We start from the raw sequence: 112,040 nt of genomic DNA, 5'->3' as shown, positions 1-112,040 counted from the left end.
GCGATCATGGGCGCGATGTCGAGGCTGGACGCTTCTTCTGCAAAGCTGGCTTCACCCACCCCGGCGGGGGGTACAGTCGGGAATGACTCCACAAACGCCCGTCGCCTCTAATCCGCCTCCCGCGGCTGCTCCTGAAGAAATCATCACGGAGACCCAGGCGTTCACGCGTGCCTGGGTTCTGTTCTTCGTGCTGTTCGTCGTCGTGATCGGCGTTCTGTGGGCCGTTCAGTCCCGCTTCGGCTGAACGCCGGCCCACACCCGACCACTTCTTTCCTCTCGCCGGAAGAAATTCAGGACGCCTTCTGCAGCGACTTCAGCACGCTTGAGAAATCGAGCGCGCCATGGCCCGCGAGGCTGTGCGCCGCATACAGGCTGCGCGCCAGGCCACCCAGTGGCGTGGCAGCGCGCACCGAGGTCGCATTCTCCTGGGCCAGCCCCAGGTCCTTGAGCATCAGGTCCGTGCCGAAACCGCCCGCGTAGTTCTTCGATGCGGGCGAGGTTTCCATCACGCCCGGCATCGGGTTGTACTTTTCAAGCGCCCAGTTGCCGCCCGAGCTGCGGCGCATGATTTCGGACAGCACCTTCGGATCGAGCCCGTTCGCCACGCCGAGCGCCAGTGCCTCCGACGTGCCGATCATCAGGATGCCGAGCAGCATGTTGTTGCAGATCTTCGCGGTCTGCCCCGCGCCCGCTGCGCCGGCGTGGAAGATGTTCGCGCCCATCTTTTCGAGCACGGGGCGCGCGCGCTCCAGGTCCTTGGTGTCGCCACCGACCATGAAGGTCAGCGTGCCAGCGATCGCACCGCCGGTCCCACCCGAGACGGGCGCATCGATCATCGCCACGCCCTTGGCGGCGGCCGCTTCGGCCACCTTGCGCGAGGTGGCTGCCGCGATGGTGCTGCTGTCGATCACCAGCGTGCCGGCCTTGATGCTGTCGAGCAGGCCGGGCTTGCCGGCGCCGCCGAGGAACAGGCCCTCGACATGCGCGCTGGCCGGCAGCATGCTGATGACGACCTCGGCATCGGCCACCGTCTCGGCCGCCGACTTGGCAATCGGCAAACCTTCGGCGCCGAACTTCTTGCAGGCTTCGGCCGAGAGGTCGAAGGCGCTGAGCGTGTGGCCAGCCTTGAGCAGGTTCATGGCCATCGGGCCGCCCATGTTGCCCAGGCCGATGAATGCGATCTTCATGTGTCTTGTCTCCGTTGTTCTGTGTGCAGGGTGATGGGGTCAGAAGGTGTGAATGAATCCGGCGTGGCCGAGCAGACCGCCCAGACGCGGCCAATCAAGGCGCAAAGCGCAGCCATAGCTCGGACTATGGCGAGCATTTGCAACGCAGAGTGGGCGTGTCTGGACGGGATGAGCGGGCATGGCGGGTTCGTTCACACCTTCTTAGACCAGCGATGCCAGCTCTGCCGGCATTTCGCCACGCGGGCGCAGGTGGTCTTCGATGAATTCAGGCGTGATCTCTTCGAGCGTGGCCGGATTCCAGCGCGGGTTGCGGTCTTTGTCGACCAGCACCGCGCGGATGCCCTCGGCAAAGTCCTTGTGCGCGCAAAAGCCCAGCGACGCCCAGTATTCGAGGCGGAACACTTCGGCCAGCGACATGCGGTGCACGCGCTGCCACAGCTCGAAGCTCAGGGCCGCCGAGCTGGGTGCGCCCTTGGTGAAGGTCTTGGCGGCGGTCTGCAGCCATGCGTCTTCGCTTTGCAGCGCGCGCAGGCGCCTGGCGATGTCGAGCAGGTCGTCGCCGGCCATCAAAGCGTTGATGGTGTCGTAGTGCTCGCGCACCTTCGAAGCCGGCATCTCGGCGCCCTCGCCCGCTTTCGCGAGGATGCGCGACAGCGTGGCGCGATCGGCCTTGCCTTCACCGGTCCACGTCGTGGAAGCGATGGCCTCGATCACGCCGCCCTTGCGTTCCTGCGGCACCAGCACGTCGGCCAGCCCGCAGAAGATGGTGTCGTGCGCATTGATGTTGGCGGCAGTCAGCGCCAGGAACAACCCCGTGCGGCCCGGCGTGCGGCGCAGGAACCAGCTGCCACCCACATCGGGGTACAGGCCGATGTTGATCTCGGGCATGGCGATGCGGCTTTGCAGCGTCACCACGCGGTGCGAGGCGCCGGCCATGAGGCCCACGCCACCGCCCATCACGATGCCGTGGCTCCAGCACAGGAAGGGCTTGGGGAAGGTGTGGATCAGGTGGTCCAGCTCGTACTCTTCGCGGAAGAAGTCTTCGGCGTAGGTGTTGCGCGCGGGGCCGCAGTCGAGCAGCGTCTGGTAGAGCTGGCGCAGGTCGCCGCCGGCGCAGAAAGCCTTCTCGCCCGCTGCCTGCATCAGCACGCCGACGATGCCGGTGTCTTTCGCCCATTCGCGCAGCTTGGGCGTGAGCAAGCGCACCATGTCCACGGACAGCGCATTGAGCGAGGCTGGCGCATTGAGCGTGGCCACGCCGAAGCGCTGGCCGCCGGCGGTCTTGATTTCGTCGAAGAGAACTACGTTGTCGGTCATTGTTTTCAGGTCCTGGATGCGGCGCGTTCAGCGGATATCGCTGTCGCCTTCCAGCAATTTTCGCGCAACGATGACGCGCATGATTTCGTTGGTGCCTTCCAGGATCTGGTGCACGCGTGTGTCGCGCACCAGCCGCTCCAACGGGAACTCGCTCAGGTAGCCGTAGCCGCCGTGCAGCTGTAGCGCGTCGTTGCAGACGTTGAAGCCCGCATCGGTCGCAAAGCGCTTGGCCATCGCGCAATAAGTGCTGGCGTCCGCATGGCCGGCGTCGAGCTTCGACGCGGCCAGTCGCACCATCTGCCGCGCCGCAACGAGTTCGGTCGCCATGTCGGCCAGCTTGAATTGCAGCGCCTGGAAGCTCGCGAGCGGCTTGCCGAACTGCTGGCGCTCGTGCAGATAGCGGCGCGCCGCGTCGAGCGCACCCTGCGCCGCGCCCACCGAGCAGGTCGCGATGTTGATGCGCCCGCCGTCTAGCCCCTTCATGGCAATGCGAAAGCCTTCACCTTCCTTGCCCAGCAGGTGGTCGGCCGGAATGCGCACGTTGTCGAAGTTGATGGTGCGCGTGGGCTGGCTGTTCCAGCCCATCTTGTGCTCCTTCTTGCCGTAGCTGACGCCGGGCGCATCGGCCGGCACCGCGAAGGCGGAAATGCCGCCCGCACCGCCGCCGCCCGTGCGCGCCATGAGCACCAGCACGTCGGTCGCGCCGGCGCCGGAGATGAAGGCCTTGCCGCCGTTGATGACGTACTCGGTGCCCTGCAACTCGGCACGCGTCTTCAGCGAACCCGCATCCGACCCGGCCCCCGGCTCGGTGAGGCAGTACGACGCCAGCTTGCGCCCGCTCGTCAGGTCTTCGCCCCAGTGCGCCGCCACCGCATCGGTCGCCCAGGTGCCGAGCATCCACGTCGCCATGTTGTGGATCGTGATGAAGGCCGTGGTCGAAGGGTCGACCGCGGCCATCTCCTCGAACACCAGCGCCGCATCCAGCCGCGGCAGGCCGAGGCCGCCGATGCGCTCGGGCGCGTAGAGGCCGCAGAAGCCCAGCTCGCCGGCCTTGGCGATGGCCTCCTTCGGAAAGAGGGCCTCAGCGTCCCACTGCGCCGCATGGGGCGCGAATTCGGCCTGCGCGAAATCGCGCGCGGTCTGCGCAAAGGCGTTCTGCTCTTCGGACAGTTCGAAGTTCATTGTTCGCGACCCTTCCAGCGATCCAGTTCGGTGGTCCGTTTCCGGGTCGATTTCTCCAAGCATGAATTGAACACCAGCGGCCAGATGGAGCCGCCTTCGTTCGCCTTCGCAGCACGCTTGCAACCGGGGTCGCGCCCCTTGAGCCACGCCCGCTGCTCGTTGCGCAGCGCGACGCGCATCTGCGGCGAGAGCGTCTTCATCACCTCGCCGTACCGGATGTTGAGCACGGCATCTGCCGCACGAAAGTCGCGCACCGCGCAGTCGTTCATCTGCTGCTGGTTTCCGTTCGGGTTGCAATCGAGCGGCTCGTCATAGGTGGCCGCCTGCGCCCTGCCAGCAAGCAGCGCAACCGTCGCCACCGCGCCCCAGGCCGCGACGCGAAGCCCGTGCATCATTTGAGGCTGATGGTGGTGTTGACGCCGTGCGAGACGGTGCTGTCGTCGAACCAACGTGCCGTCACCGTCTTGGTCTGCGTGTAGAACATGATGACCTGCTTGCCGTACGGGCCCAGGTCGCCGAGCTTGGAAGCGCGCGAGCCGGTGAACGAGAACATCGGGACCGGCACCGGGATCGGCACGTTGATGCCGACCTGGCCCACATCGATGTCTTCCTGGAAGCGGCGTGCCGCGGCGCCCGACTGCGTGAAGATTGAGGTGCCGTTGCCGTTCGGATTGCTGTTGATCAGGTCGATGGCTTCATCGATGGTCTCGGCATCGGCCACGCACAGCACCGGGCCGAACACTTCCTGGTCATAGATCGTCATGCCGGGCTTCACGCCCGTGAAGATCGTCGGGCCGACGAAATTGCCCTTCTCGTAGCCGGGCACGGTGGGCTTGCGGCCGTCGAGCACGAGCTTGGCGCCGTCGGCTTCGCCGCGTTCGATGAGGCTGTTGACGCGGTCGAAGGCTGCGCACGACACCAGCGGACCCACGTCCACGCCCTTCTCCGTACCAGCACCGATCTTCAGCGTCCTGGCCTTGGCAATCAGCTCTGGCACCCAGTTGCGCGCCTCGCCCACCAGCACCGCAACCGACACCGCCATGCAGCGCTGACCAGCGGCACCGAAGCTCGCACCGGCGAGCGCATTGAGCGTCTGCTCCTTGTTCGCGTCGGGCATCACGATGGCGTGGTTCTTCGCACCCATCATGCATTGCGCGCGCTTGCCGGCCAGCGTGGCGCGGTTGTAGACGTGCGTGCCGACCTTGGTCGAGCCGACGAAGCTGATCGCCTTGATGTCCTTGTGGTCGCAGATGCCATTGACGATGGCTTCGCCGCCATGCACGACGTTGAGCACGCCGGGTGGAATACCGGCTTCGAGCGCCAGTTCGCACAGGCGCATGGTGACCATCGGGTCCTGCTCGGAGGGCTTGAGCACGAAGGTGTTGCCGGTGACGATGGCCATCGGGAACATCCACAGCGGGATCATGGCGGGGAAGTTGAACGGCGTGATGCCGGCGCACACGCCCAGCGGTTGCAGCAGCGTGTAGGTGTCGACACCGTTGGCCACGTTGTTGGCCAACTCGCCGAGCTGCAGGTTGCCGATGTTCGATGCGTGCTCCACCACTTCGAGGCCGCGGAACACATCGCCCTCGGCGTCCGGCAGGGTTTTGCCCTGTTCGGCCGTGAGGATGGCGGCCAGCTCGCCCATGTTCTCGCGAATGAGCTGCTGCAGTTTCAGGAAGATGCGGGCACGCGCGCCGATGGGGGTCTTGCGCCAGGTCTTGAAAGCTTCCTTGGCGGAGGCCACGGCCGCATCGAGTTCAGCCGAGGTCGCGAAGGGCACGCGGGCCAGCACCTGCTGCGTGGCCGGGTTGACGATGTCGCGCCATTCGGTAGTCTTGGATTCGACGAGCTTGCCGCCGATCAAGAGCTTGACGGTGGCGACCTGGGTCGAAGGTGTGGTGGTGGCGTCCATGGGGTTTGTCTCCTGTGAATCTCGGGAAAGCGATGCCGGTTCGAACCGGTGCAGCCCGCATCCTAGCTTTGCAGATTTGCCATGACAATAGACAAATATGCGCCACGGCTTTGCAAATTTGCAGAGCCCTGCACCGGGCGGCGCCGAATGGCATCTGGAGACACGCACGCACATGGACTGGGACAACCTGCGCTACTTTCTCGAGCTGGCCCGCTCCGGCACGCTGATGAGCGCGGCGCGCCGGCTGGAGGTGGACCACACCACGGTGGCGCGGCGCATCCAGGCGCTGGAAAAGGAAGTCGGCGCCCCGCTCTTCTCACGCGAATCGGGCGGCCACCGGCTCACCGAAGCGGGCCGGCGGCTGCAGCCGCAGGTGGAAGCGATGGAGAGCGCCTTCCAGGCCGTGGAGAGCACCGCGCCAGCTTCGCACGAAGGCCTGTCGGGGCTGGTGCGCATCGGCGCCACCGAAGGCTTTGGCACGGTGGTGCTGGCGCCGCAGCTCGCGCTGTTTGCGGTGCAGCACCCGAAGCTCACCATCGACCTGCTCGCGATGCCGCGCCTCGTGCATCTGTCGCGGCGCGAGGCCGACATCGTCATCTCGCTCGAACGGCCCGCGCGCGGCCCGGTGGTGGTGACCAAGCTCACCGACTACACCCTGCGGCTCTACGCCTCGAAGCAATATCTGGCCGCGCACAAGCCCATCAAGACGCGCGAAGACCTGCGCGGCCACACCTTCATCAGCTACGTGGACGACCTGCTGTTCAGCAAGGAGCTGCAGTACCTCGACGAACTGCACCGCCCCGACACCTTCGCGCTACGCAGCACCAGCGTGCTCGCGCAGCATCGAGCAGTGGTGGCGGGCGCCGGCATCGCGGTGCTGCCGGCCTTCATCGCGGACAACGACAGCGCCTTGCGCCCCGTGCTCGCAGGGCAGGCCAACTTCACGCGGACCTTCTGGATGTCGATGCCGGCAGAGACCAAGCACCTGGTGCGAATGCAGACAGTGTGGGACTTCCTGCGCCAGACCGCGCTCGCGCATCAAGCGCTGTTGCTCCTGCCCCAGAATTCGGAAAAACCAGAGGAGAAGGACAACGCGGCACCACGACCGCCCCGCCCACGCAAGCAGGCTTTGTAGCTAGCAAGGAGATCGCATGCCACGTCACCGCCCCGCAAGGCTCGAACACATCGCAGGCATCGGCGTCGACCGCATGGGCGCCATCGCCGACGATGCGGAGGGCCCGCCCTTTCTGCGCCTCGAGAACCTCGACGTCGACATTCCGCCCGACCCCGAAGCCATCGCGCGCACGGTGCGTGCCGCGTCGGAAGATGGCGACAACAGCTATCTGCCTTTCGTCGGTCAATCGCGCTTGCGCGACGTGGCGGCGCGGCATGTGGCGGCGCTGTCGGGCGTGGCCTACAGCGGCGCGCGCAACTGCGTGATCTGCGCCGGCGGGCTGTCGGGCATCCTCAATGCGCTGCTCGCGACAGTCGAGGTGGGCGACGAAGTGCTCGTGACCGACCCGACCTACGCCGGCCTGCTCAACCGCATCCGGCTGGCGGGCGGCACACCCAAGTACGTGCCCTTCGACTTCAACCCCGGCGGCGAATGGAAGCTCGACCGCACGGCGCTGCAGGCCGCTGTCGGGCCGCGCGTGCGCGTGATGCTGCTGATGTCGCCGTCGATGCCGACGGGTGGATATTTCGACGAAGACGACTGGCGCGCCATCGCTGCGCTGTGCGTGCAACACGACCTGACGCTCATCCTCGACACGGCCATGGAGCGGCTGCTGTACGACGGCCGCAAGGTGATCCACCCGGCCGGCCTGCCCGGCATGGCGGAGCGCACGATCACGGTGGGCTCGTCGGCCAAGGAGCTGCGCATGATCGGCTGGCGCGTGGGCTGGACCGTCGCGCCCGAGTCGTACATGCCCGACCTCGTGGCCGTGTCGCTCGCGAATGTGGTGGTGCCGGTGGGCATCGCGCAGGATGCGGTGGCGACGGCACTCGAACAATCGGTGCACACGCTGGCGCCCTATGTGGGCGAGCTGGAGCGGCGGCGCGACACGGTGCTCGACGAACTGAAGGGCCTGCCGGTTGGCGTTCCGGCCGGTGGCTGGTCGCTGCTGCTGCGGGCCAGCGATTTCGGCATCGATGGGCAGACGCTGTCGGAGCGTCTGTTGAAGGCTCGCGTCTGTGCGACGGCGATGCAAGGCTGGGGGCAGATACACGGCGCGCAGTACCTGCGCTTCGTGTTTTCCAATGAGCCGGTCGAGCGGCTGCGTGGGCTGGGCGAGAAGGTGCGCGCCGCGCTGGATGCCTAGCGACTCAGGAAAGCAGGCGCTTCCAGAGGCTCTTGCCAGCGGTTGGAACGGGGACAGCAGCCGCCGTTTCTTCCGATGCCTGAAGCAGCTCGATCAACCCCGGCACGCGCGGCTTCTTGAGCCGACGTGCGTAGACAAGATAGGTTTCTTCGTCGTCGCCGGTATAGAACAGCGGCGGCATTGGTAACGATGCCATCGAGCCCAGCAGCATGCGCAGCGCGTCGAGCTGGTTCATCCGGATGGCGCTGGTGATCGCGGTTTCTCCCAGCGACGGAATGATCTCGTTGGCGCCTGCGAGTCCCGCATCGAGCAGCGACCGGATGGCCGTCAGGTCACCTGCAATGGCCGCCGCGCCCAGCGCATCAAGGGCAGCCATCTTCTCCGGTGACAGGCCGGCCTTGTAGGCATCGCTGCGCTTGTCGTTCTCGTCGCGCGCATCGCCGCCGGTCATCGTCATGAAATCGGTCACCAGCGCCACGGGTTCGCCGGCCGCATCGAGCGCCCAGAAACTCGGGTAGCTGCCGTCGCCCCAGCCCGAGCTGAAGATCAGGATGTTGTTGGCGGTGCCGGCCCCTTGCGGGTAGTGGTCGGCGATGTCGGCTGAGCCCAGTTCCTCGGCGAGCACATCGTCGTAGTAGTTGAAATGGACGGACTTTTCGGCTTCGCGCGCCTCGCGCTCGGCCATGGCCTTGGCGGCATCGGCGTCCATGAAGCAGCCGACACCCGCATCGACGGGGTAGCCGAAGAACTCTTCGTCCCCGAGCCCGTCCTGCGATTGCCCTTCGAGGAGCGCTGGCTCCCAGCGCAGATCGGCAACCTGCAGGCCACCCCGCTCACGCAGCCAGAGCACCGCCAGCGCGTGCCGGCCCTTGTCGTGCAGCACCTCGACGGGGAACGCACCGCGCCCATTCACACTGCGCGCGAACGGCTCGCGCTCGGGCTGCACCAGGGGATCGCAGGCCACGATCCGGCCGCTCGTGATGTTCAGCGGGCCGCAGGGCTGGCGATGCAGATGACGCGCGCTCAGTGCGTCGTCATCGAGGAAAACAGCTTGGAGATTGTCGATGTCGAGATAGGCCATGCGCCCAGTTTCGCACTCATTCCATGACCGCTGGCCACGCCGGCGCATGGCTGCCCGGAGGCATCGACGGACGCGGCCACGCGGCGGGCGTGCGCGACAGCATCGCGCTGTGTCGCAATGCGGCCAGTTCGCCAAAGCCCGAGGCGGTGGTCTCGATGTAGGGCGCAAGACTGGGCTTGCCGATCGAAAGGCCACCCGATACACGCCCAAGGCCGCGCAGCCACTGCCCCGTCTGCGCCAGCGACACCTGCACATGCCAACTACCGCCCTCTTGCTGCTGGCGCCAGAGCGCGGCGGCGGCACCGAAGGCGATCAGGGCGCCGGTGGCTTCGTCCAGGATCTGCATGGGCAGTGGCTTCGGCTTGCCGTCGCCGGCTGCTTCGCTTTCGGCGTGGTTGAAGCCCATGGCGGTCTGCACCAGCGAATCGAATCCGCGTCTGGCGGCCCAAGGCCCTTGCGTACCGTACGCGGTGAGCGACACACACACGATGCCTGGCCGCTGCGCCGCCAATGCCGCGGGACCGAAGCCCAGCGCATCGATGCCGCCGGGCCGATAGCCCTGCACGAAGACATGTGCGTCGCCGACTAGCCGTTGCAGTGTCGTACGCCCTTCATCGGTTTGAAGATCGACATGCGCCGACAGCTTGCCGCGGCTCGTGTCGGCGATGGCCTCGATGTTCGGCAGCTTCGGTGAATTGATCAGCAGCACATCGGCGCCATAGGCCGCCAGCGCACGACCGCCGACCGGGCCCGCGAGGATGCGCGTGAGATCGAGCACACGCAGCCCGCTCAGCGGCCGCTGGTCTTCGCGCAGCGGTGGCAGCGCCAGTGGCGGCGCGTCGCCGATGCGCTCGATGGTGAAGAGCGGCTGCGCTGCGACGGCCTCTCCCTGCGGCGTGGCGCCCCATTCGTCGAAGCGCCGCAGCGCGGTCGCCACCAGTCCGCGGGCAGAGGCGGCATCTTCGAAGTCGATCGCTCGCCATCCGGCCATGGCCGCTTCGGCCTCCGCGCGCGTGGCGGTGGCCGGGTTCAGACCGAGCAGGCGCAGGGCGCCTTCGCGGTGGTGCGCGAAATTCGCATGCACGCGCACCCAGCCGTCCGCGCAGCGGTACAACCCGGAGAAGGTGTCCCATGTCTCGGGCACGCGGCCATCGACGCTGAACCAGCCCGTGCATTCGAGCGCCGCATGCTGCATGTCGACACTGACCTGCTGGCGCGGCGTGCCGCGCAAGTGGCCCAGCTCACACGCTGCCAGCGCGGCGGCTGCGATCGTGCTTTGCGCGGCCATGCCGACAGCGAAGGACGACGGCAGTACCGGATCGGCGCCCGTGAGCCGCGCAAACTGCAGAGCCTCGGCAGGAAGTTGGGCTCGTTGCCAGATGCCCGCAAGCGCATCAGTCGAATTCATTGCACATCTCCGAAGATCCAAAGAAAAAGACAGGGCCCGCTTTCGCTGCCCTGCCCCTTGTCGTCGTTGCGTCGACCGCCTTGCTACTGGATCAGCTTCGCACCCGTCTTGGCCTGCAGCGCATCGAAGCTCACGCCGGGCGCAAGCTCGATCACCTTGAGGCCTTCGGGCACCACGTCCATCACGGCCAGGTCGGTGATGATTCGGTCGACCACGCCCACGCCGGTCAGCGGCAGGTTGCACTTCTCGAGGATCTTCAGGTCCTCGGTGCCGTCCTTCTTCTTGGCCACGTGTTCCATCAGCACGATCACGCGCTTCACGCCGGCCACGAGGTCCATGGCGCCGCCCATGCCCTTGACCATCTTGCCGGGGATCATCCAGTTCGCAAGGTCGCCCTTCGCGCTGACCTGCATGGCACCCAGGATCGACAGGTTGATCTTGCCGCCGCGGATCATCGCGAAGCTGTCATGGCTGCCGAAGATGGCGCTGCCGGGCAGCGTGGTCACGGTCTGCTTGCCGGCGTTGATCAGGTCGGCATCGACCTGGTCTTCGGTCGGGAACGGGCCGATGCCGAGCATGCCGTTCTCGCTTTGCAGCCAGACTTCCTTGGTGCCGGTGTGGTTGGCCACCAGCGTCGGGATGCCGATGCCGAGGTTGACGTAGAAGCCGTCTTCGAGTTCTTGGGCGGCACGGGCCGCCATCTGGTCTTGGGTCCAGGGCATCTCAGGCTCCTTCTTTCTTGTTGACGACCGTGGCGGGCGTTTCGCTGCCGGCGGCGGCCTGGGCAATGGCGGTCTGGGCCTCGACCTTGGCGGCGGCTGCATCGACCGATGCGCTCACGGTGCGCTTTTCGATGCGCTTTTCGGGGTTGGCGTTGAGCACGATGCGATGCACGTAAATGCCCGGAAGGTGGATGTCGTCGGGGGCCAGCTCGCCCACTTCAACGATCTTCTCGACCTCGACGATGCAGACCTTGCCGGCCATGGCGGCGGCCGGGTTGAAGTTGCGCGCCGTGAGGCGAAAGCGCAGGTTGCCCGACTTGTCGGCCACGTCGGCCTTGACCAGCGCCACGTCGGGCACCAGCGAATGTTCCATGACGTAGGTTTCGCCACCGAACTCGCGCAGTTCCTTGCCTTCGGCCACTTGCGTGCCGACACCGGTCTTGGTGAAGAAGGCCGGGATGCCCGCGCCGCCGGCGCGCAGCTTCTCGGCCAGCGTGCCTTGAGGCGTGAACTCGAGTTGCAGTTCGCCCGCGAGGTACTGGCGCTCGAACTCCTTGTTCTCACCAACATACGACGCGATCATTTTCTTGATCTGGCGTGTCTCGAGCAGCTTGCCCAGGCCGAAGCCGTCGACGCCCGCGTTGTTCGAGATGACGGTGAGGTTCTGCACGTTGGTGTCCTTGAGCGCGTCGATCAGCGCTTCGGGAATGCCGCACAGGCCGAAGCCGCCGACCGCGAGCGTCTGCCCGTCGGCCACGACCCCCTTGAGTGCCGCATCTGCGGAGGGATAAATCTTGTTCACTCGGGCTCCTTGATGGATGAATGGAGAGTGGTGGGAAAGCCTTCAACGATACTACCTACCCGTATACGTAGTATTTCGTAATGGTGAGACCTGATGCCCGAGATCGATTACCGGCTGGCTTTTGAACACGCACCCGTCGGCATGGTGGTTTCGAGCAACCGCACCATCGTGGCTTGCAATGAGCGCGTGTGCGAAATTTTCGGCGCAACGCCCTCTGCGTTGGTGGGGCATTCGTTCAGCATCCTGTACCCGAGCGTGGCCGAGTTCGAGCGCATCGGCAAGCGGATGGAGCCCTTTCTGAACGCCAGCGGCCACTATGCCGACAACCGCATGATGAAGCGGCTGGGCGGTCTGCACGGCGCGATGGCCGGCGAGACCTTCTGGTGCCACGTCACGGGCCACGCGATGAACCGCGCTGCGCCTCACGAGGCCGGCATCTGGACTTTCGAGGACCTGGGATCGCGCCGCGCGGTCACTGCGCAACTGACGCCGCGTGAGCGCGAGGTGGCGGCGCAGGTAATGCGTGGCCTGACCTCGAAGGAGATCGGCAAGGCGCTCGACATCAGCCATCGCACCGTCGAGTTGCATCGGGCGCGATTGATGCGCAAGTACGCAGCGGCTACTACAGCGGAGCTGGTGCAGAAGCTGATTGCTGGGTAACTCGGGATGCGGGGTCCTTCGGGGCGCGTGCGAATGACACCGGGTGCTCCCCTCCGCGAATGTCCCCCGCTTCGCTCCTCCTTTATTTCGCTGCGGGGAGCACCCGGCGTCATTCGCACAGGGGCACGCTGCTGGTGTACCGCTGATCAACCACTGCGCTGTCCAACGCTCGCGCCGATACGGGGCTCTTTTTCGCGAAATAAAGGAGGAGCGAAGCGGGGGACATTCGCGAAAAAGAGCACCGTGTCGGCGTGAGCGACGCCCTGAACAGCAACAGCAACAGCAACAGCGCCAGACCAAACCAACGCCTACGAAACGCCCCTGAGCACCATCTCCATCCGGATCATGTCCCGCAGCGGAATGCCGCCCTGCTTCGTCGCCTTGCCCCATCGGCGCACGAAGAAGTCGACGTCCACACCGACGATGCGAAAGCCGAAGCGCTGGTAGAAGGCCAACTCGCGCAGGCTGCTGTTGCCAGTGCCGACTTCGAGCCGATGCGCGCCCCGTTGCGTGGCAAGCGATTTCGCCTTCTTCAGCATCGCGGTGCCGATCCCTTGGCCCTTGTGCGCATCGGCCACGGCGATGTTCATGATTTCCCAGGTGTCGGCGCGGGTCTCCATCAGGACCATTTGGCCGATGACCTCACCGGCCTGCTCGGCAAGCCATTGCTCGCCACGCGCCAGGTACTTCTCGACCTCCGCGCGCGGCCCGTCCGCATCGAACAGAAGCGTCCACGGCACCGCATCGGCCGGCGTGGCCTTTCGCATCTTCAATCCGGTCATTCGTTCGCTCCTTTGCATGCCCCCAATTCTGAGGCGAGCCCAAAAAGTTCCAGGCCAATGCCGCCGGATCGTTGCGAAAACGGAAACGCCGTGTCCCCGAAAGCCCCGTGCCGACCTGCCGCTTGAAGCCTATCTTTGCAGTCATGCGAACAGACGGTTCGCAACCACTCAGGAGTCCGATATGTCCACACCTCTTCATTCCGAAAAGAACCTGCTGCAACCAACCATCCTGTCGATGGCGCAGGCCCGCGCACTGGCCACTCACCAGTTGCCGATGACGCTGACCCTCGCGGCGATCATCCTGTCGGTGCTCGGCGTCAAGCCCTGACTGCGGCTTGATCCGGTCGGCTCGCCCGGCCGCCGACCTGCGCATGCCGGTGTTGTGCGGGCGCTTCGAGGTCATCGACCAGCAAGACTGAAAGGGCAGGCTCCTGTGTTCTCCCGATATGCTGTGGCTGCGAGCCATCAGCCCTCGCGAGAACAACATGAAGAAAAAAACCTGCCTTTCCGCACTGGCCGTTGCATTGCTGCTTCTGGCTGGCTGCACCAACCAGGACGTCTATCCGTCCCCCGCCCTGGCAAGCGCCGGCGGCATCGTCAACAAGATCGACGACAAGCACTACTTCGTCGCCGAGCCGGACAAGGGCAATCCCTGCGCCGCGCCCAACATCTACTACGCCGATCAAGTGGCGGGGACGCGCCAGCTCGCCATCGACTGGGATGCCGCGAGCGGCTACACACTGCCGGGTGATCGCAGGGAAAGGTTGGCCCGAAGCATCCGCAGCGCGCAGCCCGCATGCTCCAAGCCATACAGGATCGAGTCGCAGAACATCATCCGGACCTACAAAGGCACGAAGACGCTCGAAGCCCGAGGGTTCGTGCTGTACTGGCTCGATGGCGATGTCGTCCACTTCAAGGCCCTGCAATTTCGCACCCAACGGGACGGCAGCATGGGCACGGAGCGGCTCACCCCCGACGTGCTCGACTTCAGGTACTGGGACGAGCTGAACCCCAATGCGGATCGCTACGCCCCCGAAAAAGGCGAACCCTACCGGGGCCCGGTCGCCGCGCCGCAGGTCGTCTACCGGATCGACGACAACCGCTACTTCGAGTTCGTGCCGCGGCAGTCCTACTTCTGCATCACGGGCACGATGATGTATGTGGACCGGCAGCAAGGCATCCGCACCAAGGTCGAGGACTGGGGCGGCAATGAGTACTCCGGCAAGGACGGCCGCCTCGTCGTCGACGCCGCCAACACCCGCTATCTGCTCGCGCCGTGGCGAAACAACATATCGGGCGTTACCTCTGGCGGCGGTGGTGCCCGGACCCATCTTTCTTATTCGGCCGACGGCGGCAGAACATGGCAATCCAGAAGCCCGACCGGCTTCGGAGGACGCATGGCCTACCTCAACGGTGACAACCTCTACCTGGTGCTGGACGACGAGGCCTGGATCACGAACCTCCCCACGCCGGAAATTCCGGGCTGGGATTGGGAAAAGAACTGGGCGAAGTTCAAATTGAAGGAGCGCTCGCTGCCGCCCGTCGGCAAGTGGCCCGTCGACAAGCAGTTTCACTGCAAGGGCAATGGCAACGAATGAAGCGGCCCAACGCCAAGCCCGATCAGGAACCGCCCTCCGACTTCAACCATGCACCTTGCCGTCCGCCAGCCCCCATGTCCTTGAAAAATCGTTTCGCAATCGCCGCCGTCGTTCTGGTAGCCGCCATGCTCAGCGCCTGTTCCACCGTGGTCCGGACCCTCAATGACGGCCTGGAGTATTCGTACCCCGTGGCCTATCCCATCCGGGGGCCCGAATATGTTCTGAGCGACCTCGGCGGCGAGCGGTATCTGCTGGCACAACAATCCCTCGACTATCGCGGCCAGATGTCGAAGAACATTCGCTACTTCGATCGCCGCACGGGCGTGCTGACGCCGATGGGGAGACTGTTCCTGAACAGCGGAGACAACATCCCCATCGGCTACTCGAGCGATGACCCCGAGGTCGTGGTCTTTCTTGAAAACGGCATCTCGCGCGACCTGCAGAAAGAGTGCCTTCGCGCCTCGACGCTCGAAGAAAGAAAAAAGACCCACTGCAACTACATCCGCGTCGAGTTGTCGATGGATGGCGGCAGGTCATTTGCCTTGAGGCATGTAGAAATTCCAACGCTCGTGAACGCCACCAACAGCGAAAGCAATTTCGCGTTTGCAGAAGTTCGCAATCGAACGCTCTATGTGGGCATCAGGGCCAACAACGGCGACAGCCGGCACACAGAGGTCGCGCTCAGTCGCATGTTGACGCGCCCGGGGTACTACGGCGTCATCGTTGCGGCACCACTGCCTCCAAAGAGCAGCGAACCCACCCCTCGCATCGACAATCCGCGCCTCACCGCGGATCGGTTGACCGGCAAAGCATTGCTGGACTACCCCGTCCCGTCCGTGAGAAACACCATGCGCGCGACGCCAAAGTCCCTCGACCTGCAATACGGCATGGCCATCCACGCGAGTGAAAGACGCAAGTACGTGGAGGGGCTGAGAGTCAGCTATCCGGAGTGGGCCAAGCGGCAAAACCTGGACATTCCCGAAGAGCCTCGGGAAGAAAATGCCGAAGAGCGAAAAAAGCGCGCCGCAGCTTTGCCTGCATGGCGTGACGATCCCCTTGAATGGATTCGCTTCGGCGAAGGCGGCTGAAACCATGAAAGAAGATATTCCCCTTGAACGGGATCACCGCGCGCGTGCGATCAAGGTGCTCGAAGGCCCGCTCGACAACTTCCGTGTTGCCGTCACCACGTCGGCGGATATCGGCCGGATACGGTTTGGTCTCGACGGCATCCTCGTCGACGCTCGCCTGCGCGAGCAGAACACCACCGCCACCACCGAAGCTCTGCAGGCCCTGGCCGACCAGCGCACGCCCGTCGTGGCCGGCGTTTTCGAGATGCGCGACGGCACCCACACGCTGGACTGGCTGCTGCCGCAAGGCGCGCAGCAACCCATCACACCCAATCCGATGCAGGTGCGTCTTGAAAAGGGATGGCGCTCGCTGCCCCGCGCGCTGCGGCTGGCCGCGGTCAGTGGACTGATCGGGGCCGCCGCAATCTTCCTGGGCCTCAAGATCGCGTCAGCCTGGAGTTTCCCGCTCCTGGTCGTCGGCGCCCTGGCTGGGGCCGCCTTGATGTTCTCTCTGTTGCAGATCGAATCTTTCTTCAGCACCCTCTGGGAGAGCTTTCGTCGCAGGCGCGCCTTGCAATTGATGGCCTCGGTGATGGCGAAGTACTGCGGTGCGCAAGCTCATGACCGCTGAACTGCCCGACATCCAGCGCGTCGAGGGACGACTGAAGAAGCTGACAGCGAAGTCGCTCTACAGGCGGGGCAACGCCTACAGCTTCGATGTCGATGGCCAATCGATGTGGTTCTGCACCAGCGAGCGCTCGTGGCAACCGGGCGCGCCCTTCCTGGCCGAAGGAGACCGCGTCGAGCTGGCCGTGCTGGATGCGCCGCTCACGCCCACCGGCGAACGCCGGGTGTACGCCCTGCGCAACCTGGAAGACGGCTGCGTCTATGTCGCGCACTTCACCTGGCAAGGCAATTCGGCCCCCTACGCCGCGACACGCATCCCGCCCGGAAGCGAACACCGCTACGTCCTGGCGCTCACCGCGGCGCTGCTCGCCATCCTCGCGATGAGCGCCTGCATTGGCGCAGCGACGGGAACGGACCGTGCGTTCTCGCTCTTTCTGGACGGCCTGTTCGTCGGTGCGTGGCTGCTCTTCGTGGTTCCGCTGTATGTCCTTCGCTGGCGCTGGAAGGCCGGGCACCCCACGCACAGGCAACGCGTCCTGGAGGCCGTCTACCGCTGTCTGGACCTGGGTTCGCCGCTGGCGCCGAAGACGCCCGTTCGCGCCGTGTAGCGCGCAGCAGGATCGCCGGCGTCAATCGGGCTTGATGTCGGCCGTCTTGATGACACGGGCCCAAGTCGCCAGCTCCTGGTCGACAAACTTGCCCAGAGTTGCCGGGTCCATGTAAGTGGCGAAGGCGCCCTGCTCGTCCACCTTCTTGCGGAACGACTCGCTCTCGACGATCTTCTTGATCTCGGCACTCAGCTTGTTGACGATCTCCGGCGGCGTCTTCGCCGGTGCGAACACCGCGAACCACGACTCCACCTCATAGCCCGACAGCCCCGCCTCGGCCGAAGTGGGCACGTTCGGCATCGACGGATGGCGCTTGCTGCCCGTGTAAGCCAGCGCCTTGATGCGCCCGCCCGCGAAGTGCCCGATGACCGAGGGCGGTGTGGTGATGAACATGTCGACGTTGCCCGAGATCAAGTCGTTGATCGCCGGGCCCGAGCCCTTGTAGGGCACGTGCGTCATCGGCTGCTTCGTCTGGCGCGACAGCAGCTCGCCGGCGATGTGCTGGATCGATCCGTTGCCCGACGACGCAAAGAAGAGACCGCCCTCCTTCTTCTTGCCGTACTCGATCAGCTCCTTCATCGAAGTCACGGGCAGCTTGCCGCTGACAGCCACGACGTGCGGCGCGCGCATCACCATCGCGACCGGCACGAAGTCCTTGGTGGGGCTCCACTTGATCTGCGGAAAGAGCGCCGGGTTGCCCACGTGGTAGCCCGAGTACTGCATCAGCAGCGTGTAGCCATCGGGCGCGGCACGTGCCACGAACTCGGTGCCGATGTTGCCGCTGGCGCCGGGCTTGTTGTCGATCACGATGGGCTGACCCAACGCGCGCTGCAATGGCTCGCTGACCAGCCGCGCCATGATGTCGGTGGAGCCCGCAGGCGCGGTCGGCACGATGAAGGTGATCGGCTTCGAGGGCCAGGTGTCAGCGCTCGATGCCGTGGCGGCCAGCGCGAGGCCGATCGCCAGAAGGCGATGGATGGGTTTCATGGTTTGTCTCCGGTGGTTTTTCTTGGCTGTCGTCGAAACCCGGCCCCGTCAGGGCGCGAGTTCCGATATCTCGATGAGATTCAGGTCGGGGTCCCGCACATAGACCGAGCGGATGCGTGAGGTGGCACCGGTTCGCATCACCGGGCCCTCGATGATCGGCACGCCAAAACCTTCAAGGCGCGAGACGACTTCATCGAGCGGCATGCTGGCAATGAAGCACAAGTCCAGCGAGCCCGGTGTCGGCAGTTGCGCCTTGGGCTCGAACTCGTGGCCCTTCACATGCAGGTTGATCTTCTGCTGGCCAAAGCGGAAAGCCTTGCGCCCGGCGCCGAAGCTTTCCAGCGTCATGCCCATCACGTCGACGTAGAAACGGATGCAGGCGTCCTCGTAGGCGGTGGTCAGCACCAGGTGGTCCAGGTGGTCGATCATGCGTGCGATTCCTTGTGTTCCCGCGCGTGGGCGCGAGCGACGATGTCGTTGAAATCCTGTGGCGGTGCATGTCGCGTCAGGCGATGGCCCGACCGCGAAACCTGGCTCGACAACTCGTGCTGCACCAGCGATTCCAGCTCGGCAGCCGCCGCGATCAGTCCGTCGAGGTCCATGCCGGTGTCGTAGCCCATGCACTGCAGCATGTGCACCACGTCCTCTGTCGCTACGTTGCCTGTGGCGCCCGGCGCATAAGGGCAGCCGCCGATGCCGCCCAGCGACATGTCGAGCCGGCGGATGCCCGCTTCGACGGCGGCCACCGTATTCACCAGCCCCATGCCGCGCGTATTGTGGAAGTGAGCCGTCCACGCCAGTGCCGGCCATCGTGCGAGCACCGCCTCGCAGACCGCCTGCACCTGGGTCGGGTGAGCCATGCCGGTCGTGTCGCACAGCGTGATGCCCTCCACCTCCAGCGCGGCAAAACGATCGATCCAGCCGAGCACCGTGGCCAATGGCACCTCGCCCTCCATCGGGCAACCGAACACGCAAGAGAGCGAGACGTTCACCGGCACACGGGCCTGCTTCGCCAGCGCGATGACCCCCGCCAGTTGCGCGAACGACTGCTCGCGCGTCATGCGCAGGTTCGCAAGGTTGTGCGTTTCGCTCACCGACATGACGATGTTGAACTCGTCGATGCGGCTTTCGAGTGCGCGTTCGGCCCCGCGCAGGTTCGGCACCAGCGCGGTGTAGACCACGCCCGGACGGCGGGCGATGCGCTGCATCACCTCCTCGCCATCGCGCAGCGCCGGGATTGCCTTGGCCGAGGTGAACGACGTGACCTCCAGCTTGGCGTAGCCGAGCGCGCTCAACCGGTCGATCAGCGCGATCTTGTCGTCGGTGGGGATGAAGCGGCTTTCCATCTGGAAGCCGTCGCGCGTCGCCACCTCGTTGATGAACAGCCGCGTACCGTTGCCCGTTTTCATGCGGCCTCGCTTTCAGCGCGGCGCGCGGGCCAGCCCGCGCTTTGAAGATCGCCGCTGTGCTCGCCCAGCCGTGGCGCGGCGTGCGCGATGCGGCCGGGCGTGGCGCTGAGCTTGGGCACGATGCCCGGCACCTTGAGCATGGTGCCGTCGGAGCCTCGCGCCTCGACGATCATCTCGCGCGCCAGGTACTGCGGGTCCGTCGCGATGTCGGCGACCGTGTAGATGCGCCCCGCCGGGACGCCAGCGGCATCGAGCACGGCCAGCGCCTCGTCGCGGCTGCGCTGCAAGGTCCAGGCTTCGATGGCTGCGTCGATCTCCTCCACACGCAGCACGCGTCCGTCGTTGTGCACCAGTTGCGGATCGCTCTCCAGATCCGTGCGGCCGATGGCGCGCATCAGCCGGCGAAAGATGCTGTCGCCGTTTCCCGCCACCAGCACGTAGTGGCCGTCGTTACAGCGATAGGCGTTGGTCGGCGCGATGCCGGGCAGCGCGCTGCCGGCGCGCTCGCGCACGGCACCGAAGGCGTCGTACTCGGGCAACAGGCTTTCCATCACATTGAAGACCGACTCGTAGAGCGCCACGTCGATGAACTGCCCTTCGCCGCCATGCACGGTGCGGTGGTGCAGCGCTGTCAGCACACCGATCACGCCATGCAGCGCCGCCAGCGTGTCGCCCAGCGACACGCCCACGCGCACCGGCACTCGCCCCGGCTCGCCGCTGAGGTAGCGCAGCCCGCCCATCGACTCGCCGAGCACGCCGAAGCCCGGCTTGTCGCGGTACGGCCCGGTCTGCCCATAGCCCGAAATGCGCAGCATGATGAGTCGCGGGTTGAGCGCATGCAGTTGCTCCCAGCCCAGGCCCCAGCCTTCGAGCGTGCCCGGTTTGAAGTTCTCGATCAGCACATCGGCTTCGAGCGCCAGCGCGCGCACGGCCTCTTGCCCTTCGGTGCTGCGCAGGTCCAGGCACACCGAGCGCTTGTTGCGCGACTGCACCTCCCACCACACCGAAGTGCCGCCCTGCAGCAGCCGCCACTTGCGCAGCGGATCGCCGACGCCGGCCGGCTCGACCTTGATCACATCGGCGCCGAACTCTGCCAGCGTCTTGCCAGCGAACGGGCCGGCAATGAGCTGGCCCAGCTCCAACACCTTCAGGCCTTCGAGTGCATTCATGTCCGCGTCTGTCTCCAAGTGGGTTGCCCCGACTCTAGGAACAGATCGCGATGGACGGAATTGCTTTGACGGCAGCAGGTCTTCGCGAAACGCGAAGACCTGCTGCACCCCGGCTACTTCTTCTTTGGTGGCGTGAGCCTGGTTGCTGCTGCGGCAGCAGGTGCGTCAGGCGCCTTGACCCAACCACGCAGCAGCACGCCCATGAAGAGCCCCGCCGCGAAGATCACCCAGTACACCCAGGTCGGCATGTTCTCCACGCCGCTGTGCAGGTTCATGCCGAAGGCCGCGCCGATCGCCATCAGCGGAAAGGTCAACGCCGCGATGGTGTTCAGCTTGTGCTGCGCGCGGCTGACTTCCATCGCCGCGCGCGCCTGCGACTCGGCCGCATGCGCGAGCCGGTAGTCGAGCGACATGCGGGTGTCGGCCAGCAGCAGTTCGAGGCCGCGTCCAATTTCCACGGCCCGGTCGCGCAGGTCCGTCACCAATGCATCGCCCGGCGCGGCCTCGCGTGCCGCCTGCAGCGTGGCCTGCAGGTTCAGTGCCGCGCGCGACAGCGGGATCAGCGGCCCGAGGATCTGGAACAGCGCCTCCGAGGTCTCGGCCGCTTCGTGCCGGATCTCGAAGGTGCTCAGCGCCGCGCGATAGCTTTCGAGCAGCTTGCCGAAGGCCTTGTCACCGGGGTTGTTGCCCTTGTGAAGCCAGGTGCCGTCGGGCTTGCGCAGGAACACTGCCGGCTTGCGCTCCGCGCCGGTGCCGGTGGGCGGCTCGTGCAGGATCACCATCAAATGATCCCGCTCGTGGATGACGCGCTGCGCGCCGTAGCTGGAGGTGCCCAGCCGCTGCTGCAGCTCGGGCGGCAGCTCCCAGTCGTAGTCGATTCGTCTTGTCATCGGGAAACCTGCAACTCTTTCCACAAGGTGTCGAACTCGTCGGCGAAGCGGCGCACGAGCGAAGGGTCGTTGCTCAGCACCAGGTTCTCTTCGTTGTAGTCGCTGGCGCTGCGCGTCCAGTTGTAGCTGCCGTTGAGCAGCCGGGCGCCATCGAAGATCGCGAACTTGTGATGCATGTGGGCATCGGTGCGGTCCACCGCCACCGGAATGCTGGCCGCGCGCAATTGGCCGATGTCACTGCCAAGATCGAACTCCTTGTCGTTGTCCGAAATCACGCGCAGCGACACGCCGCGGCGGTGCGCGGCCAGGATCTCGGCGGTGATGCGGTCGTCCGACAGCGTGAACACGCACAGGTCGACCGCGCGCCGCGCCGACCTCAGTTGTTGGTTGATCGCCTGCAGGCAGGCGGTGCCCGGGCTGAAGAAGGCCTGCGAGCGCACCACCACGTGGTCGGGCGAGCGGCCGGTGTCGATCGCGCGCACCACGCCTTCCAGCCACTTGAGCAACGACAGTTGCTCCGGGTCGGCGGTGCGTGCGCGCACCAGGTCGAAGGCGCGGTTGCGCAACTGGCGCAGGCCGTCTTCGGGCGGCGAGGCTTCGCGCAGCGTGTGAACCAGCACGCGGCGCTCGTCGTCGCTCAGGCGTGCGTCGGCCATGGTGGCGTCGAGCTGTGCCAGCAGCTCGGGCAGCGCGGCCTGCGGTTCAGGGGAAGGTACGGCGGCCATGTCAGTGGTCCTTGTCCGGTTTGGGTGTGCGCCTGGGTGGGGCGCGCGAGGCCTGCACCTCGGCGGACAGCCGCTCCATGTCCTGCTTGATCGAGCGATCGAGTTCGAGCCGGCGTTCGGTGGCGGTCACCAACGGCAGGATCAGCTCGCGGTAGGTCACGGCGATCTGCAGCATGGCATCGGCCAGGCGCTGGCTTTCGCTCAGGCCCTCTGGGACGGGCTGGGGTTCGGGCTTGAGCGCATCGACCGCGCGCGCCACGTCGAGCATGCTGCTTGCGATGCGCTGGCTGCCGTCCACGTCGGCGCCACCGAGCTTGCGTTGGCGCACGAACTCGTCGCAGATGACCCTCCAGCGCGCGCCCTCCTCGGCCGTCGGACTACCGAGCAACTGGGCGAGCCGCAGCAAGTTCTCTTCGGCGCCAGTGGTCAGGGTCTGTGCCTCGCCGCGGTAGTGGTCGCGCAGCAGTGCATCGAGTTCGTCGTCGCGCATCAGCGCGGTGATCTTGCCCGCGAGCTTGGTCATGTTGCGGTAGCTGCCCTGCAGCTTGAACTGCGGCGCGACGCGGTAGGCCTCCTGCTGCGCGGCCGACTCGATGTACGCGAGGTTGACCTTGAGCAGCAGGTCGCGTGCCCGGAACAGCCGCTTCAGCAACGCCTTGATTTCTTCGAGCTCGACCGCGCTGTAGGCATGCGACAGCGCGCTGCTCGGCACCTCGTGGCCCTGCGCCATCTTTACCAGCAGTTGCACGTCCTTCGGATCGCGCGAGGCCAGCGGCATCAGCGTCGGGTTGGACGTGAGGCTGTTCTCGATGTACGAAAGCGCGAATGCGGCTTCGCGGCCCGAGAGCACGTCGCCCAGGTTGTAGATGTCGGCGCGGTTGGCCAGCATGTCCGGGATTTTGAACACGTCGCCCGACTCGGTGTACGGATTGCCCGCCATCACGATCGCGAAGCGCTTGCCGCGCATGTCGTAGCTGCGCGGCTCGCCGTTCCACACGCCCTCGATGCGGCGCGTGCCGTCGGCCAGCGCAATGAACTTCTGCAGAAACTCGGGGCTGGTGTGCTGGATGTCGTCGAGGTACAGCATCACGTTGCTGCCCATCGCAAGGCCGAGGTTGAGCTTTTCCAGCTCCTGCCGCGCCGCGCTGTTGGGCGCGTTGGCCGGGTCGATGGCGGTCACGCCATGGCCCAGCGCCGGGCAGTTGATGCGCACGAAGATCAGCCCCAGGCGGTCGGCCACGTACTCCATCAGCGTGGTCTTGCCGTAGCCGGGTGGCGAGATCAGCAGCAGCAGGCCCATGCGGTCGGTGCGGCTGCCCTCGCCGGCCGAGCCGATCTGCTTGGCGAGGTTGTCGCCAATGATCGGCAGGTACAGCTCGTCGATGAGCTGGTTGCGCACGAAGGTCGACAGCGGCTTGGCCTGGAACTGGCCGAGCTTGAGCCGCGCCTTCTCGCGTTCGAGCAACTCATGGCGCAGGCTTTGCAGCGCCTCGTAGCCCGGCACCGCGTGCGTGGTGTGGAACAGGAAGCGACGCCAGAAGTCATTCAGGTTCAACGTCATGCGACCTTCGACCACGCGCACATGTTCGCCGCGCAGCCCCTCGACCGTGCGGTCGAGCGCCACGTTGACGCGAGCGCGCTGCAGCGGCATGGCGAGCACGCTGGCCGCATCGTCCACCCAGTCGACCGATTGCGGGGCCTGGTGGATGGCGTAGGCACGCACCCAATCGCGCGCCAGGCGCCAGCGCTCGGCCGGCGGCGCCGCATCCAGATCGCGCTGCCATGCCTCGCGGCGGCCACCGCGTTCGAGTTCGCGCAGCAGCGCGGCCGCCAGGTCTTCGCCCGCGCCCGACACGGCCCAGGTTTCGCCGCCGTGCGCGCCTGCGAGTTCACGCGACAGGTAAGCCGCGGCCTGGTCGCACAGGGTCGCCACGCGGCCCTGGTGCGCGTCGCGCTCTTCGTCGCTGGCCGTTTCCGAAAGCGGCAGCAGGTCGGGCAACACGTCGCGCGCGAAGTGGTTCAGCGAACGCGCGGTATCTGCTTCCAGCTGTTCCAACGCATCGCGCCGGCCGAACAGGGTCTGCATCTGCATCGCGGCACGGGCACGCCGCAGCAGCGATTCGCGGTGTGCGATCAGGTGGCCGTGCTGCCAATAGAGCAACGCCAACGCGCGTTCGGTCGGCCCCCAGGCCAGCAGGCCGGCCTGGTCCTGCATGGCAACGAGCGCCGCCAGCAGGCGCAGCGCATCGTCATCGTGAATGCCCTTCTGATAGCCCTCTTGATAGCGCGCAGCAGCGAAGCGGCGAACCATCTCCAGCAGCTGCGGATGCAGCGGATCTTCGGCCAGCAGCGTCAGCACCTCGGCCCAGCTGCGCTCGGCCCTGCCGTCGAGCAGTGCTTCCAACAGGCGGCCAGCCAGATATTCGGCGCGCGACAGCTCGGGGGTTTCGGACACCAGCGACTGGTTCCAGTAGCGCTGCAACGGCAGCAGCCGGGGTTCGTTCACCGGGCTCTGGTAGTCGGTGCCGGTGACCTGGTAGGCCATGCCTTCGTCGCGGGCCACCAGTGTCAGGTCGATCGGCTGGCGGTGCACGGTGAAGGCGTGGCGGCCCAGGCGCAGCGTGTCGCCGCCCTCGCTCACCAGTTCGCGCTTGTCGCGCACGGAACGCAGGGCCTGGTCGCGTGCGGTCTTCAGGCGGGTGTCGAGTTCGTCGGCCTGCACGGCGGCGCCCAGCGTGCGCAGGTCGGCGATCAGCGTGTGCAGCTTGCCGATCATCGGATCGGCCGCGAAGTAGCTGTGGACCTGGCTCAGTTCGCCGAGCTGCGCCACGCGGCGCGGAATGCCGTCGAGGATGCGGCCTGCCGCATTGACCACGCCTTGCGCACGGCGCTGCTGGCCTTCGACCAGGCTCTGGCGCCGGGCAGACAGCGCTTCGTACACGGTCTCGCGCTTCTCGGCGATGTCGGCCAGGAAGTCTTCCTGCTCGGCAAAGCGGCCTTCGATTTCTTCCAGTTGCGCCAGCAGGCGCGTGAGCGCGTCATCGCACTTCTCGGGCGTGTCGGCGAATTCCAGCGCGTTTTCGACCGCCTGGCTGAACAGCTTGAACTGGGCGCCGAACTCGGCCCGCGCCTCGGTCGCGCCCAGCGATTTGCGCCGCGCGCGTGCATCGGCACGCATGCGATTGATGTCCGCATAGATCAGCGAGATGCGGTCGAGGATGGACGTGCGGATCACCGCATCGCCGCCCGGCAGGCTGCCGAGTTGCTCGGTCAGCAGGTCGAGGCCGGCGGCCTGCTCGTCGAGCGTCGTGAGCATCTGGCCCAGGGCCGGCGAAGTCGCGAGGTTGGGCAGCTCGAGCGCCAGCTTGTCCAGCGCCTGCCGCTGGCCGTTGAACGCCGTGTCGGCCGCCAGGAACTGCATCGCGCGCTCGCCGATGCGCTGCTGCTCGATCTGGAGCGCAGCGTCCATGGCGGCAATGCGCGGCAGGTCAGCGTAGCGCAGCTCCTTGAGCATCTGCAGCGCGCCACGGCGTTCGCGCAGCCGTGCCAGCGCCTTCACGAAGTCGTCGGGTGCGCGCCAGATCGTGCTGGCAATGTCGACCAGCAACGCATGCTGTTCGTCTTCAGCACGCTGCAGCGCACGCGCGGTCTCGCGGCGGATGGTGTCGACCTTCTCGAACTCGGCCAGTGTGCTGCGCGCCACGTCGGCGATGCTGCGCAGCTCGGCCATGAGGCCGGTGGCTTCGGGCGCATCGAGCCAGAAATAGGCGTCACTGACGCGCGTGCACTGGCGGATCAGGTCTTCGTAAGCGGCACGCGTGGGTGCCTGCTCGCGCACCGCGCGGGCAATGCCCATCAGATCGGACACGCCACGCACCAGCTCGGCATTGCCGATCTTGCCGAAGAAGCCGGTGGCGGCCGGTTGCGCGCTCACGTGCTCTTCGCTGGCAAACGGCGTCTGCCAGAGCTGCATCGGGTGCACGCGCGTCGGCTCGCCGTCGTTGTCGTGGAACACCAGGATGCGGCCGTCCGCAAAGCGCGCGTAGCCGTTGGCGATGATCGGCGTCGCGAGCTTCTTGTCGATCAGGTTGTAGTTGAAGATCGCATAACGCCCCGGTTTCGGGTCGTAGAAGATGTACGCCACGTCTTCGCCGTTGGGCGAGCGCAGCATGCGCTTGAAGCGCAGGTTCTCGACCGTCTCGGCCGGCAGGTCGAAGCGCTTGTGCTCGCCCGACTGCAGGTAGTAGCCGCCAGGAAAAATGATGCCGTGGTCTTCGGGCAACTGCACGCAGGAGCCGCCGATGGCGTCGATGCGCTCGACCTGCTGCGTGCGGATGTTGAACACCAGGTAGCGCGTGACCTGCTCGCGGTAGGGCTTCACGCGCAGCAGGATCAGCATGCCGAGCTTGGCCCAGGCGATCTCGGCGTCGGTGAGCGACTGGCTCTTGTCTTCCACCGGCTCGCTGTAGATGCCCAGGCCGGTCTCGGTGTTGTTCTCGATCTTGACGGTGAGGTCACCGCCCAGCGTTTCGACGAACACCGTGTCGAGCACGTTCACATGCGGATGCTTGCCGCCCACATGGTCTTCGCGCGTGGCAACGGTCCACTCGAAATCGTGGCTCGCCGGCAAGGCGATGTCGCGCTCGCCGCGGTTGTCGATGTAGTGGATGCTGCCGTCGCGCTCGATGGCCCAGCGGAACACGCGCACGTCGTGCAGTTGCTGGCCGATCTGGAAAGACGCGAGCAGCTTGTCCTGCGTGACGCGCAACTGCAGCAGCGTGGCCTGCTTGTAGTAGGCGTACAGCTCGCGAAAGTCGGAGGCGAAGCGCGTATCTTCGAGGAAGGTGCCGGCCAGCAGCACGGGCTGCAGCTCGTCGCTGTCGCCACCTTCGCCGGGAGACACCAGGCGGTACAGGCCGAACACGTCGTCGACCGCCGTTTCCTTGCGCAGGCCGATGAAGACGTTGTAGCCGAACAAAAGCAGGTCGCCAATGCGCACGAGGTCGCGCGCCACGGCGTTGTTCTCGGTGCGCGCGCGAGTGCGCAGGATCAGCGTCTGGTCGGAGCGGCCGAACTCGGCCAGCCGCTGTTCGTTGAGTGCCTGCGTCTTCTTCAGCAAGCCCTCGCCCTGGGTTTCCAGGCGTTTCTTCAGCAGGTCGTAGCTGCCGCTGCCGGACACCAGGGCTTCGGTCTGGTCCGTTGGGGCTTCCGCGCCGGACGGCGCGCCCGTTTCTTCCGTTGGTTGCATAGATCGGCGCGGTCAGTCCGCGCGCAGCAGTGCGAGCAGTTCGTCGCGGTGAGGCTGGGTGTCGAGCCAGGCGCGGATGCGGTCCAGCTCATCGATGCATTCAATGCCGTAGCGGCGGCGCAGCGCGGCAAGCCGCACCTCGCGCACTTCTTCGGTCTGCAGGCGGCGCTGCCAGCCGTCGGACAGCAGCTCGTCGAGCCGGCCGGCCAGGCCGCGGCTGACGATGGCACGCCATTCGCCCGGGTCGAACCACAGGTTCTGGCAGGCCACGCAGCGGTCGATGCGAAAGTCGGGCCCGGCGCTGACGCGCAGGCGCTGCATGAGGCGGTCGCATGCGGGGCAGTGGCGCACGGCCGTGGCGTCGAACACCTCGATCACCTCGTCGTCGACGGCATGCGGCACCCGGCTCGCGTCGGCGGCCTTCCAGGCGCGCCAGTCGTCCATGGCCATCACCATGCCGTTGCAGTCGGCGCAATGCACGCCGAGCAAGGCCTCGGCCAGTGCCACGGGCTGCATGGCCGTGTGCGCGGAACAGCTGCACTTCAGGTTCGGGTTCATCGCGCGCCCCGCTTCAGTTGCGGAAGGTGGAGATCAGGTTCTGCAAGGCGGTCTTCTGGCTTTCGCTGCCGTCGCTGGCGATCTTGCTCATCAGCGAGGCCACGCTGAGGTTCTGGATCTCGCCCGACGAACTGCCGAGTGCGCCGACGATGTCGCGCACGTCCTTCACCACGTCGCGATCGCCCGAAAGCTGGTCCTTGAAGGCGACCTGCAGCGCGTTGCTCTTGGAAATGACACCGTCGATGCCCTTGCCCACGGAGAGCGAGCGCACGAAGCTGTCGAAGTAATCGCCCGAGCCGCCCACGATGTCGATCTTGGCGTTGGACAGCGCCGTGCCCAGCACCTCGGCCTGTTCCTTGGCAATGGAGGTTTGCGCGTCGATGCCCTTCATGGTCTCGATGTGCGACTTTTCCAGGCGCATGCGGAACTCTTCGTGGTCGCGCGTTTCGGGGCTCATCGACTTCATGGCCTCGAACTTTTCATGCAGGCCCTTGGCCTCGGCGTTGAAGCGGGCTTCGATCACCTGTGCGTCGGCCTGGCCGGACTTCAGGGTGGCTTCGGCATCGGCGGTACGCACGTTCACTTCGGCAAGGCCGAGCTTTTCCTTGCCCGAGGCTTCTGCGTCGTACTTGGCGCGCATGCCGGCGGCTTCGGCCTGCGAGCGTGCCTCGATCACCTGTGCATCGGCTTGGCCCGCCTTGAGGATGGCGTCGGCGTCAGCCTGGCGCACATGCACATCGGCCAGACCCATCTTTTCCTTGCCCGAGGCTTCGGCCTCGAAGCTGGCGAGCCGGGCTTGCGCGGTGGCAATTTCGACCTTGGCCGCAGCAAGGCCCGGCGCGGCGGAAATGGCCTCGACGCCTTCGGCTTCGCGCTTCTTCGATTCGGCATCACGCTCGGCCACCTTGAGCTTGGCATCGGCTAGCGTGATCTCTTCGAGTGCCTTGTGGCGCGCGCGCTTTTCCTGCGTTTCGGCCGCCTTGACGTCGATCACCATCTTCTCTTCGGCCTGGCCCTCGGCCATGATCACGACGGACTTCTTGGTGCGCTCGGCCTCGGCCACCACGCGCAGTTCCTTGATGGCTTCTTCCTGCTCGGCCACCGTGCGCTCGACCACGATGCGCTCGCGGATCACGTCGGCAATGGCCTTCTTCTGCACTTCGACGGCCTTGTCCTTCTCGATGCGCTGCAGCGTCACTTCTTTTTCGCGGTCGACGATTTCGAGGTCGCGTGCACGCGTGACCTTTTCTTCCTCGATGGCCACCGCGCGCTTGCGGTTGTTCTCGGCCACTTCCTTTTCGCGCTGCACGTTTTCCTGCTGCACCGACACGGTCTGCTCCGAGAGCAGGCGCGCGGTCTCGGATTTGGTGCGCTCCTCGGACTGGATCTTGGAAGTTTCGGCTTCTTCGCGGGCGCGCACGCTGGCAATTTCGCGGTGCTGGCGCGAGGTGGCATCGGCTTGCTGGCGTTCGAGTTCGAGCAGGGCTTCCTGCGTCTCGACGTTCTTCTTCTTGATCTGCATTTCCTCGTTGCGGCGCAGCTCGTTGGTGCGCACATGCTCGACCGCCGTCAACTCGGTGATCTTCTTGATGCCCTGCGCATCGAGGATGTTGTTGGCGTCCAGCTCGGACAGCGGCGTTTGCTCCAGGTAGTCGATGGCGGCGTCTTCGAGCACGTAGCCCGACAGGTCGTTGCCGATCTGGCTGATGATCTGGTCGCGAAAGCCGTCGCGCGCCTGGTAGAGATCGACGAAGTCCATCGACTTGCCGACCGTCTTCAGCGCTTCGGAGAATTTGGCCGAGAACAGCTCTTCGAGCGTCTCGTGGTTGGAGGCGCGCGCGCAGCCGATGCCCTGTGCCACCTTGAGCACGTCGTCGGCCGTCTTGTTGACGCGCACGAAGAACTTCACCTTGATGTCGGCGCGGATGTTGTCGCGGCAGATGAGGCCTTCATTGCCGGAGCGGTCGATCTCGATGGTCTTGACGGAGATGTCCATCAGTTCGGCCTTGTGGATGATCGGGTAGACCATCCGTCCGGTGAAGGTCACCTCGGGCTCGGCGCGCAGCGTGTTCACGATGAGTGCGTGGCCCTGTTCGATCTTGCGATAGAACTTGGCGAACATCGCGAACAGGCCGAGCAGGACAACGGCCAGTATGACGACGGCAAAGAGGATGGGCTCCATTTTTTCTCCAGAGATGCTTTGAGAGCGAAAGAACAGTTGATGGGAGGATGTGGCGCGGTCAGACGGTGTCGTCGTGAGGCGCGATCAGGTAGCGTGCAGCCACCTCGTCGTATTCGATGATCAGCGCTTGCGAGCCGCGCTTGAGCGTGTTGGGCACGGGGGCCCAGACGCGAATGTTCAGGCTGGCGCCGCGGCGGGCCACTTCGGCACGGCCGTCCTTTTCGTTCACCGCGCCTGTGACGACACGGCACAACTGGCCGACCAGCGCGGCGTTGGTCACGGCCGTGTGGCTCACGAACAAGCCGTGCAGCGGACGGATGGCCACGGCGGTGACGGGAATGGCGATGACGGCGCTGGCCACCAGCAGCACGGTGCCGGCCAGCAGCTTGAGCGGCATCGTCGGCACCAGCGGCAACAGCCATTCGCCACCGAGGCAGCACACCGTCCACGACACCAGCACCAGCAGACTCACGGCCACCGAGAACGGCACGCCGTTCAGACCGAAGGCGACCACGTAGCTGGCGATGTGGCCGATGTCGTGGCTGTCGGTGTCGGCGTGCGCGTGGACCGTGGGCGCATCGACGTGCACATGCGGCGCCTCGACATGCAGGTCGATACCGGAATGCCCGATATCGATCATGCCAAGCACCGCAAGCGCCCAGTAGATCACCACGACGCCAAGCAGTACCGTGTAGATCGCGGTGGGGTAACCCGTTACCGCTCCGATGAAATCGCCCATTGATCCTCCCGCGTGCGGGTTGTTGTTCGTTGTTCTATTTGCGGCCCGGCTTCCCTGTGCCGGCGCCCTTCTTTCCACTGGCAAATGCAATCAGGTCGCGCGTGGCCCTCTCCTTGATGGCCAGGCGGTCGTCCGGCGCGAGCCCGTATCGCGCCGCCAGAAACTCGTAGTCTGCCGCATTGAGCGACACGGTCAGCCGCGGCCGCTTGGGTTTCGATGTGGTCGCCAGGCCGAGCACCTGCCGGATCTGGTCGGAGGTGGACACGTGCTGCGCGAAAGCAGCCGTGCGCACCGCCTCCAGCACGGCCTCTTCCACGTCGAACGCAACCTGGACCGCGCGTATCGCTTCGTCCGAGCCTTGCCAGCGAACCGGCTTGACCCGCACGGTCATTGCGCCTCGGGGGCGGCCGGCTTGGCCTGGCGGGCCCGGATGCGTTCCATCACCTTGCCGGCACGGTCGACTTCGCTGCCGATGCCCGCAGCCGCCAGCTTCTTTTCGAGCGCACTGTGGCCGAGTTCGTTTTCGAGCGACTGGCTCGCCGTCATGCGGTCGGCCAGGTCTTCGTGGCGCGCGCGAATGCGCTCCAGCGACTCGCGCGCATTGGCGAGGCGCGAACCGCCGCTGCCGATGTTCTCGGAGATCGACTGCGTGGCGCGGTAGACGCTCTCGGTGGTCTTGGCAATGCCGATCTCGCGCTCGTGCTCGCGGATGCGCGCCTCGGCCGACTTGATCAGCTCCTTGAGCCTGGACACCTGCAGCGAATAGGACGCGTGCGCCTTGGCCTGCTCTTCAAGCTCCTGCTCAAGTGCACCGACCTTGGCCGCCACGTCGAGCGCCAGGCCTTCCTGCGTCTTGTTGAGTGCTTCGAGCGCAAGCCCTTCGTAGCGCGTGGCTTCGTTCTTCAGGCGCTCGATCTCGCGGGCCGATTGCATCTCCTTGGCCATCACGCCCGTGAGGTCGCCCTTGGCCTTCTCGATGCTGTGCTTGGCATCGATGATTTCCTGTTCGTAGATGCGCGTGGCGTTGCTGTCGACCACGCTTTCGCCGATTTCGCGCGCGCTGCCGCGCAGCAAGGTGACCAGCTTCTTGATGACTGTCATGGTGATCTTCTCCGCTTAGTTCAGGAATTCAGACAAGGCGTCCAGGGCATCGAGCGCGTTGTCACTGAGCACGGCCACTTCGCGTGCGATGTCTTCGACGCTCGCATCGCGCCCCAGCGCGCCGGTGAGCACGTAGCGGCCATCGACACGGCCGAAGGACGAGAGCGGCACCGAAGGGTTCAGGTCGAGCAGCGATTCGAGCAGCTCGGTGCGGCGCGCGGGCTTGACTTCTTCCTCGGTCCAGAGGTAGCAGATGCAGATGATCTGCATGTCCGAACTGGTGATGAAGATCGGCAGCTCGTCGCGCCCCTCGATGCTCACCTGGACCACGGGCGTGCTGCCCGGAATGGGCTGCAACTGCACGGGCAGGCCTCCCATCGCGGCGCCGGCCAGCGTGTCCAGTCCCTTGAGTTGATCGAGCAGTGATTGCATACCTCTCCTTGTGGTTGAGTACCGATGGAAGCGGGCGGGCTTCGATGGGTTCACTGTAGGCGCTCCGACATAACATGTCAAACGAGTTATTTGGTTCACGTCATGACTTAGGGCACTTGCACGCTCTCTAGAATCCGCCGATGGCAAGCCCCATCAATCCGGCCCGCGTCGACTTCGTCACATTGCGCCTCTTCTGCGCCGTCGCTCAATCCGGCAGCATCACCAAGGGCGCGGAGGCCTGTCACCTCGCGTTGTCGGCGGCGAGCCGGCGGCTTTCCGACTTCGAGGCGGCGACGGGATCGAAGCTGCTCGAGCGCAGTTCACAAGGCATCGCGCTCACGCCTGCAGGCCACGTGGCCATGCAGCATGCGATGCGGCTGTTCCAGGGCTTCGAGCAGTTCAGCAACGAGCTCAACGACTACTCGAGCGGCGTGCGCGGGCACGTCCGGCTGTGGGCCAACATGTCGGCGCTGACGGAGTTTCTGCCCTCGACGCTTGCCGCCTTTTTAGGCCAGCATCCCGACATTCGTGTCGAGGTCGAGGAGCAACTGAGCGGCGACATCGTGCGCGCGCTGGTCGATGGCCTGGCCGACGTCGGCGTGTTCGCCGAGAACACGCCCGCCTACGGCCTCGACGTGGCGCCCTTCCAGACCGACGAACTCGTGGTGCTGTGCGCCAGACAACATCCGCTGGCCCGCACACGCGCAAGGCAGGTCGATTTCAAGACTTGCCTGGCGCATGAATTCGTTGGCTTGAACCGCAGCAGCTCACTGCTGGAACTCACATCGCGCGCCGCCGAGCAAGCTGGCATTCCGATGCGCCTGCGCGTGCAGGTGCGCAGCTTCGATGCGATGTGCCACATGATCGCCGCCAACCTCGGCATCGGCGTGGTACCGCTGGCAGCATGCAAGGCGCAGGTCACGGCACTGGACCTGAAGGTGGTGCGGCTCAAGGAAGCGTGGGCCACACGGCGGCTGCTGATGGCGACGAAGACTGGGGCAAGACTCGCCCCAGCGGCGAAACTACTGGCTCAGCATCTTCTGCAACAGGCCGGAACATGACAGTGCCAGAACTACTTTTGCCGCTCGGCACGTGCGTCCTCCTGCTGGTGACCAACGTTTACATGGCGCGACGCATTCGTGCGATCGACGAAATTCCGCTCCGCAAGAACCTGCTGCTCGTGATGGTCTGGATCCTTCCTTTCATGGGCGCATTCATGGCATGGACCCACCTGCCCAGGCAGCCCCGCGCACCGAGCGCCGTTGCAGGACCACGGCCCGACGGCTTTTCGACCGAGGAGGCACTGGGGGAGCTCGTGCTCGACGAGGCGCATTCATTTCCGCTGATCACCCATATATGCATCTGCAACGGACTCCCCCTGCTCGATTGGCGGGCGCTGCATACATGGGCTGGCTCGATGAACGATGCACATCGCCAGCGCTTCGCCATCGAACAGGGACAACGCACGTGGCTGCTTCATCTCAGGGACGCACTGGGACCTCACTTCCACCTGTACGAATCGGAGGGAACTTGTGTGCTGTCATCGCTGGAAGACTCCGTCGTGGTGGCGACAGCCGCGTACGTGGCGTCCACTCGCAAGCGAATCCGGCATGTTCTCGCCGGCGTCGCGCATTTCGAGGAACACCACAAGAGCATCCTGCTGGTCATCGACGATGAAGAGACGTACTACGGCTGCGTGTCGAACTACTACCCCGAGGGAGGCGAATTTGCCCTCAGCGGCGGTATGTTCATCGATGCGGGTTGCGCCCATTTTCTTGTCAAGCGGGCCGACCTCTCGGCCATTGAACCCGTCATTGCGCACGAGATGACGCACAACGCCCTCGCCCATCTGAAGCTGCCGAGATGGCTTGACGAAGGGCTGGCCGTCAACACCGAAAGAAGGCTCACCGGTGCACTCCCCTCGCTCGTCACGCCGCAGGAATTGCGACGCATGCATCTGAAGTTTTGGGGCGAAACGGAAATTCAGGAATTCTGGTGTGGCCAGTCATTCTTCAGGACGGACGACGGCAACCTTCTGTCCTACGAACTCGCGCGCATCCTCGTTGAGCAGATGGGGCGAGACTGGGAACTGTTCGCGCGCTTCGCATCGAATGCGAAGCGCGCTGACGGCGGCGCCGAAGCGGCCCGGGACATTTTCGGCACAGACCTTGGCGCCTACGCCTGCGCCCTGCTCGAACGGGAGCCCGACCCTCGTTGGTCGCCCAACCCGGCCGCCTGGGTCACACACGAACCGGAAGCCAGCCCCACCTGATTGCGCATCGTTTCAGGCGACCCTCACCCCCCGCCACGCACCCGCCCCAGCCCCAGCTTCTCCATCGCCTCGTGCGCCTCCACCACCATCAACGCCACCTCCGCCACGCTGACCCGCAAGGTCGTCGCACGCGCACGCATGTGCTCGTAGGCCTTGGCTTCCGTCAGCGCCTGCGTTTCGGCCAGCATCCGGATGGCCTTCTCGATCTGCCGGCGTGACTTGATCGTGTCTTCCAGCTTGCTGACCTTGCTCTGCAGACGCTCCTGATATCCGCGCGACGAGCGCGCCAGCACCAGCGTGCTCAGCACTCCCGACGAGCGGAACGGCCGTGTGATCACGCCATGCGCGCTGGTGTCGAGCAACAACTTCAGGGTGGTCGGGTTCTCGTAGTCGGACAGCGCAATCAGCGTCGCTTCCACCGCGCTGGCACACCAGTTGGTGCTGTCCTGCAGCTCCTGGGAGACCTGGAAGAAGATCACGTCGCACCCCGTGGGAGGCGCGGACGGAAAGGGCCAGATGATCTTGAGCCGGCAGCCGATCCGCTTGAGCTGGTCGAGAAGAATGTCGCGGTCTTCGCCCGGTGGATACACCACCGCGACGCAGACGCTGCGCAGGTCATCGTAGAGGCGACGCAAGCTACTCATGGCATCAGCTCAGCCAGAACTCGGAAAAGCCGAAGGTCGACAGGTAAGGGTCGGGCTTGACCGGTCCTGCGCCTTCCCACAGCAGATCGAACTGCCCGTCGCTGCGGCACACGCCGATGCGGGGCGTCAAAAAGCTGTGGTTGTTCTCTGCGTCGATCGACAGCGGTCCCTCGGGCGACTCGAAGCGCACCGTGCGCACGGCGTTGACAAGCTTGCGTGTATCGAGGCTGCCGCTGCGCTCCAGCGCCCGCGCGAACAAGTGGACCTGGCTGTAGGCCGCCTCGGACCACATGCTGGTGGGCCGATCACCGAAACGCTTGTGCCACAACGCGATGAAGCGATCGTTGCTCTCGTTCTTCAGCGAACTGAAGTACGTGGCCGAGGTGATGTGTCCGGCGCAGGCCTCCACACCGGTCATGCGGACTTCTTCCTCCACCATCGACAGGCTGGCGATCGGCATGCGCTGCGGATCGAGCCCATGCTCGCGATAGATCTGGTACAGGCGCCGGGCCGACTGGCCGACGATGGTGCAGAAGATGACGTCCGGCTGCGCATCGGCGATGTCACGCATGACATCCTGCAACTGCGCCTCGGTGGCTTCCAGCGGCACGTAGACCTCGTCGAGAATCTCGCCGCCGTGCTGCTCGACCATTTCGCGCATCACGCGGTTGGACTCGCGCGGAAAGATGTAGTCGGCGCCGATCAGGAAGAAGCGGCGCCCCCTGTTCTTGAGCAGGTAGGCCGCGAGCTGCACGCTGTTCTGGTTGGGCACGGCACCGGTATAGATGACGTTCGACGAATACTCGAACCCCTCATAGAACGAGCAATACCAAAGCAGCGCGTTGTTGCGTTCGATCACCGGCAGCACGGCCTTGCGGCTCGACGAGCGTGAGCAGCCGAAGATCACGTTGACTTCGTCCTCCAGCAGCAGCCGGGTCGCAAGCCGACGGTATTCGTCGGCATCGCCCTTGGGGTCGTAGGCGACCGGCAGCAACGGCCGGTCGAGCACGCCACCCAGTCCGTTGATCTCCTCGATGGCCAGCGCCGTCCCGAAAAAATGCTCCGACTCGGTCACGCCGGTTGCGCCCGAACGCGAATGCAGCACGCCGATGCGCCAGCCATCGTCGGCAGGGGCGGGTTTCTCAGTCTTCATCGGCTTTCTCCATCATCATCATTCAAACAAAGGGGCGGATACAACACCCCCTCGAATTGCGAGCAGGATCCGTGCCTTCGCGCCGGGTCACACCCGAAGATGCTCGAACACGGCCCCAGTGGCGCCACCGGCCTTCGCATCGCCTTCATCGACCAGTTCGCCTTGTTTCAACACCACGTAGCGATCAGCGACTTCGAGCGCAAACGGCACGTTCTGCTCGACGATCAGCATCGTGGTGCCCCGCCGGGCCCGCTCTTCCAGCAGCGCGCGGGCCAGACGGTCGATGACCGAGGGTTGGAGCCCTTCGGTGATCTCGTCGAGCAGGATCACCGAGGGGCGCATCATCAGCGCCCGCGCCAGCAGCAGCATCTTCTGCTCGCCGCCCGAGAGCGTACCGGCGTCTTGCCGCAGGCGGGTCTTGAAGACCGGAAACAGCGGATCGATGTCGGCAAAGCGTTCGTCGAAGGTGGATTCCTTCTCCAGCCCCAGCCGCAGGTTGTCGCGAATGCTCAGGTCAGCAAACAGCGCATGCTCCTGCGCCGCATAGGCGATGCCCTGGCGGGCGATGCGGTGCGGCGGCTGCCGGGTGATGTCTTGCCCCTTCAGGTGGACATGGCCGCTTTTCTTGGGCAGGTAGCCCATCACGGTCTTCAGCAAGGTGCTCTTGCCCATGCCGTTTTTTCCCAACAGCGCCACGGCCTCGCCGGCCGCGATGTCCAGCGACAGGCCGCGCAACACCACGGAAGCGCCATAGCCGCTGGTCAGGCGCTCCAGCTTCAGCGCCGGCGTGCTCAAGCGGCCTCCTGCGGTGCGTGGGCACTGCCCGCGTAGATGGTCTTCACCAACGGCGAATTCACCACCTCCTCGAAGCTGCCCTGCATCACGATGGTTCCCTGGTGCAGCACCACGATGCGCGTGGCGATCTGCTCGACAAAATCGAGATCGTGCTCGACCAGCAGGCAGCACAGCCCGTGGCGGTGCGCGAGCGACGACAGCACCTCGCCGATCTGCGAGCGCTCGGTCTTGGTCAGCCCCGCGGTGGGCTCGTCGAGCAGCACGATGCGCGGCTCCAGCGCCAGCACCATCGCCAGTTCGAGCGCCTGTTGTTCCCCATGCGAAAGATCGCGCGCAACGGTGGACAGCTTGGCGTCGAGCCCGGTGGCGCGCACCACGTCGAGCGCGTAGACCGGCAGGCGCAGCGTGGCGTCCTGCCGCAGCAGCGAGGGCCGCTCGAGCAGCGTGCCCGCGATGCGCAGGCATTGCGCCACCGTCAGCGACTCGAAGATGTTGGCGTTCTGGAACTTGCGGCCCAGCCCGAAGCGCACGCAGGCTTCGGGCGGCAACGCGCGGATGTCATGGCCACACAGCACCACGGTGCCGGCACTGCGCTCGGCGCCGTCGCTCATGCAGCGCATCAGCGTGGTCTTGCCTGCCCCGTTCGGCCCGATCAGCCCGACCAGCTCGCCGGCATCGGCCTCCAGGTCGATGCCTTCCAGCACCTTGAGCGCACCGTAGTGCTTTGCCACCTGTTGCATCTGCAGGGTCGGTGCCGACGTCTGCACGGCCACGTTCCTCGCCTGGCGCTCCTGGAGCACGGGCTCGCGCGCGGCGATGCGGCCCAGCCCGAACGGCTTGAGCAACAGCGGCACCAGTCCCTGCGGCAAGAGCACGATCACCAGCACGAAGGCCACGCCGACAATCAGTTGCCATGCGAAAGGCATGTAGCCGCTCAGATAGGCCGTGGCCACGTTGATCAGCACCGCGCCGATCAGCGGCCCCCAGAGCGTGCCGCGCCCGCCGAGCGCGACCCAGATGATCAGCTCGGTGCCCAGCGCGAACCCCGTGAGTTCCGGCGCCACCACGCCACTGAAGGCGCCGTAGCCGAAGCCCGCGATGCCGGCAACCACCGCCACGACGGTCAGCAGCAAGATCTTGACCATGGCCGTCGGAATGCCGAGGTAGGTGCAGCGCGATTCGTTGTCGCGAATGGCAGCCAGCACCCGGCCGGCGTCGCTACGCACCAGCAACCAGCCCAGCACGCCGAACACGGCCAGCATGCCGCCCGCCACCCAGTACCAGGCCTCGATCGAAAGATCGAAGCTCTCGTAGCCGGTCAGGCCCGAGCTGGAGCCTGTCCATTGGCCGCCCGACAGCAGCAGTTGCGTCAGCACGATCGGCAAAACCAGCGAGATGACCGTCGCGAAGAACGGCGAAGCCCCTCGATAGAACGACAACCACCCCACCAGCGCCCCGACCGCCGCACTGACAACGACGGCCGCGCCCAGCGCCAGCACCGCCGTCGATGCGCTGAAGCCGCCGTGCGTGAACACCAGCCCTGCCGCATACGCACCGATGCCGAAGAAGGCCGACTGGCCGAAGCTCAGGTAGCCCGTATAGCCCCAGAGCAGGTCGACGGTAATCGCCGCAATGGCGAAGAAAAAAGCCTTGATGAGGATGTTGAGCAGGTAGGTGTCGAACACCCACGGCCCGGCCACGATCAGCGCCAGGCCGATGCCGCCCAACACCGTCAGCCCGCGGCCCGAGCGCAGCGTGGCGCGCAACGAAGGCGCCGTGGAAGCCATTGCAATGCTCTCAGCCACGCGCGAACCCCTTCGGGCGAATGCGCAGCGTGACCGCTGCAAGCACCGCGATGGTCAGCCCGCCGAGCACCGGGTTCGCATAGGTGCTGACCAGCACCTGGCAGGCGCCGAACACCACGCAAGTCAGCAGAAGGCTGGGCATCGAATGGCCCGAGACCATGACCAGCATGAAGGCGCTCACCAGCCAAGGCAGCCCCATGTTGGGATCGACGCTCGACAGCGGCGTGATCATGGTGCCGGCCAGCGTGCCCAGCCCGGCGCCCAGGCTGAAGGTGACGAAGCGCACGCGGCCCGCATGAATGCCCAGCCCGCTCGCCAGTTCCTCGTTCATGATCACCGCGCGCGTGCGAATGCCGAAGCGCGTGCCGTTCAGCAGGCCCGCCAGCAGCAGGCACATGGCAATGGCAATCGGCACCAGCAGCAGGCGATAGGCCGAATACTCCACGCCGCCGACAGACCACGTGCCCGCCAGCGGCGCGTCGACAAACTGCACCTCACGCCCGAACGCCATCACGATCAGTTGCCCGATGACGATGCCCAGCCCCCAGGTGGCAAGGATCGCGTCGAGCGGCCGCTTGTAGAGCGGCTTGACGATCAGCCACTCCACCAGCATGCCGGCCACCACGCCGACCACCAGCGCCAGCGGCCAGCTCAGCCACGGATCGAGCTTGAGCTGGGTCACCACATAGCTCGCGTAGCCGCCGAGCGTGAGCAGCGCGCCATGCGCGAAATTGACGATCTTCATGACCCCGAAAATCATCATCAGCCCGGCGGTGACGATGAAGAGCATCGCCGCGGTCGTGAGCAAATCCAGCAACAGCACCATGTGAAAGCCCTTGAGAAACCGTTGGCCTAGACGTTATTTCAGGTTCGGGCATTGCGCGCCGGGATCGACGCTCGCGAAGGTCTCCAGGATCTTGATCGATCCGTCCGCCTGCACCTGGCCCAGGCGCATCGACAGCGGCGTGTGGCGGCTCTTGTTCATCGACACCGGACCGCGCGGGCCGGTGAACGACACCTCGCCCAGCGCCTTGACCACCTGGGCCGCATCGACCGAGCCGGCCTTTTCAACCGCCGCCTTGTAGAGAAAGAAGGCCTCGTACTGCGGCTCCGACAGCTCGTTGGGTGTCTTCAGGTCGCCGCCGAACTTCTTCTTCATCGCGTCGAGAAACTTCTTGTTCTCGGGGATGTCGATGCCCGTCAGGTACGAAGCCGACATGTACATGCCGCTGGCCACGTCGCCCATGGTCTTCGCGGTGCCCTCGTCGATCGCGAGGTTGCCGTAGGGCAGCGTGAGGCCCGCGCCCTTGAGCTGCTTGGCCAGCGACACATTGGGCGCACCGCCTGCGGTGGCGCTGATGAGCGCGTCGGGCTTGGCGGCGCGCAGCTTCGAAATCACGGAGGTCCAGTCGCTGCCGTCGATCGGCAGGTACTCCTCGCCCACCACCTTGCCGCCCTTCTGCTCGATGTACTTGCGGGTGAAGTCGAGCATGCCGCGGCCGAAAGCGTAGTCGTTGCCGACCAGGAAGAAGGTCTTCGCGTTCTTGCTCTTGAGGAAATAGTCGACCACCGGCGCCACCTGCTGCTCGGGCACCCAGCCGTTCACGTACATCCAGTTGTTGCACGAGCGCCCTTCGTAGAACGAGGTGTAGATGTAAGGCACCTTGCCTTTGCTTACCACCGGCAGCGCTGCATTGCGCGCGGCGCTGTTTTCCATCGCGATGATGGCAGCCACCTTCTTCTGGAACACCAGCGTGTCGAAGGCTTTTTGCGCGCCGACGGCGCCGGAGGCGTCGTCCACGATCTCCAGCTCGACCTTGCGCCCGAGGATGCCGCCAGCCGCATTGATCTCGTCGACCGCAAGCTGGGAAGACTGCACCGCAGCGGGCGCCACGACGCTGTTGGCGCCCGACAGGCCGACCGCGACGCCGATGCGAAGTGGATCGGCAGCTTGGGCGTTGGCGCCCAGCAGGGCTGCGGCCGTCAGGGCGCCAAGGCGCAGGAGGGATGTGATCTTCATGTTCAAGGTCCTCTCGAGGTTCGATGGAAAGTTTTTGAGTGAGTGACAGCAGAAAAAAGCGAAGGGGTCAGTGCCGTGGCAGCGGCCAGCCTGTCCCCAGCATGGGGTCGTAGATGTCGTCGCGGCGGTCGCGCAGCACATCGTTGAATGCATTCAGATGACGCGCCTGGCGCGATGCCTTGAGGTTGATGCGGGCGTAAAGAATCTCCTCGCCATCGTGCGAGGCAGGCCCGGCAAGCGGCCAACCCTGTGCGCCCACGATGAGGCTCTGCCCGACGAAAGGCTGCCCCCGCTCGGTGCCCGTGCGGTTCGCACAGACGATGTTCAGTCCGTTGCTGTGGGCACTGGCCATCGCCAGCGTGGTGGCCATGGCCGGGCGGTCCACCGGCTGCTGCGGCATGGGCACCCAGTTGGTCGGCATGCAGACGATGTCCACGCCCTGCATCGCGAGCAGGCGGTAGGCCTCGGGGAACCAGCCGTCGTAGCAGATCAGCACGCCCAGTCGGCCGAGCTCGGTGTGGAACACCGGCAGCCCCTTGTTGCCGGGTTCAAAGAACAAGTGTTCGTCGCCCCACAGGTGCAGCTTGCGGTAAGTGCCGAGCCAGCCGCGCGGACCGAGCACTGCCGCCGCGTTGTAGAGCCGGTCGTCTTCGCGCTCGGCGATGCCCGCGACCACATGCACGTTGCAGCGCCGGGCCACCTCGGCCCAGGCCTGCGTGCTCGGCCCGTGCGGCACCGGCTCGGCCAGCGCGAAGGCTTCGGCGCGACTGGCGAACACATAGCCGCTGTTGGCAAGCTCGGGCAACACCACGATCGAAGCGCCCTGCGCAGCCGCTTGCTCGATCAGTTGCACCGACCGCGCGACGTTGGCCGCCGTGTGGCCCACGTGCGGCTCCATCTGCACACTCGCCACGACGAGGTACGGAAAACCCTGGCTTTCTTCCACAGTCATTCAAGCTCCAAAAAGCAAAAAGCCCTCGACCCCGCTTGCGCGTTGTTCGAGGGCTTTCATAGCCGGTATGTGAAGCAGCAATGTTGCTGCCCGACGCACTCAAAGGCGAGTGATGTCGTGGGGCTGGAGATTAGAAGAAGGTATTCGCGGTGTCAAATGGAATTTTGGGCACTGCGAATTTCAATCAATCGGTGCCGACCATCACGCTCGATGCCTTGATCACCGCATAGGCCTTGCCGCCTTCGGCCAGCGCGAGCGCCTGGGCCGAACTGCTGGTGATGGTCGAGACGATCTGCACACCGGCTGCAATCTCCAGCGTGACTTCGGTCGTGACCGGACCACGGACGATGGAAATGACCTTGCCGGACAGGACGTTGCGTGCGCTGATCTTCATGAAGTGCTCCTTGGTTGGATTGAGCACCCTAGTCTATCGGCGGCACCTTCCCTCTCAACCGTGCCTTGGACAGATCGATCTGTCGGATGAGGGGCTGGCCCCACCCACCTCGGCTGGCGGCCCCGAGAAAGCCGCCGCGAAGCATCCAATGCCCGCGCTGCGCAAAGGCATGTAGCGCACCTGCTGGCGCATGCAGATGCGCTTGATGTTGTCGACGGATTCATGGTCGATGCAGTCGACCGGAAAGGCCACCACCTGGGCCCAGGAAATGGCGGACGCCAACAGCCCGGCCCGGTCTTCGAGCCCGCCGCCGTGGCGCCGGAACTCTCCGCCGTGGCGTTGCACGAGGTCACGGATGGCGGGCATGGCGCTCGGCCGGCCACCGACGTAGAGCACACGCAACCCCTGCAACTGCCGGTCGATGTCGGCGCCGGCACCCGATGCGGCTTCGCCGGTGTTGAGCTTCAGTTGAGCCTCGGCGGCGGCAAGCTCGCGCCCCAGCGCGATCGCATGCTGGCGCAGGTGTTCGAGTTCTTCCGCGAGCCGGTTCGCCTCAGCCACGGCCCCCACCGCAGCCTGCTCCGCGCGCTCGCGCCGGCCGGTCTGCACGGCGATGAGCGAAGCGACACGCTCGCCCTCTTCCGTGCGCGCCCGTGCCGCAAGGGCGAGGTCCACCGCTTCCAGCGGGATCGCGCTGCGGGCATTGCCGGATTCGATCAGCTCATGCTTCAGCCCGGCGATGGTCTTGTCCCGCTCTTCCACCAATTCGAGCGAGCGCACCTGATGCCGGTCCAACCGCTCGCGCAAGTCGGCGTTGTCGCGCTCCAGCGCCACGAGCCGCCGGATGTCCGCCCGGTTGGCCGCGCCCACGAGGTGCGACAGCATGTGCACGTCGCCGAAGACCCGCTGCCGCAGCTCGGCCGTGGCCTTGCGGTGCATCAGTACAGCCCAGTACGCGCCCGGAATTTCTCCCTGCCGCAACGCGTCCTTCCAACAGACGGCAAGCGCTGGCGCGTCGTGGATCTTCGACAGTCGCTGGATGACCGGCGCATGGCGATGGTCGAGCGCCTTCTGCAGCGCCTTGGTGACGGCTGTGTTCTGCGCGGCGAGCCGCACCGCGTCGTGGTGAATCTCCAGGTCGCTGGCGCCCTCCACACCCGCAAACCGCGCGATGAGCTTGCGAAGCTCCGCCGTCGTCAGGCAGGTGCCGATGACCGAGCAATAGAAGTTCGTATCGAGATCGGAAAGCCGGACACGTCCACCCGGTATGGCGTCTTCGGTGTCTTCCGGTGGCTCGCAACAGCAACAACTGGCGGCATTGCGAAACAGGGCGCGGCCGTTCACCCCATCCACGGGAGGGGCCGAAGAAAGAAGTTTGAAGGGCGGATGAAACATGCGCCACGCAATATACGGCGCAACATAGCGAATGCCAAGCGGCCGGCCCGACTGTTACCCGCCCCAGAAGCGCGCCTACCGGGTTTCTTCCGCTTCGAGCACGGCCCATTCCGCATCCGTGAACAGCCGCGAACGCGTCAAAAAGCGCACACCCTCCGGGCCTTCCAGCGAGAACATGCCGCCGCGCCCCGGCACCACGTCGATGATCAATTGCGTGTGCTGCCAATACTCGAACTGAGGCCCGCTGATGTAGAACGGCGTGCCGCCGATGTGGCCGAGCAGGCGGTCGTAGTCGCCCACGATGAACTCGTCGCGCCCGTAGCACATGGGCGCACTGCCGTCGCAGCACCCGCCCGACTGGTGGAACATCAGCGGACCGTGCTTGCCGACCAGCGCCTCGATGAGCGCCAGCGCCGCGTCGGTCGCGGTCACGCGCAGGACTTCTTGCGTCATGGTGGCTTTCTTGCAGATGTTGAAAAGCCCCGCACGGGCTTCATGCAAAGCGCGTGCGGGGGCGGCCATGCCTTCTGCGATCAGAAGAAGCCCAGCTTGTTCTCGCTGTAGCTCACCAGCAGGTTCTTGGTCTGCTGGTAGTGGTCGAGCATCATCTTGTGGTTCTCGCGCCCGATGCCCGACTGCTTGTAGCCACCGAAGGCCGCATGCGCCGGGTAGTGGTGATAGCAGTTGGTCCACACACGGCCGGCCTGGATGCCACGGCCCATGCGGAAGGCGCGGTTCATGTCGCGGCTCCACACGCCGGCGCCCAGCCCGTAGAGCGTGTCGTTGGCGATGGAAAGCGCCTCTTCCTCGTCCTTGAAAGTGGTGACCGAGACGACGGGGCCGAAGATCTCTTCCTGGAAGATGCGCATCTTGTTGTGGCCCTTGAACACGGTCGGCTGCACGTAGTAGCCGTCGGCCAGGTCGCCTTCGAGCTTGGCGCGTTCGCCGCCGATCAACACCTGCGCGCCCTCCTGCCGGCCGATGTCGAGGTACGACAGGATTTTTTCCAGTTGCTCGCTCGATGCCTGCGCACCGATCATCGTGTCCATCGCCAGCGGGCTGCCCTGCTTGATGGCGGCCACGCGCTTCAATGCGCGTTCCATGAAGCGGTCGTAGATCGATTCCTGTATCAACGCGCGCGACGGGCAGGTGCAGACCTCGCCCTGGTTCAACGCAAACATCGCGAAGCCTTCGAGCGCCTTGTCGAAGAAGCTGTCGTCCTTGTCCATCACGTCGGCAAAGAAGATGTTGGGCGACTTGCCGCCCAGCTCCAGCGTGACCGGAATCAGGTTCTGGCTCGCATACTGCGAGATCAGCCGGCCGGTGGTGGTCTCGCCCGTGAAGGCGATCTTGCCGATGCGGTTGCTCGACGCCAGCGGCTTGCCCGCCTCCACGCCAAAGCCGTTGACCACATTCAGCACACCCGGCGGCAGCAGGTCGCCGATGAGCTCCATCAGCACCAGGATCGACACGGGCGTTTGCTCCGCCGGCTTCAGCACCACGCAGTTGCCGGCCGCGAGCGCGGGCGCCAGCTTCCACACTGCCATCAGGATGGGGAAGTTCCACGGAATGATCTGGCCGACCACGCCGATGGGCTCATGGAAGTGGTACGCGAAGGTTTCGTGGTCGATCTCGCTGATGCCGCCTTCCTGCGCGCGGATGCACGAGGCGAAGTAGCGGAAATGGTCCACCGCCAGCGGCAGGTCGGCCGCCATGGTTTCGCGCAGCGGCTTGCCGTTGTCCCATGTCTCGGCGGCGGCCAGCATCGGCAGGTTTTCCTGGATGCGGTCGGCGATCTTGTTCAGGATGTTGGCGCGCTCGGTGGTCGAGCTGCGGCCCCAGGCGCCCTTGGCCTTGTGCGCGGCATCGAGCGCACGGTCGATGTCGGCCGCGGTGGAACGCGGCATCTCGCAGAAGACCTTGCCGGTGACGGGTGTGATGTTCTCGAAGTACTGGTTGTCCACCGGCGCGACCCATTCGCCGCCGATGAAATTGCCGTAGCGTTTCTTGAACGGCACCGCGGTGCCGAATTTTCCCGGTTCAAGCATGTCCATGACTCTGTCTCCAATTGCTGATGGTGGTGGCGCCACGACATGCGGCGGCCCGCGTTGACAACCGCAAGCCATGTACCCGCGCGGATCGGGACATTCCCTGAGTACTTCCTCGTGGCAACAGGGTGTCGCAGAGGGTTTCCATTCGCAATCTGCGACATGCACGCGCGAACATAGCGACTAGGATGTCGCACAAGGCGAAAACGACGCGAAACAACGGGAATCCACCGGAGACACGCATGAGTGAAGCGCAGTTGCCATCGGTCAGAGTGGCGCAGGCCCGCGAGCTGTTCTTCGGGCAGGGCCGCGACCCCGCGCCGTGGATCACGCCGCACATCTCGCGCTCGTGGCAGCGCAGCCGCCCGATCGACGCCCAGTACATCGATCCCGAGCCGATGGCGCTGGCGCTGCTGAGCGAGCGGCGCGAACAGGCGATGCGCTTGCTCAACTGCGCGCAACCCGAACTCGACGGACTGGCCGAGCATGCAGTCGGCAACGGCTGCGTCGTGATCCTGTCGGACGCGAGCGGGCTGATCCTCGAAGAAATCGGCAGCCCCGACTTTCTGCCCAAGGCCGAACGCATCGCGCTGCAGCCGGGCGTGGCATGGTCGGAAAACCACCGCGGCACCAACGCCATCGGCACCGCGCTGGCCGAACGCGAAGCACTGATGGTGCTGGGCGGCGAACACTACCTGGCACAGAACGGCGCACTGGGCTGCGCGGCGGCGCCCATCTTCACCGGGCGCGGCGAACTGGCGGGCGCGCTGGACATCTCGGGCGAAACCGCGCGCGTGAATCATCACGCGCTGGGCCTCGTGCGCATGGCCGCGCAACAGGTCGAACACCGGATGATGCTGGCCGAGGCCAGCGGCCACGTGCTGCGCTTCCATGCGCGGCCGGCGCTGATCGGCACCGCGCGCGAAGGGCTCATGGTGATCGAGGGCGGGCGGATCGTCGCGGCCAACCGTGTCGCGCTCGAACTGTTCGACCGCTCGTGGGAAGGCCTGCTCGACCTCGACGCCCAGGACTTCCTTGGCGCGAACTGGCCGCGCATGGAACACCGGCGCAGCCTGCTCACCTTGCCGGGCGGGCGGCAGATCGCCACCGTGATGGAGCGCTCGACCGCGCCGGGCGGCTCACGCACGGCAGGCAGGCGCACGCATGCGCCCACGGGCACGGCTGCTGCACCCGAGGCCGACGATGTTCTGCCGCTGCTGGAGCGCGCCGTGCGGGTGCTGAACGAAGGCGTTCCGGTGCTGGTGAACGGGGAAACCGGCAGCGGCAAGGAAGTGTTCTCGCGCCGCCTGCATGCCGCAAGCCGCCGCAGCACGGGCCCTTTCGTGGCAGTCGACTGCGCCTCGCTGCCCGAGACGCTGATCGAGTCCGAGCTGTTCGGCTACGAAGAAGGCGCCTTCACCGGCGCCAAGCGCAAGGGCATGGCGGGCCGCATCCGCGAAGCCCACGGCGGTGTGCTGTTCCTCGACGAAATCGCCGAGATACCGCTTGCGCTGCAGACGCGTCTTTTGCGCGTGCTCGAAGAACGCGTGGTCACGCCGCTCGGCGGCGGCCAGGGCGTGGCGGTCGATTTCGACCTGGTCTGCGCCACGCACGGCGACCTGCCCGCGCTGGTGAAGGCCGGGCGTTTCCGTGCCGACCTGATGTACCGCGTGGCGGGCTTCGGTGTCAGCCTGCCCTCGCTGAATCGACGCGCCGACCGGCATGCGCTGATCACGCGGCTGTTCCTCGAATCGGGCGGCGCGGCCAAGCACCTGCGGCTGGAAAGCGATGCGCTTGAAGCGCTTGCAGCGTACCGGTGGCCGGGCAATGTGCGGGAGCTGCGCAGCACGCTGCGCGCCATCGTCGCGCTGTCCAACCCCGGCGATTCGGTGCACGCCCCCACGCTGCCGGCGCATCTGCACGGCACAGCCCCATCGCAGCCGCAAGAAGACACGGCCATCGATGCCCGGCCTGCGCAGCAGCACACGGCCGAGCCGTTGGTGGCCATCACGCGCCACGCCATCGACGAGGCGCTCAAGGCCAGCGACCATGATGTGGCCAGGGCGGCGCGGCGCCTCGGCGTTCACCGCAGCACCATCTACCGCCACCTCGCGCGCCAGCGAGGCAAGCCCACCGATTCCATGAACCCGAGTACCTTTGCCCATGACCAGACCTGAAGACGGACACCCCAAAGAAGCCGGCGCCGCCACGGAAAAACTCTTCTCCTACGGCACGCTGCAACTGCAGTCGGTGCAACTGGCCACCTTCGGCCGCAAGCTCGACGGCCGCTTCGACCGATTGCCGGGTTACCGCCTGGAACAGCTCGAGATCAAGGACGCAGCCGTGGTCGCGACCAGCGGCAAGACGCACCACCCCATCGTCGCCCCCAGCAGCGCGCCGCAAGACGGCGTGGACGGCGCCGTCTTCGCCGTCACCCCGGCCGAGCTGGCGCATGCCGACGCCTACGAGGTCGCGGACTATCGGCGCGAGCGCGTCACCCTGGCATCGGGCCTGCAAGCCTGGGCCTACGTGGACGCGCGCTGCGCGCCGGCCGGCTGAACGAAAGTCTGACTTGCCGGTTGTCGCCGGAGCCGCCAGACTTTGTGCATGGCCTTGTTCCCGCATTCATGACAACCGGCAAACCCGCACGGCGCTTGTCGGCCGTCCCTTCCACCCTGAGGATTCCCCTTGCCGCACGGGCTTCTGGCGATGCGATGTTTCCGAAGATGGCTGTGCGCGACGCTTATGCCGCCGGCATCCTGGAGCAGATCCGCGACGACGGGCAGCCGCTGCCGGAAGACCGGGCCACCATCTACTGCATCCTCGCGCGCACGCGGCGCTTTCGCAGCCTGGCACAAGACTTCCAGAAGCAGCACCCAGGCGCCCGCGTGGTCAACATGGGCTGCGGCCTGAGCCATTACTTCCAGTGGCTGGACGATGGCAAGTCGCGCATGACCGACGCCGACCTGCCCGAAGTGCTCGAACTGCGCCGCGAGCTGATTCCCGAGACCCACCCGCGCCATGACGTCTGCGAACTCGACCTGACCGCGCCCGACTGGTGGGAGCAACTGTCGCTGCCGCGCACGCGCAAGGCTCAGCCGGTATTTCTCTTCTCGGAGGGCGTGCTGATGTACCTGAAGCCCGAGCAGGTGCAGGCGGTGTTCGCCACTTTTGGCGAACGCGCGCCCGCGGGCTCGGTGCTGGCCTTCGACGCCATGTGCTGGCTGGCCGTGGGGCGTGGCAGGCAGCACCCTTCGGTGCGCGCCACCGGCGCGGAGTTTCGGTGGGGGCTGCGCCAGACCGACGAACTGACGCGGTCCCATCCGCGCCTGCACCTGGGCGCCACCTACCGGGTACTGCAGGGCATCGGCCTGCCCTACACGTTGTTCGCACCGGTAGTCATGCTGCTGCTCGGCGTGCCGCTCTACGCGGTCTATGCGCTGGGCGCTGCGGACGCTGTCGATACATAAACGCACAATTTCCCGGATTGCCGACTTTGTCCGGCCCGCATTGCGCGGAATGGCTGACGCGGCGCGGCCTGCGGCCCCATCAAGCTGAGCGCTGTTCCCCGTCGCGGAAAATCCTGTGCGAGCCTGGCCGTCCCCGGCTGCATTAGGATGATTTTTCTTCCGGGAGCAGGCCCCAAAGGCTGCCTGCCCGCGTCGCTCCTCTGTTCCCCCGTGTTCCCCAAAGACTCGCAACCCTCAAGAACCACATGCTTGATCGCCGATCCTTCCTTGCCGCCGGCAGTGCCGCCGCCGCACTCGCCGCCCTCGGACTGCCCACCGAGGCGCTGGCCGCCAACGGCCTGCAACTGAGCCAGCCCTCGCCCTTTTCCTTCGACAACCTCGTCGCCGAGGCCAAGCGCCTGGCCGCGCAACCCTATGCGGCCGCGAAACCACTCGCGCCCGACGTGCTGGAGCGCATCGACTACGACGCGCACGGCAAGATCAAGTTCGACCCCGCCAATGCGCTGTTCCGCGAAGGCCCTGGCGCCTTTCCGGTCACCTTCTTCCACCTCGGCCGCTTCTTCCAGACGCCCGTGCGCATGCACGTGCTCGAAAACTCCGATGGCGATGCCTTCGCGCGCGAAGTGCTCTACAGCCCCGACTATTTCTCGATGCCGCCCGACAGCCCGGCGCGCGCATTGCCGCCCGGCGCAGGCTTCGCGGGCTTTCGCCTGCAGGAAAGCCGGCTGGGCGATCAGAGCAAGCTGGACTGGCAAAAGAACGACTGGGTTGCCTTTCTCGGCGCCTCGTACTTCCGCGCCATTGGCGAGCTGTACCAATACGGCCTGTCGGCACGCGGCATCGCGCTCGACGTGGCGGTGCCCGACAAGCCCGAAGAATTCCCCAACTTCACGCGCTTTTATTTCGAGACGCCAGCGCCCGGCAACACCACCTCGATGACCGTCTACGCCTTGCTCGAAGGGCCAAGCATCACGGGCGTCTTCAAGTTCGTGATGCAGCGCGGCAAGGCGGTCATCATGGACATCGATTCGCGCCTGTTCCTGCGCCGCGACGTATCCCGCCTGGGCCTGGTGCCGCTGACCTCGATGTACTGGTATTCGGAAACCATCAAGCCCACCGCCATCGACTGGCGGCCCGAGGTGCACGACTCCGACGGTCTGGCCATCTGGAACGGCGCCGGCGAGCGCATCTGGCGCCCGCTCAACAACCCGACGCAAACGCGCGCCTCGGCTTTTGCCGACACCAAGCCGCGCGGCTTCGGCCTGCTGCAGCGCGACCGTGCCTTCGACCACTACCAGGACGGCGTCAACTACGAGAAGCGCCCGAGCCTGTGGATCGAACCGCTGGGCGACTGGGGCGAAGGCTCGGTGCAACTGATCGAGATTCCGACCGACGACGAGATCCACGACAACATCGTCGCCTTCTGGGTGCCCAAGGCCGATGCCAAGACGGGTGCGAGCTACAGCCTGCAATACCGCCTGCACTGGACCGACCAGGAGCCCTTTCCGTCACCGCTGGCCCACTGCGTGGCCACGCGCATCGGGCGCGGCGGCCAGCCGGGCCAGCCACGTCCGCAGGGCGTGCGCAAGTTCATGGTCGAGTTCATCGGTGCGCCGCTCGCCACCGTGCCCTTCGGCGTGAAGCCCGAGGTGGTGCTGGCCGCCCCGCGCGGCAAGTTCTCGTACGTGTTTGCCGAAGCCGTGCCCAACGGCGTGCCCGGCCACTGGCGCGCACAGTTCGACTTCACGCCCGAAGGCAATGAGCCGATCGACATGCGGCTGTATCTGAAGCACGGGGATCAGACGTTGACGGAGACCTGGCTGTACCAGTACCAGCCGGGGTAGTTGGCAACTTCAGGCGATGGATACGGGTTGCAAGGCCCGAGGCGCTAAACCTCTGGGTAAGCAAGTTGGCCGAAAGCATCCACGCACTTCCACTTTACGTTCGCGACTGCGACGCCAGCCACCATGGTTGACGGGCTAGGAAATCGATCCCCCTTGGTCACCCTGGCGGTTCGATTCCAAACATTGAAGATCCCGGTAAGTTCATGGTCATCGTCTACACGCGCAATCCAGAGTCCTGAATGCGGGCAATCCGCATCCCCGTCAACCCACTCGTCCGCACCGCGGGGATCGAATTGGCTTTCGACAGGAGACACGCGAGTCACTGTGGCCCTCGAAAAAATGACGCCGCAAATGCCCCCAACCAGTAGGCCGACGACTGCACCTACGGCCATGTAGAACAAGCCGACAACAGCACCGATCGCGTCACCTGTGCTGTGCCCGCAATTGCCGCATACGGCGAGACCAAGAAATCCGCCAATGAAAGCGCCGACGATCGAGAAAAGGAACCCAAACATCCTCTTGCCTCAGTTGATTCGCGCGTTGGTCAGTTGCATGTCTTCAAACTGGCTGCCTGTGAAGTCGACTTGCTCGCCCCGTAGATCGACTGCACTCACCTGTTTCCCTCGGCAATTTTGCAAGTTCACTCTCAACCAATGGCTAGCATCGAAATCCAGTCCGTTCCAGTTGCACTGCGCGAACGTGCAGCTGCTGAGTTTGCTGGCCTGAAGCTGCGATGTGCTGAAAGTGCAGTCCACGAACGTGCATCCGGTGATCTGAATCCTCTGCATATCGCATTGGCTGAACGAGCACCCGTTGAACTGGCATGAGGTCCAGATCGCATCGTGGAAGGTGGTCGATGTGAAGCTGCTGCCGCTGAAGTTGCAGCCTGTGAACGCGATCATGTTCAGGTCCAGTCCGGCGTGTGCATTGCCGTCACTCTCACCGGCAACGCCGGCCCGGGCGCCCCCCAAGCCTTTGCGCCATTTGTCGTGATCCAGGATGATTTGAAGAGCGCTCATTTCAGTGTGTCAAGGTTGAAGAGGGGTGGTTTCAAGTTCGGATTCAGGTACTGAGCCGAGCGTTGTTGCAAGTCTCATCAGATGCTTGCGTTTCCTGCTTGCGCCAAAGATCGTCACGCGCTCGTTCCCTCCGCTCCCGGATGACCCAGGCTCACATCGATGACGCCACCGAAGCCCGATTCATTGGCATTGCCCAGCCACAGCCAGGTGACGGTGCCTGGTTCGATGTGCAAATGGCCGTCTCCAAAATCTGGAAACGCCTGACCGTGTGCCACATAGCTCTGACGATCCCAGCGGTTGTAGCGGACCGCGAAGGAATGATCTTTGGGTATCGACGCCAACCACACGCCGGTACGCGGACAAGGCTGGCTGCCCTGGCAGCGCACAAGCGGTTCGGGTATGTCGGTGCTGCGGGCGATACCTTGAGCTACAAGGGGATGAGGAGCGACGGCCATTGCAACTGCTTCGCCCATGTAGTGCCAGACAGTGCGAGGCGCGACCTTGGCGTACGGGCCCATGCTGCTGCGGTCCACGGTCTCGAAGGTTTCGCCTTTGTCGTAGCGCTGCGGCACCTGCACGCGTCCCCACACCTGCTCGTGTTCGCGATGGAGCGCGTGCAACCGTGGCTGCCAATAACCGCTGTGAGGGACGGACGCATTGGCTTCTGCGATCACAGCGCGAGCCCGTGTCTGCAGCACATGACCTTGAGGAATGTGAGCGCGGCCGGTGCGCTGCGAGCCGGGCGTAGGCTGCGCCGCTGGCTGGACCACGAGGGCCTTGGCGGCGTCGATCAGGGTCTGCTTGTTGCCGTCCCATTTGGGTAGATTGGCTGGGGGCAGCGGGAGAACCTTGTCGAGATTGGGCAAGCGCAGGTCGGGGTTGCGCCATAGGGCGTCGCCCAGGATGGAGTAGCGCTCGGCGCGTGCCACATCGATACGATGGTCAACGAGTGCTCTGCCGGCATCAAAGGCAACAGACAAACTGTTTGCCGCTTTTTCGTTGCCGAGTTTGACGCCTTCGTGAAAGACTCCCAGTGCATGAGAGTAGTCTTCCCGCTGCTTGGCGTCGCGATTCTGAGTCTGGCCCAATTCATAGGCCGCACTCCCTGATCCTTGTGAAAATGCGCACTCCAGCATCTTGAGACCGATCTTCTCGTTACCCCAAAAAGACGGTGGATCGTCGTAACCCGCGTTTAACTTTTCACCGAGATACGCCTGAGCCGCCATGCTGCCCATGTCCGCAGCCTTCTGCCAGAACGCATAGGCCACGGTGGCGTCCTGCTTGAGCGGGCCAACGCCTCCCATGTAGTAGGCGCCCATGTTGTCCCACGCTGCGGGCACGCCCTTGCGCATCAGGTCTTCGGTAAGTTCCAAAGCCTTGTCGGCATCCTGCGGCACACCCAACCCCTGCAGGTACAGCCCCGCGAGATTGAGCTGCGCCTTCCAGTGCCCCCATCCTGCCGCCCGCGTCCAGAGCTGTGCCGCTTTCTCGTTGTCGCGGTCATCGGGCCAGAGGTCATAGCTGGTGACTGCCATGCCTTGCTGGAACAACGCTTCAGCTTCGGCCGCAATTGGTGGATTGACATCGGCCTCGTGCTTGCACTCGAAGCTCTGACGATGCGGATCGAACGTATCGAGCTTGGTAAAGCGGGGCTGCACAGGGGCTGCAGAGTGTTGGTCTTGCATGGGGCACGCGGTGAGAAGAAATATGGATGCGAGCACTGCGACACAAGTCGCCAGACGCTCGCACACGCTCGTTGAACCAGTCGAGGAAGCCATCGCTATGCGAACCTCACGAGGGGCTCGCCGCGTGGGTCTTCAAAGGGGTGGATGAAACTGCCTTCAACCGGTGCTTTGGGTGTTGAGGCCTTTCGATTGATTTTGTTGGCGTCCATGCGATCAGCCCAAGCTTTGTGCGTCTTGGTCGTTATCTGCGGACTCCCATCTCCCCCATCCAGGTCTTTTCCGGCGATGTTCCCCCACACCTCGCGTCGTGCCGCCCGAGTGAAGTCGTAATCCGCCGCACAGATGTTGAACTCGCTGTCGCTGACCATGCTTCTGGCGTTGAGGTTGGCGCTGCCCAGCGTCGTGTACACGTCGTCCACAAACATCAGCTTGCTGTGGATGTAAATCTCGCGGTACCGTTTGGGCACAATTTCCACGCCGTAGCTGTCCACATCGCTGGCCCTGCCCGACTTGCTGGTCTTGGCTTCCTCCTCAGCCTGTGCCTCCTGTGCCTTGTTGTCGCGACTGCTGATGCGAATGTCCTTGGCCTCGTTGTCGGCGTCGTAGGTCATCAGCATCGCCACGAGGGGCTTGATTCCCAGCGCCTCGAGTTCTCCCTTCGGGTTGACTGGAACGGCCTGCGCCGAATCGCGCACGATCACACTGTCATTGGCTTGACGAGCGACCAGCCAGTCGCGCAGGGCCTTGTTGTAGTTCGCCTGCTCGAACGGGTGAACGCCCTCGGGCGGTGGCTTCGGGGGCTGCAGCGCATCGGCCTTTCGCTTGCCCTGCACGGTGTCGTGGTACTTGCCCATGCCCCCGGCCGCTCCGAGCTGGCCCACGGTTTCATACGTGCGCGGCACCATCTGCCCGCGCTCGGGCTGTGGCATGACCACAAACAGGTGAAGCGGCGTGATATCGGCGAGAGTGCCCTGGGCCACCTTCATGCCGTCGCGGTATTGACCGCGAATTTTCTTGATGAGTTTTGGCCAGTCAACCAATTGAACGTACTGGTTTTCGACATAGATGTAGTTGACGGCATTGCTGCTGGCCAAGGTGTAGGCCTTCAGAATGGTGGCGTCGAGCACCTCTGGCTGGGTGCGCACGATTTGCGCGCGATGGCGCGCACCGTCCGGTGCGGGCATGTCCTTGGGCTTGATCGACGCGCGCTGCGCGTGCAAAGCACGGTCCCCGCTGGGCTGGCCATCGTGAAGGCTGGTGTTTTGGGCACTGTCCCACCCCTGAACAAAGTTTTCGCTGATGTTGTAGAGCGCTTCGCCCTGCACCCGGATGGCGTAGTCCCGGTAAGGCTTGACGTACCAGACGGTTTCCTTCCACGCAGCGCCCGACGAAAAGTTGACCTCGCGGCGCGGGTCGTTGTACAGGTGGTCGGTGGTGTCCCAGTAGTCGGTCACGCTGTTGAGCCCCATCACGTAGGCGCAGGTGTTCGGCTTGCCCTTGCCGGCCTCGTAGTCGATCAACACTGGCTTCTGGTGGTGTGTGCCGGCTACTGTGAGTGTGACGTCTTCGATGAGCGTGCCTTGATCCGGCAGGTATTTGACAATGTTGGCGGTCATCGCGCCGAGTTGAGCTTTGCGTATGCGAACCTCAAGGTTCGGGAACCTTCCGGAAAGTGCCGCCCGCCACCATGCGGTGCAATAGTCGGCGCGATGTCCCTCCAGTTGCTTGCGCGAAAAGGTCCGGTTCTTGAGCCACTCGTGTGTGGGTGCCACGAGATCGGACGAGGTGAAATGCGCCGGCAGCCACAGCAACGGAAAATCCGGCACGTTGCCACTGAGCACGTTGAGGGGCACGTTGTCATACCACAGCAGCATGCGTACTTTCACGCCCTCGCGGGCCTTCTTGGTCAAGAGATCGCCGTAGGTGGTGCCACGAGGCCATTGCGCGCTCCCCAGGCCCCCGTTGTTTGAAGCGCCGGCCTTTACACGCACCAGCTCCATTCCCGGATCGAACCCCCACAGCACGAGGTCAATGGTGCTGGTGGCGGCGCGCAAATCCTTCTCGATGGCTCTGAAGCCGTCTTCGCCGCACATGAAGAATTCGAGGTGGTTGCGGTTGTGAATGGGATGCGTCTTGATGTCGTTTTCAAGGAACCACTGCAACGTGCCGCGACTTTGCCGTTTGAACATGTCTACATGGCTGGTCTCGGGCTTTTGGACTTCAGCGAGAAGCTTGGTGAGATCGGTCATTGCGGGGAGTCCTTCCGGTCTGCAGAGCCACGTTCTTTTTGAGCCTTGCGCTGGTTCGTACTTTCGCCGTCCGCACGGTAGCCCTGGTTGGAAAGGTGGTGTTCAGGATGCGCCGACTTGGCCGAATCGGACTCCATCCGATCCGGGGCCACTGGCACGTCGTGAACGGTGCCGTTCGTCAGCTTGACTTTGTAGACGGCACCCTTTTCGGCCTCGTCGATGGTGACTTGCCCGTATCCGTCAAGAATGCCTTGCGCTACCTGGGCGCCGTTCTTGTAGAGCGTGTAAGGCTGACGAGCGAACAACATGGGCGATTGGTCCGGCAGGTGCTGAAGGGCGAAGCGAAGCTGACCTTCTGGCGGCTTGAGCTTGAGTTCGCTGGCGCCATCCCGCAGTGTTGTAGGCTTGTTGTCCGGCCCCTGGTACGCGTGCACGCCCGCATGCTCGACCCATGTACCCGGCGTCATGTGCGTGATGCCCGCACTGGTGTAGACGCTGTAGCTGCCGCCCCCGCCCAGCTCCAACTGCTCCTTGGCCATGATGCTGATCTTGTTGGCGCTCAGCTTGATATCGAGCTTGGCCAGAATGTGGATGTTCTTCTGCAGTGCCACGATGTCGATGTTGTTTTTGGCCGCCACCAGCTTGATGACCGCCTCATAGGCATACAGCCGGATCGCCTCTTTCACGCTCACCAAGAAGCTCCTGGCCGCCGAGATGCTGGTGTGCCCGCCGCTGGTCAATGCGTTGTGCTCGAAGCCGGCGATGTGCGTCGATTGCGCCGTGCTGGTCTGGATGCCCGCCGGGCTGGCGAGCACCAGATGCGGCTCGGCCAACTCCGGGAAGTTGTCCGTCTTCGCATCGCCGGTCCCACCCTTGATCGCATCGTTCTGCGCCTTGAGCGCCTTGGTCACCTCATCCTGATCGCCCTTGACGTGTGCCTCGGCCTGCTGGGCTGATTCGGACAGGCTCTCGTGCTGATCGCGCCCGGTGGTGAGCCGGGCCAGGGTCTCCCCAAGGTCCTTGGCGTGTTTGGCGGCATTGCCACGCGCCTCGGTGGTAATGAGCATCCCGTCCTGCGCCCGTAGAACACCGTGGCCGTCAGTGCGCAATTCGAAGCCCTCGCCCCGCGGGTCCTTGCGTCCCGCGTTGTCCTCGATGCGTGTGATGTGCCCCAGGCTCAGTTGGCTGTGCTGGTGGTCGCTCTTGAGCTGAACCTGGATCTTCCCGGCCGTGTCGTCCATCGCAAGGTGGTTGCTGCGCCCCGCTGCACTGTTGCCACCTTCCTCGGTCAGCTCGCGGCTCCTGAAGCCCGACAACGCCTGCTGACCCGGCAGCGCCCACGGCGGCAGGTTCGCCTGGTTGTAGGCGCGCCCCGTGCAGATCGGCAGGTCCGGGTCCCCGCCGATAAAGTTGACGATCACCTCCTGGCCGATGCGCGGGATCTGGATGCCGCCCAACTGATTGCCTGCCCACGGACTGGTCACCCGTATCCAGCAGGTGCTGTGCTGGTTCTTCTGGCCGATGCGGTCCCAGGGGAACTGCACCTTGATGCGGCCCAGCTCATCGGTCCAGATGTTCTGGCCGGCGGGGCCGACCACCAGCGCGGATTGAGGGCCACGAGTGAAGGGCTTGACCCGCACGAGTGCCGGGCGCAGCGGCTCGACCATCGGGTGCGCGATGAAGTCGACTTCCACCTTCCATTGCTGCTTGCGGCTGGGGGAAGCGTCACCGATCTGGCTGTCCTGCGCGACGTCTTCGATCAGGAAGCGGGTCTCCAGGATCAGGTATTCGGCATTGGCCTTCTGGCGCGGGTGCTTCTGAAGCTCGAAACTGCACCCGGGCACCATGCCACGCAGATTGCCGCTGGCCCGCGCCCTGGCGCCATGGGTGCGCAGGGCCTGCATGCGAAGAAGCGCCAACTGATGGCCTTCGCCATGCGGATCGTTCGCCTCACCAGAACCAGCGCGGGGCTGCGCGTAGTGGCTGCCACCTGCGCTGCCTTCATGCCACTGGTACACCTCGCCGTCGGCCTGCCCGGTAGGGCGCGGGTCTTTGCGGCCAATGCCCAGATCGGCCTTGGGCCGGGTGTAGTCGTAGTCGCGGCTGGCGTACCTGCCGCTCGTGATCTGGTTGTGCGGAACGAAACTGTGCACGTACTCGGCATCCACCTTCCAGCCCGGTGCGTGGTATTCGACCTGCTGATAGGCGGCGCTGTCGTTCTTCTGGTACGCCCCCATGTTGTCGATGAGAACCAGGCGGTGCTTGCCTTCGCTGTGCTCGAAGAAGTAGCTGATACCCCAGCTTTGCGTCAGGCGCTCGAAGAACGCGAAGTCGCTTTCGTTGAGCTGGACCTGGTAATCGCGCACCGGATAGGCCTCGATCAGGCGCTTGTCCACCGGGAAGTCATAGCCGGAAAGAAGCTCATCGAGGATCTGAACCACGGTCTGGTTCTGGAAGATCTTGCAGTCGGTGGTGAGCGTTGCCAGGTGCAGCCAGGGGCGCAGCGTGAGCTTGTACTGAACGTGGCGGCCTTCTTCGCCCCAGACCTCGGCGGCACAGATCATGGCGTTGATCTGGCGCACGCCTGCGCCAATGTGGTCGATGGACTGTCCCGCAACGCCAGGAAGGAACTGGCCCGCACCATCGAGCTGGATCGAGCAAATGATCTCGCGCCCGATGAAGCTGTCCAGATCGAAGTCCATCGCACTGCTGGCGCCAAGATTCAGGGCATCGGGGGTCTTCAGAAGCAGCCCGTACTCGAACAGGCTGTTGAGCCCTTCATGCCCCGACAGCCGAACCGGCTCCAACGCCGGGCGGCCCAGGATCACCGGAATGGCGGGGCTGCTGATGTCGAGCGTGCGCGTTGGCGAAGCACTGAGTGCGGACATGTGTTCTCCCTGAATCCGCCCTCGGAGCCAAGGGCTGAGCGGCGGATTATGGGAAGCTCACGACCCCAGAAACAGGGGGAAAGAATCAGGCAACTATTGCGAAGCGAGCGGCGTGACGGACTGCGCACGGCTTCCACCACTCTAGCGGCCTCCGGTCATCTTGGATGGCGCTGCCCGTACCGAGCGGGCAATTGCATGCGCCGGTCCGGCCTACCGCTTCGTGACCGACACCAACTCCACTTCGAAGTTCAGCGTCGCATTCGGCGGAATCACGCCGCCCGCGCCGCGCGCACCGTAGGCAATCGACGGCGGGCAGGTCAGCTTGGCCTTGCCGCCCGGCTTCATCTTCTGCACGCCTTCGGTCCAGCACGGAATCACGCCGTTGAGCGGGAACTCGGTGGGTTCACCACGCTTGTAGGAGCTGTCGAATTCCTTGCCGGTGTCGGGGAAGGTGCCGCGGTAGTGCACCTTGACCGTGTCGGTGGCGGCGGGCGATGCGCCGGTGCCTTCCTTGAGCGACTGGTAGATCAGGCCGCTGGCCGTGGTCACCGGTGCCGCCGCGCCGGGTGCGGTCACTGCTGCGGTTTGCGCAAAGGCTGCGGGGATGGCAAAGATGGACACGAGAGCGGCACAGAAAAAAGACTTCACGAAACACCTCGGGGATTGAAAGACCTCGATTATGGCCAGCGCCTGCGTCGCGTCGATGTAGCGCGATGTAGCTCGTGGAACGGCCCTTGCTTTGCTGGATGTGCACTGTCAACATTCACGAAGAGAGGACGTCGCATGAACTCCACCGAAGCCACGCCAGCCGCGCACGCCGGCACCGGCCATCTCAAGAAGGTGCTCGGCCCCATCCAGCTGTGGGGCATCGCGGTGGGCCTCGTCATCTCGGGTGAGTACTTTGGTTGGAGCTACGGCTGGAACACGGCCGGCACGCTCGGCTTTCTGGTGGCCACGGTGCTGGTGGCGACGATGTACACCACCTTCATCTTCAGCTTCACCGAACTGTCGACGGCCATCCCGCATGCGGGTGGTCCCTTCGCCTATGCACGGCGCGCGTTCGGGCCGCACGGCGGTTTTGTCGCGGGCTTTGCGACGCTGATCGAATTCGTCTTCGCGCCACCGGCCATCGCGCTGGCCATCGGTGCGTACCTCAACGTGCAATTTCCCGGCATCAATCCGAAGTGGTTCGCGCTGGGCGCGTACGTGATCTTCATCGCGCTCAACTGGGTCGGCGTGGGCATCGCGGCGGCCTTCGAGCTGTTCGTCACGGTGCTGGCCATCGTCGAGTTGCTGGTGTTCATGGGTGTGGTCACGCCGGGCTGGACCATGACCAATTTCGTGGCCAACGGCTGGGCCGGCGGCAGCGTGCTCAACGGTGCAGCCATCTCGGGCATCTTCGCGTCGATCCCGTTCGCGATCTGGTTCTTTCTGGCCATCGAGGGCGCGGCCATGGCGGCCGAAGAGGCACGCGATCCGCACCGCACCATTCCCATCGCCTACACCACGGGCATCGTCACGCTGGTCGTGCTGGCCTTCGGCGTGATGATCTTCGCGGGCGGCGTGGGCGACTGGCGCAAGCTCGCCAACATCAACGACCCGCTGCCGCAGGCCATGAAGGCGGTGGTGGGCGACAACAGCGGCTGGCTGCACATGCTGGTGTGGATCGGGCTGTTCGGGCTCATCGCGTCCTTCCACGGAATCATCATGGGCTACTCGCGTCAGATCTTCGCACTGGCACGCGCGGGCTACCTGCCGCGCTACTTCGCCGGCCTGAGCCCGCGCTTCGACACGCCGCATCGCGCGCTGCTGGCGGGCGGAGTCATCGGCGTCATTGCCATCTTCAGCGACGAATGGGTGCAGTTCGGCGGCCAGACGCTCACCGCCAACATCGTGACCATGGCGGTGCTCGGCGCCATCGTGATGTACCTGATCTCGATGGCCGCGCTGTTCAAGCTGCGCCACACCGAGCCGAACCTGCTGCGCACCTACCGCGCGCCCTTCTACCCCGTGTTCCCGGCCATCGCGCTCGGGCTGGGCGTGGTGTGCCTCGGCGCGATGGTGTGGTTCAACTTCATGCTGACCGTGCTGTTCCTGGTGCTGATGGGCGCGGCCTACGGCTACTTCCTGCTGACCTCGGCGCAGCGCAAGGCCGCCGCGCCCGACGAGATGCTGTCTTCCTCGACCACCGCGGCCTGAAGCCGCCGGAAGACAGATGCGCTACCGCACCACCATCGAGCAGCAGGTCTTCTCCTTCGACGACCTGCGGCAAGTCATGGCCTTCGCCAGTCCCGCGCGCTCAGGCGACTACCTCGCGGGCATCGGCGCAGCCACGGCGCAGCAACGAATGGCCGCGCGCCATGTGCTGGCCGACACGCCGCTCAAGCAGTTCCTAACCGAAGCGCTGATTCCGTACGAGAGCGACAACATCACGCGGCTCATCATCGACAGCCACGATGCGCAGGCCTTCGCGCCGGTGTCGCACCTCACGGTCGGCGACTTCCGCAACTGGCTGCTGTCCGAAGCGGCCACCACCGCCGCGCTCACCGCGCTGGCGCCGGGCCTCACGCCCGAGATGGTGGCTGCCGTGTCCAAGCTCATGCGCAACCAGGACCTGGTGTCGGTTGCGAAGAAGTGCTGCGTCATCACGCGCTTTCGCGACACCATCGGCCTGCCCGGCCACCTGGCCGTGCGCCTGCAGCCCAACCATCCGACCGACGACCTGCGCGGCGTGGCCGCCTCCACGCTCGACGGCCTGCTCTATGGCGCGGGCGATGCGGTGATCGGCCTCAACCCCGCATCCGACAGCATGCCGGTGCTCGGCCAGTTGCTGCGCATGCTCGACGAGGTGATCCAGCGCTTCGAGATTCCCACGCAGAGCTGCGTGCTCACGCACGTGACCAACACGCTCAGGCTCGCGGAAACGGGTGCCCCGGTCGACCTCGTGTTCCAGTCCATCGCCGGCACCGAGAAGGCGAACCTCTCGTTCGGCGTCACGCCCGAGCTGCTCGACGAGGCCTATGCAGCGGCGCTGTCACTCAAGCGCGGCACCATTGGCGACAACGTCATGTACTTCGAGACAGGCCAGGGCAGCGCGCTGTCGGCCAATGCCAACTTCGGCGTCGACCAGCAGACCTGCGAGGTGCGCGCCTATGCACTGGCGCGGCGCTACAAGCCCTTCCTCATCAACACCGTGGTCGGCTTCATCGGGCCGGAGTACCTGTACGACGGCAAGCAGATCATCCGTGCCGGGCTCGAAGACCACTTCAGCGGCAAGCTGCTGGGCCTGCCCATCGGCTGCGACATCTGCTACACCAACCACGCCGAGGCCGATCAGGACGACATGGACAACCTGCTCGTGCTGCTGGGCACGGCGGGCATCAACTTCATCATGGGCATTCCGGGTGCTGACGACGTGATGCTCAACTACCAGAGCACCTCGTTCCACGACGCACTGTTCCTGCGCGAGACGCTGGGCCTGAAGCGTGCGCCCGAGTTCGAGGCCTGGCTGCAGCGCATGCAGATCACCAATGCCGCGGGGCAGCTCGCACCGCCCTCTGCCAACAAGCTGCTAGCCGGCATGGGCGGGCTGACCGCGCTCACGCCATGAGTGAATCCGTCACACCCAACCCCTGGGCGCAGTGGCGTTCGGCCACACCCGCACGCTTGGCGCTCGGGCGTGCCGGCGCTGGCATGCCCACCGACGAAACCCTTCGCTTCGGCTGGGCGCATGCGATGGCGCGCGACGCGATCCATGCGGCGCTCGACGTCGATGCGCTCGATGCCACCTTGAGCGCACAGCACTGGGAAGTGGCGCGCGCCCGCAGCCGCGCCGCCGACCGCACCACCTACCTGCGCCGCCCCGACCTGGGCCGCCAGCTCGACGAAGAAGACGGTGGCCGCCTGCGCGCCATCGGGCGCTATGGCTGCGATGTCTGCATCGTCATCGGCGACGGCCTTTCCTCGCTCGCGGTGGCACGCCATGCCGCACCGTTGCTCGCGGCCCTGCGCTCGCACCTGCCGGCCGAGACACGCTTCTCGCCGGTGGTCATCGCCACGCAGGCGCGCGTGGCACTGGCCGACGAGGTGGGCGAGCTGTTCGGCGCCATGCTCTCCGTCATGCTGATCGGCGAGCGGCCGGGCTTGAGTTCGCCCGACAGCCTGGGCATCTACCTGACCCACTCACCGAAGCGCGGCCTGCACGATGCCGAGCGCAACTGCATCTCGAACGTGCGGCCCGAGGGCCTGCCCTGCGAAGCCGCCGCGTTCAAGCTGGCATGGCTGATGCGTGAGTCCCTGCGGCTGGGGCTGACCGGCGTCGGGCTCAAGGACGAAAGCGATCTCGCGGTGCTCGAGCAACGCCCGGCACCGCCGCTGCCCCGCTGAGCGGCGGACTGACCCGGAACTGTCACGCGCGTTTCGTACGCTCGTCATCTTTCGTTCGCCTCCTAAAAAACTACAGGAAGAAACACAAATGCAACGCCGACTCGTCCTTCTCACGCCGATGGCCGCCGCGCTCGTCGCCTCCGGCTGCGCCAGCCTCTCGCCCGCCAAGGGCCTGACACCCGGCCGCTGGGACGCCTTCAACCGTGCGCAGATCGAGGGCCTGATCGCCGGCCTCGGCAAGAACAGCGCGGGCTACAACGCCGCCAAGCCGCCCTATGTGGTGTTCGACTGGGACAACACCAGCGTCTTCCTCGACATCGAAGAAGCCTCGCTGATCTATCAACTCGAAAACCTCGTCTTCGGCGCCACGCCCGCGCAACTCGAAGTGGCGCTGCGCAAGAACATCCCGAAGAAAGACTTCCTGCCCGCGTTCAACAACGCGGCCGGCCAGCCCGTCAACATCGACCGCGTGGTGCCCGACATCGTGGCCAGCTACACCTGGATCTACCAGAACTACAAGGGCCTGAAGGGCGACCAGTCGCTGGCCGTGGTGGCACTGAGCCCGCACTACTCGGCCTTCACGACCAAGGTGCGCTACCTCTACGAAGCCATCGGCGATACCTTCGACCACGACACGGCCTACCCCTGGGTCACCTACCTCTTCGCCGGCATGACCGAGGCGCAGGTGCGCAAGCTCACGGCCGACACCGTGGCATGGCAACTGAAGGAGCCGATCGCCAAGGTCAAGTGGACATCGCCTGCCGCCCTGCCGGGCCGCGCGGGCGTGGTGTCGGTGAGCTGGAAGAACGGGCTGCGGCTGCAACCCGAGATGCAGGAGCTGTACGCCGCCTTTCGCAACGCGGGCTTCGACGTGTGGGTGTGCTCGGCATCGTTCGTCGACGTCATCAAGGAGATTTCATCGAACCCCGCCTTCGGCTACAACAACCCGCCCGAACGCGTGCTCGCGATGGAACTGGAGCGCGACGCCAACGGCGTGATCCAGCCCGAGTTCCGCCGTGGCTACGACCAGACGCAAGGGCCCGGCAAGACCAAGAACATCCAGCGCTTCCTGGTCAGCAAGTACGGCTACGGCCCGAGCTTCGTGGCCGGCGACAGCGAAGGCGACCAGAACATGATGGCCGACTTCGCCGACACGAAGAAGGTGCTGATCGTGAACCGCCTGCGCGATCCGAAGACCGACATCGGCAAGTTCTCGGCAATGGCGGTACAGAACTACGGCAAGGCCGACACGCGCTATCTGCTGCAGGGGCGCGACGACAACACGGGCGCGTGGGTGCCGTCGCAATTGCACACGCCGCTGGGCGCGACGCAGGGCAAAGCGCTGAAGTAGGTCGGAAGGGCCGGGGCGCCCTGCCCGCTGTCGATCAGGGCGCCTTCGCGGTGGTCACCGGCCTGAGCGACTCGCGCACCTTGCTCACCTGCGCGGCAGTGACCGCCTCGCCCTGGTTCCCCCAACTCGAACGCGCAAAGCTCAGCACGCTGGCCACGTCGGCGTCGGTCAGGCGCCAGCCGAAGTCGGGCATGGCGATGGGCGATGGCGCCTGCGTAGTGCTCGGCATCATCGAACCCGCAAGCACGAGGCGGATCAGCGAGGTCGGGTCTTTCGCATTCACGACGCTATTGCCTGCGAGCGCAGGAAAGGTCTTGTTGGCGCCCGTGCCGTCGGACCGGTGGCAGGCGTTGCAGTTGTTCAGGTAGACCATCGCACCACTGTTGCCTTCGACGGTGCCGTTGCGCAGCGCCAGCGCCGTGGGGTGCTGCGGCGCGGCCGCGACCAGCGATGCCTGCGACGGTGCAGGCGGCGCATCGGGCCTGGCGCCCAGCGACTGCAGATAGCTGGCCACGGCCTGCAGGTCTTGCGTCGACATGTGCTGCGTGCTGTTCTGCACCACGTCGACCATCGCGCCGAATGCGGCCGTGTGGCCCGTACGCCCGGTCTGCAGGTACTGCACGATGTCTTCCGAGGGCCACTGCGCCATCGTCGGCCGGTCGGTGTGGCGCAGCGGCTGCGCGTACCAGCCATCGATGATCGCGCCCGACAGGAACAGCTCGCCCTTCTTGTCACTGGCCGCCTTCACACCGCCGAGCATGCTGCGCGGTGTGTGGCAGTCGCCGCAATGGCCCAGGCCCTGCACGAGATAGGCGCCACGGTTCCATTCGGCGCTGCGCGCGGCGTCGGGCTGGTAGGCGCCCTTGTCCAGATAGAGCCAGTTCCAGCCCATCATCAGCCCGCGCATGCTGAAGGGCCACGGCAGTTTGGTCGGCGGTGGCTTCTGCGCCACCGGCTGCACGCCGTTGCGGAAGAAGACGAACAGCGCATGCATGTCCTCGTCGTTCACGCGGGCGAAGGAGGTGTACGGCATCGCCGGGTACAGGCGATGGCCGTCCTTGGCGACGCCCTCGCGCAGCGCCCGTGCGAAGTCGGCCTCGGTGTAGGCGCCGATGCCTGCTTCGGGGTCGGGCGAGATGTTGGTCGAGACGATGGTGCCGAACGGCGTCTTCATCGGCAGGCCGCCGCCGAACGCCGGCTTGCCGGGAGCGGTGTGGCAGCTGACGCAATCGCCGGCGCGGGCGAGGTAGCGGCCGTGTTCGAGCACGGGGTCGGTGGCAGCCGCAGGCGCGGCAGGTGTGGCGGATGCGGCAGCGGTGGTCGTGACGCCGGCCGCTGCGGGCGCCGGTTCCTCGGCCTTCTGCGCCACCGCCCATGCAGCCACGCACAGCAATGCCACGGCCGCGGCCACGCCGGCGGAAACACGCCGCGCGTTCATGCCAGCGCTCCCGGATTCTTCAGGTACTGCTCGCGGATCGCCTTGGCCGACCAGTAGGCCAGCGCGCCCACCATGCCGGTCGGGTTGTAGCCGAAGTTCTGCGGAAAGGCGCTCGCGCCCATCACGAACACATTGGGCACATCCCACACCTGCAGGAAGCGGTTGACGGCACTGGTCGTGGGGTCGGTGCCCATCGGCGCACCGCCGGTGTTGTGGGTGGACTGGTAGTAGCGCACGTCGTAGTGCGCGCCGGCCTTCTGGAAATTCATCTTCATCTGCTTCGGCCCCATGGCCTTGGCGATCTGCTCGACCTTGGTGCCGATGAACTGTGTCATCGCGAGGTCGTTGGCCTTCCAGTCGAAAGTCATGCGCAGCAGTGGCTGGCCATGCACGTCCTTGTAGGTGGGGTCCAGGTCGAGGTAGTTGTCGCGGTAGGCCATCACCGAGCCCTGGCTGCCGACGCCGGCCTGGTAGATATAGTTTTCCTTCGCGGCCTTCTTCCAGCCCGCACCCCAGTTCGGCGCGCTCGGCGGCAGGCTCAGTTGCTGGATCGGCCGCCCGCCGGTGTTGATGCAGTTGATGCTGGCGCCTCCGACAAAGCCCAGTGGGCCGTGGTCGAAGTTGTCGCCGTCGAAGTCGTCGATCACGGTGCCGCTGGCGCCCGCGCCGACGAAGGGGTTCATCGGCTGGTCCTTGTCGAAGAACAGGCTGGCGCCGCCGTTGAGCTGGTAGGCGTAGTTGCGCCCGACCACGCCCTGCCCCGTCGCCGGGTCGTACTTCTTGCCGATGTTCGACATCAGCAGCAGGCGCACGTTGTGGAATTGGTAGGCGCACAGCACGACCAGATCGGCCGGCTGCTCGACCTCGTTGCCCTCGGCGTCGATGTAGGAAACACCGGTGGCGCGCTTGCCGTCGGGCGACATGTTCACGCGCAGCACATGGGACTTAGTGCGCAGCTCGAAGTTGGGCCGCTTCATCAGCACCGGCAGCAGCGTGGTCTGCGGCGAGGCCTTGGAGTACATGTAGCAGCCGTAGCGTTCGCAGAAGCCGCAGAAGTTGCAGGGCCCGAGCTGCGCGCCATGCGGGTTGGTGTAGGCACGCGAGGCATTGGCGGCAGCCTGCGGAAACGGGTGGTAGCCCAGTTCGCGCGCGGCCTTGTCGAACAGCTTGGCACTGTTGACCGAGGCCAGCGGCGGCAGCGGGAATTCGTTGGCGCGCGCGCCCTCGAAGGGGTTGCCGCCGGCCTGGATCTGGCCGCGGATGTTGCCGGCCTTGCCCGAGGTGCCGCAGATTTTTTCGAACTGGTCGAAGTGCGGTTCCAGTTCTTCATAACTCACGCCGAAGTCCTGGATGGTCATGCCTTCGGGAATGAACTTCTTGCCGTAGCGCTCTTCGTAGTTGCTGCGGATGCGCAGGTCGCTGGGCAGCGGGCGCCAGTGGTGGCCGTTCCAGTGCACGCCCGCGCCGCCCACGCCGTCGCCGGGCAGGAAGGACGCGAGCTGCCGGTACGGCACGGCGATTTCGGCCGGCGTGTGGCGGATGGTGACGGTCTCGCGCGAGAGGTTCTGGAACAGCTTGCCGCGAATGCCGTAGCTCAGCTCGTCGGTGATGCGCGGGTAGGCAAAGTCGGGTTGCGTGTCGCGGTTCTCGCCGCGCTCCAGCGCCAGCACCTTCAGGCCGGCGGCGGTGAGTTCCATGCCCATGATCGCGCCGGTCCAGCCGAAACCGACCAGCACCGCATCGACACTTGGCTTCTTGATGTTTGCCATGGTGATGCGCCCTTCAGCCTTGCGGGCCGCTGATGCTGACCGGCGGCAGGTTGTACTTGACGCCGGGCCGGTCGACCCAGTCGGCGTAGTCGGCGCGCGCCCCCGGAAAACCGATCATCTTCCAGGCGGCGGCGTTCTTGTTGCCGCCGTGGATCGGGTCGCTGAAGTAGCCCTCCTTGGTGTTCTGCAGCAGGAAGCCGAAGAAGTCGGTGGCGCCCACGCCTTCGAGCTGGACGGTGCCGGCTTCGAGGCCCTTCAACACGTCGTCCTGCTGCGCCGGCGAGAGCTGTGCGAAGCCCTTGTCGCCGAACTGCTTGCGGCAGTAGACGTCGGTGGCCGAGATGCCGGCGCGGTACACCTCGCGCGGCGGCATCTTCTTCTGGTAGCCGAACAGCGGCGACACCTCGATGAACGGCCCCTGCATGTACCAGGTGGCCGCGTGGCCGAAAGCGCCTTCCATCTGCCGGTCGATGAACTCGGGTACGCCGGCCTCGATGGCGCCGGGGCCGGTGTCGTCGGAAGGAATCAGCCTTGCCACCGCCGCCTGGATGAACGTCCACTCGGTGGCGTTGAAGTAAACCGGAGCGTAGGGCGCGCCAGGCGGCGCAGTGGCGGCAGGGTTGGGTGCCGGGGCGGGAGCGGTGGTTTGCGCCAGCGTCACACCGGTGATGCCGCCTGCACCGAAGGCCGTGGCGGCCGGCACGATGGCGATGGATCGGCGCAGAAAGCTACGCCGATCCGCGAAGGACTCGTCTTTCATCGCGTTATGGGCGGAACGGGCCGCCTTGTTGTTGTGCGAGCCTTCATCATGGCGGCGATCCCCGCCGTGCCGTGTAGGAAAGCGGCTTGCCTATGATGGATTGGTCGCAGCCCCTTTCAGGGGCCTTTCAGAACCCGCCAGACCGAAGAACCAGGAGACAACATGACGACAGTCCGCTACCCCCTTGCCGAACTCAAGGACCTGCCCGAAGACATCCGCACCGCGATCCTCACCGTGCAGGAGAAGGCCGGCTTCGTGCCCAACGTGTTCCTGGGCCTTGCGCGCCGACCGGCCGAATGGCGCGCCTTCTTCGCGTACCACGACGCGCTGATGCTCAAGGAAGAAGGCTCGCTCACCAAGGGCGACCGCGAGATGATCGTCACCACCACCAGCGCGGCCAACCAGTGCCTGTACTGCGTGGTGGCGCACGGCGCGCTGCTGCGCATCTACGAGAAGAAACCGCTGGTGGCCGACCAGGTGGCGGTGAACTACCGCAAGGCCGACATCACACCGCGCCAGCGCGCGATGCTCGACTTCGCGATGAAGGTCTGCGATCGTTCGCACGAGATCGACGACAGTGACTTCCCGCCGCTGCATGCGCACGGCTTCGACGACGAGGACATCTGGGACATCGCGGCCATCACCGCCTTCTTCGGCCTGAGCAATCGTCTGGCGAGCTTCAGCGGCATGCAGCCGAACAACGAGTTCTTTCTGATGGGACGGCTGCCGCGCGAGAAGAAGTAAGTTGCCATGGCGCGGAGGCATTCAGGGCACGTGCTATTGATCCTGCGATCAACAACCGCTCTGAGCGCTCACGTCGATACGGGGCTCTTTTTAGCTAAATAAAGGAGGAGCGAAGCGGGGGACATTCGCGAAAAAGAGCACCGTGTCGGCGTGGGCGACGCCCTGAACAACAGCGCCAAGAATCACGCCCGACGTGAACCGCAATAAAAGCTCAGCCCTTGCCCCGGCACGAGGCCAGTGCGTCCAGGGCAGGCTTGTAGGTAGGCGTGGTCACGTCCATCACACCGAGCACCGTGTGATAGAGGTTGTCGTGCGTCAGCGGCGCATCGAGCCCCGCTTCCATGCACGACTTCGAGAGCTTGCGGCGCTCGGTCATGCCTTCGCTGAACCACGTGACCATCGGCACATGCTTTTGCGCGTCGGGCGCGAAGCTGTAGGGCACGCCATGCAGGAACAGGCCGTACTCGCCGAGCGACTCACCGTGGTCGCTCACGTACAGCAACGCCGGGTCGTACTGCTTCGACTGCGCCTTGAGCCAGTCGATGGTCAGGCCCAGGAAATGGTCGGTCTGCGCGATCGAGTTGTCGTACACGTTCATCAGCTCGGCATGGCCGCACTCGGCCAGCGCGTTGGTCTTGCACTCGGGCGTGAAGCGCTTCAGCTCCGGCGCGGAGCGCTTGTAATAGGCCGGGCCATGGCTGCCCATCTGATGCATCACCAGCACGATGCCCTTGGCGCGGCGCTCGGCCGGCAGCGCGGCAATGCGCTCGTCGAGCCCCTTGAGCATCACGTCGTCGAGGCATTCGTCACCGTCGCACAACGCCTTCTTGGTGGCAGGGTCCAGGTTCGCGAAAGCCGAGGCATTGGGAATGCGCTCGCACACGCCCTTGCAACCGGCCTGGTTGTCGAGCCAGAACACGGCCAGGCCGGCGGCCTGCAGCACGTCGACCAGGGTCTCGTAGTCGTCCTTGCGTGATTCATACCCTTGCTTGCCCAACGGAGAGAACATGCATGGCACCGAGGCCAGCGTGTTGGTGCCGCAGGAACGCACTTCGCGGTAGCTCAGAACGCCGCGCTTGGCCAGCTCGGGCGTGGTATCGCGGGCGTAGCCGTTCAGGGCGAAGTGGTCGGCACGCGCCGTTTCGCCCACCACCACCACGAACAGCGGCGGCCGCGCCTGCGATGCGTAGCTCGCGCCCAGTGCCGTGCCGGCGGTGATGGGAATGAGCTTGCCGCTGTGCTTGAACATCGGCTTGATGAACACGGAGCCCGTCGAATAGAGGCTCGCGATCGGGTTCATCATGTAGCGCAGATGAACGTTGTTGCGCATCAGCGGCGCAAGCTGCCGGTTCATCGACACGACGGTGACCAGCGCCACGACCACGGCCAGCAACAGCAGCGCCACATTGCGCCAGAGCTTCGAGAAGATCCGCTGCGGCGCGATGCGAACCCGCCACAAGGCCCATCCCGCGGGCAACGCCACCACGAGCACGTTGAAGGCCATGCGCCAGCTCATCAGGTCGCGCGCCTCGTTCGGATCGGTCTGCAGCGCGTTGGCGATCATGGTGGGGTCCATCACCACCCGGTACGCGAGCATGTAGTGCTGCACCACGGCGGCCAGCACGACCACGAGGAACCACAGCGGCTTCAGCCAGCGCGACCATGCCGTGAACGACAGGATGGCCACCGAGCCGCACAGCGTGAGCAGGCTCATCGCGATGACGGTGGGCATGTAGGTGCTCGGGGCGCCGCCGATGCGGGCCAGTTCGTTCCACAGCGGCCAGTTGGTGGTCAAGACCAGGTAGAGGCTGAGCCACAGGATGACCGCCTGCAACGAACGCGGTCGGTCCAGCCACCGGTTCAGACGCGGCCAGAACGCCTGCGTGGTTGACGAATTCATCAGCGATTCGGGCTCGGAGAAGCTCCCTTGCTGGGCAGGTACTGGATCAATGCGCAAAACAGACATCCAACTAATGTAGGAACGGTGGCTGAAGGTAGCCTGAACCGATCATTGATTCCAGGTTCATTCGATTTCAGACACGCTTGACCCTGGATCGCCGGCGAACCAGCGGGCTTCGGCTGATGCTGAACGCCAGCGGGCGGCTGATGCAGCGCTCCACCATGAACGACACCAACGCGCCGAGCATCATCGCCGCGAACACATCGGACGGAAAGTGCAGCCCCAGGTACAGACGGCTCCATGCCACCACCGCGGCAACCGCCAGCGCCGCCGCCATCGGCGCGCGCCGTGGCAGGCACCACAGCGAAAAGGCCGCGGCAAAGGTGCCGGCCACATGCAGGCTCGGAAAACCCGGACGCAGGCCCTGCGGCACCCACTGGATGCCCAGGCCGTAGAACGCGGGGCGTGGAATCGGAAACAGCGAGCGGAACACGTTCACGATCACCCACACCAGCACGACACTGACGAACGCCGTGAAGAAGACGCGGCGCCAGCGGCGGTTGAATAGCGCGCCCACGCCGATCGCCAGCGCCAGCAGCGCCGGCAGGATGTCGGAAGCGAAGCGGGCGAGTCCCAGGCTCCACGCGGGCACCGACGGGCCCGCGTTGATCAACCCGAACAGCGTGGCGTCAAGACCCTGCATGGGCGGGCACTGCCGGCTTCAAGGTTCGCGGATTGAAGCGCGTCACCACCACGTCGATGGCAAAGCCCACGACCCAGCAGACCCAGGCCGTCCAAAGGGTGTGGCTCGTGTAGTGGGCGCCGCGCATCTGTTGCGATACGCCCAGCGCCAGCCCCACCACCAGCACCACCCCGAGCCAGATCGATGCCGCGCGGGGCGACACCCGGCGCAGCACGAAGTAGCCACCCAGATAGGCAAAGGCCGCGGAGGCGTGGCCGGCCGGAAAGCACCCGCCCGGTCCACCGTCGCCGATGCCCCATGACCAGTGCGACACGTACCGCGCCATGCCGCCGAATTCCTTCAAATCCCACGGGCAACTGGTCTGGCTGGCCTGCTTGATCAAGCTGACGGCCAGCACCGAGGCCAGCACCGTCAGTGCCAGTTGCACCCGGCCGCCCCGGGTCAGGCGGCGCAGGATGCCGAAAGGCCAGCGGATCGCGGCGAGCAGCACGAACAGGACGATCCAGCTCAGGTCCCGGGCACCTTCATGCATGACGTGGACCATGAAAGGGTTCTCCCGCCAGGGAAAACCGTAGGGCGTTCCCGCCAGGCGTGCCAGCGGCAGGTCCCAGCCCAGAACGTCCCAAACCATCAATGCAACCAGTGCGAGCAGGGTCAGGACCCCCAAGCGGAAATTCGGGAAACGTGTCATGGACAAAGGCAGGACAGGAAAACAACTGTAAGCCTACGTTCGCGGAATGAACATAAGCTGAAGGAACCTGAACGCAATCCGCCAATATAACTGGCTGCAATTCGACAGCGCTAGACTTCTTTTTTTGAAAAAAGGACATCGCGTGCGCATATTGCTGGTCGAAGATGACACTTCCCTCGCGGACGCCGTGTGCAGCTACCTGCTCGCCAAGGCCTTCGTGGTCGACGTGGCACTCAGCCTGGCCGAGGCACGCGGCGCCCTGCTTTCGGTGCAGTACGCGGCAGTGCTGCTCGACCTGCACCTGGGCGACGGCGACGGCCTCTCGCTGCTGCCGCAGGTGCGCGCCCTGCCCGAGCGCCCCATCGTCATCGTGCTGACGGCGCGCGACCAGGTCACCGACCGCATCCGGGGCCTCGACGCGGGTGCCGACGACTACCTCATCAAGCCCTACGACCCGGCCGAGCTGCTGGCGCGCCTGCGCGCGGTCGAGCGGCGGCGCAGCGCCAGCAGTTCGCCGGTGCTGCAACTCGGCACGCTGGAAATCGACCTGTCGCACGACATGGTGCGCAAGAGCGGCACGCCCATCACCCTGACCCAGAAGGAATGGGCGCTGCTGCGCGTGATGGCCACCCGCCCCGAGCGCATCCATACCCGCGAAAACCTTGCCGCCGCGCTCTACGGCTTCGGCGACGAAGCCGACAGCAACACGCTCGAAGTCTTCATCAGCCGCCTGCGGCGCAAGCTCGGACGCAACCACATCCAGACGCTGCGCGGCCTGGGCTACCGCCTGTCGTTCTCCACGGACGAGGACGAATGAGCACATTGAGAGCCATGCCCGGCCGCGACTCGCTGGCCGGGCGCCTCACCCGCACACTGATCGTGTGGGTCGGCGGCGTCTGGCTGCTGTGCGTGCTGGCCGTGGTCTGGTATGTGGACCGCGAGATCAACCACAACTTCGACAACGAACTGGTCGAGGTGTCGCACCGCATGTTCGACATGGCCGTGCAGGAACTCGACCGGCTGCAGCACACCGATGGCACCGCGCCCGTCACGCCGCTGATCGCGCCCAAGCAACTGTTCTCGGAAGACGCCGTGATGTACCAGATCGTGGACATCCACGAGCATGTGCTGCTGCGCTCGGCCGAGGCGTCCGTCGATGCCTTCGACGTGCCACTGGCGGCCGGCTTCGCCAACAACCAGACCTGGCGCGTCTACTCCGTGCGGCACCCCACGCTGGGCCTGTACTTCCAGGTGGCCGACCCGCTCGACGAACGCCGCCACGCGCTGAACCGCACGCTGTTCGGCCTGATCATTCCGCTGGGCGCCGTGCTGCCGCTGCTGGCGCTGGTGCTGCGCAACGTCGCGCGCGCCGAGCTGCGCGTGCTGCAGCAGCTCGCCGGCGAAATCGAAAAGCGCAACGGCGCCGACCTGCGCCCCATCACCTTGCCGGGACTGCCACAGGAACTGCGCTCGGTGGGTGACAACGTCAACCGGCTGCTGGAGCGGCTGTCGCAGTCGCTCGACGTCGAACGCGCGCTCGCCGCCAACGCGGCGCACGAACTGCGAACCCCGCTGGCCGCGGCCCGCTTGCGCCTGCAGACCGCACTCGAACACGACCTGCGGCGCAACGACGTGCAGGCCGCGCTCGACGCGCTGCAGATGCTGAGCCACCGCGCCGAAAAACTGCTGCAGCTCTCGCGCGCGGAATCGGGCGCGTCGCTGGCCCGCGCGCGGGTCGACCTCGTTCAGCTCGCCGGCACCGTGGTGCAGGAGTTCTGGCAGGACCCGCGAACCAACGAGCGCCTGTCCCTCAAGGTGCCCGACAGCGCGGCGCCGGTGGCGCTGGGCGATGTCGACGCACTGGCGATCGCCCTGCGCAACCTGGTGGAGAACGCCTTGCGCTATGGCGGCGACCGCGTGCAGATCGAGGTGATGGCGCCCTGCACGCTCGCCGTGCGCGACTTCGGCGCCGGCGTCGATGCCGAGCAGCTGCAGAAACTAAAGCAGCGCCACGTGCGGCACGGCTCCGACCGCACGGGCTACGGGCTCGGCCTGTCGATCGTGGGCACGATCGTCGAGAAGCACAACGCGAAGCTCGAACTGGCCTCGCCACCGGCGGGTGCAGCGCATGGCTTCGAGGCGCGCATCGTGCTGCAGCCGGCCTGACCTGCAGCGTCAGCGCCCGGCGGCTTCCTTCTTCGGCACGAAATCGTAGGAGTTGTCGAAGCCGAACTGCTTGGCCTTGTACATGGCTGCCATCTTCTTGACCAGGTGCTGCTGCACCACCTTCGGCAACGCGAAGTAGTTGCCGTTGGCGGTGGTCTTGCGGTCGCCGTCCAGGTCGCCGGTGATCGCGTGGATGGTCGCCTTCTTGCCTTGGTGGAAGGTGACGATCTTGATGCCGCCCGAGAAGTCGTCGGTGCTGATGTTGTCGGCATCGACGAGGGCGAAGAAGCGGTACACGACGATGGGGTCGACGAGCCCATCGCCGTCGATGTCGGTCAGCTCGGTGAGTTTCGATCGGAAGTTGATGCCGCCATCGTCCTTGCCGGCGAAGTCGCGGATCGCCCATTGCCGCGTCAGCACCTTGCCGCCTTCCACCTTGTAAAGCACGGCCTGGAGGGTGGAGGACAGTTGCTCCGGGGGAAACGGCCGGTCTTGTTTTTCGCCGAGCAACAGCGCGTAGCTGCCGGACTTGTCGGTGTAGCAATAGCGCTTGAACACGGGGAGTTCGAAGCCGGCCGTTTTCAGCGCTTCGGCCCCGAGGTACGGCGCGTTGGCGGGGCACTCGTTCTTGTCAACCTTTGTCGTCTGCGCAAAGCTCCCGGCGGCCAACAGCGCGAGGGACGCGAACGCGAAGATCTTCTTCAGCCGCATCGCGCCCTACTCGCTCACCAGCGTTCGCAGCCAGTCGGGCAATGCCAGCGCCTTCTGCTTCGGGAAGTCGACCCAGATGGTGGTGGCGCCGCCTGCCGCGCAGATCACGTCGGGCGCTTCGGCGCGCGCCATCGTGCCCCAGCTCTCGAAGGTGGTGCGGCCAGGGTCGCTCACGTACATCTTCAACAGCACGTCGCCCGGATATTCGATCTGGCGGTAGAAGTTGCAGAAGGCGTTGACGATCACCATGCCCTCGCCACCCGGCACGGGCTCGAAGCCGATGGAGCGCATCCAGTCGATGCGCGCGGTTTCGAGGTAGCGAAAGTAGGTGCCGTTGTTCAGGTGGCCCATCGCGTCCATGTCGCCCCAGCGGATGGGGATTGCCATTTCGTACACGAGCTTTTTCTTTTCGGGGATTTCGATTCTCATCGGTGCGCCTTGATGGATGCCAGGATGCCCAGGACGAACAGCAGTGCCGCCACCCATTCGGTGGCCTGCGGCCAGCGGCCGTCCCAGATGAAGGAATAGAGCAAGGCGAACAGCGTCTCGCTCACGATCAGTTGGCCGCACAGGCTGGCCGACAGCCGCTGGCTCGCCACGTTCCACAGGATGGTGCCCAGCCACGACGAGCCAATGCCGCTGGCCAGCGCGATCCAGATGAAGAGCGTGCCGTCGGGCCGGGCCTGCAGCGTGGCCATGTCGCTGCCCGCCACCACCCACAGCAGCAAGGCACCGAGGCCGGTCGCGATGCCGAGCCAGTTGGCCCAATCGGCGGCGTTCAGTTCGGTGTGGCGCTGCAGCCAGGCGGCGTTGAGCAGGCCGTAGACCGTCCAGCTCGCCATGGCGCACAGCGCCAGCGCAATGCCCCAGCCGAAGCGCGCGCCGTTGCCCTCACCCGCGCCATGCTGCGCCGACCAGGCGCCCCAGATCATCAGCGCGATGCCCGCGCCGGTCAGCACCAGCCCCGGCAGCAACGCACGCAGGTGCAGGCCCGCGGGCCGCCCAAGCAGCATCATCCAGACAGGGATGGTGCCGATGATCAGGCTGGGCACCTCCGTGCCGGCCGCTTCGATGCCGAAGGCCAGCAGCAGGTAATAGCCGCTGAAGCCCAACACGCTGAGCCCCAGCGCCGTCAGGGCCTGGCGCCCGTTGGGCCAGCGCACGGCGGCCGGCCGCGCAAACACCGCCAGCCCCGCGATGGCGCCGAACACCGCGAAGCGCGCGGCCGTGATGTCGACCATGCCGAAGTGGCCCACCATGCGCGGCGCCACGAACACCAGCCCCCAGAGCGCTCCCGCGCCCAGGCCGGCGGCAATGCCGATCCAGGCTCGCGGGCTTGTCAGAGCGCGAATCCGTCGTCGGCCGCGATGACGGCACCGTTCACGAAATGGCTTTGCCCGCTGGCCAGCAACACGATCAGGCCGTCGAGGTCTTCGGGCTTGCCCACGCGCTTGCGCGGCAGCATGTTGACCAGCTTGGCGCCGGCGTCGGTGGTCCAGAGCTCTTCATTCAGCTCGGTGGCGATGTAGCCGGGGCACAGCGCGTTCACGTTGATGCCGAAGCGCCCCCACTCCAGCGCCATGGCCTTCGTCATCTGCACCACCGCCGACTTGCCCATGCAATAGGCGCCGAGGTTCGGCACCACCTTGAGCGCGGCCACCGAGGCGATGTTGATGATGCGCCCGCCGATGTAGGTGCCCGGCGCCGAACCATCGGCACGCGCCAGCATGCGCTTGCCCACTTCCTGCGCGACGAAGAAGGCGCCCTTGACGTTGGTGTCGAAGATGAAGTCGTAGTCGTCGGGCGTCACGTCCTGCAGCCGCTGCCGCACGTTCACGCCCGAGTTGTTGACCAGGATGTCGATGGCGCCTACTTCGGTTTCGGCACGCGCCACGGCGGCCTTGATGCTGCCGATGTCGGTCACGTCGAGCTCGACCACGTGGGCGTCGCCGCCCTCGCCTTCGATGCGGGCGCGCAGCTCCTTGAGCTTCTCGACACGGCGGCTTGCCAGCACCACTGCGGCACCGGCGCGTGCCAGCGTTTTCGCGAACTGGGCACCCAGGCCACTGGAGGCGCCGGTGACGAAGGCCACGCGGCCGGAGAGATCGATGCTGTAAGCCATGAACTGAATCCTGTGGAGTCGCGCAGGTGACGCAAGAAGCCCCGTCCAACAGTGACACGGGCCGCCCGTGGACGCCGCATAAAATGCCCCGCAACCCGGGATGCCCCGCGCCTCGAAAAATCATTATCGACCCAACCCACATGACCCACGACGAAATCCTCGCCCAGTTCGGCCCTCGCGAAGCCATGGAATACGACGTGGTCGTGGTCGGTGGCGGCCCGGCCGGCCTCTCGACCGCGATCCGGCTGAAGCAGCTCGCTGCGCAGCACGAAAAAGAGATCTCGGTCGTGGTGCTCGAAAAGGGCTCCGAGCCCGGCGCGCACATCCTGTCGGGCGCCATCATGGACCCGCGCGCGCTCAACGAATTGCTGCCCGACTGGAAGGAACTGGGCGCGCCGCTGAACCAGCCCGTGACCGATGACGCCATGGTGTTCCTCGGCGAGAAATCGGGCCTGCGCACGCCCAACGCCTTGCTGCCGGCCTGCTTCCAGAACCACGGCAACTACATCATCAGCCTGGGCACCTTCACCAAGTGGCTCGCGCAACAGGCCGAGAACCTGGGCGTCGAAATCTTCCCCGGTTTCCCGGCCGCCGAAGTGCTCTACAACGAGAACGGCTCGGTGCGCGGCGTCGCCACCGGCAACATGGGCGTGGGCAAGGACGGCGAACCCACCGAGAACTTCCAGCTCGGCATGGAACTGCTGGGCAAGTACACGGTGTTCGCCGAAGGCGCGCGCGGCCACCTGGGCCGCCAGCTCATCGCGAAGTACAAGCTCGACGAAGGCAAGGACCCGCAGACCTACGGCCTGGGCGTGAAGGAAGTGTGGGAGATCGACCCCAAGCGCCATCAGCCCGGCTTCGTGCTGCACACCGCCGGCTGGCCGATGAAGAGCGACACCTACGGCGGCGCCTTCCTCTATCACATGGAGGACAACAAGGTCACGATGGGCTTCATCACCGGCCTGGACTACAGCAACCCGTACCTCAGCCCATTCGAGGAAATGCAGCGCTGGAAGCTGCACCCCAACATCCGCTGGTATCTCGAAGGCGACGAAGCCCAGGGCATCAAGCCCGCCAAGCGCATCGGCTACGGCGCGCGCGCCATCACGGCCGGTGGCCTGATGTCGCTGCCCAAGACCGTGTTCCCGGGCGGCGCGCTGGTCGGCTGCGAAGCCGGCTATCTGAACGTGAGCCGCATCAAGGGCAGCCACGCCGCCATCAAGACCGGCATGCTCGCCGCCGAGGCCGCATTCGATGCGGTGCAGGCCGGCCGCCAACACGACGAACTCACCGCCTACCCGGCCGCGTTCGAGAAGAGCTGGCTGCACACCGAGCTGAAGAAGGCGCGCAACTTCAAGGCCTGGTTCAAGAAGGGCCTGGTCGTCGCGACCTTCATGAACGGCATCGAGCAATGGCTGCTGAAGGGCCACATTCCATGGACGCTGCGCCGCAACAAGCCCGACCACCTGTACCTGAAGCCCGCGGCCGAGTGCAAGCCCATCGCCTATCCGAAGCCGGACGGCAAGCTCACCTTCGACCGCCTCTCCAGCGTGTTCATCAGCAACACGAACCATGAAGAGCAACAGCCGGCCCACCTGACGCTCAAGGATGCGACGGTGCCGGTCAACATCAACCTCGAGAAGTTCGCCGGCCCCGAGAGCCGCTACTGCCCGGCCGGCGTCTACGAGTTCGTAGGCACGGAAGACGGCAAGCAGCGGCTGCAGATCAACGCGCAGAACTGCGTGCACTGCAAGACCTGCGACATCAAGGACCCGACGCAGAACATCGTGTGGGTCACGCCTGAAGGCGGCGGCGGCCCGAACTACGTGGGGATGTGAGCCAGCGGGGACCGTGAGCTGACAAACTGTTTGGCCCGCAGCTTGGCGCGCGCAACCGCCGCGTCCAGCGAGGGCTGCTGCATGATCACGAGCGATCCCCTTCGACGGCCGTGATGCGCAATTTCCGCGACGCCTGCATAGCTGCCACTGGCGGTTTGCTTGAAGTGGAACGCGCACGACCAGCCCCCGCGCAAATCGACGGCGATCTCCGTCGCCTCATCCGGGCGCAGCGTTTCACCGCTCCAGTGGGGACCGAGCACAGGTATTTCCTTGTTGTTGAATCGCGAGGGGGTCGATCGCGGATCGCGGGCCGATGGCCTCGCGCGTCCTGCAGCGCAAGCGCTTGAAGCTCACCCGTCAGAAGAAGGTGAGCCAAGGTACAGCCACTGCTTGCTTGCGTTTTGCGCGCGCCAGTTTCGCTGACTGGCGAATAGCGTCCATCCCCTGAATTGGGTATACGGGCTTTCGGTGCCCGTTCAAGCGGAGGCGACGAACTTGCGTGCGATCAGCCCCACCACGATGGCGCCGACGATGGCGCCGGGCAGCGAGAAGCCCGCGCCCGCCAAACCGGCGAGCGCTCCCGCGCATCCACCCAGAAAGATCCAGGACAGCAACGTCCGCCTGCGCCGGTAGCGCGGCGAAGGCTTCTGCGCGAACATGCCGTTCGCCACGAGCCAGACCACGGCGATGAGCCACAAGACCACGACCGTGAACATCCCGCGTCTCCTGTCGATGAAAGTCGAACGAGCCTGATGCGAAGCAGGTGGTGGACCGTGTCAGTCCAGATTCGGAAAGCCGTCGCGCGACAGCTCGCCTCGCGCTCCGTCTGCGGGCATGCCGCCTTCGGCCACGGCCATCGCCACTGCTTTCGCGATGGCGTCGGTATGGGAGGTGAAGGCCTCGATCATCTCGTCGTCGAAGTCCATGCTCGAGCAGGCCAGGTCCGAGAGGATGTCGATCGGCACCAGGAAGAGCCCCTGCGCGCCGGCAGTGCTGGCCGTGAACTGCACGCCTTCGGGGGACGCCTGCATGCCGGTCATTTCAACTTTGCTCATCAACGGGTCCTTTGGAAGGAAAAACGAAAGCCACGCGCGTGACCGGCATCGAGCATGCCACAGGCAACTTGGCTGACCATGGCAGCGCAGGCGCACTTATCCTCGCCGTTCACAGGAGACAAACCGCATGCACATCGTCATCACCGGCGGCGCCGGCTTCCTCGGCGCACGCCTGGCCCGCACCCTGCTCGAACAGGGCCGGCTTTCCCTCGTGGGCGCGCCCGCGAGATCCATCGAACGCATCACCCTGGTGGACCGCGTGCCGCCACCGCCCGACCTGGCGGCCGACGCGCGCATCGCGGCCATCACGGGCGACCTCAACGCGCAGCTCGCGGCCGATGCCGACGCCACGGTCTGGCGCCAGGCCGATGCCATCTTCCATCTGGCCGCCGCGGTGAGCGGCGAATGCGAGGCCGACTTCGACCTCGGCATGCGCAGCAACTTCGCGGCCACGCACGCCTTGCTCGAACGCGTGCGCGGGCTCGGCACAAAACCGGTGCTGGTGTTCGCAAGCTCGCTCGCCGTGTTCGGCGACTCGCCCGAGCAGCCGCTGCCCAAGGTGATCGAAGACCACACGCTGCCGACACCGCAGACCAGCTACGGCATCCAGAAGTTCATTGGCGAACAGCTCGTGGCCGACTTCACGCGCAAGGGCTTCGTGCGCGGGCGCAGCGTGCGGCTCATGACGGTGAGCGTGCGGCCGGGCAAGCCCAATGGCGCGGCCTCGGGCTTCTTCAGCGGCATGATCCGCGAGCCGCTCGCCGGCCTGCGCGCGGCCTGCCCCGTGCCCGACGAAACGCCGGTGGCCATTGCCTCACCGGCCCGCACCGTCGAAGGCATCCTGCGCGCGGCCGAGGCCAGCGATGCGCAATGGGGCCCGCGCACCGCGCTGAACCTGCCCTCGCTCGCCACCACGGTCGGCGAGATGGCGGCGGCGCTCGAGCGCGTGGCCGGCAAGGCCGCCACCGCCCTGCTCGACCGCACGCCCGATCCGACCATCCAGCGCATCGTAAAAACTTGGCCGGGGCACATCGAGACTGTCCGCGCGAGGGCGCTGGGGCTCACGTCCGATGAAAACTTCGAGGCGGTGATTCGCGCCTACGTCCGTGAAAATCCCGACGCGGTAAAGCTCCCGGCTGTTGCATAGTCCAGTGCGCCTGACGCGTTCCTGACCCAACTCCCCGGAGACAACATGAAATTCGGCCCCATCGCCGCCGCCTGCCTTTCGCTCGCCCTCAGCTCGGTCGCCTTTGCACAGACGACCATGAAGATCAGCATTTCGACCGCGCAGAACTCGCACCAGGGCGTCGCCATCGACACCTTCGCCAAGGAGGTCGAGAAGCGCACCGCAGGCCGCTACAAGGTGCAGACCTTCTACAACGGCGCACTCGGCGGCGAGCGCGAGTCGATCGAAGCGGTGCAGTTGGGCACGCAGGAACTCGCGTTCTCCTCGACCGGCCCGGTGCCCAACTTCGTGCCCGAGACGAAGATCCTCGACGTGCCCTTCCTGTTCCGCGACAAGGCCCATGCGCGCGCCGTGCTCGACGGCCCGATCGGCCAGGACATGCTGACCAAGTTCGACGCCAAGGGCTTCAAGGCGCTGGCCTGGGCCGAGAACGGCTTTCGCCACATGACCAACAGCAAGCGCGACGTGAAGGGCCCCGAAGACCTGAAGGGCCTGAAGATGCGCACGATGGAAAACCCGGTGCACATCGCGGCCTACAAGGGCTTCGGCATCATCACCACGCCCATGGCCTTTCCTGAAGTGTTCACCGCGCTGCAGCAAGGCACGGTCGACGGCCAGGAGAACCCGCTGCCGGTCATCATCTCGGCCAAGTTCGACCAGGTGCAAAAGCACCTGTCGCTCACGGGCCACGTGTACTCGCCCTGCATCTTCGTGATGAACAAGGCGAGCTTCGACAAGCTCAGCGCAGCCGACAAGCAAGCCTTCCTCGACGCCGCCAAGGAAGGCACGAAAGCCAACCGCGCGCGTGTCGACGAGGACGATGCCAAGGGTGTGGCCGATCTGCGCGCCAAGGGCATGACTGTGATCGACAACGTCGACAAGGCCAGGTTCGTCGCCGCGCTCGCGCCGGTCAACGCCCAGTTCGAGAAGGATTTCGGCAAGGCCAATCTCGACAAGATCCGCGACTACAAGTGAAAGAACGATTCCTTGGCATCGAGCGCTGGACCACCGGCGTCTCGATGGTCCTGGCCTGCCTGATGCTGGTCGTTGCATCGGCCCTGGGCGTGTTCCAGATCGTCACCCGCTTCGTGCTGGAACAACCGGCCGAATGGAGCGAGATCCTGATCCGCGTGAGCCTCATCTGGATGGTGTTCCTTGGCATTCCGATGGCGTTTCGGCAGGGCGCGATGGTGAGCGTGGACGTGCTCTACCGCTGGAGCCCGCCGCGCATGCGCCGCGTGCTCGACGCGGTGGTGAGCATCGCCGCGCTGGCGCTGATGCTGATCGTGCTGTGGTGGGGCTGGGACTACGCCATGCGCGGGCGCGTGCAGTCGATGGCCGGCCTCGAAAGCCTCTCGATGATGTGGTCGTACCTGGCGCTGCCGGTGGGTTCGCTGTTCTGCGTGTTCGGCATCATTGGTAATTTTCTCGACCCGAAGCGGCTCGAACTGGAGACCGCGCAATGAGTGTGATGATGGTCGCAACGATGGTGCTGTGTTTTGCACTGTCGGTCTCGGTGGCGGTTTCCATCGGGCTGGCGTCGATCCTGGGCATCCAGGTGTCGAACGCCAACATGCTGATCTCCGTGAAGGAGATGTTCAATTCGATCAACAAGTTTCCGCTGGCGGCCATTCCGTTCTTCATCCTGGCCGGCAACCTGATGGAAACCGGCGGCATCTCGCGCCGGCTGGTGGAGTTCGCCAAGAGCATCGTGGGCGGTGTGCAGGGCGGCCTGCCAATGACCTGCGTGCTCACCTGCATGATCTTCGCGGCGGTCTCGGGCTCGTCGGTGGCCACCACCTTCGCGATCGGCGCCATCCTGATCCCGGCGCTCATCAAGCACGGCTACCCCACCTCGTACGCAGCGGCCCTGCAGGCCACGAGCGCGGAGCTGGGCGTGATCATTCCGCCGTCGATCCCGATGATCCTCTACGGCGTGAGCGCCGAAGTGTCCATCGGCGAGCTGTTCATTGCGGGCTTCGGCCCCGGCATCCTGATCAGCCTGGCGTTGATGCTGTTCGTGTGGGTCTACTGCAAGTGGAAGGGCTGGGGCAAGACCGACGGCGAAGGCCGCATGCCCTTCGGCCGCGCGCTGTGGCAGGCCGGCTGGGCGCTGTTGATGCCGGTGATCATCCTTGGCGGCATCTACGGCGGCGTCTTCACGCCGACCGAGGCCTCCGCCGTGGCGGTGTTCTACGCGCTGGTGGTGGGCATGGTGATCTACCGCGAGATCAAGCCCAAGGACCTGTACACGATCTTGCGCAAGTCGGTGATGTCGTCGGCGGTGATCATGTTCATCATCGCCAACGCGGGGTTGTTCGCGTTCCTGATCACCCGCGCGGGCGTGCCCGACGCCATTGGCCACTGGCTGCAGGAAGTGCTGAAGTCGCCGGCGATGTTCCTGCTGGGCGTGAACGCGGCGCTGTTCGTGATCGGCATGTTCATCGAGACCAGCGCGGCGATCATCGTGCTCGCGCCGATCCTGGCGCCGGTGGCGGTGCACTTCGGCATCGACCCGGTGCACTTCGGGCTGATCATGGTGGTGAACCTGGCCCTGGGCATGATCACGCCGCCCTTCGGCGTGAACCTGTTCGCGGCCTGCACCGTGGCGCGCATATCGCTGGACCGCATCGTCAAGCACCTCGTGCCTTTCGTGCTGGTGATCATGGCGTGCCTGATGGTGATCACCTACGTGCCGTGGGTCTCGCTGGCGCTGCGCGACCTGGTCTACGCCAAGTAGTCGCGGCGCAGGTACACGCTGGGCGGCATGCCCAGCGTGCGCCGGAACATCGCGGTGAAGGCGCTCGGGCTCTCGTAGCCATGCGCCAACGCCACCTCCAGGATCGACGCACCCGCCGCCAGTTGCGGCAGGCTCAACAACAGCCGCGCCTGCCGGCACCACGCGCCGAAGTTCATGCCGGTCTCGCGCTGGAACAGGCGCGCCAGCGTGCGCGTGTTCATGTGCAGCCGCAGCGCCCAGTCGTCGAGCGTCGCGGGCAGCGACGGGTCGCGCACCAGTTCCTCGCACAGCACCGCCAGCCGGGCGTGGCGCGGCATCGGCACGTGCAGCGACAGCGCGGGCGCGGCCTCGATCTCATCGAGGATCAGCTCCATCACGCGCTCGTCGCGGCTGCCCGGCGCGTAGTCCAGCGGCAGCGACACGGCCGTGACGATCAGTTGCCTGAGCAATGCGCCCACGCGGATCACGCGGCACTCGCGCCCGATGTCGGCGCGCGTGCCGGGCTCGACGAAGACGGTGCGCATCTTCACCTCGCCCGCCATGCGGATCTGGTGCTCCATGCCCGGCGGCACCCAGACGCCACGACCGGGCGGCACCACCCAACTGCCGGCCACGGCGCCGACGATCATCACACCCGAGATCGCATGGATGAGCTGGCCGCGCCGGTGCGTGTGCGGCGGAATGAAGGCGTCGCCATCGGGGTCGGTCGCCAGCACCGCGACGGCCCGCGGGGTCGACTCGCCTTGTTCGGGGCGCAGATTCAGTTTGTCCATTTCTCGACGATGCTTGTTGATTCGTAGCGAGAACATCTTCGCACGCCTTCCTACGATGCCTTTCCTCTCAGGAAATCAATCAAGGAAGCGATCGAATGAACAAGCGCCGACTCGGGCTGCTCACCGGCACCCATGCCGTCAATGACCTCTATCAGGGCCTCGTGCCCGCCCTGCTGCCTTTCATGGTGCTGGAACGCGGCTACAGCTACACGGCCGTGAGCGGGCTGATGCTGGCGGCCACCGGGCTGTCGAGCGTGGTGCAGCCGCTGTTCGGCCTGTACGCCGACCGCCATCCGCGCAGCTGGCTGGTGCCGGTGGGCTTTCTGGTGGCGGCGCTGGGCGTGGTGCTGGCGGGCATCAGCCAGAGCTACCTGCTGACCTGGATCGCCATTGCGCTGTGCGGGCTGGGCATTGCGGCGTACCACCCGCCCGCGACGGTGGCGGCGCGCGCGGCCGGCGGCGCGTCGCAAAAGGCGATGAGCGTGTTCTCGGTGGGCGGCACCATCGGCGCCTCGTTCGCGCCGGTGCTGGCGGCCACGGTGGTCGGCGGCGGTGGCCTGTCGCGCAGCTACCTGCTGGGCGTGCCGGCGGTGGCGATGGGCGTGGTGTGGGTGGTGGCCAATGCGCGGCGCGGCGCGGGCGCCGCAGCGGCAGCGTTAGCCAGGAAGCAGGCCGGCAGCGAGCTGTTGAAGCCCCATAACGACTGGCGCGCCTTCAGCCTGCTGGTGGCAACCATCGTGGGCTGGTCGATTCCCTATGTGACGGTGCTGTCGATGCTCTCGCTGCGCATCACGCGTGACCTGCATGGCACCACCTTCCAGGGCGCTGCGGCACTCACCTGCTTCACCGCCTCGGGTGCGGTGGGCGTGCTGCTCGGCGGCTGGCTCGGCGACCGCCTCGGCCGCATGGGCACGATCCGCAGCGGCTACCTGCTGGCATTGCCGGCCCTTGCATGCCTTGTGCTCGCGCCGACGGCCGGCTGGGCGCTGGCCTGTACCGCGCTGCTCGGCCTGGCGATGTTCCTGCCGTTCGCGGCTCAGGTCACGCTGGCGCAGGACTACCTGCCGCGCAACCCGGCCACGGCCAGCGGCATCACGCTCGGGCTGGCGCTGTCGGTGGGCGGGCTGGTGTCGCCGCTGTTCGGCATGCTGTCGGATGCGCGCGGCCTGGGTGTCACGCTGACCGCGGTGCTCTGCGTGCTGTGCGTCGCGACCGTGCTGGCCTTGCGGCTGCGCAACCGGGCACCGGTGATCGCGCCGGTCGACCTCGAAGGGGCCGCGACCGCCTGAACGGGCGCCGGTTCGGCCCACAGCGGATTCACTGCCAGAATCGGCGTCGCGTTCGACGCTGATAACTGACAAAGAGGGAAACCGCGCCATGAATCGATTCGTCACCTGTCTTCTTGCCGGGGGCCTGCTGTCCACGGCAGCCTTTGCTGCCACGCCGGCAGCGCCCACGACGCCAGCCGCCCCGGCAACGCCTGCGGCAGCGACGCCGGCACCGGCACCCGCCGCGGCACCTGCGGCGGCGCCCACTGCCGGCATCGCCGAAGTGGAAACCGCCGTGCGCGCCTGGGCCGCAGCCTGGTCCGCCCGCGACGTGGACCGCTACCTTGCAGCCTACGCGCCCGACTTCACGCCAGCCCGCAACCAGGACCGCAAGCGCTGGGAAGCCGATCGCCGCGCCCGCATCACGGGCAAGTCGAAGATCAGCGTGACCATCGACGACCTGGTGATCAGCGTCAACGGCCAGACCGCCAGCGCCCGCTTCAAGCAGGTCTACCGCGCCGACAAGCTGAACCACACCGACCGCAAGACGCTGGAGCTGCAGCGCGTGGGCAACCAGTGGCTGATCCGCAAGGAAAGCATCGGCGCCTGACCCGCGCCAAGAGCCGGCGACGATTTTTCCCCTGTAAGGGAAATAGGTTCATGAAGATGTCACCGCCGGCCACGATGCTGCAGCCCTCGACCTCCGAAAGCTGTGGCTGCCATGTTTCCCACCAAGACCGACAAGGCGCGCGACGAACTCCAGGGCGGCCAGCGCACGCTCAGCCAGCGTGAGCGCGCGCTGCTGCTGATGGCCGACGGTCGGCGCTCGCTGACCGACTTCAGCCCGCTCTTCACGAACCGTGGCGAAGCCGAGCAGGCGATCCACACGCTGGTGCAGCGGGGCTATCTGGAAGACCCGCAAGCCGCCGCCGCCGTTGCCGCCGCGCAAGCGACAGCCCAGGCCGCTGCGGCTGCGCAGCCCGCCCCGCTGGCCGCCGCCGAGCCGATCCGCATCGCAACCTCCACCGACACCTTCGACGGCAAGCGTTCGCTGGCAACCACGCGCATGTTCCTGTTCGACATCTGCGAGCGCATGTTCGTGCGGCGCGATCCGAAGTTCGCGCTGCAGATGCGCGACGCCCTGCGCGAAGCCCGCGACCGCGAGGCCATGCTGACCATCGCCGCGCTGATGCTCAGCGAAATCGAGAAAACCGCCGGCCCCGAGCGCGCCGAATCGCTGCGCGAGCGCATCGACCGGTTGCTGCCGCCGGCCGAGGTCGTGCACTGAAGCCTGAAGCTGCGGTCCGCGCGATCCACTACACTCGCCCGGGTCAGGAGAGAGCCCCGCACGACGGGGCCGCCGAAGGCGCAGGGGATTCCCGAACGCTCAGGCAAAAGGACTGACAAGGCGCCAGTGCAAACCGGCGTTTCCTTGCTGGAGAGAGGCCGTTGCATGCATTGCACCGGCCCACCGAAGGAGCAAACCCCGATCGTGGGGCGAATCTCTCAGGTAAAGAGGACAGCAGGGGTAGCCCGTGGCGTTGCAGCCATGGATTTCGACTGCCCCTTTGGAGTGCCCCGTGGCCGCTTCCTCCGCTTCCGACGCCCAACTTCTCAAGACGCCGCTCTACGACCTGCACGTGGAACTCGGCGCCCGCATGGTCCCCTTCGCCGGCTACTCGATGCCGGTGCAATACCCCGCCGGCCTGATGGCCGAGCACAAGCACACGCGCGACGCGGCCGGCCTGTTCGACATTTCGCACATGGGCCAGTTGCGCCTGGTCGGGCCCGACGCGGCCGCCGCCTTCGAGACCCTGATGCCGGTCGACGTGATCGACCTGCCCGCCGGCAAGCAGCGCTACGGCCTGCTGCTGAACGACGAAGGCGGCATCCTGGACGACCTGATGTTCTTCAACGAAGGCAACGGCTCGATCTTCGTGATCGTGAACGGCGCCTGCAAGGTGGACGACATCGCCCACATCCAGCGCCAGATCGGCGCGCGCTGCGACGTTCAGCCCCTGCCCGACCACGCGCTGCTCGCGCTGCAAGGCCCGCAGGCCGCCGCCACGCTGGCGCGGCTGTCGCCCGGCATCGAGCGCTTCGTGTTCATGACCGGCGGCGCGGTGCAGATCGGCGGCATTGCCGCCTTCATCACCCGCAGCGGCTACACCGGCGAAGACGGCTTCGAGATTTCGGTGGCCGCCAAAGATGCCGACGCTCTGGCCCGCCTGCTGCTGGCCCAGTCCGAGGTCAAGCCCGTCGGCCTCGGTGCGCGCAATTCGCTGCGGCTCGAAGCCGGCCTGTGCCTGTACGGCAACGACATCGACACCACGACCACGCCGGTCGAGGCCTCGCTCAACTGGGCGATGCAGAAGGTGCGCCGCGCGGGCGGCGCGCGCGAAGGCGGCTTTCCGGGCGCGGCCAAGATCCTGGCGCAGCTCGCCGCAGTCACGGCAGGGGCCGCCGGCCACACCGACCACGACACGCTCAAGCGCAAGCGCGTGGGCCTTGTCGCCCTCGAGCGCATTCCGGTGCGCGACGGCACGGTGCTGCAGTCCTTCGAGGGCCAGGACATCGGCGTCGTCACCAGCGGCCTGCTCGGCCCGACGGCCGACCGCTGCATCGCCATGGGCTATGTGGCCACCGCCTTTGCCGAACCCGGCACGCGCGTGCAGGCCATCGTGCGCGGCAAGCCCGTGCCGATGGAAGTCTCGACCATGCCTTTCGTGCCGACCCGCTACTACCGCGGCTGAACACTGCAGACCCGGCTAGGCTCTGCACCCCGATTCATTTTTTCCACGAGGAGTTTTCCCATGAGCATCAAGTACACCAAGGACCACGAATGGGTGTTGGCCGAGGGCGGTGCCGCCACCGTCGGCATCACCCTGCACGCGCAGGACGCGCTGGGCGACGTGGTGTTCGTCGACCTGCCTGAAGTCGGCAAGACCTTTGCGCAAGGCGAAGTCGCCGGCGTCGTCGAATCGGTCAAGGCCGCCGCCGACGTGTTCATGCCCGTGTCGGGCGAGATCACCGAAGTGAACGAAGCGCTGCGCGCCGATCCGTCGCTTGCCAACAGCGACCCGCTGGCCAGCGGCTGGTTCTTCAAGGTCAAGCTGAGCGAACCCGCGCAACTCGACGCGCTGCTCGACTCGGCCACCTACGACAAGTTCGCCGCCGAATCCTGATCCACCGCGTTCCCCCGCCTTTCCTTCTTCTCCCCAAGCCTTCACCGCCATGCCGATTCCCGCCCTTCCCTCTTTGCAAGAACTAGAGAACGCCGAAGAATTTCTCGCCCGCCACATCGGCATCGATGCGGCGGACGAGGCGCGCATGCTGCCGGTGATCGGCTCGGCGACGCGGGCGGAACTCATCGACGGCATCGTGCCCGCGGCCATCCGCCGCACCAGGCCCATGCGCCTGCCCGCACCGGTGACCGAAGCCGATGCGCTGGCCGAACTGAAGGCGATGGCGTCGAAGAACAAGGTGTTCAAGAGCTTCATCGGCCAGGGCTACTACGGCACGCACACGCCGGGCGTGATCCTGCGCAACGTGCTCGAAAACCCCGCCTGGTACACCGCCTACACGCCCTACCAGGCCGAAATTTCGCAGGGCCGCATGGAAGCCCTGCTCAACTTTCAGACGATGGTGTGCGACCTCACGGGCATGGCCATCGCCAACGCATCGATGCTCGACGAAGCCACGGCGGCCGCCGAGGCCATGACGCTCGCCAAGCGCAGCGTGAAGAGCAAAAGCAACGTGTTCCTGGTCTCGGGCGACTGCCATCCGCAGACCATCGAAGTCATCAAGACGCGCGCCGCGCCGCTGGGCATCGAGGTCAAGGTGAGCACCGTGTCCGAAACGCTGCCGCACCTGATGGTGAGCGGCGAGTTCTTCGGCGTGCTCGCGCAATACCCCGCCACCACCGGCCACGTGCACGACCTGCGACCGCTCGCGGGCCACGCGCACCAGTGCGACGCCGCCTTCATCGTCGCGGCCGACTTGCTGGCACTCACTTTGCTCGTCGCGCCAGGCGAGTTCGATGCCGACATCGTCTGCGGCACCACGCAGCGCTTCGGCATGCCGCTGTGCAACGGCGGCCCGCACGCCGCCTACCTGGCTTGCCGCGACTCGTTCAAGCGCTCGCTGCCGGGTCGCCTCGTCGGTGTGAGCGTCGACACGCACGGCCAGCCCGCCTACCGCCTCGCGTTGCAAACGCGCGAGCAACACATCCGCCGCGAGAAGGCCACATCCAACATCTGCACGGCGCAGGTGCTGCCGGCCGTCGTCGCCAGCATGTACGCCGTGTACCACGGGCCCGATGGCCTGACGCGCATCGCACAGCGCGTAGCGGCGCTCACCGCCATCCTCGCGCAAGGCCTCGCGCAGATGGGTCGCGAGCCGGTCAACACCACCGCCTTCGATTCGCTGACCGTCCGCACCGACGACGACACGCCGAAGATCATCGAGCGTGCCTACGCCGCCGGCGTCAACCTGCGCCAACGTTTGCAGCAGCACCTGGGCATCTCGCTGGACGAGACCAGCACGCGCGCCGACGTCGAAACGCTGTGGGCCCTGTTCGTGCCCGCCGGCACGCCGATGCCGCGCTTCGACGACCTTGCCGGCAAGGCCGTGCCGCTGATCCCCGAAGACCTGCGCCGCACCAGCCCCTTCCTCACGCATCCGGTGTTCAACACGCACAAGAGCGAAACCGCGATGCTGCGCTACATCCGCAGCCTGTCCGACAAGGACCTCGCGCTCGACCGCAGCATGATCCCGCTGGGCAGCTGCACGATGAAGCTCAATGCGACCAGCGAGATGATCCCGATCACCTGGCCCGAGTTCGCGAACATCCACCCCTTCGCACCGGCCGACCAGCTGCAGGGCTACGCGCAACTCGACGCGCAACTGCGCGCCTGGCTGTGCGAAGCGACTGGCTACGCGGGCATCAGCCTGCAGCCCAATGCCGGCTCGCAAGGCGAATACGCCGGCCTGCTGGCCATCCGCTCCTTCCATGAAGCCAAGGGCCAGGGCCATCGCAACATCTGCCTGATTCCGTCGTCGGCGCACGGCACCAATCCCGCGAGCGCGCAGATGGTGGGCCTGCAGGTGGTGGTGACGGCCTGCGATGCGCAGGGCAACGTCGACATGGACGACCTGAAGCGTGCCTGCGAGAAGCACAGCGCCAACCTGGCGGCCGTGATGATCACCTACCCCAGCACGCACGGCGTGTTCGAGACCCGCGTGAAGGAGCTGTGCGAGCTGGTGCACGAACACGGCGGCCGCGTGTACGTGGACGGCGCCAACATGAACGCGCTGGTCGGCGTGGCCGCGCCGGGCGAGTTCGGCGGCGACGTGAGCCACCTGAACCTGCACAAGACCTTCTGCATTCCGCACGGCGGTGGCGGCCCCGGCGTCGGCCCTGTCTGCGTGGTCGAAGACCTCGTGCCTTACCTGCCGGGCCATGCAACGGCAGGTTTGGCATCGAACGGCGTGGGCGCCGTCTCGGCCGCGCCGCTGGGCAACGCGGCCGTGCTGCCGATCAGCTGGATGTACTGCCGCATGATGGGCGCCAAGGGCCTGCAGGCCGCGACCGAAACCGCGATCCTGAGCGCAAACTACATCAGCGCGCGCCTGAAGGACCACTACCCCACGCTGTACGCAAGCCCCAACGGCCATGTCGCGCACGAGTGCATCCTGGACCTGCGCCCACTGAAAGACACCAGCGGCGTCACCGCCGAAGACGTGGCCAAGCGCCTGATCGACTACGGCTTCCACGCGCCCACATTGAGCTTCCCGGTGCCCGGCACGCTGATGGTCGAGCCGACCGAGAGCGAGCCGCTGGCCGAACTCGACCGCTTCATCGACGCAATGATCGCCATTCGCGGCGAAATCCGCCGCATCGAAGAAGGCGTGTGGCCGAAGGAAGACAACCCGCTCAAGCACGCACCGCACACGGCGGCCAGCCTGCTCGGAACGGAATGGGCGCACCCCTACTCGCGCGAACTCGGCGCGTTCCCGCTGGCCGAACTCAAAAAGGCCAAGTACTGGCCGCCGATCGGCCGCGTCGACAACGTGTATGGCGACCGCAACCTGTTCTGCAGTTGCGTGCCGGTGGGCGACTACAAGGAAACCGAAGAAGCCTGAGGCCGGCAAACCCGCGCCTCGGTGGCCCGCCGCACACCCGCGGCGCGGTCACTCTGCCGGATGCAGCCATCGCCGTGGCCGCGATGGTCGAAGCCCTGTTACTGCTTCTTCTTTTTGGCGATATCGGCGGTGGCGATCTGCTGACGCAGCCCGCGCAGGCTGGCCTTCAGCTTGCGCTCGTTCTCCGGGCCCATGCGCACCATGATCTTCTGGCCCGAGGACATCGATTCGAGCCTCGGGTCGACGTACTCGTAGCGCACCCAAGGCCGCGTCGACGGCACGTCGCCCTTCACCTCGACCAGCCGCACCTGCACCGGCCCGGTGGGCTCTGGCGCTTGCAACAGATGATCGATCACGGCAATGAGCCGGTCGTTGAAGTAGCGCCCCGGGTAGCCCAGCTCTTCATAGGCCTGCTGGAACAGCGGATAGAGCTTGGCGTACACCGCTGCCGCCTTCGCCGGATCGATCGACTCGGCCAGCAGCACGATGCCGTTGTAGCGTGCAGCGTTGTTGGCAGCGATGGTCTGCGCGCCGCCCTGCGGCCCTTCGGTGATGAAGCGCTGCCCCGTCGGTTGCACCGGCCACGCGCTGGCAGGCGACTGTTCGCGCGCGAGGTTGTCGACCGTGGCGACAAAGCGCCGCACGATGCCGTCGGAACGCAGGAAGGCTTCCGCGTTCTTGCCGCCGAGCAATTCGGCCAGCGCCTTCATCACGCGCGAATCGGAATCGGCGAGCTTGGGCAGGGCCGCATCGGGCGGCGCGAGCGCATCGACCGGGTTCTGCGGGCCGGTGGGCTCGGCGGCAGGCGGCGGGGCGGGCGCATCGTTCGGCGCGGCGGCCACCGGCACGGGTTCGGCTGGCTTGACCTGTTGCTGCTGATACCAGCGCCAACCGAAGAAGGCAGCCACCAGCGCCAGCAAAACGATGACGACGATGGTGCCGGTCGGTGCCTCGCGGCGGGGCCTGAATTCGGGAGAGTCGCGCGTATCGCGCGTGTCGCTGTCGGACATGAGGTCGGTTTCCTTTTGCGAAGGCTGCAGTGGGAGACGGAGCTATGGTGCACCAATAACGGCCGCACCACGGCCACATCCTCGTAACGCACTGTGACGCGCCGACCGCGCGGAAGTTCAGTCGATGCCGATGACGTGCGCCTCGCGCGGGTCGACCTTGCCCGCATGCAGGTTCGCGATCACCGCCTGCGCATGCGCAAAACCCTCGCCGCGTGCCAGCGTCATCCAGCGGTTGCCGGGTTGGCTCAGTTCGGCGACGAAGCGGCCCTGTGCTTCGTTGAAGCGGCGGTTGACCTCCTCCGGGCCCCAGTCGGCATTCCGCTTGCGGATCTGCACGGGCGCGAAGTAGAGCTGGGGCGTCGGGCCAGGCAGCGCGTCGGTGTTGCCGAGAAACTCGGTCTTCTGCGCCGAGCCTGCATAGCAGTCGTACACCAGTGCATCGCCGAAGTGATGGTGAATGGTCGCGCGCAGATCGTCGTTGCCCGAGAAGTCAATGTAGAGCGTGGGCACGTCGGCCGGCAGCGTGGTGATGTCCTCGTAGCTCAAGGTGCGGTCGTAGCAGCCCAGCCCTTCCACGAAGGCGCGGTTGCCGGCCGAGGTGGCGGCAATCAGCTGCAAGCCCTCTCGCTTGTCGAGGCAGAACGCGGTGCCGAACGCCGTCTTGCTGGACGCGCTCGACACCACCACCTGCGTCGCGCCCAAGAAGCCCTTGTCTTCCAGGAAGTCGGCCAGCATGAACGAGGTGATGAAGAGCGGGCGCACCAGCATCTGGTAGTCCTCGAGTGCGGCAACGTAGCCGGCGTCGTTGCTGCAGCGCATGTATTGGTTGTAGGCCGACACCAGTTCGCTGCGGTGCGCTGCGCCGTCGTAGAAACCCCGCGCCGTCACGCGCACCGGCTGCATGCGCAGGTGGCTCGCGATCGGGAAGTAGCCGTAGAAGCGCTCGCCCACGGCCACACCTTCCACGTTCGATGCCGCCACGTCGGCAAAGCCCCAGGCCGGCATGTGGCCCCAGTCGGCATCGCCGGTGGGAAAGAACTGCCAGTACTTCATCACCGCGTCACCGAAGGCGGCATAGGTGATGTTGTTGGTGGTCAGCGAGAAGCGGCTGATTTTCATCAGCACCTCGCCGGGTTGCAGCGCGCCGTCGTCGGGCGTGGTCAGCACGCGGGTCGTGCCGAGTGCGTTCTTGCGCGTTTCGAGGCGGGTTAAAGTGAATGCGTTGTTCATTCGCAAACTGTATGGCGCCCCGTCCCGCGACGGGTTCGGAAAACCAGTCGATGCCCGCCGCACCCCGCTCCAAGCCCCTGAAACGCCCCACGCAGGCACGCGGCAAGTTCACCGTTCAGGCGATCTACGACGCCTTTGTTCGGATTTGGACCGCGCACGGATGGGAAGGCGTGACCACGCGCGCCGTGGCGCTCGAAACCGGCATTGCCGTCGGCACGCTCTACGACTACTTTCCCGACAAGGAAGCGTTGCTCTCGGGCTATGTGCGCCATTGCGTCGAGGCGCTGCTCGCACGCATCGACGCCGAGGTGATCGCACTCACCGATCTCGCGTGGCGCGAGCGAGTGCAACGGTTGGTGCGCCTGACCTGCGACGCGCAACTCGAAGGCCTGCCCGCCTTCGACCACGAGATGCTGATGCTCGAACACCGCGTGGCCGAGCCCAAGCACCATCGCCGGGTGTACGACGAACTCGCGGCGCGCTGGATGCAGGCTTTCGCGGCCTGCGAAGACCTGCAGCCACCGCCCTCGCCCACCACCATCCACGCACTGCTGACCGCCGCCTGGGGTGGCCGCCGTTACCGGCTGCTGGTGCAGCCCCTGAACGACGATCGCGACGATTGGGTCGGCGAGATGCAGGCGATGGTCATGGCGCGCCTGCTGGCGCGCTGAGCGACTGCAGCCACGCCAGCGAGCCCTGCAGCTCGGCCGGGCGAATCTCGTGCGCGCCCGGAAAATCCGAACCAGACAACGCCAGCGGCAGCGTGCGCGCCAGTTCGCGCGTGGCCTCCGCGGCGCTGGGCGGAATCACGTTGTCGGCGCTGCCGTGGCTCACCCACAGCGCCTTGCCCTCGAAGGCCTCGGGCGGCGCAATGTGCGGCACCACCTGCGACAGCAGCCGGCTGTGCCACACCATCGCGGCACGCACGCTCTCGGGTTTTGTCAGCAGCAGCGACAGCGCCATGATCCCGCCCTGGCTGAAGCCGCCGACCACGATGCGCTCCGGCGGCACACCGAGTTGCTTGGCGGCCGAGGCGATCATCTCGCCGACCAGGAAGCGGCTTTCGCGCTCCTGCTCTTCGTTGATCTGACGCTCGCCATTGGCCAGTATCTGGAACTCGAACCAGGCGTAGGCATCGGGCGACAGCACATAGGGCGCGCGCAGGCTCAGCACATGAAACTGCGGCGGCATCATGCGCGCCAGCCCGAACAGGTCCTGCTCGTTGCTGCCGACGCCGTGCATCAGCACCAGCAGCCAGGGTTCGCGCACCTGGGGCTGCGCGGCGTGTTCCAGGAACTTGAGGGGCAGGTGAACTTGGGTCATGGATGGGTTCAGAGCGATGTAGAAAAACCTTGGGCCAACGCGCGCGTGACTTCCGCTGCGGGCAGCTCGCGGCAGCCGGTCGCATTCTGGCCCGACCACAGCGGAGAAAAATCGCCACTGCCCTTGGCTTCGGCCTTGGCGCGCAGCGGCGCGATGGCCGAGGTGGCGAGTGGAAATTCCGGAGCTGCTGCGCCGATGGGCCCCAGCTCGCGAATCACGCGATTGACGATGCCGCGTGCCGGCCGGCCCGTGAACAGATTGGTCAGCACCGTGTGGCGCGCGGCCTCGCTCTTGAGCGCCGCGCGGTGCAGCGCACTGGTCGTGGCTTCGGGCGTCAGCATGTAGGCGGTGCCGATCTGCACGCCCGCGGCGCCCAGCGCCATGGCCGCGGCCACGCCGTTCGCATCCGCGATGCCGCCGGCCGCGATCACGGGCAGCTTGATGGCGCGCACCAGTTGCGGCAGCAGCGCGAAGGTGCCGAGCTGCTTCGTCAGGTCGTGCGAGAGAAAGTGCCCGCGATGCCCGCCTGCTTCGAGCCCCTGCGCAATGACGGCATCGGCGCCATGCGCTTCGAGCCACAGCGCTTCTTCGAGCGTGGTGGCCGATGCCAGCACCTTCGCGCCCCAGCCGTGCACCTGCGCCAGCAGTGCCTCGGATGGCAGCCCGAAATGAAAGCTCACGACCGGGGGCTTGAACTCGGCCAGCAGATCGGCCACGTCGGCGCTGAAGGGGTTGCGGCCCGGCCCGGCCGGGATGCTCGCCGCATCGATGCCGTACTCGGCGTAGTACGGCGCCAGCGCGGCGCGCCAAGTCGCTTCGCGCTGCGCGCTCGGTTCGGGCGGTGTGTGGCAGAAGAAGTTGACGTTGTAGGGCTTGTTTGTTCCAGCGCGGATTGCCGCGAGTTCGCCGCGCATCGCGTCGGCGCTCAACATGGCGCAGGGCAACGAGCCGAGCCCGCCTGCATTGCTGACCGCAATTGCCATCGCGCTGCCTTGCACGCCGGCCATCGGCGCCTGGATCAGGGGAAGTTCGGTACCGAGAATCTGCTTCAGCGTCGTCATGCGAAAGGTTCCTTGTGTGTCGATGCCGGCCATTCTCCCGCCAAGCCGGTGGTCGCCTTGGCGGCGGGGTCATGGCCGCCCGGCTTCGGCACAATCGCGGGCATGCACAGTCCGCTCGTTTCCAGCCCCGTTCTTTCGCGCACCCTGCTTGCAGGCGCCATCGCCCTGCTTTTCGGCCTCGCTGGCTGCTCGCAGGAAGACAGCAGTTCTTCTTCCGCCACCACGACAGTAGACGCTCCGGCGGCAGCAGTCACCACAGAAGCAGCCCCAGCCCCCACCAACGCCGCCACGCTCAAGCGCGGCGAACTCATGGCGCTGATATTCCCCGGCTGGGAAGACAAGGACGACGGCCGTGGCGGCGCCGTGCAGTTGCCGGACATCGGCAATGACGGCAAGCCCGTGTCGGGCAGCGAGGCCGAGCAGCAAGCCAACGTGTCGCCGCGCGAGGTGGTGCGCCTGGACGACACGCACGCCGTGATGCTGACCGAGACCGTGCCGCTCGACGACCAGGGCCAACCCATCAGCAGCCACGTGGCCGGAGCCTGGCTCGGCGCCTACTTCTTCGAGCAGGGCGCCGACGGATGGACGCTCACCAAGCGCAGCGACGGCGTCGACTACCTCGGTTTCATGGGCAACATCGGCCAGACGAGGGTGGAGCGCATCGCGCCGCAGCGCTTCGTGCTGACCACCACCAGCGGCAGTTGCTGGCAGGGCAACTGCGGCACCTGGTTCTCGGTCTACGAACTGGGCGCCAGCACGGTGCACGAGCTGGTCACCAGCATCCCGCTGTCGGCGACGAACAGCGGCGCCGACGAGGCCTGCGAGCAGGTGCTGCAAAACAAGCGCCCGGAGACCCCGGCGCGCGGCAGTTGCTTCGATGTGGACGGCACGCCGGAGTTTGTGCTGGGCACCGACGACGAACCGGGCGACATGCGCATCGTGTTCAGCGGCGCGCAAACGACCAACACCAGCGACCGTGCTCAGACCGTCGACCGCACGGTGATCTATACCTATCGCAAGGGCACCTATGTGCCGGGTGAGGGGCGCAATCCTGTGCCGGGGTTTTGACGGCGTCTTGCTCGTCGTGATGCTCGGGGCGGGTTCATTCGGGGCGAGTGCGAATGACACCAGGTGCTCCCCTCCGCGAATGTCCCCCGCTTCGCTCCTCCTTTATTTCGCTGCGGGGAGCACCTGGCGTCATTCGCACCTGGGCACGCTGTGCGTTTCCGGCCGATCAACCAGTGCTCTGAGCGCTCACGTCGATACGGGGCTCTTCTTAGCTAAATAAAGGAGGAGCGAAGCGGGGGACATTCGCGAAAAAGAACACCGTGTCGGCGTGAGCGACGCCCTGAACAGCAGCGCCCGCTACTTATTCCTCGCTGGTCCACTCCACCTGCACGCCCAGGCTGCGCAGGTTCTCGACAAAGCGCGGATGCGCGCGCCGGATCGGCGTGGCATTGCGGATCTCCGAACGCCCCTCGATGCTCGCCGCCACCATGAACAGCGCAATCGCCACGCGGATGATGTAGGGGCTCTCCACCACCGCCGGCGTCAGCGGATTGCCGCCGAAGGTAATCAGCCGGTGCGGATCGGACGAGAACACATGCGCGCCGAACTTCGACAGTTCGCCCGTCCAGCCCAGCGCGCCGTCGTACACCTTGTTCCAGAACATCGCATTGCCCTGCGCGCGCACGCCCAGTGCAATGAAGATCGGCAGCAGGTCCACCGGAAAGTAAGGCCATGGCGCCGCCTCGACCTTGGTCAGCACGTTGCTCGTGAAAGGCGTCTGCACCTTCAGCGGGCCGCTGCGGATCGCGCGCGACCAGCCGTCTTCGTGCGTGATCTGCACGCCGAACTTGGCAAAGGTGCGGTCGATCAGCGGGAAGTTTTCTGGCGCGCTGTTGCGCACGACCACGTCACCACCCGTGATGGCGCCCAGCGCCAAAAAGGTCGTGATCTCGTGGAAGTCTTCGTCGAAACGAAACTCCCCGCCCTTCAGCGCGTTGCCGCCATGCACCGTCACCCGCGAAGTGCCCATGCCTTCGATGCGCACGCCGATCATTGCCATGAAGCGGCAGAACTCCTGCACGTGCGGCTCCGACGCGGCATTGGTCAGCGTCGAAATGCCGTCCGCAGCAGCGGCGCACAGCACGAAGTTCTCGGTGGTGGTGACCGAGGCGTAGTCGAGCCAGTGGTCGGTGGGCGTCAGCCGACCGTCGCTGTGCACCAGCAGCGAACCTTCGGTGCGCTCGACCTTGCCGCCGAAGCGCTGGAACACCTCCACGTGCGGATCGATCTCGCGCACGCCCAGGGTGCAGCCCTTGACGTTGTCTTCCAGCCGCGCCACGCCGAAGCGTGCCAGCAGCGGCGGCACCAGCATGATGGACGATCGCATTTCCTCGGGCAGCCGGTGCAGCGACGCGTCGAAAGTGGTCTCGCGGTGGTGCAGTTCGAGCGTGCCGGTCTCATGGTCCATGTGCACGTCGCTGCCGAGCGTACGGAAGATGTCGAGGATCTTGCGCACGTCGGTGATGTCGGGCACGCCATGCAGGCGCAGGGGCTCATAGGTGAGCAAGGTGGCGCAAAGCACCGGGAGCACGGCGTTCTTGTTGGCGGAGGGAGTGATGCGGCCACGCAGCGGCGTACCGCCGTGCACGATGAGGTTGGACATGAAGAGGCGGGAAAAGCGGGAGGCGGTGGGAGAAAAAGGCCGCGGACAATCCGAAACCAGAAGCGGACAACTTTACCGTCTGAAAGCAGCATGAACGGCGCTGAAGTTGTAAGAACTTCAAAGCGGAAGCCGCGGAATTAACAATTCTTTCGCGTTACATCCAACCAGTTTTCCAAAACCAACTTCTTATGCGCACGCGCTCATGGCGAACGCCCATGCCGCAGCACACGCCCGGCGTGCACGTCCATGGTGTGGCCATCGCGACAGGCCAGCCGGCCGTTCACGAACACCGCGTCGATGCCGGTGCTGACCTCGGTGGGGTTCGCGAAGGTCGCGCGATCGGCCACTTGCTGCTCGTCGAACACCACGACGTCGGCATGATGGCCCTGCGCCAGCACGCCCCGGCCTTGCAGGCCGAACCGGCGCGCACTCAGGCCGGTCATCTTGTACACCGCCGCTTCCAGCGAAAACAGCCGGCGCTCGCGCACATAGTGCCCCAGCACCTTGGGGAAAGTGCCCCACAACCGAGGATGCGGGCTCACGTCGTGCGCGAGCCCGTCGGAGCCCACCATGGCCATCGGATGGCTGAGGATGCGGCTCACGTCGTCTTCGCTCATGGCGAAGTAGATGGCGCCCGCGGGCTGCAGGTCCAGCGCCAGTTGCTCGGGCGTGACGCCGCGCTCGCGTGCCAGCGCAAAGAGCGATTGCCCGGCGGCGCTGGCGTCGGCCTTTGACCAGGTCACCCGCACGTCGTCCGACTGCGCCACCCGCGCGGGCAGCAGCATGGTGGAAGAGGCGTTGTAGGGATAGCAGTCGAAGCACACCGCTTGGCCCTTCGCGGCCTGCTCGATCATGGCCAGCGTTTCCACCGAACGGCCATGGTTGGCCTTGCCGACCAGCTTGTGGTGCGACAGCACCGTGTCTACGCCCAGCGCTCGTCCGATCAGCAGCGCCTCGCGCAGCGCATCGTCGATGGCATCGCTTTCATCGCGGATGTGCATCGTGATGACGCCTGCGGCGTGGGTGAGCGGCGCGCCCACGGCAATGACCTCTTGCGTACTGGCCGCCTTGGCCGGCGGGTAGTACAGCCCGGTCGACATGCCGATGGCACCCGCTTCCAGCGCCTCGGCCAGGTCGTTGGCCATGAGCCGTTCTTCGCCTGCGGTGGCTGCGCGGTCCAGCCGGTCCATGCGGCGCACGCGCAGCGTCGAGTGCCCGACCAGACAGGCCGCATTCACTGCGGGCCCGGACTGCTCCAATTCGTTCAGGTAATCGCCGAAGCTGTTGAAGCGCCATGCGTCCGTGCCCAGCAGATCCAGCGGAGCCGGAAGCGTCGCCGGCGCCTTCAGCGGGGCCAGGCTGATGCCGCAGTTGCCGGTGACCACGGTGGTCACCCCTTGCGACAGCTTCGGGTGCGCGCCGGTTGGCGTATCGAGCAGCAAGCGGTCGTCGTGCGTGTGCACGTCGATGAAGCCCGGCGCCACGATGCGCCCGCGCGCATCGAAGCGCTCTCGGGCTGGCACCGCAGAAAGATCGCCGATCCCGGCAATGCGGCCTGCGGCAATCCCCACATCCGCGCGCCAACGCGGCGCACCAGTGCCATCGATCACGCATCCACCCTCGATGATCAAGTCAAGCATTGGCGCGCCCGTCATTCGACCTGCGCGCCGGAGCGCTTCACCACGTCGGCCCAGATCGGGGTTTCGCGTGCGACACGCTCCGTCAGGCGTTCGGGCGGGCCCGTCAATGTCTCGAACCCGATGGCTGCGTATTTTTCGCGAATGCCGGGCGTGGCCAGGATCGTGTTGATGGCGCCGTTCACTTGCGCAACGACGCCCGCAGGCGTCTTGGCGGGCGCGACGATGCCGCCCCACGCCACCACGTCATAGCCCACGACACCGGACTCGGCCATGGTGGGAATCTCTGGAAACAGCGCGCTGCGGTGTGCTCCGGTCACGGCCAGCACCTTGAGTCGCCCCGCCTTGATGTGCGGCGAGATGGAACTGAGGTTGTCGAAGATCAGGTCGACCTGCCCGCCCATCAGGTCCTGAATGGCCTGCGGACTGCCGCGATAAGGAACGTGCGTCATCGAAATGCCGACCATGCTCTTGAACAGCTCGCCGCTCAGGTGCCCCGTCGTTCCGTTGCCCGCAGACCCCACGCTGAGCGCACCCGGCTTCGACTTGGCCAGTGCAATCAATTCCTGGACGCTGTTCACGCCAAGCTCCTTGCGCACCACCAGGGCGTTCTGCACATAGCCCAGAAGCGCCACCGGAACGAGTTGCCTGTCGGGGTCGTAAGGCAACGTCTTGAACAGCGACTTGTTGATGGCCAGCGTACCGACATTGCCGTAGCCCAAGGTGTATCCGTCCGGTGCGGCGCGCACGATGTCGATCATCCCGATGTTGCCGCCCGCGCCCGGCTTGTTGTCCACGACAAGGGGTTGCCCCAGTGACCGCGAAAGCTCGCTGGTGAGGATGCGGCAGACCGCATCCGGCGAGCCGCCCGCTGCCGATGGCACCACCAGCCGGATGGGCCGCTCGGGCCAGCTTGCGGCGCGCGACAACAGCGGCACACCGGCGAACGCGGTGGCGCAGCCCAGTTGCAGAAGGTCGCGTCGCGTGGGACGGTTGGCAGTCATCGGCTCATCCTTTCATCGTTGAAAACACCCGGAGGGACGGCGCGATGATCTGTTTTCAGGCCGAGGTGGACAAACCATGTTTGCTGGGCTCTGCATGCGCTTTCCTCATGCATGATTGCGGTGCGCGAACGAATTCATGGAGCATTCGCGCACCGAACTTGTTCTTTTCTCATGAACCATCACGTCCGAGCCCCGTCCACGACATCGCTGCTTTGCCTGGAAGCCAGCGCGCGTTTGCGCTCCTTCACTGCTGCCGCGCAGGAGCTGCGCCTCACGCAGGGCGCGGTAAGCCGGCAGATCCAGACGCTGGAAGACCGGCTCGGCGTCAAGCTCTTCACCCGCCGGCGCGAGGCACTGACGCTGACGGACGCCGGGCGCTACTACCTCGGCGAAATCGCGCCGCTGCTCCACCGGCTCGAACGTGCCACGTCCAACGTCATGGCGTTCAAGGGCCGCGGGGGCGAACTGTCGCTGTCGGTCGGTGCATCGGTGGGCAGCTACTGGCTCATTCCGCGCCTGCCGGCGTTCACGCGCGACCATGGAGAAATCATCCTCAACCTGGGCACGCGCGTGGGGCCGGTGGACTTTCGCAGCACGTCGGTCGATGCGTCGCTGGAGTTCGGCGATGGGCAGCGCCCCGGCCTGCACAGCGAGTTCGTGTTGCCGTTGATCCTGTCGCCCTACGCAGCGCCTGCATGGATCGCCGCCCACGGCAAGGTCGTCGATGCGAACACTCCGCGGTCGTCACTCATCCATCACCAGACGCTCCCTGATGCGTGGAACGAATGGTTCACGCTCGAAGGCATCGCGGGCGGCGCCGGACGCGAGGGGCCGCGTTACGAGATCATGTCCATGGCCCTCAACGCGTCCGTCGCCGGCATGGGTGTGGCATTGCTGCCGCCCTACATGGGCGAGGACATGGTCGCGGCGGGCCGACTCAAACGGCTGTCGCGGCGCAAGTGGCGCTACGCGAAGGGCTACTACCTCGTCTACCCGGAAGAGTCCGCGCAGATGCAATCGCTGCAGGTCTTCAGGGCATGGTTGCTGGAACAGGCGAAGGACAACGCCCGAGCCTAGGTTCACGGGTTCAGTGCGGCTCGCATCAACGCGAGCAGCAGCGGCGGCAGCCATTCACGACGAACTTGTTACTCCCCCGTCGCGCGCGTGCCCGACTAGATTGCTTGCACCCAGCCAATTCCGCTGGAAAAGCAACCTCGAAAGGACAAGACAAATGAACCACGCCTACACCGGCGGTTGCGCGTGCGGCGCCATCCGCTACGAGATTTCAGCCGAGCCGATCTTCCAGAACCACTGCCAGTGCCGCGACTGCCAACGCAAGAGCGGCACTGGCCACGGCTCGTACCTCACCTTTGCGCGCGGCGGCGTGAAGCACAGCGGCCCGGCCACGCTGTGGGACATGATCGGCGACAGCGGCAACGTCAAGACACGCGCGTTCTGCCCGACCTGCGGCTCACCCGTGTACATGACCTTTGCGGCAATGCCCGACATCTTCACCGTGCACGCCGCAAGCCTCGACGAGCCGGGGCGCTACAAGCCACAGGCGGTGACGTATGCCGTGCGCGCCCATGCGTGGGACTTTCTCGACCCGGCATTGCCGACGTTCGACAAGATGCCACCGATGTGAGCTGTGCGACGGCACCTTGGCCTGCGCGAGCGCGTTCAGCGCGATCGATAGCACCGCCGTGTCTACCTGGCCAGTATCCAGCCCCCGATCTGCTCGACAACTTCGCGGTCGAGCCCGTTGAAGCCGTGATACGCCATGGCCTCGCACGGGTCGCCGTTGCTTGCGCCGCCCTTGAAGCTCAGCAATTCTTTCTTCGGTGAGTTTTCAAGCTTCGCCATGAGCTCAGGCACGCTGGCAAACGGGCACAGCGGGCAGCCGTCCTGCTCGTGATGCACGACGAGAACCGGCACCCGGATCTTTTCCAGCGGCATCGCCGGAACGGGTCGGCCGGCCTTGTCGATGAGGATGGTCGAAGTCAGGACGATCCCGTCCGGGCCTTCGGGGCCGGCAAGCTCCGTGGCGAGATACGCTGCGGATTGCGTCCCCCGACTGGTGCCCACCAGCCACACAGGCGCCTTCGATTGCTCGCGCATCCACGCAATGACCGCCTTCATGTCTGCCGCGTGCTCCGGCTTCTGACGAAACCCGCCGAGGTACGGCGGACTTTGCCGATCCGATGGCGCATCGACCACGGCCACCATGAACCCTTGGTCCGCGAACAACTGCCGCGTGCGAACGAGGAAGTTTCCAGCACCCCACTTGAGCGAACCATTGGGAAAGATCTGCAGCCCGCCGTGCCCGCCCGCGAGCAGGATCACCGCCGCCTTTGTTGTTGCTGTCGCCGGCGGCGACAGCACGAGCATTCGCTGCGTCACCCCGGGCCGGGTGGGAATGTCGACCACCTTCTGGGTGGTCTGCGACTGAACTTGCGAAACCAGCGCCATCAGAAAACCTGCGATCCAGTATCTGGCAAGGTTGTACATCGACGATCTCCTTCGCTTGCGTTGACCGGCCCCTGATGCGTCACGAAGGAATGTTACCCACGCTCGACGGAATCGGGGGCGTGCCCCGGCCGCGCGGGCATGTTCAAGTGGCGGCTGCGCGCTATAGATTGGCTTGCGTGAGGGAGCGCGAAATCCGCGCAAACGACATGCTGAAGAGGTGGCGAGCAGCTTGCCCAAATTGCTCGCCCTCTTTCCATCGTTCTCTCTCACAGAAAGCCGGCAATGTTGATTGATGTCTCACGCGCACCCTTTGTATTCATCAGGGCGGAAGTGGAATCCCATGCGTCCATCGAGGAGCAATTCCAGCAACTGCTCGACAAAGAGCAACCGTTCGTCCTGATCACCAACCATGGGGAAGACGACCACCATGACGAGACGGCCGAGGAGCGCAGGCAGAAGGCTCTTCTCTTCAAGAAGATCAAGGCTCGCCTGACCCAGCTGTGCCGGGGAATGATTGTTCTTGAAGGAGACAAGCCCACGCCTGCACCTGCCCGCTTGATGGCGACAACGGCAAGCAAAGCATTCGGCTTCGCGGTCGCGTTCGTCTCCAGCGAGGAAGATGCGATTCGACAAGGCATGGAACTGCTGGCCAAGGGCAAGTGACGGATTTCGATGACTCGCCACGATCCGTTTTGAGCTATATATCTTTTGATGAATCGTTCCAGCTTCTTCGCGCGTCGCCTCAGATCCCTCGCAGCCATCTGCTGCCTTGCGGCGACGACCCACGTCATCGCCGACGAACCAACGAACGCCAAGCCAAGAACCATCCCCGATGTCGAGATCAAGGCAACGCTTTCGACCGCCGGCTCCTATGGCGAGATATGGAGCCTGCATCTCACACCGGACGGCCTGGGTTACTTCCGCTACTTCAATAACCGCCGGCCCCAAGGAGAACTCTCGGGCGAGTTCCTCTTTGATCTGGACGCCATCTCGAAGTTGGCCGCGCTCGCACAGACCCAATCCTTTGAAAAGTTGCCCAAGACGATCAAGCCTTCCCTGCTCATGTTGCACGGGCCCGACTACGCCTTGTCGATACAGATAGGCGCCAAGCGGCATGCAGTGGAGCTTTTTCAGCCCGACGACGTCGGGCAAACCGAAGAGCTCACACGGTTCGCGGAAGTCTGGAACGCGATCTGGTCACCGCTTCCCTTCAAGCCGCCGCTGCTGCCTGTCGTCGGCAAGCCATAACGAGAACCAAAGTGACGAAGCAGACCGCCGCATGGCTCGGGTTTCTCATTGCCCCGCTCATCTCTTCGGTAGTGCTCGCGTTGGGCAGTCCGGCAATGACGCAAGGCACTGCGACCGGATACCTGGCGACTGTGGCGCTTTTTTATGTCGCCTCGCTCGTCCCCACGGCCATGCTCGCGGTTCCAGCCTTCCTCCTGCTTCTGGCGCTGAAGCTGGTGAGATGGTGGTCCACCATCGGTTTCGGTTTTGTTGCCGGCTGTGGCGTGTCGGCTCTGATCCAGTTTTCGAGGCCCATCGTGGCAAGCGAATTGGCGCCGATGGGATTCGCCGGCGCTGCCGCGACGCTGGGCTTCTGGATCATCTGGACATCGGGTAAAGACCAATGACCGCTTCCCGAATGAACGAAGCCGACGCCACCATGCTCGGGCTTTTCGTCGCAGCGGCTGTTCCGCCATTCATGTACGCGCTGTCACGGCTTGTTGTTGGCAACGGACCCGACGCTGATGTCGGCATCGCCTTGGGCGATGGCGGTTTTGCTCTATTTCTCTTCTCTCCCGATCGTCTTTATCCTGGGAGGCCCGCTGTTCATGGCATTTCGCTACTTTCACCTGATCCGGTGGTGGTCGGCGACGGCTTCGGGTCTTGTCGTCTGCGCGCTCATTGCGGCTTATCTGCGGCACCCGGGCCCAGTTCAGCCCAGCGACCTTTTGTACGTGCTGACCGGTGCGTGCACCGGGCTGGCGTTCTGGGCCATCTGGCGGCGCGGCTGCTAGCCCTCCCGGAATTGATCCAGGCACGCCTTTGCCCCGGCCTCTTCCCTGTAAAACTTGACGACGCCGGCGTAATCCGACTTATCGAGTTGGAAACGTCCATCGTCTTGAACGTAGGCCACCAGGTACTGGGAAGCACCGACCACTAGGTCCACCCTGTAGCCGTCTGCACGACGGGTCTGGCGCGACTGCAGCAGCAGGGTAGTTTCGACCGGACTGGCCATCGCGTCGTTGACGCAGTCGACCATCTTCGCCTGGTCCGCCTTGCGATAACGGCCCTCCAATACCCTCTTGAACTTGCCAGGGGTCGTGACAGTATTGACACTGTTCATGAACTCGCCGGTTGCTACGGTGTTGCAGCCTGTTGTCGCAAGCAGTGCGGGCAGCACGAGAAGAAGGGCAGGAGTTCTCACGGTGTCGTTCGCAGTCGGTGAAGAAGCGGTGAATTCTCCACCAACTTTCAACGCGCTCAACGCCTGCGCAGCCACGTGATTGGCCGAGCCCAAGCGCCCGCCGGCGCAATTTACGACGAACTTTTTACTTCCCGCCGTACGACCGTCACAACTAGATTTTCGCTTCACCCAATGACATCCTGTCTCCCTCCACGAGCTACGCCTTCATATCAGTGCCTCGCACTGTGCTTCGATACGCGCGTGAAGCAGACCCAGCGTTGCCGAGAGAAGCCGCTGCAGCGAGCCGCGCTGGCAGGCATCGAAAAGCGGCGCGGGGTCCGCATCGGACGAAGCGGCATTGCGCCGGTCTTCATCCCAGTCGAGCAACTGGGCCAGCATCTGCACGCCCTGCACCACATCGCGTGCGTCGTTCAGGAATGCGGCTTGGCTTTGCCGGGATGGGTCGAGCAGATCGCCTTGGACCCACTCGAAGGGTTTGAACTGGGCGATGGGTCTATAAGGCGTGCAAGCACAACGGGCGTCGGTGCTTGCGTCGTTTGAAGAAGCATGGGCCATGGGCCTCCCAAGGATGTCGATTTGCAGAAACCGACGCACCCGACGCCAATCGGGGGCGGCAGCTCGAACAGGTTGGCGTACCGGGACATCCTTGCGGAAACCGGCAGGGCGCGAGCCCTCCCGTTCGAGCCGCCTAAAAAGGAAGCGCGAACAAAAAAGCCGCAGACCATGTGCGGTGACTGCGGCTTTCGTCGCAGGATGTCAGCGGGACGCCAATCCCGGCCTCGCTTATCACGAGGCGAAGGCAATGTAAGCGGTGTCGGTGGCGGTCGTCAAGCTGCTTGGGAAGGCTTGAGCAAGGTCGTCATTGAGTTTTCGCCACTCATTGACGCGCTCCGATTCGGAGTACAGCCACAACCGAGCTTTGAGCAGCCGCGGCTGCCTACTTCAGACGACGAAGCACATTCTTCGCAGCTTTCCTCGAAGTGAACCTGTATCGAACATCGCGCAAAAGAATCGGCACGAGCTTCCATGCCAACGCACCGTCGAGTCCACGCGCCGGCGCGACCTTCTTGCTGTCAGCAATCGGCATACACCGGCCACCTGCACGGCGCACAAGGCATGGCAACATTCGGGCTTTCGAGGGCGCGCGCCGCGCGACAAGGAGCATGGCTTGATGGATTTCTCGAAGGCACGGAGGATTGCGGAAGCATGGGTCGACATCGTCACTGAGAGCAACTCGGAGCTTGACCGGGATCTCACGATAACAAAGCCATATGGCTGGATGTTCTGCTGGAACAGTAAGAAATTCTTAGCCGACCGCACTGTCGAAGAGAACGCACTTGTGGGCAACGTCCCAATATTCATCGATCGCGTGAACGGCGAACTCCTATGCGTCGGCCCCTTCGGTTTGGCTGGGCCAAGAGGCGTGCATTGGTTTGCGGAATACGAGGCCTCGATTCCGCCCGCTCGGCTTCTGATGACACCCGAGCAACCACACTGGGAGTCTTAACCAGTAGCCAGTTGAGCCGCTGAACCGGTGTCCACGCGCGCGGTAGCAGTTCGGGAATCCTGTTGCTCAGGTCCGCCGGCGAACGCTCCGGCATGTCGCGCATAGACCCACACATAGGCCCCGCTTGGTCTTGCCCGCGCCGGGGTCTAGTGCAGCGCGCCACTCTGTTCTGTACTTATTCGAGGCCGATGGTCGCGACCGCTTTGGGGTCATTCAGCAGGCGAATCGTCTTCTACACATAAGTGCAGAGACTTCGAGCGCCCTGCACTAGACCAATTGCAGATCCTTCGACGCCACCCCGTCGAACACCTTCCCCAACTGCGCAGGCGACAACCCATACATCCGCCTGAACAGCCCACCAAACACCGCCCGGTATTCATTCAGCACCGGATAGTCCCGGTTCTGAAACAGCGTGGCCTGCGTCAGCGCCTGCTGCTCGCCGACAACGCGCCCGCCCGCCTGCGCCGACAGCCCACCGCCAAGCACCCAATACACAGTGCCATGCCCGTGGTCCGTCCCGCGATTGCCGTTCTCGCGGAAGGTGCGGCCGAACTCGCTGATGACGACCACGACGGTCTGGCGCCAGGCGTCGTCGCCCATTTCCTGCGCGAAGCCGGCGACGCCGCGGCCCAATTCTTCAAAGCGGTTGGCAAGGTAGCCGGTGCCCGCGCCCTGCCCCACGTGCGTGTCCCAACCGCCGATGTCGACAAAGCCCAGGTCGAAGCGGTCGCGCATCAGCAGGGCCATGCGGCGCGCGACCAACTCGAAGCCCTTGGCGGTCATGGCGTTGCGGCTGGCCGCGTCCATCTCGGCCTGCACGGCGCGCATGACTTCGTCGCGCACCTGGAAGCCCTCGGCCACGGGTTGCGCCAATGAAGTGTTGCGGTACATGGCCGCGATGACCTGGCTTTGCCGCGCATCGAGCGCCGAGCGCGCGTTGCCCGCGAGCGCCATGTTGGCGGCCTTGGCGTTGCCGCGCAGCGAGATCGGCAGCTGGTCGGTGAAGGCGATGGGCGACACATCAGTGATCGGCCCCGCGCCGAGCACGCCGGCCAGTCGATTGAGAAAGCCTGAGCGGTAGTCGCGGCGCTTGTCGAGGGCCTGGCCCAGTTCGATGGAGTCCTGCGTCTCGAAGTGGCTGCGCGTGAGGTCGTCGGTGCCAGCGAAGGCGATGAACGATGCCTGCTTCTGCTGGAACATCGGCATCACGCTCTGCGCCAGCGCAGGGTGCAGGCCCCAGTTGCTGTCGAGCGGCAGCGCGCCGTTGGGCTGGCCGGGGCGCGCGATGGCGATGTTGGGGCGCGAGGCGTAATAGAAGTCGCTGGAGGTCGGCACGAGCAGGTTGCTGCAGTCGTAGGCGCCGCGCAAGAACACGACCAGCAGCTTGGCGCCTTCGGCCGCGGGCGCGGCCATCAATTGGCCGGCGGCGCCCGCGAAGGGGGCGGCGGCCATGAGCTTCAAGAGTTCTCGACGTTGCATGACGATATTTCCTTTCTTCTTGCCTTGCTCCTTCCCCCTTTGGGGGAAGGTTGGGATGGGGGCTCGGCAGCGTTCGTTGTTGCCTTGGCGCTTCATTAAACGCCGCTTGCCCCCACCCCTGCCCTCCCCCAGCGGGGGAGGGAGAAAAACCAAAAACCTCAGCGGCGCATCAGCTCGGGCGAGGCCAGCAGGAAGGTGTTCCACTCCTGCGGGTTCTTCGCCTGTGCCAACGCCTCGCGCGTGTCCGCGCCCAGCCCACCTTGCATTGCACGCACCGCGCGCGATTCGGCCAGTTGCGGAAAGGCCGGCTTCTCCAGCGGTGCCTTGTCGTCGGTGCGGAACAGCACCGCGCCATTGGCGCCGATAGCACGCGCAATCTCGAAGCGCGTGTTCATCTGGCCCGCGCTGGCCCATGCCGCTTCGTTGAGCGGATAGCCGTCGGGCGTTTCATGCCCATACAGCGGCTCGCCCATGCGGTTGATCCAGTTCAGCATCGGGCCCACGTTCTGCACCACGCGGTCGTCATACGCCAACCGCACGCCGGCCATCACGTAGTGCACCGGGTCGCGGAACTTGTGGCCCAGCGATGCGGCGAACTCGGGCGACTCGAACAAGGCCTTGAGCGTGATCGCGATATCGCCATCGCTGCGCGTGAAGGCCGCGGCCATGCGGTCGACCAATGCCTGCGGCGGCTCGTCGGCCACGAAATACACGGCCAGCTTGCGCGAGATGAAGCGCGCGGTGGCCGGCGCGCGCGCCAGGCGGTCGAGCGCTTCGTCAGCCTCGGCCAGGCCGTGCCGCTGGATCGGCTGGCCCAGCAGCGTCTTGGGGCCGTAGTCGTGCCGGTTCGGGTTGAACTCGAACAGGCCCCTGCGCACGTAGTCCGCGCGCACAGCCGGGCGCACGTTGGGCGGCGGCGCATCCAGCGGCTGAAAGCTCACGCCCACGCCGGTGAGCACGCGCGCCAGTTCCTGCACATCGGCCTGTGAATAGCCGCTGCCCACGCCCAGCGTGTGCAGCTCCATCAACTCGCGTGCGTAGTTCTCGTTGATGCGGTTGGCGCCGTTCTGCGCGTTGTCGAGGTAGCGCAGCATGGCCGGGTGGTGCAGCGTGGCGCCGAGCA

Annotated in this window: 107 protein-coding genes and 2 riboswitches (2 of these 109 only partly in view); of the genes, 42 read left to right on the top strand and 65 right to left on the bottom strand. The window is 65.5% G+C overall.

Features of this window, described 5'->3' with window-relative positions:
* Positions 1–111, top strand: the 3' portion of a protein-coding gene (locus tag H7F35_RS25080) for an MCT family MFS transporter (RefSeq protein WP_187109266.1). Its footprint begins 1,209 nt before the window's first position; 111 of the gene's 1,320 nt are visible here — the last part of the coding sequence; its start codon lies beyond the left edge, outside the window; its stop codon occupies positions 109–111.
* Positions 112–290: 179 nt separating this feature from the next.
* Here H7F35_RS25080 and mmsB read toward each other — a convergent pair whose 3' ends face one another.
* From mmsB to H7F35_RS25055, 5 genes are all read right to left on the bottom strand, one after another.
* Positions 291–1,187 (bottom strand): 3-hydroxyisobutyrate dehydrogenase, encoded by an 897-nt coding sequence (mmsB, locus tag H7F35_RS25075; RefSeq protein ID WP_187109265.1) that lies wholly within the window; start codon positions 1,185–1,187, stop codon positions 291–293.
* A gap of 201 nt (positions 1,188–1,388) precedes the next feature.
* On the bottom strand, positions 1,389–2,504 hold the full coding sequence (locus H7F35_RS25070) for an enoyl-CoA hydratase/isomerase family protein (RefSeq protein WP_187109264.1): 1,116 nt from the start codon (positions 2,502–2,504) through the stop codon (positions 1,389–1,391).
* A gap of 27 nt (positions 2,505–2,531) precedes the next feature.
* Entirely contained in the window at positions 2,532–3,686 is a 1,155-nt protein-coding gene (locus H7F35_RS25065) for an acyl-CoA dehydrogenase family protein (protein WP_187109263.1), read from the bottom strand.
* Positions 3,683–4,081, bottom strand: a complete 399-nt coding sequence (locus tag H7F35_RS25060; protein WP_187109262.1) for a lysozyme inhibitor LprI family protein — start codon at positions 4,079–4,081, stop codon at positions 3,683–3,685. Before H7F35_RS25060 ends, H7F35_RS25065 begins: the two co-directional genes overlap by 4 nt.
* The gene (locus H7F35_RS25055; RefSeq protein WP_187109261.1) at positions 4,078–5,601 is read right to left on the bottom strand and encodes a CoA-acylating methylmalonate-semialdehyde dehydrogenase; all 1,524 of its coding nucleotides are present in this window, start codon (positions 5,599–5,601) and stop codon (positions 4,078–4,080) included. The genes H7F35_RS25060 and H7F35_RS25055 overlap by 4 nt, the downstream gene beginning before the upstream one ends.
* 172 nt (positions 5,602–5,773) lie before the next feature.
* Here H7F35_RS25055 and H7F35_RS25050 point away from each other — a divergent pair, with 172 nt between their 5' ends.
* Positions 5,774–6,736 (top strand): LysR family transcriptional regulator, encoded by a 963-nt coding sequence (locus H7F35_RS25050; protein WP_187114401.1) that lies wholly within the window; start codon positions 5,774–5,776, stop codon positions 6,734–6,736.
* Between the two features lie 16 nt (positions 6,737–6,752).
* Positions 6,753–7,922: a pyridoxal phosphate-dependent aminotransferase gene (locus tag H7F35_RS25045; RefSeq protein ID WP_187109260.1), complete on the top strand. Its 1,170-nt coding sequence runs from the start codon at positions 6,753–6,755 to the stop codon at positions 7,920–7,922.
* 4 nt (positions 7,923–7,926) lie between these two features.
* On the opposite strand, the gene H7F35_RS25040 is transcribed toward H7F35_RS25045, so the two are convergent.
* The 4 genes from H7F35_RS25040 to H7F35_RS25025 all read right to left on the bottom strand — a co-directional run bounded on the left by H7F35_RS25040 (position 7,927) and on the right by H7F35_RS25025 (position 11,935).
* Positions 7,927–9,003, bottom strand: a complete 1,077-nt coding sequence (locus tag H7F35_RS25040) for a DUF4241 domain-containing protein (protein ID WP_187109259.1) — start codon at positions 9,001–9,003, stop codon at positions 7,927–7,929.
* Positions 9,004–9,019: 16 nt separating this feature from the next.
* Entirely contained in the window at positions 9,020–10,411 is a 1,392-nt protein-coding gene (locus H7F35_RS25035; RefSeq protein WP_187109258.1) for a CoA transferase, read from the bottom strand.
* An 83-nt stretch (positions 10,412–10,494) separates the two neighbouring features.
* Positions 10,495–11,133, bottom strand: a complete 639-nt coding sequence (locus tag H7F35_RS25030) for a 3-oxoacid CoA-transferase subunit B (protein ID WP_187109257.1) — start codon at positions 11,131–11,133, stop codon at positions 10,495–10,497.
* Between the two features lies 1 nt (position 11,134).
* The gene (locus tag H7F35_RS25025) at positions 11,135–11,935 is read right to left on the bottom strand and encodes a CoA transferase subunit A (RefSeq protein WP_187109256.1); all 801 of its coding nucleotides are present in this window, start codon (positions 11,933–11,935) and stop codon (positions 11,135–11,137) included.
* Between the two features lie 93 nt (positions 11,936–12,028).
* Here H7F35_RS25025 and H7F35_RS25020 point away from each other — a divergent pair, with 93 nt between their 5' ends.
* The gene (locus tag H7F35_RS25020; protein WP_187109255.1) at positions 12,029–12,595 is read left to right on the top strand and encodes a LuxR C-terminal-related transcriptional regulator; all 567 of its coding nucleotides are present in this window, start codon (positions 12,029–12,031) and stop codon (positions 12,593–12,595) included.
* 308 nt (positions 12,596–12,903) lie between these two features.
* Here the strand turns inward: H7F35_RS25020 and H7F35_RS25015 are convergent, their stop codons facing one another.
* Positions 12,904–13,377: a GNAT family N-acetyltransferase gene (locus H7F35_RS25015; RefSeq protein WP_187109254.1), complete on the bottom strand. Its 474-nt coding sequence runs from the start codon at positions 13,375–13,377 to the stop codon at positions 12,904–12,906.
* A gap of 181 nt (positions 13,378–13,558) precedes the next feature.
* On the opposite strand from H7F35_RS25015, the gene H7F35_RS25010 reads away from it, so the two are divergent.
* From H7F35_RS25010 to H7F35_RS24990, 5 genes are all read left to right on the top strand, one after another.
* The gene (locus tag H7F35_RS25010) at positions 13,559–13,705 is read left to right on the top strand and encodes a hypothetical protein (RefSeq protein WP_187109253.1); all 147 of its coding nucleotides are present in this window, start codon (positions 13,559–13,561) and stop codon (positions 13,703–13,705) included.
* 157 nt (positions 13,706–13,862) lie between these two features.
* The gene (locus H7F35_RS25005; protein ID WP_187109252.1) at positions 13,863–14,975 is read left to right on the top strand and encodes a hypothetical protein; all 1,113 of its coding nucleotides are present in this window, start codon (positions 13,863–13,865) and stop codon (positions 14,973–14,975) included.
* A complete protein-coding gene (locus tag H7F35_RS25000; RefSeq protein WP_187109251.1) occupies positions 14,972–16,063 on the top strand; it encodes a hypothetical protein in 1,092 nt (363 codons plus the stop codon). The genes H7F35_RS25005 and H7F35_RS25000 overlap by 4 nt, the downstream gene beginning before the upstream one ends.
* The gene (locus H7F35_RS24995; RefSeq protein WP_187109250.1) at positions 15,975–16,673 is read left to right on the top strand and encodes a hypothetical protein; all 699 of its coding nucleotides are present in this window, start codon (positions 15,975–15,977) and stop codon (positions 16,671–16,673) included. The genes H7F35_RS25000 and H7F35_RS24995 overlap by 89 nt, the downstream gene beginning before the upstream one ends.
* Positions 16,663–17,277, top strand: a complete 615-nt coding sequence (locus tag H7F35_RS24990) for a hypothetical protein (protein WP_187109249.1) — start codon at positions 16,663–16,665, stop codon at positions 17,275–17,277. The genes H7F35_RS24995 and H7F35_RS24990 overlap by 11 nt, the downstream gene beginning before the upstream one ends.
* Positions 17,278–17,298: 21 nt before the next feature.
* Here H7F35_RS24990 and H7F35_RS24985 read toward each other — a convergent pair whose 3' ends face one another.
* The 13 genes from H7F35_RS24985 to H7F35_RS24925 all read right to left on the bottom strand — a co-directional run bounded on the left by H7F35_RS24985 (position 17,299) and on the right by H7F35_RS24925 (position 32,717).
* Positions 17,299–18,264: a Bug family tripartite tricarboxylate transporter substrate binding protein gene (locus tag H7F35_RS24985; RefSeq protein WP_187109248.1), complete on the bottom strand. Its 966-nt coding sequence runs from the start codon at positions 18,262–18,264 to the stop codon at positions 17,299–17,301.
* Positions 18,265–18,312: 48 nt separating this feature from the next.
* Complete coding sequence (locus H7F35_RS24980; RefSeq protein WP_187109247.1) at positions 18,313–18,693, bottom strand: VOC family protein; 381 nt, start codon at positions 18,691–18,693, stop codon at positions 18,313–18,315.
* Complete coding sequence (locus H7F35_RS24975; protein WP_187109246.1) at positions 18,690–19,673, bottom strand: hydroxymethylglutaryl-CoA lyase; 984 nt, start codon at positions 19,671–19,673, stop codon at positions 18,690–18,692. Before H7F35_RS24975 ends, H7F35_RS24980 begins: the two co-directional genes overlap by 4 nt.
* Positions 19,670–20,842, bottom strand: a complete 1,173-nt coding sequence (locus H7F35_RS24970) for a CaiB/BaiF CoA transferase family protein (RefSeq protein ID WP_187109245.1) — start codon at positions 20,840–20,842, stop codon at positions 19,670–19,672. Before H7F35_RS24970 ends, H7F35_RS24975 begins: the two co-directional genes overlap by 4 nt.
* Positions 20,843–20,955: 113 nt before the next feature.
* On the bottom strand, positions 20,956–21,732 hold the full coding sequence (locus tag H7F35_RS24965; RefSeq protein WP_187109244.1) for a hypothetical protein: 777 nt from the start codon (positions 21,730–21,732) through the stop codon (positions 20,956–20,958).
* The gene (locus H7F35_RS24960) at positions 21,729–22,457 is read right to left on the bottom strand and encodes a phospholipase D-like domain-containing protein (protein WP_187109243.1); all 729 of its coding nucleotides are present in this window, start codon (positions 22,455–22,457) and stop codon (positions 21,729–21,731) included. The genes H7F35_RS24965 and H7F35_RS24960 overlap by 4 nt, the downstream gene beginning before the upstream one ends.
* Before the next feature lies 1 nt (position 22,458).
* A complete protein-coding gene (locus tag H7F35_RS24955) occupies positions 22,459–27,705 on the bottom strand; it encodes a DNA repair ATPase (RefSeq protein WP_187109242.1) in 5,247 nt (1,748 codons plus the stop codon).
* A 12-nt stretch (positions 27,706–27,717) separates the two neighbouring features.
* The gene (locus H7F35_RS24950) at positions 27,718–28,263 is read right to left on the bottom strand and encodes a zf-TFIIB domain-containing protein (protein WP_187109241.1); all 546 of its coding nucleotides are present in this window, start codon (positions 28,261–28,263) and stop codon (positions 27,718–27,720) included.
* 13 nt (positions 28,264–28,276) lie between these two features.
* The gene (locus tag H7F35_RS24945) at positions 28,277–30,445 is read right to left on the bottom strand and encodes a hypothetical protein (RefSeq protein ID WP_187109240.1); all 2,169 of its coding nucleotides are present in this window, start codon (positions 30,443–30,445) and stop codon (positions 28,277–28,279) included.
* A 58-nt stretch (positions 30,446–30,503) separates the two neighbouring features.
* The gene (locus H7F35_RS24940) at positions 30,504–31,184 is read right to left on the bottom strand and encodes a ubiquinone biosynthesis protein (RefSeq protein WP_187109239.1); all 681 of its coding nucleotides are present in this window, start codon (positions 31,182–31,184) and stop codon (positions 30,504–30,506) included.
* A 34-nt stretch (positions 31,185–31,218) separates the two neighbouring features.
* On the bottom strand, positions 31,219–31,575 hold the full coding sequence (locus H7F35_RS24935) for a hypothetical protein (protein ID WP_187109238.1): 357 nt from the start codon (positions 31,573–31,575) through the stop codon (positions 31,219–31,221).
* Positions 31,572–32,285 carry a PspA/IM30 family protein gene (locus tag H7F35_RS24930; protein WP_187109237.1) on the bottom strand — a complete coding sequence of 238 codons (714 nt, stop codon included), beginning with the start codon at positions 32,283–32,285 and terminating at the stop codon, positions 31,572–31,574. Before H7F35_RS24930 ends, H7F35_RS24935 begins: the two co-directional genes overlap by 4 nt.
* 15 nt (positions 32,286–32,300) lie before the next feature.
* A complete protein-coding gene (locus tag H7F35_RS24925; RefSeq protein WP_187109236.1) occupies positions 32,301–32,717 on the bottom strand; it encodes a YjfI family protein in 417 nt (138 codons plus the stop codon).
* Between the two features lie 140 nt (positions 32,718–32,857).
* On the opposite strand from H7F35_RS24925, the gene H7F35_RS24920 reads away from it, so the two are divergent.
* Together H7F35_RS24920 and H7F35_RS24915 are read left to right on the top strand one after the other, a co-directional pair.
* Positions 32,858–33,778, top strand: coding sequence for a LysR family transcriptional regulator (locus H7F35_RS24920; protein WP_187109235.1), 921 nt, complete (start codon positions 32,858–32,860; stop codon positions 33,776–33,778).
* Positions 33,775–34,989 carry a hypothetical protein gene (locus H7F35_RS24915; protein WP_187109234.1) on the top strand — a complete coding sequence of 405 codons (1,215 nt, stop codon included), beginning with the start codon at positions 33,775–33,777 and terminating at the stop codon, positions 34,987–34,989. Before H7F35_RS24920 ends, H7F35_RS24915 begins: the two co-directional genes overlap by 4 nt.
* Before the next feature lie 23 nt (positions 34,990–35,012).
* On the opposite strand, the gene H7F35_RS24910 is transcribed toward H7F35_RS24915, so the two are convergent.
* The 11 genes from H7F35_RS24910 to adh form a co-directional block, all read right to left on the bottom strand.
* Complete coding sequence (locus tag H7F35_RS24910) at positions 35,013–35,633, bottom strand: ANTAR domain-containing response regulator (protein ID WP_187109233.1); 621 nt, start codon at positions 35,631–35,633, stop codon at positions 35,013–35,015.
* 4 nt (positions 35,634–35,637) lie between these two features.
* Positions 35,638–36,786: a transporter substrate-binding domain-containing protein gene (locus H7F35_RS24905; RefSeq protein ID WP_187109232.1), complete on the bottom strand. Its 1,149-nt coding sequence runs from the start codon at positions 36,784–36,786 to the stop codon at positions 35,638–35,640.
* Between the two features lie 87 nt (positions 36,787–36,873).
* Complete coding sequence (locus H7F35_RS24900) at positions 36,874–37,581, bottom strand: ABC transporter ATP-binding protein (RefSeq protein ID WP_187109231.1); 708 nt, start codon at positions 37,579–37,581, stop codon at positions 36,874–36,876.
* Positions 37,578–39,368, bottom strand: a complete 1,791-nt coding sequence (locus H7F35_RS24895; RefSeq protein WP_187109230.1) for an ABC transporter permease subunit — start codon at positions 39,366–39,368, stop codon at positions 37,578–37,580. The genes H7F35_RS24900 and H7F35_RS24895 overlap by 4 nt, the downstream gene beginning before the upstream one ends.
* A gap of 10 nt (positions 39,369–39,378) precedes the next feature.
* Positions 39,379–40,212: a branched-chain amino acid ABC transporter permease gene (locus H7F35_RS24890; protein WP_187109229.1), complete on the bottom strand. Its 834-nt coding sequence runs from the start codon at positions 40,210–40,212 to the stop codon at positions 39,379–39,381.
* A gap of 33 nt (positions 40,213–40,245) precedes the next feature.
* The gene (locus tag H7F35_RS24885) at positions 40,246–41,406 is read right to left on the bottom strand and encodes a substrate-binding protein (RefSeq protein ID WP_187109228.1); all 1,161 of its coding nucleotides are present in this window, start codon (positions 41,404–41,406) and stop codon (positions 40,246–40,248) included.
* Between the two features lie 67 nt (positions 41,407–41,473).
* Complete coding sequence (locus tag H7F35_RS24880; protein ID WP_261803336.1) at positions 41,474–42,358, bottom strand: nitrilase family protein; 885 nt, start codon at positions 42,356–42,358, stop codon at positions 41,474–41,476.
* Positions 42,359–42,542: 184 nt separating this feature from the next.
* On the bottom strand, positions 42,543–42,752 hold the full coding sequence (locus H7F35_RS24875) for a molybdopterin-binding protein (protein WP_187109227.1): 210 nt from the start codon (positions 42,750–42,752) through the stop codon (positions 42,543–42,545).
* A gap of 54 nt (positions 42,753–42,806) precedes the next feature.
* Positions 42,807–44,105, bottom strand: coding sequence for a DUF2325 domain-containing protein (locus H7F35_RS24870; RefSeq protein WP_187109226.1), 1,299 nt, complete (start codon positions 44,103–44,105; stop codon positions 42,807–42,809).
* A gap of 117 nt (positions 44,106–44,222) precedes the next feature.
* On the bottom strand, positions 44,223–44,600 hold the full coding sequence (locus H7F35_RS24865) for a DUF779 domain-containing protein (protein ID WP_187109225.1): 378 nt from the start codon (positions 44,598–44,600) through the stop codon (positions 44,223–44,225).
* Positions 44,601–44,680: 80 nt separating this feature from the next.
* The gene (adh, locus tag H7F35_RS24860; RefSeq protein ID WP_187109224.1) at positions 44,681–46,201 is read right to left on the bottom strand and encodes an aldehyde dehydrogenase; all 1,521 of its coding nucleotides are present in this window, start codon (positions 46,199–46,201) and stop codon (positions 44,681–44,683) included.
* 236 nt (positions 46,202–46,437) lie between these two features.
* Here adh and H7F35_RS24855 point away from each other — a divergent pair, with 236 nt between their 5' ends.
* The 4 genes from H7F35_RS24855 to H7F35_RS24840 all read left to right on the top strand — a co-directional run bounded on the left by H7F35_RS24855 (position 46,438) and on the right by H7F35_RS24840 (position 51,509).
* Positions 46,438–48,372 carry a sigma-54-dependent Fis family transcriptional regulator gene (locus H7F35_RS24855; RefSeq protein ID WP_187109223.1) on the top strand — a complete coding sequence of 645 codons (1,935 nt, stop codon included), beginning with the start codon at positions 46,438–46,440 and terminating at the stop codon, positions 48,370–48,372.
* Entirely contained in the window at positions 48,359–48,754 is a 396-nt protein-coding gene (locus H7F35_RS24850; RefSeq protein ID WP_187109222.1) for a gamma-glutamylcyclotransferase family protein, read from the top strand. The genes H7F35_RS24855 and H7F35_RS24850 overlap by 14 nt, the downstream gene beginning before the upstream one ends.
* A 68-nt stretch (positions 48,755–48,822) precedes the next feature.
* Positions 48,823–49,665, top strand: coding sequence for a class I SAM-dependent methyltransferase (locus tag H7F35_RS24845; RefSeq protein ID WP_187109221.1), 843 nt, complete (start codon positions 48,823–48,825; stop codon positions 49,663–49,665).
* 245 nt (positions 49,666–49,910) lie between these two features.
* Positions 49,911–51,509, top strand: coding sequence for a glucan biosynthesis protein (locus H7F35_RS24840; protein ID WP_187109220.1), 1,599 nt, complete (start codon positions 49,911–49,913; stop codon positions 51,507–51,509).
* A 524-nt stretch (positions 51,510–52,033) separates the two neighbouring features.
* On the opposite strand, the gene H7F35_RS24835 is transcribed toward H7F35_RS24840, so the two are convergent.
* From H7F35_RS24835 to H7F35_RS24815, 5 genes are all read right to left on the bottom strand, one after another.
* The gene (locus tag H7F35_RS24835; RefSeq protein ID WP_187109219.1) at positions 52,034–52,528 is read right to left on the bottom strand and encodes a pentapeptide repeat-containing protein; all 495 of its coding nucleotides are present in this window, start codon (positions 52,526–52,528) and stop codon (positions 52,034–52,036) included.
* A 113-nt stretch (positions 52,529–52,641) separates the two neighbouring features.
* Positions 52,642–54,213, bottom strand: a complete 1,572-nt coding sequence (locus H7F35_RS24830) for a DUF6396 domain-containing protein (RefSeq protein ID WP_187109218.1) — start codon at positions 54,211–54,213, stop codon at positions 52,642–52,644.
* A 95-nt stretch (positions 54,214–54,308) separates the two neighbouring features.
* Positions 54,309–56,462 (bottom strand): phospholipase D-like domain-containing protein, encoded by a 2,154-nt coding sequence (locus tag H7F35_RS24825; RefSeq protein ID WP_187109217.1) that lies wholly within the window; start codon positions 56,460–56,462, stop codon positions 54,309–54,311.
* Positions 56,459–59,350 (bottom strand): type VI secretion system Vgr family protein, encoded by a 2,892-nt coding sequence (locus H7F35_RS24820; RefSeq protein WP_187109216.1) that lies wholly within the window; start codon positions 59,348–59,350, stop codon positions 56,459–56,461. Before H7F35_RS24820 ends, H7F35_RS24825 begins: the two co-directional genes overlap by 4 nt.
* 210 nt (positions 59,351–59,560) lie before the next feature.
* On the bottom strand, positions 59,561–59,998 hold the full coding sequence (locus tag H7F35_RS24815; RefSeq protein ID WP_187109215.1) for an FKBP-type peptidyl-prolyl cis-trans isomerase: 438 nt from the start codon (positions 59,996–59,998) through the stop codon (positions 59,561–59,563).
* Between the two features lie 135 nt (positions 59,999–60,133).
* Here H7F35_RS24815 and eat point away from each other — a divergent pair, with 135 nt between their 5' ends.
* From eat to H7F35_RS24795, 4 genes are all read left to right on the top strand, one after another.
* Entirely contained in the window at positions 60,134–61,549 is a 1,416-nt protein-coding gene (gene eat, locus H7F35_RS24810; protein WP_187109214.1) for an ethanolamine permease, read from the top strand.
* Positions 61,550–61,565: 16 nt separating this feature from the next.
* On the top strand, positions 61,566–62,960 hold the full coding sequence (locus H7F35_RS24805; RefSeq protein ID WP_187109213.1) for an ethanolamine ammonia-lyase subunit EutB: 1,395 nt from the start codon (positions 61,566–61,568) through the stop codon (positions 62,958–62,960).
* Entirely contained in the window at positions 62,957–63,736 is a 780-nt protein-coding gene (eutC, locus tag H7F35_RS24800; protein WP_187109212.1) for an ethanolamine ammonia-lyase subunit EutC, read from the top strand. Before H7F35_RS24805 ends, eutC begins: the two co-directional genes overlap by 4 nt.
* An 88-nt stretch (positions 63,737–63,824) precedes the next feature.
* Complete coding sequence (locus tag H7F35_RS24795) at positions 63,825–65,087, top strand: HAD family hydrolase (RefSeq protein ID WP_187109211.1); 1,263 nt, start codon at positions 63,825–63,827, stop codon at positions 65,085–65,087.
* Between the two features lie 34 nt (positions 65,088–65,121).
* Here the strand turns inward: H7F35_RS24795 and H7F35_RS24790 are convergent, their stop codons facing one another.
* The 3 genes from H7F35_RS24790 to H7F35_RS24780 are packed head-to-tail and all read right to left on the bottom strand — an operon-like array spanning position 65,122 to position 69,054.
* Positions 65,122–66,525, bottom strand: a complete 1,404-nt coding sequence (locus tag H7F35_RS24790; protein ID WP_187109210.1) for a c-type cytochrome — start codon at positions 66,523–66,525, stop codon at positions 65,122–65,124.
* On the bottom strand, positions 66,522–68,294 hold the full coding sequence (locus H7F35_RS24785) for a GMC family oxidoreductase (RefSeq protein WP_187109209.1): 1,773 nt from the start codon (positions 68,292–68,294) through the stop codon (positions 66,522–66,524). The genes H7F35_RS24790 and H7F35_RS24785 overlap by 4 nt, the downstream gene beginning before the upstream one ends.
* A 13-nt stretch (positions 68,295–68,307) precedes the next feature.
* On the bottom strand, positions 68,308–69,054 hold the full coding sequence (locus tag H7F35_RS24780; protein ID WP_187109208.1) for a gluconate 2-dehydrogenase subunit 3 family protein: 747 nt from the start codon (positions 69,052–69,054) through the stop codon (positions 68,308–68,310).
* A 162-nt stretch (positions 69,055–69,216) separates the two neighbouring features.
* Here H7F35_RS24780 and H7F35_RS24775 point away from each other — a divergent pair, with 162 nt between their 5' ends.
* The gene (locus H7F35_RS24775; protein WP_187109207.1) at positions 69,217–69,798 is read left to right on the top strand and encodes a peroxidase-related enzyme; all 582 of its coding nucleotides are present in this window, start codon (positions 69,217–69,219) and stop codon (positions 69,796–69,798) included.
* A 211-nt stretch (positions 69,799–70,009) separates the two neighbouring features.
* On the opposite strand, the gene H7F35_RS24770 is transcribed toward H7F35_RS24775, so the two are convergent.
* The 3 genes from H7F35_RS24770 to H7F35_RS24760 form a co-directional block, all read right to left on the bottom strand.
* The gene (locus tag H7F35_RS24770) at positions 70,010–71,698 is read right to left on the bottom strand and encodes a phosphoethanolamine transferase (RefSeq protein WP_410010729.1); all 1,689 of its coding nucleotides are present in this window, start codon (positions 71,696–71,698) and stop codon (positions 70,010–70,012) included.
* Between the two features lie 133 nt (positions 71,699–71,831).
* Positions 71,832–72,401, bottom strand: a complete 570-nt coding sequence (locus tag H7F35_RS24765; protein ID WP_187109205.1) for a phosphatase PAP2 family protein — start codon at positions 72,399–72,401, stop codon at positions 71,832–71,834.
* Positions 72,388–73,092 carry a phosphatase PAP2 family protein gene (locus tag H7F35_RS24760; RefSeq protein ID WP_187109204.1) on the bottom strand — a complete coding sequence of 235 codons (705 nt, stop codon included), beginning with the start codon at positions 73,090–73,092 and terminating at the stop codon, positions 72,388–72,390. Before H7F35_RS24760 ends, H7F35_RS24765 begins: the two co-directional genes overlap by 14 nt.
* 142 nt (positions 73,093–73,234) lie before the next feature.
* Here H7F35_RS24760 and H7F35_RS24755 point away from each other — a divergent pair, with 142 nt between their 5' ends.
* Positions 73,235–73,909, top strand: a complete 675-nt coding sequence (locus tag H7F35_RS24755) for a response regulator transcription factor (RefSeq protein ID WP_187109203.1) — start codon at positions 73,235–73,237, stop codon at positions 73,907–73,909.
* Positions 73,906–75,258, top strand: a complete 1,353-nt coding sequence (locus H7F35_RS24750; RefSeq protein WP_187109202.1) for a sensor histidine kinase — start codon at positions 73,906–73,908, stop codon at positions 75,256–75,258. Before H7F35_RS24755 ends, H7F35_RS24750 begins: the two co-directional genes overlap by 4 nt.
* A gap of 9 nt (positions 75,259–75,267) precedes the next feature.
* Here the strand turns inward: H7F35_RS24750 and H7F35_RS24745 are convergent, their stop codons facing one another.
* The 4 genes from H7F35_RS24745 to H7F35_RS24730 form a co-directional block, all read right to left on the bottom strand.
* Entirely contained in the window at positions 75,268–75,969 is a 702-nt protein-coding gene (locus H7F35_RS24745) for a M949_RS01915 family surface polysaccharide biosynthesis protein (protein ID WP_187109201.1), read from the bottom strand.
* Positions 75,970–75,975: 6 nt separating this feature from the next.
* Entirely contained in the window at positions 75,976–76,398 is a 423-nt protein-coding gene (locus H7F35_RS24740) for an acyl-CoA thioesterase (protein ID WP_187109200.1), read from the bottom strand.
* A complete protein-coding gene (locus H7F35_RS24735; protein WP_187109199.1) occupies positions 76,395–77,246 on the bottom strand; it encodes a DMT family transporter in 852 nt (283 codons plus the stop codon). Before H7F35_RS24735 ends, H7F35_RS24740 begins: the two co-directional genes overlap by 4 nt.
* A 62-nt stretch (positions 77,247–77,308) precedes the next feature.
* Positions 77,309–78,091, bottom strand: a complete 783-nt coding sequence (locus H7F35_RS24730; RefSeq protein WP_187109198.1) for an SDR family oxidoreductase — start codon at positions 78,089–78,091, stop codon at positions 77,309–77,311.
* A gap of 140 nt (positions 78,092–78,231) precedes the next feature.
* Here H7F35_RS24730 and H7F35_RS24725 point away from each other — a divergent pair, with 140 nt between their 5' ends.
* Positions 78,232–79,929, top strand: coding sequence for an electron transfer flavoprotein-ubiquinone oxidoreductase (locus H7F35_RS24725; protein WP_187109197.1), 1,698 nt, complete (start codon positions 78,232–78,234; stop codon positions 79,927–79,929).
* Here the strand turns inward: H7F35_RS24725 and H7F35_RS24720 are convergent.
* The 3 genes from H7F35_RS24720 to H7F35_RS24710 all read right to left on the bottom strand — a co-directional run bounded on the left by H7F35_RS24720 (position 79,914) and on the right by H7F35_RS24710 (position 80,984).
* A complete protein-coding gene (locus H7F35_RS24720; RefSeq protein WP_261803334.1) occupies positions 79,914–80,189 on the bottom strand; it encodes a hypothetical protein in 276 nt (91 codons plus the stop codon). The two genes, H7F35_RS24725 and H7F35_RS24720, sit on opposite strands and share 16 nt — an antisense overlap.
* Positions 80,190–80,405: 216 nt before the next feature.
* Positions 80,406–80,645, bottom strand: coding sequence for a hypothetical protein (locus H7F35_RS24715; protein WP_187109196.1), 240 nt, complete (start codon positions 80,643–80,645; stop codon positions 80,406–80,408).
* A 60-nt stretch (positions 80,646–80,705) separates the two neighbouring features.
* Positions 80,706–80,984 (bottom strand): DUF1488 family protein, encoded by a 279-nt coding sequence (locus tag H7F35_RS24710; RefSeq protein ID WP_187109195.1) that lies wholly within the window; start codon positions 80,982–80,984, stop codon positions 80,706–80,708.
* 127 nt (positions 80,985–81,111) lie between these two features.
* Here H7F35_RS24710 and denD point away from each other — a divergent pair, with 127 nt between their 5' ends.
* The 4 genes from denD to H7F35_RS24690 are packed head-to-tail and all read left to right on the top strand — an operon-like array spanning position 81,112 to position 84,910.
* Complete coding sequence (gene denD, locus H7F35_RS24705; RefSeq protein ID WP_187109194.1) at positions 81,112–82,131, top strand: D-erythronate dehydrogenase; 1,020 nt, start codon at positions 81,112–81,114, stop codon at positions 82,129–82,131.
* 45 nt (positions 82,132–82,176) lie between these two features.
* Positions 82,177–83,145 (top strand): TRAP transporter substrate-binding protein, encoded by a 969-nt coding sequence (locus H7F35_RS24700; protein WP_187109193.1) that lies wholly within the window; start codon positions 82,177–82,179, stop codon positions 83,143–83,145.
* Complete coding sequence (locus H7F35_RS24695; protein WP_187109192.1) at positions 83,142–83,636, top strand: TRAP transporter small permease; 495 nt, start codon at positions 83,142–83,144, stop codon at positions 83,634–83,636. Before H7F35_RS24700 ends, H7F35_RS24695 begins: the two co-directional genes overlap by 4 nt.
* Positions 83,633–84,910 carry a TRAP transporter large permease gene (locus H7F35_RS24690; RefSeq protein ID WP_187109191.1) on the top strand — a complete coding sequence of 426 codons (1,278 nt, stop codon included), beginning with the start codon at positions 83,633–83,635 and terminating at the stop codon, positions 84,908–84,910. Before H7F35_RS24695 ends, H7F35_RS24690 begins: the two co-directional genes overlap by 4 nt.
* On the opposite strand, the gene H7F35_RS24685 is transcribed toward H7F35_RS24690, so the two are convergent.
* Positions 84,898–85,683, bottom strand: a complete 786-nt coding sequence (locus H7F35_RS24685) for an AraC family transcriptional regulator (protein WP_187109190.1) — start codon at positions 85,681–85,683, stop codon at positions 84,898–84,900. The genes H7F35_RS24690 and H7F35_RS24685 overlap by 13 nt on opposite strands.
* Positions 85,684–85,778: 95 nt before the next feature.
* Here H7F35_RS24685 and H7F35_RS24680 point away from each other — a divergent pair, with 95 nt between their 5' ends.
* The 6 genes from H7F35_RS24680 to gcvP all read left to right on the top strand — a co-directional run bounded on the left by H7F35_RS24680 (position 85,779) and on the right by gcvP (position 93,095).
* Positions 85,779–86,972: an MFS transporter gene (locus H7F35_RS24680; protein ID WP_187109189.1), complete on the top strand. Its 1,194-nt coding sequence runs from the start codon at positions 85,779–85,781 to the stop codon at positions 86,970–86,972.
* A gap of 88 nt (positions 86,973–87,060) precedes the next feature.
* Positions 87,061–87,561, top strand: coding sequence for a DUF4440 domain-containing protein (locus H7F35_RS24675; RefSeq protein ID WP_187109188.1), 501 nt, complete (start codon positions 87,061–87,063; stop codon positions 87,559–87,561).
* A gap of 111 nt (positions 87,562–87,672) precedes the next feature.
* Positions 87,673–88,239, top strand: a complete 567-nt coding sequence (locus H7F35_RS24670) for a hypothetical protein (protein WP_187109187.1) — start codon at positions 87,673–87,675, stop codon at positions 88,237–88,239.
* Positions 88,240–88,273: 34 nt separating this feature from the next.
* Positions 88,274–88,364: riboswitch (glycine riboswitch) on the top strand.
* A gap of 12 nt (positions 88,365–88,376) precedes the next feature.
* Positions 88,377–88,484, top strand: a riboswitch (glycine riboswitch).
* A gap of 47 nt (positions 88,485–88,531) precedes the next feature.
* A complete protein-coding gene (gcvT, locus tag H7F35_RS24665) occupies positions 88,532–89,704 on the top strand; it encodes a glycine cleavage system aminomethyltransferase GcvT (protein ID WP_187109186.1) in 1,173 nt (390 codons plus the stop codon).
* 60 nt (positions 89,705–89,764) lie between these two features.
* Positions 89,765–90,136, top strand: a complete 372-nt coding sequence (gcvH, locus tag H7F35_RS24660; RefSeq protein ID WP_187109185.1) for a glycine cleavage system protein GcvH — start codon at positions 89,765–89,767, stop codon at positions 90,134–90,136.
* Between the two features lie 49 nt (positions 90,137–90,185).
* Entirely contained in the window at positions 90,186–93,095 is a 2,910-nt protein-coding gene (gcvP, locus tag H7F35_RS24655) for an aminomethyl-transferring glycine dehydrogenase (protein ID WP_187109184.1), read from the top strand.
* A 98-nt stretch (positions 93,096–93,193) separates the two neighbouring features.
* Here gcvP and H7F35_RS24650 read toward each other — a convergent pair whose 3' ends face one another.
* A complete protein-coding gene (locus H7F35_RS24650) occupies positions 93,194–94,105 on the bottom strand; it encodes a DUF3014 domain-containing protein (RefSeq protein WP_187109183.1) in 912 nt (303 codons plus the stop codon).
* 117 nt (positions 94,106–94,222) lie between these two features.
* Complete coding sequence (locus tag H7F35_RS24645) at positions 94,223–95,335, bottom strand: DUF2855 family protein (protein ID WP_187109182.1); 1,113 nt, start codon at positions 95,333–95,335, stop codon at positions 94,223–94,225.
* Between the two features lie 50 nt (positions 95,336–95,385).
* Between H7F35_RS24645 and H7F35_RS24640 the strand changes: the two genes are divergently transcribed.
* Positions 95,386–96,006 (top strand): TetR/AcrR family transcriptional regulator, encoded by a 621-nt coding sequence (locus H7F35_RS24640; protein ID WP_187109181.1) that lies wholly within the window; start codon positions 95,386–95,388, stop codon positions 96,004–96,006.
* On the opposite strand, the gene H7F35_RS24635 is transcribed toward H7F35_RS24640, so the two are convergent.
* Both H7F35_RS24635 and H7F35_RS24630 read right to left on the bottom strand, forming a co-directional pair.
* A complete protein-coding gene (locus H7F35_RS24635) occupies positions 95,981–96,658 on the bottom strand; it encodes an alpha/beta hydrolase (protein ID WP_187109180.1) in 678 nt (225 codons plus the stop codon). The genes H7F35_RS24640 and H7F35_RS24635 overlap by 26 nt on opposite strands.
* 8 nt (positions 96,659–96,666) lie before the next feature.
* Positions 96,667–97,719, bottom strand: coding sequence for an NAD(P)H-dependent flavin oxidoreductase (locus tag H7F35_RS24630; protein ID WP_187109179.1), 1,053 nt, complete (start codon positions 97,717–97,719; stop codon positions 96,667–96,669).
* Positions 97,720–97,821: 102 nt separating this feature from the next.
* Between H7F35_RS24630 and H7F35_RS24625 the strand changes: the two genes are divergently transcribed.
* Positions 97,822–98,787: a hypothetical protein gene (locus tag H7F35_RS24625; RefSeq protein WP_187109178.1), complete on the top strand. Its 966-nt coding sequence runs from the start codon at positions 97,822–97,824 to the stop codon at positions 98,785–98,787.
* A 301-nt stretch (positions 98,788–99,088) separates the two neighbouring features.
* On the opposite strand, the gene H7F35_RS24620 is transcribed toward H7F35_RS24625, so the two are convergent.
* The 3 genes from H7F35_RS24620 to H7F35_RS24610 form a co-directional block, all read right to left on the bottom strand.
* Positions 99,089–100,390: a UDP-N-acetylglucosamine 1-carboxyvinyltransferase gene (locus tag H7F35_RS24620; RefSeq protein ID WP_187109177.1), complete on the bottom strand. Its 1,302-nt coding sequence runs from the start codon at positions 100,388–100,390 to the stop codon at positions 99,089–99,091.
* 200 nt (positions 100,391–100,590) lie between these two features.
* Complete coding sequence (locus tag H7F35_RS24615; RefSeq protein WP_261803333.1) at positions 100,591–102,030, bottom strand: N-acyl-D-amino-acid deacylase family protein; 1,440 nt, start codon at positions 102,028–102,030, stop codon at positions 100,591–100,593.
* 11 nt (positions 102,031–102,041) lie between these two features.
* Positions 102,042–103,031, bottom strand: a complete 990-nt coding sequence (locus H7F35_RS24610; protein ID WP_187109175.1) for a Bug family tripartite tricarboxylate transporter substrate binding protein — start codon at positions 103,029–103,031, stop codon at positions 102,042–102,044.
* Positions 103,032–103,202: 171 nt separating this feature from the next.
* Here H7F35_RS24610 and H7F35_RS24605 point away from each other — a divergent pair, with 171 nt between their 5' ends.
* Complete coding sequence (locus tag H7F35_RS24605; RefSeq protein WP_187109174.1) at positions 103,203–104,108, top strand: LysR substrate-binding domain-containing protein; 906 nt, start codon at positions 103,203–103,205, stop codon at positions 104,106–104,108.
* Positions 104,109–104,262: 154 nt separating this feature from the next.
* Positions 104,263–104,676: a GFA family protein gene (locus H7F35_RS24600; protein WP_187109173.1), complete on the top strand. Its 414-nt coding sequence runs from the start codon at positions 104,263–104,265 to the stop codon at positions 104,674–104,676.
* 62 nt (positions 104,677–104,738) lie between these two features.
* On the opposite strand, the gene H7F35_RS24595 is transcribed toward H7F35_RS24600, so the two are convergent.
* Positions 104,739–105,539: an alpha/beta hydrolase gene (locus H7F35_RS24595; RefSeq protein WP_187109172.1), complete on the bottom strand. Its 801-nt coding sequence runs from the start codon at positions 105,537–105,539 to the stop codon at positions 104,739–104,741.
* 243 nt (positions 105,540–105,782) lie between these two features.
* On the opposite strand from H7F35_RS24595, the gene H7F35_RS24590 reads away from it, so the two are divergent.
* The 4 genes from H7F35_RS24590 (at position 105,783) to H7F35_RS24575 (ending at position 107,521) form a co-directional block, all read left to right on the top strand.
* Positions 105,783–106,163, top strand: a complete 381-nt coding sequence (locus H7F35_RS24590) for a hypothetical protein (RefSeq protein WP_187109171.1) — start codon at positions 105,783–105,785, stop codon at positions 106,161–106,163.
* A 48-nt stretch (positions 106,164–106,211) separates the two neighbouring features.
* Complete coding sequence (locus tag H7F35_RS24585; RefSeq protein ID WP_187109170.1) at positions 106,212–106,748, top strand: hypothetical protein; 537 nt, start codon at positions 106,212–106,214, stop codon at positions 106,746–106,748.
* An 11-nt stretch (positions 106,749–106,759) separates the two neighbouring features.
* Positions 106,760–107,134 carry a hypothetical protein gene (locus H7F35_RS24580; RefSeq protein WP_187109169.1) on the top strand — a complete coding sequence of 125 codons (375 nt, stop codon included), beginning with the start codon at positions 106,760–106,762 and terminating at the stop codon, positions 107,132–107,134.
* 117 nt (positions 107,135–107,251) lie between these two features.
* Positions 107,252–107,521, top strand: coding sequence for a hypothetical protein (locus H7F35_RS24575; RefSeq protein WP_187109168.1), 270 nt, complete (start codon positions 107,252–107,254; stop codon positions 107,519–107,521).
* Here H7F35_RS24575 and H7F35_RS24570 read toward each other — a convergent pair.
* On the bottom strand, positions 107,518–108,024 hold the full coding sequence (locus H7F35_RS24570; RefSeq protein ID WP_187109167.1) for a hypothetical protein: 507 nt from the start codon (positions 108,022–108,024) through the stop codon (positions 107,518–107,520). The genes H7F35_RS24575 and H7F35_RS24570 overlap by 4 nt on opposite strands.
* Positions 108,025–108,135: 111 nt before the next feature.
* Positions 108,136–108,486: a hypothetical protein gene (locus tag H7F35_RS24565; RefSeq protein ID WP_187109166.1), complete on the bottom strand. Its 351-nt coding sequence runs from the start codon at positions 108,484–108,486 to the stop codon at positions 108,136–108,138.
* Positions 108,487–109,102: 616 nt separating this feature from the next.
* Here H7F35_RS24565 and H7F35_RS24560 point away from each other — a divergent pair.
* Positions 109,103–109,438, top strand: coding sequence for a YrhB domain-containing protein (locus tag H7F35_RS24560; protein ID WP_187109165.1), 336 nt, complete (start codon positions 109,103–109,105; stop codon positions 109,436–109,438).
* Between the two features lie 267 nt (positions 109,439–109,705).
* On the opposite strand, the gene H7F35_RS24555 is transcribed toward H7F35_RS24560, so the two are convergent.
* Positions 109,706–110,917, bottom strand: coding sequence for a DUF1501 domain-containing protein (locus H7F35_RS24555; RefSeq protein ID WP_187109164.1), 1,212 nt, complete (start codon positions 110,915–110,917; stop codon positions 109,706–109,708).
* Positions 110,918–111,075: 158 nt separating this feature from the next.
* Positions 111,076–112,040 carry the 3' portion of a DUF1800 domain-containing protein gene (locus H7F35_RS24550; RefSeq protein ID WP_261803332.1) on the bottom strand. Its footprint extends 625 nt past the window's final position, so 965 of the gene's 1,590 nt are visible here — the last part of the coding sequence; the start codon falls outside the window, past its right edge; it ends in the stop codon at positions 111,076–111,078.

The organism is Variovorax sp. PAMC26660 (genome assembly GCF_014302995.1).
GTDB lineage: Bacteria > Pseudomonadota > Gammaproteobacteria > Burkholderiales > Burkholderiaceae_C > Variovorax.
This window is presented reverse-complemented; position numbering and strand designations above follow the sequence as displayed.

Coding starts and splice junctions, on each gene's coding strand:
- mmsB (WP_187109265.1), bottom strand. CDS start 1,187: ATGAAGATCGCATTCATCGGCCTGGGCAACATGGGCGGCCCGATGGCC.
- H7F35_RS25070 (WP_187109264.1), bottom strand. CDS start 2,504: ATGACCGACAACGTAGTTCTCTTCGACGAAATCAAGACCGCCGGCGGC.
- H7F35_RS25065 (WP_187109263.1), bottom strand. CDS start 3,686: ATGAACTTCGAACTGTCCGAAGAGCAGAACGCCTTTGCGCAGACCGCG.
- H7F35_RS25060 (WP_187109262.1), bottom strand. CDS start 4,081: ATGATGCACGGGCTTCGCGTCGCGGCCTGGGGCGCGGTGGCGACGGTT.
- H7F35_RS25055 (WP_187109261.1), bottom strand. CDS start 5,601: ATGGACGCCACCACCACACCTTCGACCCAGGTCGCCACCGTCAAGCTC.
- H7F35_RS25050 (WP_187114401.1), top strand. CDS start 5,774: ATGGACTGGGACAACCTGCGCTACTTTCTCGAGCTGGCCCGCTCCGGC.
- H7F35_RS25045 (WP_187109260.1), top strand. CDS start 6,753: ATGCCACGTCACCGCCCCGCAAGGCTCGAACACATCGCAGGCATCGGC.
- H7F35_RS25040 (WP_187109259.1), bottom strand. CDS start 9,003: ATGGCCTATCTCGACATCGACAATCTCCAAGCTGTTTTCCTCGATGAC.
- H7F35_RS25035 (WP_187109258.1), bottom strand. CDS start 10,411: ATGAATTCGACTGATGCGCTTGCGGGCATCTGGCAACGAGCCCAACTT.
- H7F35_RS25030 (WP_187109257.1), bottom strand. CDS start 11,133: ATGCCCTGGACCCAAGACCAGATGGCGGCCCGTGCCGCCCAAGAACTC.
- H7F35_RS25020 (WP_187109255.1), top strand. CDS start 12,029: ATGCCCGAGATCGATTACCGGCTGGCTTTTGAACACGCACCCGTCGGC.
- H7F35_RS25015 (WP_187109254.1), bottom strand. CDS start 13,377: ATGACCGGATTGAAGATGCGAAAGGCCACGCCGGCCGATGCGGTGCCG.
- H7F35_RS25010 (WP_187109253.1), top strand. CDS start 13,559: ATGTCCACACCTCTTCATTCCGAAAAGAACCTGCTGCAACCAACCATC.
- H7F35_RS25005 (WP_187109252.1), top strand. CDS start 13,863: ATGAAGAAAAAAACCTGCCTTTCCGCACTGGCCGTTGCATTGCTGCTT.
- H7F35_RS25000 (WP_187109251.1), top strand. CDS start 14,972: ATGAAGCGGCCCAACGCCAAGCCCGATCAGGAACCGCCCTCCGACTTC.
- H7F35_RS24995 (WP_187109250.1), top strand. CDS start 15,975: ATGCCGAAGAGCGAAAAAAGCGCGCCGCAGCTTTGCCTGCATGGCGTG.
- H7F35_RS24990 (WP_187109249.1), top strand. CDS start 16,663: ATGACCGCTGAACTGCCCGACATCCAGCGCGTCGAGGGACGACTGAAG.
- H7F35_RS24985 (WP_187109248.1), bottom strand. CDS start 18,264: ATGAAACCCATCCATCGCCTTCTGGCGATCGGCCTCGCGCTGGCCGCC.
- H7F35_RS24980 (WP_187109247.1), bottom strand. CDS start 18,693: ATGATCGACCACCTGGACCACCTGGTGCTGACCACCGCCTACGAGGAC.
- H7F35_RS24975 (WP_187109246.1), bottom strand. CDS start 19,673: ATGAAAACGGGCAACGGTACGCGGCTGTTCATCAACGAGGTGGCGACG.
- H7F35_RS24970 (WP_187109245.1), bottom strand. CDS start 20,842: ATGAATGCACTCGAAGGCCTGAAGGTGTTGGAGCTGGGCCAGCTCATT.
- H7F35_RS24965 (WP_187109244.1), bottom strand. CDS start 21,732: ATGACAAGACGAATCGACTACGACTGGGAGCTGCCGCCCGAGCTGCAG.
- H7F35_RS24960 (WP_187109243.1), bottom strand. CDS start 22,457: ATGGCCGCCGTACCTTCCCCTGAACCGCAGGCCGCGCTGCCCGAGCTG.
- H7F35_RS24955 (WP_187109242.1), bottom strand. CDS start 27,705: ATGCAACCAACGGAAGAAACGGGCGCGCCGTCCGGCGCGGAAGCCCCA.
- H7F35_RS24950 (WP_187109241.1), bottom strand. CDS start 28,263: ATGAACCCGAACCTGAAGTGCAGCTGTTCCGCGCACACGGCCATGCAG.
- H7F35_RS24945 (WP_187109240.1), bottom strand. CDS start 30,445: ATGGAGCCCATCCTCTTTGCCGTCGTCATACTGGCCGTTGTCCTGCTC.
- H7F35_RS24940 (WP_187109239.1), bottom strand. CDS start 31,184: ATGGGCGATTTCATCGGAGCGGTAACGGGTTACCCCACCGCGATCTAC.
- H7F35_RS24935 (WP_187109238.1), bottom strand. CDS start 31,575: ATGACCGTGCGGGTCAAGCCGGTTCGCTGGCAAGGCTCGGACGAAGCG.
- H7F35_RS24930 (WP_187109237.1), bottom strand. CDS start 32,285: ATGACAGTCATCAAGAAGCTGGTCACCTTGCTGCGCGGCAGCGCGCGC.
- H7F35_RS24925 (WP_187109236.1), bottom strand. CDS start 32,717: ATGCAATCACTGCTCGATCAACTCAAGGGACTGGACACGCTGGCCGGC.
- H7F35_RS24920 (WP_187109235.1), top strand. CDS start 32,858: ATGGCAAGCCCCATCAATCCGGCCCGCGTCGACTTCGTCACATTGCGC.
- H7F35_RS24915 (WP_187109234.1), top strand. CDS start 33,775: ATGACAGTGCCAGAACTACTTTTGCCGCTCGGCACGTGCGTCCTCCTG.
- H7F35_RS24910 (WP_187109233.1), bottom strand. CDS start 35,633: ATGAGTAGCTTGCGTCGCCTCTACGATGACCTGCGCAGCGTCTGCGTC.
- H7F35_RS24905 (WP_187109232.1), bottom strand. CDS start 36,786: ATGAAGACTGAGAAACCCGCCCCTGCCGACGATGGCTGGCGCATCGGC.
- H7F35_RS24895 (WP_187109230.1), bottom strand. CDS start 39,368: ATGGCTTCCACGGCGCCTTCGTTGCGCGCCACGCTGCGCTCGGGCCGC.
- H7F35_RS24890 (WP_187109229.1), bottom strand. CDS start 40,212: ATGGTGCTGTTGCTGGATTTGCTCACGACCGCGGCGATGCTCTTCATC.
- H7F35_RS24885 (WP_187109228.1), bottom strand. CDS start 41,406: ATGAAGATCACATCCCTCCTGCGCCTTGGCGCCCTGACGGCCGCAGCC.
- H7F35_RS24880 (WP_261803336.1), bottom strand. CDS start 42,358: ATGACTGTGGAAGAAAGCCAGGGTTTTCCGTACCTCGTCGTGGCGAGT.
- H7F35_RS24875 (WP_187109227.1), bottom strand. CDS start 42,752: ATGAAGATCAGCGCACGCAACGTCCTGTCCGGCAAGGTCATTTCCATC.
- H7F35_RS24865 (WP_187109225.1), bottom strand. CDS start 44,600: ATGACGCAAGAAGTCCTGCGCGTGACCGCGACCGACGCGGCGCTGGCG.
- adh (WP_187109224.1), bottom strand. CDS start 46,201: ATGGACATGCTTGAACCGGGAAAATTCGGCACCGCGGTGCCGTTCAAG.
- H7F35_RS24855 (WP_187109223.1), top strand. CDS start 46,438: ATGAGTGAAGCGCAGTTGCCATCGGTCAGAGTGGCGCAGGCCCGCGAG.
- H7F35_RS24850 (WP_187109222.1), top strand. CDS start 48,359: ATGACCAGACCTGAAGACGGACACCCCAAAGAAGCCGGCGCCGCCACG.
- H7F35_RS24845 (WP_187109221.1), top strand. CDS start 48,823: ATGACAACCGGCAAACCCGCACGGCGCTTGTCGGCCGTCCCTTCCACC.
- H7F35_RS24840 (WP_187109220.1), top strand. CDS start 49,911: ATGCTTGATCGCCGATCCTTCCTTGCCGCCGGCAGTGCCGCCGCCGCA.
- H7F35_RS24835 (WP_187109219.1), bottom strand. CDS start 52,528: ATGAGCGCTCTTCAAATCATCCTGGATCACGACAAATGGCGCAAAGGC.
- H7F35_RS24830 (WP_187109218.1), bottom strand. CDS start 54,213: ATGCAAGACCAACACTCTGCAGCCCCTGTGCAGCCCCGCTTTACCAAG.
- H7F35_RS24825 (WP_187109217.1), bottom strand. CDS start 56,462: ATGACCGATCTCACCAAGCTTCTCGCTGAAGTCCAAAAGCCCGAGACC.
- H7F35_RS24820 (WP_187109216.1), bottom strand. CDS start 59,350: ATGTCCGCACTCAGTGCTTCGCCAACGCGCACGCTCGACATCAGCAGC.
- eat (WP_187109214.1), top strand. CDS start 60,134: ATGAACTCCACCGAAGCCACGCCAGCCGCGCACGCCGGCACCGGCCAT.
- H7F35_RS24805 (WP_187109213.1), top strand. CDS start 61,566: ATGCGCTACCGCACCACCATCGAGCAGCAGGTCTTCTCCTTCGACGAC.
- eutC (WP_187109212.1), top strand. CDS start 62,957: ATGAGTGAATCCGTCACACCCAACCCCTGGGCGCAGTGGCGTTCGGCC.
- H7F35_RS24795 (WP_187109211.1), top strand. CDS start 63,825: ATGCAACGCCGACTCGTCCTTCTCACGCCGATGGCCGCCGCGCTCGTC.
- H7F35_RS24790 (WP_187109210.1), bottom strand. CDS start 66,525: ATGAACGCGCGGCGTGTTTCCGCCGGCGTGGCCGCGGCCGTGGCATTG.
- H7F35_RS24785 (WP_187109209.1), bottom strand. CDS start 68,294: ATGGCAAACATCAAGAAGCCAAGTGTCGATGCGGTGCTGGTCGGTTTC.
- H7F35_RS24780 (WP_187109208.1), bottom strand. CDS start 69,054: ATGAAAGACGAGTCCTTCGCGGATCGGCGTAGCTTTCTGCGCCGATCC.
- H7F35_RS24775 (WP_187109207.1), top strand. CDS start 69,217: ATGACGACAGTCCGCTACCCCCTTGCCGAACTCAAGGACCTGCCCGAA.
- H7F35_RS24770 (WP_410010729.1), bottom strand. CDS start 71,698: ATGAATTCGTCAACCACGCAGGCGTTCTGGCCGCGTCTGAACCGGTGG.
- H7F35_RS24765 (WP_187109205.1), bottom strand. CDS start 72,401: ATGCAGGGTCTTGACGCCACGCTGTTCGGGTTGATCAACGCGGGCCCG.
- H7F35_RS24760 (WP_187109204.1), bottom strand. CDS start 73,092: ATGACACGTTTCCCGAATTTCCGCTTGGGGGTCCTGACCCTGCTCGCA.
- H7F35_RS24750 (WP_187109202.1), top strand. CDS start 73,906: ATGAGCACATTGAGAGCCATGCCCGGCCGCGACTCGCTGGCCGGGCGC.
- H7F35_RS24745 (WP_187109201.1), bottom strand. CDS start 75,969: ATGCGGCTGAAGAAGATCTTCGCGTTCGCGTCCCTCGCGCTGTTGGCC.
- H7F35_RS24740 (WP_187109200.1), bottom strand. CDS start 76,398: ATGAGAATCGAAATCCCCGAAAAGAAAAAGCTCGTGTACGAAATGGCA.
- H7F35_RS24730 (WP_187109198.1), bottom strand. CDS start 78,091: ATGGCTTACAGCATCGATCTCTCCGGCCGCGTGGCCTTCGTCACCGGC.
- H7F35_RS24725 (WP_187109197.1), top strand. CDS start 78,232: ATGACCCACGACGAAATCCTCGCCCAGTTCGGCCCTCGCGAAGCCATG.
- H7F35_RS24715 (WP_187109196.1), bottom strand. CDS start 80,645: ATGTTCACGGTCGTGGTCTTGTGGCTCATCGCCGTGGTCTGGCTCGTG.
- H7F35_RS24710 (WP_187109195.1), bottom strand. CDS start 80,984: ATGAGCAAAGTTGAAATGACCGGCATGCAGGCGTCCCCCGAAGGCGTG.
- denD (WP_187109194.1), top strand. CDS start 81,112: ATGCACATCGTCATCACCGGCGGCGCCGGCTTCCTCGGCGCACGCCTG.
- H7F35_RS24700 (WP_187109193.1), top strand. CDS start 82,177: ATGAAATTCGGCCCCATCGCCGCCGCCTGCCTTTCGCTCGCCCTCAGC.
- H7F35_RS24690 (WP_187109191.1), top strand. CDS start 83,633: ATGAGTGTGATGATGGTCGCAACGATGGTGCTGTGTTTTGCACTGTCG.
- H7F35_RS24685 (WP_187109190.1), bottom strand. CDS start 85,683: ATGGACAAACTGAATCTGCGCCCCGAACAAGGCGAGTCGACCCCGCGG.
- H7F35_RS24680 (WP_187109189.1), top strand. CDS start 85,779: ATGAACAAGCGCCGACTCGGGCTGCTCACCGGCACCCATGCCGTCAAT.
- H7F35_RS24675 (WP_187109188.1), top strand. CDS start 87,061: ATGAATCGATTCGTCACCTGTCTTCTTGCCGGGGGCCTGCTGTCCACG.
- H7F35_RS24670 (WP_187109187.1), top strand. CDS start 87,673: ATGTTTCCCACCAAGACCGACAAGGCGCGCGACGAACTCCAGGGCGGC.
- gcvH (WP_187109185.1), top strand. CDS start 89,765: ATGAGCATCAAGTACACCAAGGACCACGAATGGGTGTTGGCCGAGGGC.
- gcvP (WP_187109184.1), top strand. CDS start 90,186: ATGCCGATTCCCGCCCTTCCCTCTTTGCAAGAACTAGAGAACGCCGAA.
- H7F35_RS24650 (WP_187109183.1), bottom strand. CDS start 94,105: ATGTCCGACAGCGACACGCGCGATACGCGCGACTCTCCCGAATTCAGG.
- H7F35_RS24645 (WP_187109182.1), bottom strand. CDS start 95,335: ATGAACAACGCATTCACTTTAACCCGCCTCGAAACGCGCAAGAACGCA.
- H7F35_RS24640 (WP_187109181.1), top strand. CDS start 95,386: ATGCCCGCCGCACCCCGCTCCAAGCCCCTGAAACGCCCCACGCAGGCA.
- H7F35_RS24635 (WP_187109180.1), bottom strand. CDS start 96,658: ATGACCCAAGTTCACCTGCCCCTCAAGTTCCTGGAACACGCCGCGCAG.
- H7F35_RS24630 (WP_187109179.1), bottom strand. CDS start 97,719: ATGACGACGCTGAAGCAGATTCTCGGTACCGAACTTCCCCTGATCCAG.
- H7F35_RS24625 (WP_187109178.1), top strand. CDS start 97,822: ATGCACAGTCCGCTCGTTTCCAGCCCCGTTCTTTCGCGCACCCTGCTT.
- H7F35_RS24620 (WP_187109177.1), bottom strand. CDS start 100,390: ATGTCCAACCTCATCGTGCACGGCGGTACGCCGCTGCGTGGCCGCATC.
- H7F35_RS24615 (WP_261803333.1), bottom strand. CDS start 102,030: ATGCTTGACTTGATCATCGAGGGTGGATGCGTGATCGATGGCACTGGT.
- H7F35_RS24610 (WP_187109175.1), bottom strand. CDS start 103,031: ATGACTGCCAACCGTCCCACGCGACGCGACCTTCTGCAACTGGGCTGC.
- H7F35_RS24605 (WP_187109174.1), top strand. CDS start 103,203: ATGAACCATCACGTCCGAGCCCCGTCCACGACATCGCTGCTTTGCCTG.
- H7F35_RS24600 (WP_187109173.1), top strand. CDS start 104,263: ATGAACCACGCCTACACCGGCGGTTGCGCGTGCGGCGCCATCCGCTAC.
- H7F35_RS24595 (WP_187109172.1), bottom strand. CDS start 105,539: ATGTACAACCTTGCCAGATACTGGATCGCAGGTTTTCTGATGGCGCTG.
- H7F35_RS24590 (WP_187109171.1), top strand. CDS start 105,783: ATGTTGATTGATGTCTCACGCGCACCCTTTGTATTCATCAGGGCGGAA.
- H7F35_RS24585 (WP_187109170.1), top strand. CDS start 106,212: ATGAATCGTTCCAGCTTCTTCGCGCGTCGCCTCAGATCCCTCGCAGCC.
- H7F35_RS24575 (WP_187109168.1), top strand. CDS start 107,252: ATGTCGGCATCGCCTTGGGCGATGGCGGTTTTGCTCTATTTCTCTTCT.
- H7F35_RS24565 (WP_187109166.1), bottom strand. CDS start 108,486: ATGGCCCATGCTTCTTCAAACGACGCAAGCACCGACGCCCGTTGTGCT.
- H7F35_RS24560 (WP_187109165.1), top strand. CDS start 109,103: ATGGATTTCTCGAAGGCACGGAGGATTGCGGAAGCATGGGTCGACATC.
- H7F35_RS24555 (WP_187109164.1), bottom strand. CDS start 110,917: ATGCAACGTCGAGAACTCTTGAAGCTCATGGCCGCCGCCCCCTTCGCG.